The 115,343-nt window shown below is 43.9% G+C and carries 94 protein-coding genes, 3 tRNA genes and 1 other RNA gene (1 of these 98 running past the window's edge); 46 read left to right on the plus strand and 52 right to left on the minus strand.

Annotated features, from left to right (window positions below):
- Window positions 1-64: 64 nt before the first annotated feature.
- The gene (locus tag QXR61_04765) at window positions 65-1,309 is read right to left on the minus strand and encodes a DegT/DnrJ/EryC1/StrS family aminotransferase (protein MEM3757256.1); all 1,245 of its coding nucleotides are present in this window, start codon (window positions 1,307-1,309) and stop codon (window positions 65-67) included.
- A 121-nt stretch (window positions 1,310-1,430) separates the two neighbouring features.
- Between QXR61_04765 and QXR61_04770 the strand changes: the two genes are divergently transcribed.
- The 5 genes from QXR61_04770 to QXR61_04790 all read left to right on the plus strand — a co-directional run bounded on the left by QXR61_04770 (window position 1,431) and on the right by QXR61_04790 (window position 6,750).
- Window positions 1,431-2,090 carry a cyclase family protein gene (locus QXR61_04770; protein ID MEM3757257.1) on the plus strand — a complete coding sequence of 220 codons (660 nt, stop codon included), beginning with the start codon at window positions 1,431-1,433 and terminating at the stop codon, window positions 2,088-2,090.
- Window positions 2,091-2,130: 40 nt separating this feature from the next.
- Window positions 2,131-3,144, plus strand: coding sequence for a carbohydrate kinase family protein (locus QXR61_04775; GenBank protein ID MEM3757258.1), 1,014 nt, complete (start codon window positions 2,131-2,133; stop codon window positions 3,142-3,144).
- 14 nt (window positions 3,145-3,158) lie between these two features.
- A complete protein-coding gene (locus QXR61_04780) occupies window positions 3,159-4,244 on the plus strand; it encodes a class I SAM-dependent methyltransferase family protein (protein MEM3757259.1) in 1,086 nt (361 codons plus the stop codon).
- A 47-nt stretch (window positions 4,245-4,291) separates the two neighbouring features.
- Window positions 4,292-5,497 carry a radical SAM protein gene (locus QXR61_04785; protein ID MEM3757260.1) on the plus strand — a complete coding sequence of 402 codons (1,206 nt, stop codon included), beginning with the start codon at window positions 4,292-4,294 and terminating at the stop codon, window positions 5,495-5,497.
- Window positions 5,498-5,565: 68 nt separating this feature from the next.
- On the plus strand, window positions 5,566-6,750 hold the full coding sequence (locus QXR61_04790) for a hypothetical protein (GenBank protein MEM3757261.1): 1,185 nt from the start codon (window positions 5,566-5,568) through the stop codon (window positions 6,748-6,750).
- A gap of 110 nt (window positions 6,751-6,860) precedes the next feature.
- On the opposite strand, the gene QXR61_04795 is transcribed toward QXR61_04790, so the two are convergent.
- Both QXR61_04795 and QXR61_04800 read right to left on the minus strand, forming a co-directional pair.
- Complete coding sequence (locus QXR61_04795) at window positions 6,861-7,073, minus strand: hypothetical protein (GenBank protein ID MEM3757262.1); 213 nt, start codon at window positions 7,071-7,073, stop codon at window positions 6,861-6,863.
- Window positions 7,074-7,107: 34 nt separating this feature from the next.
- A complete protein-coding gene (locus tag QXR61_04800; protein ID MEM3757263.1) occupies window positions 7,108-8,085 on the minus strand; it encodes a sugar phosphate isomerase/epimerase in 978 nt (325 codons plus the stop codon).
- A gap of 79 nt (window positions 8,086-8,164) precedes the next feature.
- Between QXR61_04800 and QXR61_04805 the strand changes: the two genes are divergently transcribed.
- The 4 genes from QXR61_04805 to QXR61_04820 all read left to right on the plus strand — a co-directional run bounded on the left by QXR61_04805 (window position 8,165) and on the right by QXR61_04820 (window position 11,155).
- On the plus strand, window positions 8,165-9,166 hold the full coding sequence (locus QXR61_04805; protein ID MEM3757264.1) for a carbon-nitrogen hydrolase family protein: 1,002 nt from the start codon (window positions 8,165-8,167) through the stop codon (window positions 9,164-9,166).
- 112 nt (window positions 9,167-9,278) lie between these two features.
- Window positions 9,279-10,352 carry a uroporphyrinogen decarboxylase family protein gene (locus QXR61_04810; GenBank protein ID MEM3757265.1) on the plus strand — a complete coding sequence of 358 codons (1,074 nt, stop codon included), beginning with the start codon at window positions 9,279-9,281 and terminating at the stop codon, window positions 10,350-10,352.
- A 154-nt stretch (window positions 10,353-10,506) separates the two neighbouring features.
- On the plus strand, window positions 10,507-10,761 hold the full coding sequence (locus tag QXR61_04815; protein MEM3757266.1) for an AbrB/MazE/SpoVT family DNA-binding domain-containing protein: 255 nt from the start codon (window positions 10,507-10,509) through the stop codon (window positions 10,759-10,761).
- Window positions 10,736-11,155: a type II toxin-antitoxin system VapC family toxin gene (locus tag QXR61_04820; protein ID MEM3757267.1), complete on the plus strand. Its 420-nt coding sequence runs from the start codon at window positions 10,736-10,738 to the stop codon at window positions 11,153-11,155. Before QXR61_04815 ends, QXR61_04820 begins: the two co-directional genes overlap by 26 nt.
- Window positions 11,156-11,322: 167 nt before the next feature.
- Here QXR61_04820 and QXR61_04825 read toward each other — a convergent pair whose 3' ends face one another.
- Both QXR61_04825 and QXR61_04830 read right to left on the minus strand, forming a co-directional pair.
- Window positions 11,323-11,592, minus strand: coding sequence for a hypothetical protein (locus QXR61_04825; protein MEM3757268.1), 270 nt, complete (start codon window positions 11,590-11,592; stop codon window positions 11,323-11,325).
- A 57-nt stretch (window positions 11,593-11,649) separates the two neighbouring features.
- A tRNA-Asp gene (locus QXR61_04830) sits at window positions 11,650-11,727 on the minus strand.
- Between the two features lie 109 nt (window positions 11,728-11,836).
- Here QXR61_04830 and QXR61_04835 point away from each other — a divergent pair.
- From QXR61_04835 to QXR61_04875, 9 genes are all read left to right on the plus strand, one after another.
- Window positions 11,837-12,487 (plus strand): MBL fold metallo-hydrolase, encoded by a 651-nt coding sequence (locus QXR61_04835; GenBank protein ID MEM3757269.1) that lies wholly within the window; start codon window positions 11,837-11,839, stop codon window positions 12,485-12,487.
- A 95-nt stretch (window positions 12,488-12,582) separates the two neighbouring features.
- Window positions 12,583-13,200, plus strand: a complete 618-nt coding sequence (locus tag QXR61_04840; GenBank protein MEM3757270.1) for a methyltransferase — start codon at window positions 12,583-12,585, stop codon at window positions 13,198-13,200.
- Window positions 13,201-13,265: 65 nt separating this feature from the next.
- On the plus strand, window positions 13,266-13,985 hold the full coding sequence (locus tag QXR61_04845; GenBank protein MEM3757271.1) for an ATP/GTP-binding protein: 720 nt from the start codon (window positions 13,266-13,268) through the stop codon (window positions 13,983-13,985).
- Between the two features lie 46 nt (window positions 13,986-14,031).
- A complete protein-coding gene (locus QXR61_04850; protein ID MEM3757272.1) occupies window positions 14,032-15,282 on the plus strand; it encodes a Gfo/Idh/MocA family oxidoreductase in 1,251 nt (416 codons plus the stop codon).
- A 123-nt stretch (window positions 15,283-15,405) separates the two neighbouring features.
- Entirely contained in the window at window positions 15,406-16,047 is a 642-nt protein-coding gene (locus QXR61_04855; protein MEM3757273.1) for a dolichol kinase, read from the plus strand.
- A 135-nt stretch (window positions 16,048-16,182) separates the two neighbouring features.
- Window positions 16,183-16,740: a 2-oxoacid:acceptor oxidoreductase family protein gene (locus QXR61_04860; GenBank protein ID MEM3757274.1), complete on the plus strand. Its 558-nt coding sequence runs from the start codon at window positions 16,183-16,185 to the stop codon at window positions 16,738-16,740.
- Window positions 16,733-17,017, plus strand: a complete 285-nt coding sequence (porD, locus tag QXR61_04865; protein ID MEM3757275.1) for a pyruvate synthase subunit PorD — start codon at window positions 16,733-16,735, stop codon at window positions 17,015-17,017. The genes QXR61_04860 and porD overlap by 8 nt, the downstream gene beginning before the upstream one ends.
- A 7-nt stretch (window positions 17,018-17,024) precedes the next feature.
- Complete coding sequence (porA, locus tag QXR61_04870) at window positions 17,025-18,203, plus strand: pyruvate ferredoxin oxidoreductase (GenBank protein MEM3757276.1); 1,179 nt, start codon at window positions 17,025-17,027, stop codon at window positions 18,201-18,203.
- Window position 18,204: 1 nt separating this feature from the next.
- Window positions 18,205-19,128 (plus strand): thiamine pyrophosphate-dependent enzyme, encoded by a 924-nt coding sequence (locus QXR61_04875; GenBank protein ID MEM3757277.1) that lies wholly within the window; start codon window positions 18,205-18,207, stop codon window positions 19,126-19,128.
- A 21-nt stretch (window positions 19,129-19,149) separates the two neighbouring features.
- Here QXR61_04875 and QXR61_04880 read toward each other — a convergent pair whose 3' ends face one another.
- On the minus strand, window positions 19,150-20,520 hold the full coding sequence (locus QXR61_04880) for an amidohydrolase (GenBank protein ID MEM3757278.1): 1,371 nt from the start codon (window positions 20,518-20,520) through the stop codon (window positions 19,150-19,152).
- Window positions 20,521-20,689: 169 nt separating this feature from the next.
- Here QXR61_04880 and QXR61_04885 point away from each other — a divergent pair, with 169 nt between their 5' ends.
- Together QXR61_04885 and QXR61_04890 are read left to right on the plus strand one after the other, a co-directional pair.
- Window positions 20,690-20,998 (plus strand): translation initiation factor, encoded by a 309-nt coding sequence (locus tag QXR61_04885; GenBank protein MEM3757279.1) that lies wholly within the window; start codon window positions 20,690-20,692, stop codon window positions 20,996-20,998.
- A 3-nt stretch (window positions 20,999-21,001) separates the two neighbouring features.
- Window positions 21,002-21,220, plus strand: coding sequence for a hypothetical protein (locus QXR61_04890; GenBank protein ID MEM3757280.1), 219 nt, complete (start codon window positions 21,002-21,004; stop codon window positions 21,218-21,220).
- Between the two features lie 16 nt (window positions 21,221-21,236).
- On the opposite strand, the gene QXR61_04895 is transcribed toward QXR61_04890, so the two are convergent.
- Window positions 21,237-22,184, minus strand: coding sequence for a transcription initiation factor IIB (locus QXR61_04895; protein ID MEM3757281.1), 948 nt, complete (start codon window positions 22,182-22,184; stop codon window positions 21,237-21,239).
- 409 nt (window positions 22,185-22,593) lie between these two features.
- On the opposite strand from QXR61_04895, the gene QXR61_04900 reads away from it, so the two are divergent.
- The 3 genes from QXR61_04900 to QXR61_04910 all read left to right on the plus strand — a co-directional run bounded on the left by QXR61_04900 (window position 22,594) and on the right by QXR61_04910 (window position 28,188).
- The gene (locus QXR61_04900) at window positions 22,594-23,121 is read left to right on the plus strand and encodes a 4Fe-4S dicluster domain-containing protein (protein ID MEM3757282.1); all 528 of its coding nucleotides are present in this window, start codon (window positions 22,594-22,596) and stop codon (window positions 23,119-23,121) included.
- A gap of 1 nt (window position 23,122) precedes the next feature.
- The gene (locus tag QXR61_04905) at window positions 23,123-25,000 is read left to right on the plus strand and encodes an aldehyde ferredoxin oxidoreductase C-terminal domain-containing protein (GenBank protein ID MEM3757283.1); all 1,878 of its coding nucleotides are present in this window, start codon (window positions 23,123-23,125) and stop codon (window positions 24,998-25,000) included.
- Window positions 25,001-25,302: 302 nt separating this feature from the next.
- Window positions 25,303-28,188: an ABC transporter permease gene (locus tag QXR61_04910; protein MEM3757284.1), complete on the plus strand. Its 2,886-nt coding sequence runs from the start codon at window positions 25,303-25,305 to the stop codon at window positions 28,186-28,188.
- A gap of 165 nt (window positions 28,189-28,353) precedes the next feature.
- Here QXR61_04910 and QXR61_04915 read toward each other — a convergent pair whose 3' ends face one another.
- Together QXR61_04915 and QXR61_04920 are read right to left on the minus strand one after the other, a co-directional pair.
- Window positions 28,354-28,998 (minus strand): hypothetical protein, encoded by a 645-nt coding sequence (locus QXR61_04915; GenBank protein MEM3757285.1) that lies wholly within the window; start codon window positions 28,996-28,998, stop codon window positions 28,354-28,356.
- Window positions 28,999-29,195: 197 nt separating this feature from the next.
- A tRNA-Pro gene (locus QXR61_04920) sits at window positions 29,196-29,273 on the minus strand.
- A gap of 161 nt (window positions 29,274-29,434) precedes the next feature.
- Between QXR61_04920 and QXR61_04925 the strand changes: the two genes are divergently transcribed.
- Window positions 29,435-30,046, plus strand: coding sequence for a class I SAM-dependent methyltransferase (locus tag QXR61_04925; GenBank protein ID MEM3757286.1), 612 nt, complete (start codon window positions 29,435-29,437; stop codon window positions 30,044-30,046).
- 15 nt (window positions 30,047-30,061) lie between these two features.
- Here the strand turns inward: QXR61_04925 and QXR61_04930 are convergent, their stop codons facing one another.
- A complete protein-coding gene (locus tag QXR61_04930) occupies window positions 30,062-30,643 on the minus strand; it encodes a pyruvate kinase alpha/beta domain-containing protein (GenBank protein ID MEM3757287.1) in 582 nt (193 codons plus the stop codon).
- A 143-nt stretch (window positions 30,644-30,786) separates the two neighbouring features.
- Between QXR61_04930 and QXR61_04935 the strand changes: the two genes are divergently transcribed.
- Window positions 30,787-31,644, plus strand: a complete 858-nt coding sequence (locus tag QXR61_04935; protein MEM3757288.1) for a CPBP family intramembrane glutamic endopeptidase — start codon at window positions 30,787-30,789, stop codon at window positions 31,642-31,644.
- A 20-nt stretch (window positions 31,645-31,664) separates the two neighbouring features.
- Here QXR61_04935 and QXR61_04940 read toward each other — a convergent pair whose 3' ends face one another.
- The 4 genes from QXR61_04940 to QXR61_04955 all read right to left on the minus strand — a co-directional run bounded on the left by QXR61_04940 (window position 31,665) and on the right by QXR61_04955 (window position 35,370).
- Window positions 31,665-32,870 carry a 4Fe-4S binding protein gene (locus QXR61_04940; GenBank protein ID MEM3757289.1) on the minus strand — a complete coding sequence of 402 codons (1,206 nt, stop codon included), beginning with the start codon at window positions 32,868-32,870 and terminating at the stop codon, window positions 31,665-31,667.
- Between the two features lie 16 nt (window positions 32,871-32,886).
- The gene (locus QXR61_04945) at window positions 32,887-33,810 is read right to left on the minus strand and encodes a dihydrodipicolinate synthase family protein (GenBank protein MEM3757290.1); all 924 of its coding nucleotides are present in this window, start codon (window positions 33,808-33,810) and stop codon (window positions 32,887-32,889) included.
- Window positions 33,811-34,041: 231 nt separating this feature from the next.
- Window positions 34,042-35,130, minus strand: a complete 1,089-nt coding sequence (gene hypD, locus QXR61_04950) for a hydrogenase formation protein HypD (GenBank protein ID MEM3757291.1) — start codon at window positions 35,128-35,130, stop codon at window positions 34,042-34,044.
- Window positions 35,131-35,136: 6 nt separating this feature from the next.
- Entirely contained in the window at window positions 35,137-35,370 is a 234-nt protein-coding gene (locus QXR61_04955) for a HypC/HybG/HupF family hydrogenase formation chaperone (protein MEM3757292.1), read from the minus strand.
- A 159-nt stretch (window positions 35,371-35,529) separates the two neighbouring features.
- Here QXR61_04955 and QXR61_04960 point away from each other — a divergent pair, with 159 nt between their 5' ends.
- Window positions 35,530-36,213, plus strand: a complete 684-nt coding sequence (locus tag QXR61_04960; GenBank protein MEM3757293.1) for a DUF5131 family protein — start codon at window positions 35,530-35,532, stop codon at window positions 36,211-36,213.
- An 8-nt stretch (window positions 36,214-36,221) separates the two neighbouring features.
- Here the strand turns inward: QXR61_04960 and hypE are convergent, their stop codons facing one another.
- Window positions 36,222-37,295 carry a hydrogenase expression/formation protein HypE gene (gene hypE, locus QXR61_04965; GenBank protein ID MEM3757294.1) on the minus strand — a complete coding sequence of 358 codons (1,074 nt, stop codon included), beginning with the start codon at window positions 37,293-37,295 and terminating at the stop codon, window positions 36,222-36,224.
- 59 nt (window positions 37,296-37,354) lie between these two features.
- Here hypE and hypA point away from each other — a divergent pair, with 59 nt between their 5' ends.
- The gene (hypA, locus tag QXR61_04970; protein ID MEM3757295.1) at window positions 37,355-37,753 is read left to right on the plus strand and encodes a hydrogenase nickel incorporation protein HypA; all 399 of its coding nucleotides are present in this window, start codon (window positions 37,355-37,357) and stop codon (window positions 37,751-37,753) included.
- Between the two features lie 3 nt (window positions 37,754-37,756).
- Window positions 37,757-38,488: a P-loop NTPase gene (locus tag QXR61_04975; protein ID MEM3757296.1), complete on the plus strand. Its 732-nt coding sequence runs from the start codon at window positions 37,757-37,759 to the stop codon at window positions 38,486-38,488.
- 80 nt (window positions 38,489-38,568) lie between these two features.
- On the opposite strand, the gene QXR61_04980 is transcribed toward QXR61_04975, so the two are convergent.
- Window positions 38,569-40,065 (minus strand): L-fucose/L-arabinose isomerase family protein, encoded by a 1,497-nt coding sequence (locus tag QXR61_04980; GenBank protein ID MEM3757297.1) that lies wholly within the window; start codon window positions 40,063-40,065, stop codon window positions 38,569-38,571.
- Window positions 40,066-40,173: 108 nt separating this feature from the next.
- Between QXR61_04980 and QXR61_04985 the strand changes: the two genes are divergently transcribed.
- The 3 genes from QXR61_04985 (at window position 40,174) to QXR61_04995 (ending at window position 41,649) form a co-directional block, all read left to right on the plus strand.
- Complete coding sequence (locus tag QXR61_04985; GenBank protein ID MEM3757298.1) at window positions 40,174-40,818, plus strand: hypothetical protein; 645 nt, start codon at window positions 40,174-40,176, stop codon at window positions 40,816-40,818.
- A gap of 94 nt (window positions 40,819-40,912) precedes the next feature.
- Window positions 40,913-41,230, plus strand: coding sequence for a MoaD family protein (locus QXR61_04990; GenBank protein ID MEM3757299.1), 318 nt, complete (start codon window positions 40,913-40,915; stop codon window positions 41,228-41,230).
- On the plus strand, window positions 41,230-41,649 hold the full coding sequence (locus QXR61_04995) for a molybdenum cofactor biosynthesis protein MoaE (protein ID MEM3757300.1): 420 nt from the start codon (window positions 41,230-41,232) through the stop codon (window positions 41,647-41,649). Before QXR61_04990 ends, QXR61_04995 begins: the two co-directional genes overlap by 1 nt.
- Window positions 41,650-41,766: 117 nt before the next feature.
- Here the strand turns inward: QXR61_04995 and QXR61_05000 are convergent, their stop codons facing one another.
- Window positions 41,767-42,327, minus strand: a complete 561-nt coding sequence (locus QXR61_05000; GenBank protein MEM3757301.1) for a hypothetical protein — start codon at window positions 42,325-42,327, stop codon at window positions 41,767-41,769.
- Between the two features lie 81 nt (window positions 42,328-42,408).
- Between QXR61_05000 and QXR61_05005 the strand changes: the two genes are divergently transcribed.
- Entirely contained in the window at window positions 42,409-42,618 is a 210-nt protein-coding gene (locus tag QXR61_05005; protein ID MEM3757302.1) for a nucleotidyltransferase domain-containing protein, read from the plus strand.
- A gap of 239 nt (window positions 42,619-42,857) precedes the next feature.
- Here QXR61_05005 and QXR61_05010 read toward each other — a convergent pair whose 3' ends face one another.
- From QXR61_05010 to QXR61_05020, 3 genes are all read right to left on the minus strand, one after another.
- Window positions 42,858-43,121, minus strand: coding sequence for a type II toxin-antitoxin system RelE/ParE family toxin (locus tag QXR61_05010; protein ID MEM3757303.1), 264 nt, complete (start codon window positions 43,119-43,121; stop codon window positions 42,858-42,860).
- Complete coding sequence (locus QXR61_05015; protein MEM3757304.1) at window positions 43,108-43,281, minus strand: hypothetical protein; 174 nt, start codon at window positions 43,279-43,281, stop codon at window positions 43,108-43,110. The genes QXR61_05010 and QXR61_05015 overlap by 14 nt, the downstream gene beginning before the upstream one ends.
- Window positions 43,282-43,543: 262 nt before the next feature.
- Window positions 43,544-43,885, minus strand: coding sequence for a winged helix-turn-helix domain-containing protein (locus QXR61_05020; GenBank protein MEM3757305.1), 342 nt, complete (start codon window positions 43,883-43,885; stop codon window positions 43,544-43,546).
- A 73-nt stretch (window positions 43,886-43,958) separates the two neighbouring features.
- Between QXR61_05020 and QXR61_05025 the strand changes: the two genes are divergently transcribed.
- Window positions 43,959-44,234 (plus strand): hypothetical protein, encoded by a 276-nt coding sequence (locus tag QXR61_05025; GenBank protein MEM3757306.1) that lies wholly within the window; start codon window positions 43,959-43,961, stop codon window positions 44,232-44,234.
- Between the two features lie 626 nt (window positions 44,235-44,860).
- Here QXR61_05025 and QXR61_05030 read toward each other — a convergent pair.
- On the minus strand, window positions 44,861-45,868 hold the full coding sequence (locus tag QXR61_05030; protein MEM3757307.1) for a hypothetical protein: 1,008 nt from the start codon (window positions 45,866-45,868) through the stop codon (window positions 44,861-44,863).
- Window positions 45,865-46,056: a hypothetical protein gene (locus QXR61_05035; protein MEM3757308.1), complete on the minus strand. Its 192-nt coding sequence runs from the start codon at window positions 46,054-46,056 to the stop codon at window positions 45,865-45,867. Before QXR61_05035 ends, QXR61_05030 begins: the two co-directional genes overlap by 4 nt.
- Window positions 46,057-46,561: 505 nt before the next feature.
- On the opposite strand from QXR61_05035, the gene QXR61_05040 reads away from it, so the two are divergent.
- From QXR61_05040 to QXR61_05080, 9 genes are all read left to right on the plus strand, one after another.
- Window positions 46,562-46,969, plus strand: coding sequence for a hypothetical protein (locus QXR61_05040; GenBank protein MEM3757309.1), 408 nt, complete (start codon window positions 46,562-46,564; stop codon window positions 46,967-46,969).
- Window positions 46,945-50,382 (plus strand): hypothetical protein, encoded by a 3,438-nt coding sequence (locus QXR61_05045; protein ID MEM3757310.1) that lies wholly within the window; start codon window positions 46,945-46,947, stop codon window positions 50,380-50,382. Before QXR61_05040 ends, QXR61_05045 begins: the two co-directional genes overlap by 25 nt.
- A gap of 69 nt (window positions 50,383-50,451) precedes the next feature.
- Complete coding sequence (locus tag QXR61_05050; protein MEM3757311.1) at window positions 50,452-50,880, plus strand: hypothetical protein; 429 nt, start codon at window positions 50,452-50,454, stop codon at window positions 50,878-50,880.
- Window positions 50,881-51,038: 158 nt separating this feature from the next.
- A complete protein-coding gene (locus QXR61_05055) occupies window positions 51,039-51,935 on the plus strand; it encodes an AAA family ATPase (protein MEM3757312.1) in 897 nt (298 codons plus the stop codon).
- Window positions 51,928-52,155, plus strand: a complete 228-nt coding sequence (locus QXR61_05060; protein MEM3757313.1) for a hypothetical protein — start codon at window positions 51,928-51,930, stop codon at window positions 52,153-52,155. Before QXR61_05055 ends, QXR61_05060 begins: the two co-directional genes overlap by 8 nt.
- 259 nt (window positions 52,156-52,414) lie before the next feature.
- Window positions 52,415-53,545 carry a site-specific integrase gene (locus QXR61_05065; protein MEM3757314.1) on the plus strand — a complete coding sequence of 377 codons (1,131 nt, stop codon included), beginning with the start codon at window positions 52,415-52,417 and terminating at the stop codon, window positions 53,543-53,545.
- 183 nt (window positions 53,546-53,728) lie between these two features.
- Window positions 53,729-54,259: a hypothetical protein gene (locus QXR61_05070; protein ID MEM3757315.1), complete on the plus strand. Its 531-nt coding sequence runs from the start codon at window positions 53,729-53,731 to the stop codon at window positions 54,257-54,259.
- 44 nt (window positions 54,260-54,303) lie between these two features.
- On the plus strand, window positions 54,304-54,597 hold the full coding sequence (locus QXR61_05075) for a winged helix-turn-helix domain-containing protein (GenBank protein ID MEM3757316.1): 294 nt from the start codon (window positions 54,304-54,306) through the stop codon (window positions 54,595-54,597).
- A 90-nt stretch (window positions 54,598-54,687) separates the two neighbouring features.
- Complete coding sequence (locus QXR61_05080) at window positions 54,688-55,650, plus strand: AAA family ATPase (protein ID MEM3757317.1); 963 nt, start codon at window positions 54,688-54,690, stop codon at window positions 55,648-55,650.
- Between the two features lie 122 nt (window positions 55,651-55,772).
- On the opposite strand, the gene QXR61_05085 is transcribed toward QXR61_05080, so the two are convergent.
- The 5 genes from QXR61_05085 to nrdD all read right to left on the minus strand — a co-directional run bounded on the left by QXR61_05085 (window position 55,773) and on the right by nrdD (window position 63,458).
- The gene (locus QXR61_05085) at window positions 55,773-56,717 is read right to left on the minus strand and encodes a hypothetical protein (GenBank protein ID MEM3757318.1); all 945 of its coding nucleotides are present in this window, start codon (window positions 56,715-56,717) and stop codon (window positions 55,773-55,775) included.
- 2 nt (window positions 56,718-56,719) lie between these two features.
- Window positions 56,720-59,374 carry a hypothetical protein gene (locus QXR61_05090; GenBank protein ID MEM3757319.1) on the minus strand — a complete coding sequence of 885 codons (2,655 nt, stop codon included), beginning with the start codon at window positions 59,372-59,374 and terminating at the stop codon, window positions 56,720-56,722.
- Window positions 59,375-59,486: 112 nt separating this feature from the next.
- The gene (locus tag QXR61_05095) at window positions 59,487-60,827 is read right to left on the minus strand and encodes a site-specific integrase (protein MEM3757320.1); all 1,341 of its coding nucleotides are present in this window, start codon (window positions 60,825-60,827) and stop codon (window positions 59,487-59,489) included.
- A 60-nt stretch (window positions 60,828-60,887) separates the two neighbouring features.
- Window positions 60,888-61,186: RNase P RNA component (gene rnpB, locus QXR61_05100), an RNA gene on the minus strand.
- Between the two features lie 43 nt (window positions 61,187-61,229).
- Window positions 61,230-63,458: an anaerobic ribonucleoside-triphosphate reductase gene (nrdD, locus tag QXR61_05105; protein ID MEM3757321.1), complete on the minus strand. Its 2,229-nt coding sequence runs from the start codon at window positions 63,456-63,458 to the stop codon at window positions 61,230-61,232.
- A 216-nt stretch (window positions 63,459-63,674) separates the two neighbouring features.
- On the opposite strand from nrdD, the gene QXR61_05110 reads away from it, so the two are divergent.
- Window positions 63,675-64,643 carry a 3-hydroxyacyl-CoA dehydrogenase family protein gene (locus tag QXR61_05110; protein MEM3757322.1) on the plus strand — a complete coding sequence of 323 codons (969 nt, stop codon included), beginning with the start codon at window positions 63,675-63,677 and terminating at the stop codon, window positions 64,641-64,643.
- Here the strand turns inward: QXR61_05110 and QXR61_05115 are convergent.
- Complete coding sequence (locus QXR61_05115) at window positions 64,626-65,102, minus strand: DNA-binding protein (GenBank protein ID MEM3757323.1); 477 nt, start codon at window positions 65,100-65,102, stop codon at window positions 64,626-64,628. The two genes, QXR61_05110 and QXR61_05115, sit on opposite strands and share 18 nt — an antisense overlap.
- Window positions 65,103-65,211: 109 nt before the next feature.
- On the opposite strand from QXR61_05115, the gene QXR61_05120 reads away from it, so the two are divergent.
- Window positions 65,212-66,030: a PIG-L deacetylase family protein gene (locus QXR61_05120; GenBank protein ID MEM3757324.1), complete on the plus strand. Its 819-nt coding sequence runs from the start codon at window positions 65,212-65,214 to the stop codon at window positions 66,028-66,030.
- A gap of 40 nt (window positions 66,031-66,070) precedes the next feature.
- Here the strand turns inward: QXR61_05120 and QXR61_05125 are convergent, their stop codons facing one another.
- From QXR61_05125 to QXR61_05185, 13 genes are all read right to left on the minus strand, one after another.
- Window positions 66,071-69,226 (minus strand): glycoside hydrolase family 38 C-terminal domain-containing protein, encoded by a 3,156-nt coding sequence (locus QXR61_05125; protein MEM3757325.1) that lies wholly within the window; start codon window positions 69,224-69,226, stop codon window positions 66,071-66,073.
- A 192-nt stretch (window positions 69,227-69,418) separates the two neighbouring features.
- Window positions 69,419-69,543: transfer RNA gene (locus tag QXR61_05130), tRNA-Met, on the minus strand.
- A gap of 170 nt (window positions 69,544-69,713) precedes the next feature.
- Entirely contained in the window at window positions 69,714-71,141 is a 1,428-nt protein-coding gene (locus QXR61_05135) for a hypothetical protein (protein MEM3757326.1), read from the minus strand.
- A 10-nt stretch (window positions 71,142-71,151) separates the two neighbouring features.
- Entirely contained in the window at window positions 71,152-72,615 is a 1,464-nt protein-coding gene (locus QXR61_05140) for a hypothetical protein (GenBank protein MEM3757327.1), read from the minus strand.
- Window positions 72,616-72,730: 115 nt separating this feature from the next.
- A complete protein-coding gene (locus QXR61_05145) occupies window positions 72,731-74,176 on the minus strand; it encodes a hypothetical protein (GenBank protein MEM3757328.1) in 1,446 nt (481 codons plus the stop codon).
- 96 nt (window positions 74,177-74,272) lie between these two features.
- Window positions 74,273-76,150 (minus strand): hypothetical protein, encoded by a 1,878-nt coding sequence (locus tag QXR61_05150; GenBank protein ID MEM3757329.1) that lies wholly within the window; start codon window positions 76,148-76,150, stop codon window positions 74,273-74,275.
- Entirely contained in the window at window positions 76,128-80,831 is a 4,704-nt protein-coding gene (locus QXR61_05155; protein ID MEM3757330.1) for an FtsX-like permease family protein, read from the minus strand. The genes QXR61_05150 and QXR61_05155 overlap by 23 nt, the downstream gene beginning before the upstream one ends.
- Entirely contained in the window at window positions 80,815-82,275 is a 1,461-nt protein-coding gene (locus QXR61_05160; protein MEM3757331.1) for a hypothetical protein, read from the minus strand. Before QXR61_05160 ends, QXR61_05155 begins: the two co-directional genes overlap by 17 nt.
- A 208-nt stretch (window positions 82,276-82,483) precedes the next feature.
- The gene (locus QXR61_05165; GenBank protein ID MEM3757332.1) at window positions 82,484-84,454 is read right to left on the minus strand and encodes a DUF6785 family protein; all 1,971 of its coding nucleotides are present in this window, start codon (window positions 84,452-84,454) and stop codon (window positions 82,484-82,486) included.
- A gap of 105 nt (window positions 84,455-84,559) precedes the next feature.
- Window positions 84,560-85,951 carry a hypothetical protein gene (locus tag QXR61_05170; protein ID MEM3757333.1) on the minus strand — a complete coding sequence of 464 codons (1,392 nt, stop codon included), beginning with the start codon at window positions 85,949-85,951 and terminating at the stop codon, window positions 84,560-84,562.
- 124 nt (window positions 85,952-86,075) lie between these two features.
- Window positions 86,076-87,959, minus strand: coding sequence for a hypothetical protein (locus tag QXR61_05175; GenBank protein ID MEM3757334.1), 1,884 nt, complete (start codon window positions 87,957-87,959; stop codon window positions 86,076-86,078).
- Between the two features lie 36 nt (window positions 87,960-87,995).
- A complete protein-coding gene (locus QXR61_05180; GenBank protein MEM3757335.1) occupies window positions 87,996-92,597 on the minus strand; it encodes a M28 family peptidase in 4,602 nt (1,533 codons plus the stop codon).
- A 65-nt stretch (window positions 92,598-92,662) separates the two neighbouring features.
- Window positions 92,663-94,732: a DUF6785 family protein gene (locus QXR61_05185; protein ID MEM3757336.1), complete on the minus strand. Its 2,070-nt coding sequence runs from the start codon at window positions 94,730-94,732 to the stop codon at window positions 92,663-92,665.
- Window positions 94,733-94,904: 172 nt separating this feature from the next.
- On the opposite strand from QXR61_05185, the gene QXR61_05190 reads away from it, so the two are divergent.
- The gene (locus QXR61_05190) at window positions 94,905-95,687 is read left to right on the plus strand and encodes a glutamine amidotransferase (GenBank protein MEM3757337.1); all 783 of its coding nucleotides are present in this window, start codon (window positions 94,905-94,907) and stop codon (window positions 95,685-95,687) included.
- 49 nt (window positions 95,688-95,736) lie between these two features.
- Window positions 95,737-98,277, plus strand: coding sequence for a hypothetical protein (locus QXR61_05195; GenBank protein MEM3757338.1), 2,541 nt, complete (start codon window positions 95,737-95,739; stop codon window positions 98,275-98,277).
- An 88-nt stretch (window positions 98,278-98,365) separates the two neighbouring features.
- Here the strand turns inward: QXR61_05195 and QXR61_05200 are convergent, their stop codons facing one another.
- The 11 genes from QXR61_05200 to pstA form a co-directional block, all read right to left on the minus strand.
- Window positions 98,366-100,309 carry a hypothetical protein gene (locus QXR61_05200; protein MEM3757339.1) on the minus strand — a complete coding sequence of 648 codons (1,944 nt, stop codon included), beginning with the start codon at window positions 100,307-100,309 and terminating at the stop codon, window positions 98,366-98,368.
- Window positions 100,299-104,846, minus strand: a complete 4,548-nt coding sequence (locus QXR61_05205) for a M28 family peptidase (GenBank protein ID MEM3757340.1) — start codon at window positions 104,844-104,846, stop codon at window positions 100,299-100,301. The genes QXR61_05200 and QXR61_05205 overlap by 11 nt, the downstream gene beginning before the upstream one ends.
- An 82-nt stretch (window positions 104,847-104,928) precedes the next feature.
- The gene (locus QXR61_05210) at window positions 104,929-105,642 is read right to left on the minus strand and encodes a hypothetical protein (protein MEM3757341.1); all 714 of its coding nucleotides are present in this window, start codon (window positions 105,640-105,642) and stop codon (window positions 104,929-104,931) included.
- Between the two features lie 71 nt (window positions 105,643-105,713).
- Complete coding sequence (locus QXR61_05215; protein ID MEM3757342.1) at window positions 105,714-109,043, minus strand: DUF5107 domain-containing protein; 3,330 nt, start codon at window positions 109,041-109,043, stop codon at window positions 105,714-105,716.
- A 111-nt stretch (window positions 109,044-109,154) separates the two neighbouring features.
- Window positions 109,155-111,146: a DUF6784 domain-containing protein gene (locus QXR61_05220; GenBank protein MEM3757343.1), complete on the minus strand. Its 1,992-nt coding sequence runs from the start codon at window positions 111,144-111,146 to the stop codon at window positions 109,155-109,157.
- A 160-nt stretch (window positions 111,147-111,306) separates the two neighbouring features.
- Window positions 111,307-112,332 carry a hypothetical protein gene (locus QXR61_05225; protein MEM3757344.1) on the minus strand — a complete coding sequence of 342 codons (1,026 nt, stop codon included), beginning with the start codon at window positions 112,330-112,332 and terminating at the stop codon, window positions 111,307-111,309.
- A 30-nt stretch (window positions 112,333-112,362) separates the two neighbouring features.
- A complete protein-coding gene (locus QXR61_05230; GenBank protein MEM3757345.1) occupies window positions 112,363-113,397 on the minus strand; it encodes an exosortase/archaeosortase family protein in 1,035 nt (344 codons plus the stop codon).
- A 168-nt stretch (window positions 113,398-113,565) separates the two neighbouring features.
- Window positions 113,566-113,850: a PhoU domain-containing protein gene (locus tag QXR61_05235; GenBank protein ID MEM3757346.1), complete on the minus strand. Its 285-nt coding sequence runs from the start codon at window positions 113,848-113,850 to the stop codon at window positions 113,566-113,568.
- A gap of 68 nt (window positions 113,851-113,918) precedes the next feature.
- The gene (locus QXR61_05240; GenBank protein MEM3757347.1) at window positions 113,919-114,122 is read right to left on the minus strand and encodes a hypothetical protein; all 204 of its coding nucleotides are present in this window, start codon (window positions 114,120-114,122) and stop codon (window positions 113,919-113,921) included.
- A 10-nt stretch (window positions 114,123-114,132) separates the two neighbouring features.
- The gene (pstB, locus tag QXR61_05245) at window positions 114,133-114,894 is read right to left on the minus strand and encodes a phosphate ABC transporter ATP-binding protein PstB (protein ID MEM3757348.1); all 762 of its coding nucleotides are present in this window, start codon (window positions 114,892-114,894) and stop codon (window positions 114,133-114,135) included.
- A 55-nt stretch (window positions 114,895-114,949) separates the two neighbouring features.
- On the minus strand, window positions 114,950-115,343 hold the 3' portion of the coding sequence (gene pstA / locus QXR61_05250; protein ID MEM3757349.1) for a phosphate ABC transporter permease PstA. It continues 389 nt past the right edge of the window; 394 of the gene's 783 nt are visible here — the last part of the coding sequence; its start codon lies off the right edge, out of view; it ends in the stop codon at window positions 114,950-114,952.

Here is a 115,343-nt window from a genome sequence, read left to right on the forward strand (position 1 = left end):
CAGGACAGCAAGCCATCTTTCTCTAGGCGTCATATAGTCCTCCATGATACCCACATGCACCTAGTTATTTACTACCAGACATATTTACAAGCTCTTCCAAATTATCTTTAAGTTTCTCGAAGGCTGTCACTATGTCATCCATGTCTTCTCTCGATCCTAAAAGGACGTATTGTGGAAACCACAGCCCCTCATAATAGCAGGCTTTTTCAGCTGCGGGTGCTTTAACGCTGGAATAATCTATTTGTTTGCCGTAGTGTGGGCAGGAGAACGGGCATCTCCTAAAGTACTCTATGTAAGGCTCTTTATATAGCGGCTTTGAGTAGCCGACGCTTGCAGGTATGCCTTCAGCCTGTAGAGCTCTAGCAATCGCAGCCTTGGATAATCCACCAAACGCCTCTGGATCAACCCTGAATATGTAGAGGTGGTAGGCGTGCCTAGTTACGCGTTCATCATTTTTAAGCGGTTTTACGCCGTCTATCTTAGAGAGCTTGCTATCCAGATATTGGGCGTTCTCCATTCTCCTCTCAGTTTGCTCATCAAGCCTCTCCATCTGAACTAAAAGTACAGCTGCCTGGAACTCGGTCATCCGGTAGTTTGCCCCCGGAAGATAATGCTCATACCACGCTTTTTCCGGCATTCTACCGCAGTTATGCAGAGACCAAGCTTTAACATACAGTTCTTCATTGTTGGTGACTATTATGCCGCCTTCACCGCTAGTGATGTTCTTACTGGACTGGAAGCTGAAGGCTCCAATATCGCCTATCGCTCCAACCCTTCTACCCTTCCATTCAGCGCCCCAAGCTTGGCACGCGTCCTCAATTATATGCAGCCCGTTCTTTTCAGCTATGGAGAGAAGCGCGTCCATGTCTGCTGGTCTACCGCCAATATGTACTGGCAGTATGGCTTTAGTTTTATCAGATATCAGCGATTCAATGCTTTTCGGATCAATAGTGTATGTTTCAGGATCTATGTCTGCGAAGATTGGGATGGCGTTCACGTAGAAAACCGCTATGGCCGTAGCCATAAACGTGTATGAGGGAACTATAACCTCGTCGCCGCAACCTATCCCAAGAGATCTGAGCGAGATTTCTAAGGCTGTTGTACCGCTGGTTACGGCAACGCCGTATTTAGCGTGCTGATATCTCGCAAATTTCTCTTCAAACTCCTTCTTTTTTGAGCCGCCTATTCCCCATAAACCGCTGTTTAAGACGTCTAGTAGGGCTTTAGCCTCCCTATCATCGAAAACGGGCCATTTTGGGAAAGGCTTGTCTCTAATCGGTTTTCCACCGGCTATAGCGAGCTTAGCCAACTCCTTTCCCTCCACTCAATACTTATCTACTGTCCAAGGGCGAATAAAACGGTTACCATCATGTTTTTGGAGGCGAAAAGCAAAATAATTGATGCCGCTTCTATGTTACATGTGATCTAAAATGGTTAAAGATATTGTTGAAGCCCTTAAAAAATATAGGATTATTGACTTGTCTATTGAGATCCAGCCAAATGTCTTGAAGGTTAACGGTGAATATATTCGCGGTAATCAGATCAGAAGATTTAACCTACAACAGTTCATAAACGCTGAGGATGGAACCTACATGAATTTCATCGAGGCTGAATCTCACTTAGGTACCCACGTTGAAGGCCCGCTGCACTTAAAGGATGGGCTTAAGTCGCTTACGGATCTGCCGTTGGATAAGTTTATGGGTGAAGCGCTTGTCCTCAAGTTTGAGGCCAATAAGCCGATAAAACCAGAGCATCTCGACAGGGTTAGGGATGAGGATATAGTGCTCATGTGGAGCCCTGGAGGAGCCTATATAACGCCTGAAGCCGCCGAATACCTTGTTAAAAAGCGTATAAAAATGCTTGGTGTTCAGGGTGTTCATCCAGATGATCCGAGGGCCTATCAACCCGGCTCAGGAGTTAAACCAGCGACGCATATGCTTCTGTTAGAAAATGATATACCGATAATTGAGGGGTTAATAAACCTAGATAAAATTGAATGTGAGCGGATCTTCTTCATAGGGCTACCATTAAAGATCGCCCACCTAGATTCGTCTTGGATAAGGGCTGTAGCGTTTGAGCCAAAGAGTTAAATCAAGGATATTATGTTAGCGGCATGAGAGGGATATACATTTGATAGTAACCTGCGCAGGAATATTGGTTGCCGATATAATAGCTGCGGATTTGCCCAAAATCTCAGCTCCCGGCGAGTTAACTTTTACGCCTAAAGGTATTGAGGTTCATTTAGGCGGCCACTGCGGAAACGTTTCTATAGATTTGAGAAAGCTTGGTTTGAAGGCTGGCGACGTAAGTTCGATAGGCGCCGTTGGCCACGACATTTTTGGCGATTTCATTGAGGGTGAGCTTAAAAGGCATGGTGTGATAACCCATCTTCAAAGGGTTCCAAACGTCGGTACGTCAAAGGATTTAATCCTTGTAGTTAAAGGCGAGGACAGGAGATATCACGCTGATAGTGGAGCCAACTTATTCTTAGACCCTGAATTCGTCCTCTCAATATTGAGTGAGGAGCGGCCGCTAATATTTTATGCTGGTGGAGTCGGCCTCACGGGTAGCTTTGATGATCAGCTACCGGAGGTACTGAGGAAAGCTAAAGATTTGGGCGCCTTAACTTTCGTTGATCCAGTTACACCATACATGCGTGAGTGGAGCTTTCTGATCCCGGCGATTAAGTGGACCGATATATTTCACTGCAATGCCCACGAGGCTGAGCAGATAACTGGAAGAAAGAACCTCTATGAGGCTTGCGAATCCCTAATCAATATGGGAACCAACATGGCTATTATAAGCATGGGAGATAGAGGGCTTATCGCGAGAACTAGAGAGAATATCTTCGAGCTACCAGCCTTTAAGGTTCCAGCAGTTGATCCTACAGGGGCGGGCGACGCCCTCTGCGCCGGCGTGATAAGCGGGCTTGTGGAAAAGTGCGGCCACGGGAGATGCGATGTGGCGAACTTATCGGTTAACGATATTATAGATATTCTTATGGTTGGTGAAGCCGCTGGAGCCGCATGCGTAACGATGGTTGGGACAACGACCGCTGTAACAAAAGAGAATGTTAAAAGAATTCTTGATGAGCAGGGCGCATATTTGAGGCGTAACGTTAAAGTTTCTTCGGCCAAAAAGTAAATGTCGATATCAGCATGGGTGAAGAGAAGCCCCTAGTAGAATCCTATTGCATTAGAGTCCCTAAAAGTTTGGGGGAGAAAGCTATAAGCGCAGTGGCTAGGCTCGGCCTCCTAAATAAGGATTTGAAGGTGCTTAAGGTTGAAGCGTATTTGCTTGTGCCGCTTAGAGAGAAGCCTTCAGAGGGGCAGGCCGCTAATATACGCGGGGAAATCGGGGAATTCGAGGTTTTAATCTCAAGCTTTCCGAAACGCGAGAAGCAGATTAAAAGTTTAATTGATTTCTTAGAGAATAGGCTGCCGCCGCATCTTTTAGCGAGCCTTCCAAGATCAATAGATTTCGTAGGCGACGTGGCTATCTTAGAGATTCCTGATGAGCTTGAAGGCTATAAGAATCTGGTTGGGGAAGCTGTTTTAAAGATGTTTAAGCGCGTGAGATCCGTTCTCGCCAAGTCCAGCGCGGTTAAGGGGGATTACCGTGTCAGGGAATATGAGCTTATGGCTGGTTCAGCGAACACCGAGACAGTGCATAAGGAGCATGGATGCAGATATTTTCTCGATCCAAGAAAAGTTTACTTTTCGCCTAGACTATCCTACGAGCATTATAGGGTTGCATCCCAAGTTGCTGAGGGCGAAACCGTCGTGGATATGTTTGCTGGAGTCGGCCCATTCTCTATACTGATAGCGAAAATTCGAGAAAATGTGACGGTTTATTCAATCGACATAAACCCGGACGCTGTGGAATACTTGAAAAGAAACATTTACGCGAACAATGTTCATGGAAAAGTTATTCCGTTTCTCGGCGATGCGAGAGAGATCATTAAGAGCAGGCTGCGCGGGGTAGCGGACCGAGTTATAATGAACCTTCCAGAGAAAGCGATAGAGTATGTTGACGCAGCGTGCACGGCGCTTAAATCTTCGGGCGGCTTCATCCATTATTATGAGATTGCCGGCGGATCAGACGCCATGGAGCGCGTGAAGAGAAGGCTTATTGAGGCGATAGAAAGATCCGGAAGAAGCGTGGAGGCGCTGCTCTCGGAGAGAATCGTGAAAGAAGTTGCGCCATACAGGTGGCACATAGCTGTAGATGTAAAAGTAAAATAGAAAAACGCACAATTTTATAATAGCGCGGTATTGGTTGACGCAAATAAATGCGAATTAAAGTTTTCACCGACGAGTCCTTATGTAGAAAATGCGGCTTTTGTAGAACGGTCAATAGATGCGTTAACCCTCGCTGTGTGGGTTGCCTGTCATGTTATTTTGCATGTCCCTACGAGGCAAAGAAGATTATTAAGGATGAGAACGGAGACAGGCGGATCATTAGGATAATGGTTGACGGCGTCCAATATGATGTTTCAGAGGACATAACTGTTAAAGAGGCTTTGAGACTAATTGGATACGAGGTCGGAGTCTACCCCGATGAGGGGCGCATTCAAGCGCCATGTGGATTGGGCGGCTGCTGGGCATGCATGGTTATGGCTGATGGAAAACCAGTTAGATCATGTATAACAGGCGTAAAAGACGGCATGACCATTGAAACAAACGCTGGTTCGATGCCCCCGTTAAGGATAATTCATGGTCCTAAGCCGCATTCTGTTGGCGGTAAGGCGACCCCGTGGACTGAGGGGAAGGGGACAAGATACATTGAGGTTGCTATATGGGCGGCTGGCTGCAATCTTAGGTGTCGGAGCTGCCAGAATTACAGCGTAACATACGATAATTCTTCGGAGCCTTTGACGCCTAGAGAAGCCGCTATAAGATTAACCTACTATAGGAGGCTTTATGGCGTTAATGGTTTAGCGATTAGCGGTGGAGAACCCACATTAAATAAACGTTGGCTCATAGAATATTTCGCGGAGCTTAGAAGACTTAACCCGGACAAGAAGGCTAGGTTGCACCTTGACAGCAATGGCACTCTGCTAACGCCTCCATACATCGACGATCTTGTCGAGGCTGGAGCAAACAATATTGGTGTTGAGCCGAAGGGCATTCGCTTAGAGACCTTTATGAACATAAGTGGCATAGAAGACAGAGCGCTTGCCGAGCGATATTTAAAGACCAGCTGGGAGGCCCTAAAATACCTTATAGACAATTATAAGGATAGAGTTTACATCGGGGTCGGCATACCCTATAACCCGGCTTTCATGGGGTTTGATGAGCTTTTTGAAATTGGCGAGAAGATATTTTCTATGGATTCATCTGTCCAAGTATGCGTATTAGATTATTTTCCGACATTTAGGAGGAGGGATATGAGAAGGCCTAGTTATAGGGAGATGTTAAAGGTTAAGGATATACTGAATGGCGTGGGATTGAAATGCGTGATCGTTCAAACAGCGACAGGTCATGTGGGGCCATGATTACTTTAAAACCGCTATCATCTACCCAGCCATAGGATCTTTAATATTAGGATTCGTAGTGAGTGGACATGGATAACCTGGTGAACATTGCTGAAAAACTCATGTGGGAATTCGCCTATCAGACGGGGCTTATATCAGATCTGAAACCTAGGCGCTATCTATGGACCGATTCGTTCGCCGTATGTAATCTCATTGAGCTTCACTATCGGAAAAAGGATGAGAAGTTTATGCGGATGGCGCTTAAACTTGTTGATCAAGTACACTTTGTGCTTGGAAGACACCGTGAAGGTGACTCTAAATCCGGCTGGATAAGCGGCTTAAGCGATGATGAGGGATGGAGGCATCCAACTGTAGGCGGCTTAAGGATAGGTAAACCTCTGCCGGAGCGAAAGCCGGATGAGCCGTTCGACGAAGTCTTGGAGTGGGAGCGTGACGGGCAATACTACCATTACCTAACAAAGTGGATGCATACGCTTAATGTCGTCGGCAAAGCCACGGGATGTTCCAACTATTATGTGTGGGCTGTTGAGCTCGCTAAAAGGGCGCATAGAGCGTTCGTCTATGAGGCGGCTGATGGGCGAAAACGCATCTACTGGAAGATGAGCGTAGATCTGTCATGGCCACTGGTTTCCTCTATGGGTCAGCTTGACCCGCTCGACGGGCTTATCACCTACATGGAGCTGCAAGCATCGGCAGGCAACTCGGTGGCGCCGAACCTCATCGAGGAGATTAGAGATATGGAGAACATATGCAGCGAGATGGTTTGGGTAACTGATGACCCGCTTGGCATTGGCGAGCTACTTATATGCTCCTATAGACTTGCTGACTTGATTGCCAACGGGCATTCTAACCATCTAGATCTTTTAATAAACATTTTAAACGATTCCTTATTAAGCCTGGAACTATATCTAGCCGGCAGATCAATGAAGCTGCCAGCTAACATGCGGCTAGCTTTCCGAGAGCTCGGCTTATCTATTGGTCTTAAAGCCGCCGTTAAACTCAGGGAACTGGTGGGAAGCAGCCAAAGGCTCTCCGAAAACATCGGTCTCGCCTCGGCCACAAGAGATTTATCAAGCTATGTCTGGCTAGCTGACAGGATAGATGATTTCTGGCTTAATCCAAAAAACAGGGAAAACCAAACATGGTTAGAACACAAAGATATTAACGTGGTTATGTTGGCAACGAGCCTAATCCCAGACGCTTTTCTAGGATTGGTTGGAGATAAGCGAAAGCAGTCTTCTTTAACTGAATAGGCTAGGCGAGGCGCTAAAACACCATTAGCAGCCTGAAAAATAATTTTGAAAAAATAGTGGGGCCAGCATGGTCAGGTGGTAGTTTCGCTATATGAAGTCTCTAGTCTGAGTTAAACCTCGCTCTTTAATCCGCTTATCATCTCTAAGTATTGCTTAAGTTTGCCGAATATTTCATTTGCCTTTATCTCTTCGGCGCTCTCCGGTAGCATAACCTGATATTTTCCCTGCCCAATGTCTCTGAGAATGAAGTATTTTTTGCCAAATTCAAAATAGATGAAGTCTCTGCCGATCTCGATATCCCATTTCTTTGTTTCTTCCGACATACGGGTTCACAAAACTACTAAATATTAGCCATTATTAAAGATTATTTTTCTTAAGACATGTTTTACAGTTTTCCAGAACTATTTTAAGCGCTCTAATATAGTTGTGTTCTCTCAGCTCTTCCAGTACCCTATCCACACCAGCTTTTTGAAGCCCCTCAACAATTCCTCTTACATTTCTAATGCTCCGGCTTATAGCCTTAGCGGGGTCAACTCTAGAAGGATAAACGTCCATGAAAATCCATTCGCTGTATCCCACTTTAATCATCCAAGCCAATGATTCAATAAAATGCCAAAAGTTAATGGACGCCGGGATTAAATCCCAGTCCCAGTCTCTAAAATTATCGTTTAAATGCACGCTGAATAGTCGTTCTTCTTGAGCCGCTAAACATATTGCTTCAGCCGGATTTTCTCCGGCTAAAAGCGAGTGCCCAATATCTACAGTAACGCCTAGGTTTTCAGCCCCCACTTTCTCGCAAACCCAGAGGGCTCTGCCGATATCAGATATATAGATGTTCGCCCTAGGCTCCCTCCTCTTATACTCTAGAGATATCCTTACGTCGGATCGATATGAGCAAACCTCTTTCAGGCAGTTTATCAGCCAGCGCCAAGCTTTAGAGTAATCCTCCTGAAAAAGATAGTCATATCCGTCTCCCATTGGACACAAATTTACGAGTGAAACCCCCATTTTCTTAGAAGCATCCATGCAATCCTTAATGTGCTCTACGGCGAGCTCCCTTACTTTATGATTAGGAGAAGCTATCGAGCCAGTTAACCATTGCCGGTCTCTACTTAAATCAACCGTGAAATGCGAGAAGCCAACCCCATATTTTTCCAGCAGATTTTTCAGCGGGGCTACATCCATTGAGAGGTAGTAAGTTACGCTAACCCCATCCAAACCCTCTATTTCTGACGCTACTTTAACCATTTCCTCTAGGCTAAGCCTTTCCCCATACTCGCAGAAGCGGTCTCTATGTAAGCCAAAGGCCCCTAAGGGAACAGAATACTTATACATCAAGCCGACCACCAAAAGTTCTATTAAAGGTTACCGACAATTAATCTTTAATGAAGATGAAGTTTTAATGGTGCCACGTATGGGTAAAAGAGCGCGTATAGCCACAATCTGCCAAGCAAATAATTTCTACAGCACCATTAAAGGGAATCTTAAGCATGTTATGAATCTGCTGGAGATAGCGCTTAAAAATCAAGCGGATTTAGTATGTTTACCGGAGGCTTTCGCATCAGCATCCGTTAACAAACCCATTAAGGAGATCGCTGAGCATCCGCCTGGACTGATCACTGAAAGTGTCAGTAAAAAAGCGAGGGAATACGGCTCCTATGTGATCTGCCCCCTATACACGAAGAGGGATGGAAAAATATGGAACTCTGCGGTTATCATAGATAGGTCGGGAGAAATCTGCGGGATCTACGATAAGGCGCATCCAGTCACATCGTCAAGCGATTACACAGTGTTTGAGGATGGCGTGATGCCCGGCAGAGAGGTTCCAGTATTTGACTTAGATTTTGGGCGGATTGGCATACAGATATGTTTTGACATAGGTTTCCCTGAAATCTGGGAGGAATTGGCGAGAAAGAACGCTAAAATGGTTGTTTGGTGCTCCGCTTATAACGGAGGTTTTGCTCTGCAGGTTTACGCTTACCTCCACCATTATTATGTTATATCTTCCGTTAGAACCGATAAATCCAAGATAATAGATCCTTTGGGAAACATCCTCGATGAAACAGACGCATTGAAAAACATTGTAATGCGTGACATAAACCTAGACTACGTGGTTTCACATTATGACTTCAATTACAGCATACCGGACAAACTGATGACACTGTATCCAAACCGCGTGGAGGTACGCTCAAAAAGAGACGACGCATTATTCCTCGTAGAGCCGATAGATCCAAACATATCGACCGAGCAGCTTAAGAAAGAGTTTGGCTTCGAATCAGCTTGGGAGTACTATCAGAGGCACAGAGCGGCTTACGCATATATTCATCAGGGTAAAAGCCCTCCACCACAGAGCGCAGCTCATGGAGATCGCCCCCAATACTCAAAGGTGGCAAATGATTTTTCTCCCGCACCATAGCAAAGCGATTAAACCTAGGTTTTCACCTTCTTTTCTGTTTTTCTTCATACTAAAAAGGTATTTTAGGTATACGGCACTATATTCTTATTCAAATCGGCGGGTGAATCTTTAGATGAATTCAAGAGAGCGCGTGCTGGCCGCTATAAACCATGAGATTCCCGATAGAATCCCAACGGATATATGGGCCACCCCTGAAGTTTGGAGTAATCTCAAAGCGTATTTTGGTGAAAACGTCGATATTATGGAAGCCTTACATATAGATGGCATAATGTGGATGTCGCCTAAATATATAGGTCCAAAATTATCTGTGGATGAAGGGTGGAAGATTGATTATTGGGGTATACGATATAAATTGGTTAACTATGGGCTGGGAGCATACGAGGAGCCTGTTGGCCCACCCCTAGCATACGCAAAGACTATAAGGGATTTAGAAGCATATCGGTGGCCTAAGGTTGACTGGTTCGACTTCTCAGAGATGCGGGAAGAAGCTAAAAGGGTTCGCCGGGAAAGAGTTGTTGGGGCAGGCTACGTGGCAGTATTCTTTCAGCATTGCCTTCTGAGGGGTTTCAAAAACGCTCTACTTGACCCAATTTTGAGACCTGAATTCACTAGGCGTCTATTAGATCTAATATCTGATTTCCTTTATGAACTGCATCTCCGCATGTTTGAAGCATGTGATGGACTTATAGATGTAACCCAGGTAACAGATGACTTCGGCACCCAGAATGGCCCCATGATAAGCCTGAAGGTTTTCCGCGACTTCTATCGGCCACACATGAAAAAATTTATAGATTTAGCCCACAGCTTCGGGATAAAAGTTTTTCATCATGATGATGGAGCAATACGAATATTTGTACCGGACTTGGTGGAGATGGGCATAGACATATTAAACCCGGTGCAATGGACATGTCCAGGAATGAATCTTGAAGAATTGAAGACGGAGTTCGGCAAACACCTATGTTTCCACGGCGGAATGGATAATCAACGCATACTATCCTTCGCAACGCCAGAGCAGGTTAGAGCCGAGGTTAGAAGGTGCATAGATACATTGGCGTCGGATGGAACAGGATATATTTTGGCACCATGCCACAATATACAGCCAGTATCGCCGATAGAAAATATAATAGCAATGTACGATGAAGCATACAGATACGGTTCGAAATATTCTGAGAAAAGATTGATTTGAACCCGCATATGAAATGAAAATTGGAAAAATTGGCGCCCGGCCGAACCCCAAAACCCTAGTTCTGGTACCCTTCATCTTATGGGTATTTTCCTCATAGATTGGGGGTGGAAAGTTTAAATTATAGGTAAGACTTTTTCATACTTGGTGGTTAAACTTGGAAATTAGGAGGAGAATGGGTCGGAAGGGGCAGCTTGTCATCCCAAAGATTATTAGGGAGTTTCTGGGGGTGGGTCCTGGAGACGAAGTAATTATGGAGGTTAGGGGCAAGGAGGTTCTGATTAAGCCGAAGATAGATCCCGTAAAATTTGTTGAGGATTTCTGCTCGAGTGAAGGAAAGAAGTTGACTGAGAAAATAGATTTGGAAAGGATTCTTGAGGGGGAGGTTGAAGAGAGACTTGTATTACGTTGATTCAAACGTCTTCATATATTCAGTAATCTATGATGAAGTGTTTGTGCCGGAAGCGAGGAAATGTAGAGAATTCCTCCTGAAAATTGCTCTCGGCGAGATTGAAGCACACACATCGCTTATCACGTGGGACGAAGTCACATGGATAGTTAAGAAGATTATGGGAGAAGAGTTATCAGTGGAGTATGGCAGGAAATTTCTTAGGTTTCCAAACCTAAGGTTTCTCGGAGTTAAAAGGACGACAATTTTAAAGGCTCAGGATTTCATGGAGAAGTATAGGCTTAAACCCAGAGACGCAATACACGCGGCCACTGCACTTGAAAACAAGATAAACATAATAGTAAGCTACGATAGGGACTTTGACAGCCTTATCGAAGTAAAAAGAACCGAGCCATAAATGCTACCTTGCTAGACGAGACTCCTAGAAAGATTCGGACCAGTAAAAATGGCCTTGCTGTCATCGTAACGCTTACAAATACCGTCCCACTTTAAGAGGCAGGGCTACGAGACATTATTTCCCAAGGGCGGGATTCGTGTCAGGAATGACATGGTTGATAGTGAGGTTTATGAGCGCGGGATCAGAGTTGCTGTCGAGTTGAAGAGCGACAACAACGACATGCTACACGGACTAGTTGCACCCTCTAGGTCGAAGTCTATGGCGCGCAGCAGAGCTGGAAGACGGCTCGCAACCTTACTCAGCCTAGCAGTCAAGAGCCCAAGGCTAGCCAAGTGATCCAAGAAGTGGAGGGCAACCTCGCCGTTATGCCCGAAGCCAGCGATTACCCGCCTGTACCGCTCAAGTCTCTCCTCATAATCATAGATTTCATTCTTCACACTAAACTCATTATTCCCAAATTTAAAAGAAGTGTAAGGGATTTGAACCCGGAGAACTGGCGCCCTGGCCGGGATTTGAACCCGGGTCGGGCGGGCGACAGCCGCCTATACTAGACCGGACTATACTACCAGGGCTTTAACCAATATTTTCTGGTTTAAGTGTATTAATAAACGTTACGCTCGCAATCTCGGTGATGAGATTTATATATTGAGAAAGCGTTTTTCATTTTGGAGGTATGCTGGAATGGTTAATGTCAGCGTTAAATGGCTTGGGCACGCCAGCTTTCAAATAACTGCTGATGGAAAGAACATTTATATCGACCCCTACGAGGGGAACTACGTTGATAAAGCGGATATTGTTCTCGTGACCCACTCTCACTATGATCATTGCGATACATCTAAGATTGAAAAAATACGGAAAAATGGAACCGTAATCGTTTCGCCACCAGACTGCGCAACAAAGATAAGAGGAAATGTTAGGGTTCTTAAGCCCGGGGAGAGCACGACGGTCGGCGATATAGTGATCGAAGCCGTCCACGCATATAACGTGAGGCGCTTTAGATCGCCTGGGGTACCGTTCCATCCGAAAGGTTTTGGTCTCGGCTACCTAATAAAAATAGGTGATAAAATCATCTATCATGCGGGAGACACTGATTTTATTCCAGAGATGAGGGAGCTCAAAAATAGGGGTATAACTCTTGCTCTGCTTCCAAGCGGCGGCACATACACCATGGATAATCCTGAGGCAGCTGAGGCAGCCATAGCCATAAGCCCCGAAATAGTTATCCCGATGCATAGATGGGATACAAGCCCGGAGGAATTCAAGAGGAGGGTTGAATCCACCTCAAATATTAAGGTTGTCTTACTTAAACCCGGGGAAAAATACAATCTCTAGACCCGCTAAAATAGATGGCGCATTTTTAAATGGGTTGATTAATCGGCTTAAAGTTAAAAAGTTAGAGGTAAATATCGTTTAGCTTGATGGATATCGTGAGATTTTATAGCGAGAAAACTGGGAAATTTTATAGGCTTGTTGAAACGGATACTTGGCCTTATCTTGAGATATCTGGGATACGGATGCATAGAGCTGATGAGGTTGATCCTAAAACTGATGCTATATTAAAGATTAAGGCTCTAGGTAAGATTTACGGCTCCATTCTAGACTGCTGCACCGGCCTAGGTTACACGGCCATCTTAGCGGCTCAAAAGAGAAGCGTTAGGGAAGTTATAACCATCGAGAAAGATGAAAATGTTATATTTATCGCTAAGCAGAACCCATTCTCGAAGGCTCTTTTCGAGAACGGTAAGATTAAACTTATAGTCGGCGATGTTTTTGAGGAGATAAAGAATTTTAATAATGAGTATTTTAACTTTATAATTCATGACCCGCCTAGGATAAATGTTGCTCCAGAACTCTATTCACTGGAGTTTTATAAGCAGCTTTTCAGGGTTCTAAAGGGGAATGGAAGGATGCTGCATTATGTTGGAAGACCGGGCATAAGGCAGGGTAAAAGATACTTGAAGGGTATAATGGAGCGTTTAAGACTAGCGGGTTTCACGAGAATAAGGATGGTTGATTATGCTTTGAGCTTGGTAATTGAGAAATAGAAAATGTTTTCTCTCAGTAGCATTTTTATCCCACCATTGCTTAACCTATAAGAAGGTTTCCTCAAATGAACGTTCTTGTTTTAGGGCCAGCTGGATCTGGTAAAAGCCTATTTGTCAAAAACTTTTCAGCGTATTTGGCTAGCGAGGGCTATAGAGTCAGAACAATAAATCTAGATCCGGGGGTTTTAAATCCCGGATATAGCCCGGATTTTGATGTGAGATCAGTGTTCACTGTCGAGAGCATAATGCGCGAGATGAATTTAGGGCCTAATGGAGCCATACTTGAAAGCATGGAAAGGTTAACGAGAATTAAGCTGCCGAAATTTAAGGATACGGATTACGTGTTGATTGACACACCTGGACAACTGGAGCCGTTCCTATTCAGGGAGACTGGAAGGATTATAGCTAGCGGTTTTGAAGATAGATGTTGTCTTTTTCTCGGTGATCTTTCAGCGCTGAAAAGAAACCTTGTAAGCTTTTACCTCTATGCTCTAACGGTTTATTATACTCTTGAGACCGAGACCATAGCTATCTTGAATAAGGTGGATCTTCTCAACGAGAAGGAAATAGAAGAGATCAAAGATATCCTCAGAAACCCAAACAGCCTCCTCACTAAAAAGCCAACAAACCTTAGAGAGGAAATGGATATGGAGCTGCTGAAATCTCTAAGAGCCTTCTTTCCACCCAAAAGAGTCCCACTAGTATCCGCTAGGACGGGAACAGGTTTCGAAGAAATCCTAACTATTCTACATGAGGTTAAATGCGCGTGTGGGGACTTAACATAATCTTTATTTTATTTATGCTGGAAAATGATATTTTGGGTGAATAATATTGAAGAAGCTGGGCGTGGGTTTTATAGGCTCAGGTTTTGTAGCCAGGTTTCACGCGTTGTCTTGGACTGGTATAAGGGATGCGGAGATAACAGCCATTTACAATATAAGGGAGGAAAGCGCCCGTAAACTATCGAACCTTGTTGAAACGCTGGGTGTCGGTAAACCAAAAGTTTACACAGATTTAAGGAGCATGCTTTCAGACCCTTCGGTTAACGCTGTTTGGATACTTAACCCGAATTTCATGAGACTCGAAGTTGTAAAGGCTATTGTGGAAGAGGTAACGCAGGGGAAAGCGAATATTGCCGGCGTGTGTTGTGAGAAGCCGCTTGCGAGAAACGTTGATGAAGCCGAAGAAATGGTTAAACTCGTTGAGAAAGCAGGCCTTCTTCATGGTTACTTGGAGGATCAGGTTTTTGCTCCCTCTGTCATCCGCGCAAAAGAAACTATATGGAAATATGGCGCCAAATATTCTGGCAGACCGTATCTGGCTAGGGCGGCTGAAGAGCATGGTGGGCCGCATTCAGCTTGGTTCTGGAACCCTCAGCTGTCTGGTGGCGGGGTACTATTAGACATGACTTGCCACAGCTTAGAGGCCAGTCGATATCTGCTTATGAATCCAGACAAACCTAAAGAGGCGCTTAAACCCATAACCGTTCAATCGGTTATAGCATCCCTTAAATGGACTAAGGAACCCTATGTTTCTACGCTCAAAAGGAACTTTAATGTTAACTACGAGAAGACCCCTGCCGAGGACTATGCCCTAACGCTTATAGTTTATGAGGATGAGGACGGCGGCTTAGTTCTCTCAGAGGCCAGAACCTCATGGAGCTTTGTTGGCCCCGGCTTAAGGTTAACGTTTGAGGTTCTTGGGCCAGAATACTCTGTAACTATAAACAGTTTGCAGCAGGAGCTTAACGTGTTTTTAAGCAGAAATGTTAAGATACCGCCAACTGAGGAGTTCGTTGAGAAGCAGGCGGCGGAGCAGGGTTTAATGCCAATAATACCGAACGAGGCGATAACCTATGGCTATCAAGATGAAAATCGGCATATGGTTGAATGCTTCTTGAAGGGCAAGCTGCCTGAGGAGAATTGGAGAGATGGGCTTTTAGTAACGCAGCTTATGATGGCAGCCTACATGTCGGCTGAAAAAGGCAGAAAAATAAAGTTTAACCCTGAAGTCTTAAAAGGGTATAGGCCAAAAGTATGTTTGGGCGAGTGGAATCCTAAATCCATCGCTGAAACCGAGTAAGAAACAATGGCGGCAACATGGCGAAACAGACACAAATTTTTCAATTTTTTGAAAATCGTTAAATAGATCTTAGCTAAAAATAGCTAATCTATGATATCTATTGAAGAGATAGCTGCAGCATCCATGTTGCTCATATGGGTAATCTTTGTGGTTATGGTTTTAACCAAAAAACTTTATAATTTTATGATTGGGAGGGGTTTTGAAACAAACGTGGCCGTTTACTATAATAGGAAAGTGATACATATATTAACTGGAGGATTATGCGCCTCACTCATACCGCTAATATTTAGGTCCTTTATCCTCCCGTTAATTATGAGCCTTCTCCTCGCAGCCTTCCTATTTTCCTATCATAGGAAGAGGCAATTAATGTATTGGTTTCAAACAAGCGACAATTCATATGAAGTTTCCTTCTGTATTATGTGGGGATTAATTATATCTTTAGGCTGGATATTGACCGGCGGCGACTTCCGCATCGGTGTACTGCCAGTTATCTTCATGTCGGTCGGAGACGCAATAACGGGCATTGTGAGAAACGCGATTTACAGGAGAAGAACCAAATCTTGGTGGGGTAACCTTGCAATGGCATCATTCTCGATAAGCGTGGGCGCAATAGTTGGGCTCGCAGGAATAATTGCCGGAGCCGCGGCCTCGCTAGTTGAACACTTTGAATTTAAGCCAATAGACGACAATGTGCTTGTGCCAGCGACATCCTTCTTAATCCTTCTGTTGGCTAGGATACTTGCACCCTGGTCCCTTGCGTTGTAAACGTGAAAAATTGCTAAAATGTTAGATTTTATCAGCTGGTTTTAAACTGAGGATAGAATAAAGATAAAGTTATATTTATCAATTGTAATTTAGACATAATTCCTGCAGATGAGTGAACTTTGGAGGTAGTCATACTTGCTTATTGAGGTGCGCTGGCATGGTAGGGGTGGACAGGGAGTAGTTACCGTGAGCCGACTCCTAGCTCAAGCAGCCCTATTAGATGGAAAATACGTTCAAGCTTTCCCAGAGTTTGGGCCGGAAAGAAGGGGTGCTCCTGTAACCGGGTATACAAGGATATCTGATGAACCTATATCTCTGCATAGCCAAATATATAATCCGAACATCGTTGTCGTCGTCGACCCTACGCTTATCGGCAGGGTTAATGTTACTGCTGGACTCGCCCCGAAAGGGTTTGTTGTAGCTAACTCTGAGAGAAAACCGGGGGAGCTTAAGGAGATCTTAGGTATTAAGGATGCTGGAGTTTACGCTGTTAATGCGACAAGAATAGCTCTGGAGATTCTCGGAAGACCAATATATAACACAGCCATGCTTGGAGCGCTTCTGAAGGCGGCTCCCTTAACCACAATGAATTCGCTATTAAAAGTCATATCTGAGAGGTTTCCCGGAGCCGTTGGCGAAAAAAACATAGCGGTTATAAAGAGGGCTTATGAGGAGGCGGTAGGAGTTGAGTGAAAAGAAGCTTGGATGGAAGTCTCTCTCGATCGGCGGATATCTGCTTGAACCCGGTTCCGCCATGAAATATAAAACTGGCGACTGGAGAGCCTTTAAGCCAGTTATAGACCAGAAAAAATGCATAAACTGCCTTCTATGCTGGATTTACTGTCCAGACTCTGCGATAATTAGGCTTGAAAAATATGTTGAAGTAAACTACGATTACTGTAAAGGCTGCGGCATCTGCGCAAATGAGTGCCCAGTAAAATGTATAACCATGGTTGAGGAGGAGAGGTGATAATTAGATGGGTAAGGTGACGGGGTTAACTGGCAACGAGGCAATAGCTTACGCCGTTAAACAGTGCAACGTTGATGTTGTGGCAGCCTACCCAATTACGCCACAGACCATAATGGTTGAAGTGATAAGCGAATACGTTTACAACGGCGAAATCGACGCGGAATACGTGTGCGTTGAATCAGAGCACTCCGCCCTATCCGCGTGCATCGGTGCAAGCCTAACTGGCGCAAGAGTTTTCACGGCAACAGCGAGCCAAGGCTTAGCCCTAATGCACGAGATTCTTTATGTTGCTTCTGGCTTAAGGTGCCCTATAGTTATGGGCGTCGCAAACAGGGCGCTTTCAGCGCCGCTTAATATTCATGGCGACCACTCTGATATGATGGGGTCTAGAGACTGCGGTTGGATACAGATATATGCTGAGAGCCCTCAGGAGGCGTATGACTGGATTATTCAGGCGTTTAAGATAGCAGAGGATCACAGGGTGCTGCTTCCAGTAAGTGTAAATATTGACGGGTTCATACTTTCCCATTCGATGGAGAGGGTTGAGATTCTAGAGGATGGAGATGTCTCCAAATTTCTTCCACCTAGGAAACCATTTATAACTATTGATCCAACTAAGCCAATAACTGTTGGGGCGCTATGCCTTCCAGACTACTATTTCGAAGTAAAGTTCCAGCAAATACAAGCCTTAAAAGAATCTTTTAATGTTATACGTGAAGTTAACGCGGAGTATGAGACTTTAGCTGAAAGAAAGTATGGTTTCCTAGAAACTTATGCTATGGACGATGCTGAAGCCGCGATAATATGTCTTGGAAGCACGGCTGGAACAGCTAAAGCCGTTGCAATGGATCTTAGAAGCAAAGGGAAAAAGGTTGGCGTAATAAAGCCGTGGGTTTACAGGCCGTTTCCGGAAGAAGAGTTAATTAAGGCTGTTGGAGACGTTAAGGCCATAGCTGTCCTCGATAGAGCGTGCAGTTTCGGCGCGCCTTTCAACGCACTGTGCAGCGATATTATAGCGACGCTTTATCGCCATGGGAAAGATTTAAGGGTCTTCAACTGCCTATATGGTTTGGGTGGAAGGGACATTACGCCAAACGATTTAAAAATCATTTTTGAAGAGGCGCTCGAGGTTGCCAAGACTGGGAAAGTAAAAGAATATGTAAAGTATGTGGGGGTGAGGGAGTAGAATGGTTAGGCTTCAGGATTTGCCCGTTGAGGAATTGTTCACGTCCGGCCACAGGCTGTGTGCCGGATGCGGTGCCGGAACAGTGATGAGGATGACTATGAAGGCTCTTCGCGGACCAACGGTTGTGGTGAACGCTACTGGCTGCGTTGAGGTTGCATCAACAATATATCCGTACACCTCTTGGAAGGTTTCATGGGTTCATATCGCTTTCGAGAACGCTGCCGCAGTTGCCTCGGGGATTGAGGCGGCTTACAAGGTTTTAAGGCGGAAAGGTTTATGGGATAAGTATGTCGATGTCATCGCTATAGCCGGCGACGGCGGAACATTTGATATCGGTATTCAAGCGCTTTCAGGCGCACTTGAGAGGGGACATGACTTCCTATACATATGCTATGATAATGAGGCTTACATGAACACGGGGATACAGCGCTCCGGCGCAACCCCTCATGGCGCAGCTACAACTACAAGCCCAGCTGGCAGAAAGATTCCGGGTAAGCCGGAATTCAAGAAGGATTTGATTGGAATATGTGTGGCCCATGGAATTGAGTACGCGGCAACGGCTTCTCCAGCCTACTGGAACGATTACATAACGAAGGTTCGGAAAGCCTTGGAGGTTGATGGCCCGGCGGTCATACATGTCTTCGCTCCGTGTCCAACAGGTATGAGGTTTGACCCATCTAAAAGCATTGAGGTCGCTAGGTTAGCTGTCCAAACCCGGTATTGGCCAGTATATGAGGTTGAGAGAGGCAAGTATAAACTTAACATTAAGGTTCCGCAGCCGAAGCCGCTGTTAGAGTTCCTGAAAATGCAGGGGAGATTCACGCATTTATTCCAGCCGGAAGCCCAGCGTGAGCTTGAGGCGCTGCAAATGTGGGTTGAAGAGAACTGGAAGAGAATAGCGACGCTTTGCGGTGAAAAAACTTAAACATCTATTAGTGTCCTTTAACTATCCCCTTTTATGAAAACCACTTTTCTTTATGCATTTCCAAGCCAAGTCTTTTATGGGGTCTTTTCGGCTTAGCAAATCGTAAGCGGTTTTCTCAGCCTTATCCATGACCTCATTTTCATCCACGCTTATCACGCGCCTTTCATCCATAACTACTTTTCCGTCAATGATGACGGTACTGACGTCGCTTCCACGCGCCGAATAGACAAGCGCCGCATAAACGTCGTGTAGCGGAGCTAAATGAGGCTTACTGAAGTCTATCAATATTATGTCGGCTCTCCTGCCGACCTCAATTGAACCGATCAAGTCGCCTAGACATAGGGCCTTAGCACCATCCCTTGTAGCCATCTCAACAACCTTTCTAGCCGGCAGAACACGCGGGTCTCCGTACCTAGATTTCTGAAGTAACGCAGCGATCTTCATGGTGTCAAACATATCTAGAATGTTGTTGCTGGCAGGCCCATCAGTTCCAAGCCCAACAGTTACCCCGGCATCCAAAAGGTCTTTAATTCTAGGCGCCCCTGAAGACAGCTTCATGTTGGATACTGGATTGTAAACGGCTTTAACATCATGTTTAGCCATAAGCATAATGTCTGCATCTGAGAGATGGATGCAGTGAGCCGCCAACAAGTTGGGTCTGAGGAGACCTAGCTCACTTAACAGTTCAACCTCGCTTTTGCCGAAAGTCTCCCTTATCTTGGCGGACTCGCTCTCCGATTCCGCTAGATGTATATGTATGCCAATATTAAGGGCGCTCGCTTTCTCGCCAACCTGCCTAAGTAATTTTGGGCTGCAGGAATATAATGCATGAGGCCCAAGCATAACAAATATCCTACTATTTGCGCTTCGATCATATTTTCTAGCGATCCTCACGGCTTCTTTGAGAAGGATTTCACCGAGCAGTCCACCCCCAGCATCGATTATTCCAGGCGATAGGACGCATCTCATTCCAGTCTCCTCAACGGCTTTTGCAACCATATCCTCATGGAAGTACATGTCTGAAAAACAAGTTGTTCCACTCTTAATCATTTCAACACAGCTGAGGAGCGAACCATAGTAGATGTCTTCAGGCTTAAGCCTTGATTCAAGCGGCCATATGGTTTCCCTCAACCAAGAATTTAGATCCTTGTCTTCCGCAACCCCCCTGAAAAGCGACATCGCTGCATGGGTGTGGCAGTTAATTAGGCCGGGCATAGCGATCTTTTTGCTTCCATCGAGGAAAACATCGGCCTCGAATGTCGGGGCCTCAGATGTCTTTCCAACATAGGTTATCAAGCCATCTTTTATGGCGATTAGCCCCTGCTTTATTAAATCCGCTGTTCTATTCATCGTCACTATCATGCAATTACGTATAACTATATCAGCCCTCATATGGAAATGCACCTTACAAACAAATTTTATGTATCTTTGAGGCATAATATCTGGCTTTAGGTTTAGGTAAGGCATCCCCCACTCAGCCGAAAAGCGAGGTTTCCTAAATTCTTAAATACTCCAAAAATACGTAAAATATATAGGGCTGTGAGGGGTCAAGATATACATAATGGTGGATATTTGCTCGATATGCGGGCTTCCAAAAGATATATGTGTTTGTGGAGAGATCCATAAAGAGCAGCAGAAGATTAAGATCCGGCTGGAAACAAGGAAATTTCGGAAAGCAATGACGTTGATTGAGGGCTTAGACAGCAAAGACATAGATCTTAGCCGTTTAGCGCAAAAAATGAAAACTCACTGCGCATGTGGCGGCACAGCTAAGAATGGGCAAATAATGCTGCAGGGAGATCAGAGGGAGAAGGTTTATCAGCTGCTAATTCAGATGGGTTATCCGAAAGAGAATATTGAAGTGCAGTAAATTATGGAGAAAATTAGAGCCCTCAACAGAATACTTTATAGCATTGGGCTACACCCTCCGCGCGCCGGAAATAGGATTCTAGTCTGCCCTAGATGCGGGAGCAAAAACATAAAGCTATCCAGTAGGTTTGATGCTTGGCTGATGCCTAAAAGATATGTTTGCGAAGACTGCGGCTACATTGGGCCGATAGTTTTGGAAATCGATGTAGAAGAGCAGCAATGAAGAAGGATCTCTAGAACTAGTCAGGTATCTCTAAATGTAGCTGCTTCTTTAAAGTCTTATAGCGATTTCTAACCGTGACTTCGGTTACGCCAGCGGCGTCAGCTATCTCCTTCTGAGTCTTTTTCTCCCCAGATAAGTAGGCTGCGATATAGATCGCTGCCGCAGCCAAACCTATAGGGTCTTTACCGGCTGAAATATGCTTTCTTTTCGCTTCGTTCAGTATTTTCAGTGCTGTTGTTTGCACATGGCCTGAAACGCTGGCTTTTTCAGCTATCTTCGGTATGTATATGGTTGGGTCAGCTATCGGCATTGCTAAGTTAAGCTCACGTAGAAGTAGCCTATAGCATCTGGCAACATCTTTTCTTCCAACTAGGCTAGCCTCAGATATCTCCCTAAGGTTTCTTGGTGTGCCAGTTAATCTGCATGCAGCATAGAGGGAGGCTGCCGCTATAGCCGCTATTGATCTGCCTCTGACCAGCCCTTGATCTAGAGCTTTGCGATATATTACAGCGGCTTTCTCTTTGACTGAAGATGGGATAGCGAGTTTATCTGATAGCCTATCGATTTCAGTCATAGCTTGAGCTAGATTCCTATCAATTGATGAGTGAACCCTTGACCTTATCTGCCACTTCCTTAACCGCCACATCTGCAGCCTAACGTTCAAAGGAAGTTTCCGACCTAATGCGTCGCGATTAATCTTATCGATCGCGGTGGATAATCCCTTATCATGAACCGAGAAGGACGTTGGTATGCCAACTCGGCTACGGCTCTCCTTCTCCTCTTGCGTGAAAGCCCTCCATTCAGGGCCTTTATCCATAATGGACTCCTGGATAACTAAACCGCAATTACTACAAATAATCTCGCCAGTGTCAGGGTCACTAATAAGATTAGTGCTACCGCATTCAGGACACTTATCTACCACAACCATCTGCACGGGTCTTACCTCAACATTTTCTTCCTCCATACCTCACCCTCCTATCCACCATATGAGGAAACCTAGCTTACACGGGAAACCTCACAAAAACGATTCCTCATAATGATCTCGGAATCGATTAGATCATCAGCCCGTAAAAACTTTTAAAGAGCAGTTTAACTATATAAGCCTTTTGTCCTTCAAAACATTTATTTAAGCCCGGATTCTATAATATTACTTTAACACTTCATGTAGAAAACATAGAAAATATTAAAAATCATCCATTTACATTCTTATAAATTTATCAATTTTCTCCCTGCCTCTTATTTCCGCTAATTTTAAGCCTAAAATCAGGCTGAAAGCGCTCCGCAGATTAACGTCGCTGAAACTGAATCCAATAAAAGATAAATAGTCGCTATAGAAATTTATTAGTTACAGAACTATTTTATGGGGTGGTTCAATGAGCGAAACTAACCTAATTTGGATTTACAGGGATTATCAACGCTGTAGCGGCTGCAGAAGATGCGAAGTAGTCTGCTCAATTAAGCATGAAGGGAAAATATGGCCTGAAGCGTCAAGAGTCAGGGTTTTCATGCTTATTCCGGGAATAGAGGTGCCTCATCTATGCTCCCAATGCCACGATTATCCGTGCGTTGAAGCTTGCCCAGTCGGAGCCTTATCGGCGAGCAAAGAGACCGGTGCTGTTCTAGTTGACAGGGAGAAATGTATTGCTTGTGGCCGATGCATCGACGCTTGCCCCGGCAAGATTCCATATATTCATCCAACTGATAATTACGCCGTTATATGCGACCTATGCGGTGGAGATCCGGAGTGCGTTAAAGCCTGCAGCGAGGGCGGCTGGAACGCGTTACAGCTCGTTAGGGGGTCTGCTGGCTATAACGCTAAACTATATGCGAGAACCCCGGAAGAGATAACTAGGGATTTAGCTAGAGTCATATATGGTGAGGAGATAGCGGAGGAGATTTGAGATGAAGGGGTACGCTGGCAAGTTTCTCGAAGTCGACCTCTCTTCAGGAAACATAAGGGAGACTAGGATCAGCGAAGATGTTCTCAGACAATATATAGGCGGAAGGGGGTTAGCGTCCAAAATCCTTTGGGATCGCCTCGGAAACAGATGGAGCGAGGTAGATCCATTAGGTCCAGAGAATATTCTTCTGGTGCTCACTGGTCCGCTCACCGGCTTCGCTCCAGGAGGCAGGATCTGCGTTTCAGGCAAATCGCCGCAGAGTAACGGTATAGTCGGCTCAACAGTTGGAGGCGAGTTTCCAATAGACCTTAGGTGCGCTGGCTACGATGGGATAATATTCACCGGTAAATCTGAGAAGCCAGTTTATCTACTGATTAAGGATTCAGATATCGAGTTGAAGGATGCAAGCCACGTTTGGGGCAAGGGCGCAAAGGAAACAGTGTTAACTTTAGTTAAGGAGGCCAGAAAAGAATTTGAGAGTAGATATCGTGGCCGCGGCCTCTTAAAGGAGTCGTCGATGCTGTATATCGGTCCCGCTGGTGAAAGGCTATGTAGAGCCGCGGCGGTTCTAGCTAAGTGGTCGCATGCAGCCGGATATGGCGGTTATGGAGCGGTTATGGGATCAAAGGGGCTTAAGGCGATTTTAGCTAAGGGGACAGGGCCTCTTCCAGAAGTGCATGACGCGGAGAAAACCATGGAGTGTATCAATAGGATCATTAAGGCTTCTCTCAGCGCGGAGTTCTTTAGGCGATGGGGCACTGGCTCCGGCGGCTACGCTGTCGGCGCAGAGACGAGCTCAGAGCCAATTATGAATTGGCAGGAAGAGTGGCATGACGAGAAGAGCTTCGGCGTCGACAAATTTGAGCCTTTCTGGGTTAAGAAGTTCTGGGGCGACTACGGTTGCGCCACAACATGCCTAAAGCTTGCTGTCATTAATTTTGGGCCGTTTAAAGGCTCTATAACCGATAACCCCGACTATGAGAATCAGGCTTATCTTGGCCCGAACCTTGGCATATTTAAGCCTGAGGGAAACATTTATTTGACGGCGCTTATAGATGAGCTGGGCTTCTGCGGGATCCAAGCTGGCAACCTGCTGGCCTTCGCCGCCGAGCTTTATCAGAGGGGCATATTAACTAGGGAAGATTTAGGGGGCATAGAGCTTAATTGGGGTGACGCTAAGGCGTTCTCAGACCTGCTGAAAATGATTATTGAGCGAAGAGGCATAGGAGATGTTCTCGCCGAGGGAACATATAGGGCTGCGTTGAAGATCAGTAAGATGAAGGGCGTGGACGTTACGAAATATGCTGTAACATCTAAGGGCATAGCCATAGGCGCACACGGCATAAGGAGCGAAAAAGATTATCCACACTACGTGTCTTATCCATGCTCAGTTCAGGGAGGAGACCACACTTCTGTCGCCTACATACCGCTGGACCATGGAAACAGCGAGCTTAATTCGATCCTATATGATTCGGGTGTCGTATGCTGGTTCAACTTCTTCAGCAAAGAGGCGCAAGAAGCATTATGGGGATTAATGGAGGCCGTCACAGGCTGGAAGATCACCCCGGATGAATGGTTTAACGTGATGTCCCGTAGGATACTGAATATCCAGAGGGCTGTGCTCCTTCTCGGAGGGCCGGATTTAAGGTGGGATCCGAGAATCCATGATGATGTCCCGCAGAGGTGGTATGAGCCGCTGAGTAGGGGTCCTTACAGCGGGAAAGCTGTGGATAAGACGAGAATAGAGGAGAGCGTGAAGGAGTACTATAGGGCTGCTGGATGGGATGAGAGAGGCATACCGACAACCGAGGAGCTTAAACGTTTAGGATTAGACGACGTGGATAAAAAGCTGGAGGAAATTAGGCGGGCGCTCAGCTAAATAACTATTTAAAACTCCTTTCTTTATCTTTTGTTTCATTTTTCACCAAAGAAAACCCCTCAACATTGTTTTTCTCGCGGAAACTTATGGATTCTACAAAACATTTATGTGAGGTTCTATCCATTATTAAGTCAATTAGTTACCCCTGGTGCAACATGATGAATATTTTGATTAAGACACGCTCCCGGAGAAAAACTCTTTCGCTTATCTCTCTCATGTTTTATATTACATTGATTTTGGCCTGCCAAGCGAGATTGATTTATGCTAAAGAATCCTATAAAACAAGGGTGCATGGTTTTGTCATGGAGTTCGGCAGCAATCGAAAGTTATGCGGGGCTAAAATCGGCATGATTGCTAGATCTGAAGTCGGTGGACGAATATCTGAGCAACAAATAATTGTAGCTGAAACGGATCCCTACGGATTTTTCGAGATTTATCTAGATGGCCCCCAAGACTACACGCTCTTCGCGTATTACAATGATGATTCAACACCGGGAATAGATTATCTTCCAGCATACAGGATTGTGTCTTTGAGGGAAGAGCCACAGTACGTAAACTTTTCGCTTCTACCGGGAGCCTCGGTTAATCTAGTTGGGGATCCGTTCTTTTCACCGGATGAGAACGCATTTCTAATTGAAGTGAAGGATGAGGGTGATCTTTTAGAGACCGTTAGCTCAAACATTGAGGGTAGGCTTCTAGAATCTCTTGGTTCAAGCATACGGGTATTTGAGACAAGGTTCACGTTAAGGGACAGCAGGGTTGTTTTCGCCCCCTCGGGTGTAAAAGTGAAGATAGAGGTTAACGTATTTAGGAGGATTGGTATGGGAATTATTAGAACAGCGAATTTCACGGTTCCATTCGACGGATACTTGAATCTTAGCAGAGGGAGCCAAACCACAATAGACCTAAAATCTCAGAGATTAAACATCGAAGCCTACATCAGCATACCGGCTCTAATTGATGAAGTTAGGTTGCTGACTGAGAAAATAGGTGTTCTCTCCACATATGAGAGATCTAAGCTCTCTGATGCGGAAAAGCTTCTAGCTGAAGCGAGGGCGTTCATTGAGCAAAAGAATTATGTTGATGCGCAAGCGAATCTCTACGAATCGTATTTACTGCTTACGGATGCGAGAGCCGCGCTCATAGACATATTTCAGAACTCAGCGTCTTCAACAATATTTGTCACCTTGCTTATCGGAATCTCTTCTTCGGCTATAGGAGCAATCATGTTTAAAGATAGATTTAGGAGGGTTTTAGCGAGCTCAGCGGCGTATATTCTTCTCGTCTCGGTGCTATACTACATGTATCCAGGCTACGTTTTTATTCAGGACCCAGCTTACAGTTTTCTAGCTAAATCGATTGGCAGCCCTATAACAGTCCTCGTAATACTATTTTCCTCTTTTGCCGTAGGCTTCATTCTAGTTAACGCGCCTTACAATTACGGGGAGAGAAGCGATAGGAGAACATTATCTATTAGAAGCGCAATCATCGCTGTTTTCTCAATAGCCGCCGAGAACTTGAAGAGAAGAAGGTTCAGAACCCTTCTAGTAATGACTATAGTTCTGGTTTCCGTTACTGCATTCATATCACTAACATCAATATCCTATGAGGGCGGCTTCATAACTGATAGAATTCGGAAAAAAGCCCCTTCACAAGGCATTCTACTATTCCAGCGTTCAAATAACAGCGAGACTCACCCCTTCGGTCCCATTGAGCCATACATCTTAGAGTGGCTTGGTAAGAGTGATAAAGTGCGTTTAATGTCAGTTCTACTGAAAAATTTCCCGCAGGTAAGCCCCCGCGCTTATGTTTCGCCTCCGCCCCTCGGTGAAATCATAAACCCGAAGCTTAAACTTAACTATAGTGCAACGGGCGTTATAGGCTTAAAACCTAGCTTGGAATCCGAGTTAATAGGGATAAACCGTATTGTCGGCGAAGGTGACGGAAGATTCCTAGAGGATGATGATTTAGACGGCGTGTTAATCAGCAGGGAGGCGAGCGAGCATCTGAATGTTAAAGCAGGCGATAGGGTAGTTTTTTGCGGAATCAACTTTACCGTTATAGGTATATTTGATAGCGCAAAACTAAGGGATATTATTGACCTGGACGGCGACCCTGTTCTTCCAAAGGAGGTTTTTGCAATATCCCTCGACGGCGGCTTAGCCCATATTCCCAGATATGTGGCTCCAGAGAGCACTGTGATAATGGTTAGCGAGGCGGCTTCTAAGCTCCCGTTGAAAATCGTCGCGGCAAGAGCTATTGTCCGAACCCAGAGGATTGAGGATATGGTTCCTTTAGCCCGCGCCCTAGCGCTCACTTTTCAGAGGGTTGAAACGTTTGTCTCGTTTGGCGACGAAATAATACATTTCTACATAGGCAACAGGCTGGTTAGCTACGGGTTCACCGAGAGCCTTATGCTTTTGATTCTAGCTTCACTAAACATTGGGGTCACATTACTCAACTCTGTTTACGAGCGTAGGCGTGAAATAATGACCCTATCGACAATAGGCTTAAATCCCACGCAGATATCCGCCGTGTTTATGGCGGAAGCGCTTATAATAGCTTTCATAGCTGGAAGCCTAGGCTACCTGCTCGGCCTAGTGGGCTACTATATTTTCTTCAGCCTCTCCCTATCAAGCCTCGTGGTCAAATATAAGGTTGAGGCTATTTGGGGAGCCTTCGCGCTACTCTTCTCAGCCTCCTCCTCGATGATTGGGGCATTACTGCCTTCATTAAAAGCATCAATTATGGCAACCCCCTCGCTGCTCAGAAAATTCGTTGTGCCCGGCGAAAGCGAGAAGAAAGATAAATGGTGCCTTGAAATCCCCATAAAGATCGTTAACGACGAGGAGCTGCTAAAATTCACGGATTTCATGGAGACTAGGCTCAGAGAGTACGGTGAACCCGTCTATCTTGAGGAGAGAGTGGACGGCGTTGTTCTTGAAGGAGAAAGAAGCGTCCCGGAGAGCCTAAGCATAAAATTCCACTATAAGTATGGATCCGACGACGTGAACACGAGAAATAAGCTTTTTGCCGTAAAAAATGAGGACGGCACCTACACGATAAATCTATCTGTAGAAAGCCTGCTACCCCATAAAAGGAGAAATGTCTGGCAGACGGCAGCGTTCATTAGGCGCTTAGCACTAGAGTACACGGAGACGGGGAAAGGGGGAAAGGAGCAGCAATAGAAAGATAAAAGGGAATGCGGAGTGACCGAATACAAAAACCTTAAATCACCCTTAAGGGTCTATGAAATCTTAAGTTCTAAGGTTACTTAACCTTCCCAAATCTTAGATGTCTAGCTTTGACTCCTTTTTCACTTCATAAAAAATAATAAAAAAGTAAGTGGATTTTTAATGATTTTTAAGGATCGCTCTCTTTTTAGCGAATATCGTTGCCGCTGTAATGATCGCAGTGGTTACTGCTAAAAGTTGCCATTGAGAGGTGAGAGCACTGGGATATGCTTCTGCGGTAGCCAGCTCTACTATTATTCCGCCTACTGGGGGAGGAATGGAGCATATTGTAATTGAGCCGCTTCCCTCATAATCATAGTAGTTTGGCGGATTTTTGAACGTTCCTTGGAATGTTCCTACGATGAATTTGCCAGCAAATGCTCCTGTTCCAGAGACGCCGACAATATATCCGTTGTGAACACCATAATTTGAGTTGTCAAGAACTAGGAAACCATCCAACGTATCTGAGCCGGTGAACGTGAACCTCGCTATACTATACCCTCTCCCCGCATTTATTCCAGATGTTATTATGAAGGCGTTTGAGTCAAGGGTGAATGAGTCAGATATATAACCAGATGAGGCTCCAGTAAGCTTCTGCCTTGTAGTGAATTCTGCTGTAGCGCTCGCTGGAAGCGTTATATCAGACGTTACAAATTGAACCACTGTGTCAGAAGATTGTAAACTCAAGGATCTTACCACTCCTGGCGCATTCTGTCTCGAGCCGATAACGTTAAAGGTTTTTCTAGGCATTCTGCCCGTAAACATATGTAGTCTTCCCCTTTAAAGCTCCACCTATTTGCGCCTGTTAGAGAACCCTCCAGCTCTACAAATAATATTTTACCCGCGCAAACTGGGCCTGAATATCTCAAGAGTCTGCGAAAACGCTTTGATCCAAGAAATAAACCGTTTTTCACAGGCAAAAGCAGGAAATGGGAGAAACCTTTGGGGCGAAGCCCCCGGTTTGGTGGGGCTGCCAGGATTTGAACCTGGGTCACGGGCGCCCGAGGCCCGTAGCCTAGACCAAGCTAGCCCACAGCCCCTTTATCCTTGTCTATTTTATTGTTTGCGGACAATAAAAATTTAACCCCTTAGAGCGAATAGCGTTTGCTTAAACTGTTTATTCTCCTTGTTTGGGCTTGGTGAATTAAAAGTTTAATTTTAGAATGCCTTTTTATCTTAAATTGGTGGTTCTGATTTGACTATGCGTTTTAAAGAGATCTTTTATGGAGGGTTGAGTTTCCTCGTGTTTGATGGGGTTTATGAGCCTGCTGAGGATACTTTTCTCCTTGCTAGGAACCTCGTTGTCCATGATGGTGAAAGAGTTTTGGATGTGGGGACTGGGTGCGGCATGCTGGCCATTCTAGCAGCCTTTAAGGCCTCGCGTGTTTTAGCCATCGACATAAATCCTTACGCCGTTAGATGCGCGAGGGAGAATGCTAGGAGAAACGGCGTTCTTGGAAAAATTGATTTTATATGTGGGAGCCTATTTGAGCCTCTCAGAGCAAACTTATTGTTCGACCTCATATTGTTTAACGCGCCCTACCTGCCCGTGGAAGAAGAGCCTGTGAGCTGGCTTGAGTACGCTTGGGCTGGTGGAAGAGATGGGCGGAAAATTATAGACGCTTTCCTCGAGCGCTTCTCTGAACACTTGAAGCCGGGCGGAAGGCTTCTCTTAGTTCAATCCTCATTATCAGGAGTAGAGAAGACCATATCAACGCTAGCGGATAAAGGTTATAGGGTTGAGGTTACTGACACTGTTAAATCGTTTTTTGAGACCATAGTGCTAATAAAAGCTGTAAAGCCTCAGCGTTAAAAGCTCCAGCTCGCTTCATCTTGGTTTACATATTATCTCCTTAATTTTTCTTCTCTCCTCCTTCTTACCGAAGATTGTTTCTAGGTTAAGGAAGTCTTTGCTCTTAATCGCCTCAATAATTATCGCTGTGTCTAGTCCACCGCCCCTCTCGTATCCAAGCCTACCGGTTCCGCCTAAAGCTATAACCTCTTCCCTCGGCTGAAGGAAGCCCGCATCTGTCGCTATAAGCGTCACTTCAACGCAGACCTTCAGCCCCTCAGAGAACCTGCAGAGAGCCTTCTGAACATCCTCTGGAAAATGATACTTAATGTCTGACGCATAACAGAAGTTGTGCCCCTCCCCCAAAAGCCTTAACCTCAAACTTTCAGGGAAACCTGGGAAAGGTGAACCTGGCGGACCCCTTAAACTCACAACAGTTAGCTTGACGCCCGTGTCCTTGAAGGCTTCTAGGGCTTTTTCGGCTGAAAAACCTGTGATTGAGGCTAACACAACGTTTTTTATGCCTTTCTCGGCGGCTTTTTCCCTAGCCAGCTTAAGCGTATCATCGGTATTATGCTTCCCGCCACTCTCAAAATAAACGATCTTCTCAACGATCATTGCTAACCCTCCCACATAGCTAAAATTTATCTTTTCTTTAAGTATCTTTTAGGTTTTCTCAGCGATAACGGTTCACCGCAACTATTTATTCCCCTACAAACCCATATTTATTCTGATCGTGGAGCCCTCGGAGAACTATTTGAATGGATAGGTTAATGTTTAGAATCGTTGTCTTCTACGCAGCGTCTTCCTTGGCTGCGCTACTATTAGACATTCTGACTCTTTATGGATTGTTGCCGTCGATTCTATGGGGCTTCATCAGGATGTGGAGCGTAGCCCTATCGGCCACATTATGTCTAGCCATGTTTAAGGATGGCGTCCACGCTAAGATGAGAAAGTTTCTGTCTTTCCCAGCCTCTCTCTTCAAACTATACTTGGTGGCGCCGCTCACAGTTTACGCGGCTCTAGGAATTTATATCGCCTTAGCTAACTTTTTCGGGCTATTCGACTTCTCCGCCTACATCGACTTAATTGCTGAAGCAGCCGGATCCAGCGTAACAGGAGGGCAGGCGGAGGCTCTGGCATACGTCCAGATAGCTGTAGCATATTTGGCCGCGGTAACATTGAACATGGTCTTCGCGCTGGGAGAAGAGATTGGTTGGAGAGGCTACCTCTATGACCTGCTTGGCTCTAAGCCCACCGCTACTACGGCCTTAATTATAGGTGTCTTATGGGGGCTATGGCACTCCCCGGCAACAATCCTCTTAGGCTACAATTATCAGGTTAACAGGCTTATTGGCATGTTTCTCTTCACAATACTGGCAATATTATTCACCTATCCTCAAATATTGATAACCAGTAGGGCTGAGGGAAGCGTTCTTCCAGCCTCCTCGCTCCACGGGGCCATAAATTCAATATGGGGTTTAACCCTAGTCGCGTCAAGGGCGCTGAGTGAGACTAGAGAAATATTGCTGGGTTTAGGTTTTATGGGCATAGCGGCATGGACTATATTGGACGCTGCGCTTTACATGCTTAAACTCAGATCCTTTAGGCGTAAATGACGAAAACTCATAGTTAAAGGTTAAGCGCGTGGTCTCTTTCGCGGAGCATAAACTATGGCTTCGGCTGGGCACAGCGAGAAGCAGAGCCCGCAGTTATCGCATCTCTTTACATCTATTTCGGCTATTCCAAAGGGGTTTAATCGTATCGCGTCGTAGGGGCAGGTTTTCACGCATATCCCGCACCCAGCACATTTCTCGGTTACCGAAAGCCTATAAATCCTCTTCCTATTCAGGTCTTCAAGCCTAACAACCCTGTTGAGGACGAGTCCTTTAAAGTCGCTTATCTTCGTGAAACCATGCCTATCCATCCAGCCCTTTAGCTCCGAGATCATTTTTGGGATGATCTCCCGACCTCTAAGCATGATCGCCGTGCAGCACTGCGCTGCCTCAGCACCCACAAGTATAAACCTCACCATATCTTCGCCCGAGGATACTCCGCCTGAACCTATCACTGGAACACCGAGTCTTTCGCCAACTATTTTAGCTGTCCATGAGAGGCTTATCGGCAACTGCCATGGCCCCCCGTAACCACCGTAGCCTCCCCATGAGACAACGCTTAAGGCCTCAACATCTATAACTAGCCCTTGGAACCTTGCAGTAGAAACCAAAGAGTCCACTCCGGCGGAGACCATGAGCCTCGCTAATTCGAGCGGGTTTGCGCCGTGAGGCGTTAATTTTCCGATGACTGGGAGGCTTGAGTTCTCCTTCACAACCCTTATTATGTTCCTTATTGCCTCCGGGCTTCTCGCCACAGCCCTCCCCATGAGCTCATCGCCCTCTATATGTGGGCAGGAAAGGTTTAGTTCTATGGCGTCTGCGCCAGCATCCCCCATCATGGCTGCGAGCTTACCCCACTCATCGTAGCTTCTGCCGGCGACGCTTGCGATTAGGCCTCCGCTGACCCCCCGCCTCCTCATCTCCCGTTTTACCTCTCTTATGAACTTAACCCATTTTTCAGGCTTATGCTCCGACATTAGATCTATGGAGTAGAACGAGTAGAATTTACCCGCGAAGACATCCCTCTTCCCCATAACGTACATGCGGGGCTTAGGCTGAGACTGCTGCATAGGGTCATAGGTTATCGTCTTCGTTACTACGCCTCCGGCAGAGCTCTCAAAACACTTCATTATGGCATTAGAGTTTAATGTTGATGGGCCGGACGCAACTATAAGCGGGTTCGGGTAGAAAACGCCGTTTATGGTGACCGATAAATCTATATCCGCCATCCTACATCAGCCGCAGCTAAATCATTTTTAAAGATTTTAATATGCTACGAATCCTTTCGCGTTCATCTGCCGATACGGGCATTAAAGGCGGCCTGACATACGATGTTTTCAGGACGCCCATCATGACCAGAGCCTCCTTTAAGCGCGCCCTATAGTTTCTAACCGGCGGAGCGAAGATCGCCTCCTCTAAAGGCAGAACCCTATCCCAGATCTCATAAGCTTCCTCATACCTGCCTTCGCCCGCAAGATCAAACATCTCTACCTGCTCCCCGACGGCGATCGTGCCGAAGCCGAGCAATCCTCCCTCGGCTCCCAGAACCAGCGACTCATATATGAAGTTGTCGTTGCCTGTTAGAAGCGTTATTTTCCTAGGGAGCTGCCTCAGCATTCTAGCGATCTCCACAAACTTTCTCGCGTCGAAGGAGGCTTCTTTCAACGCGACGACATTCTTTATCTCAGAGAGCTTCTGGAGCGCTGAGCGCGTATACTCTACGCCGCCGAGCGCCGGCTGCAAATTAAACAGTATTAGGGGGATATCTGCGCTCCTCGATATAGCGTTATGATACTCGTAGACAACATCCTCAGAGGGCTGTCCTATAAAGGCTGGATGCGGGAAGACAAGCAGCCCGTCGGCTCCAGCCTCCTTATATTTCTTCGCTGAAGCCGCAGCCTCCATAGTGTTTCTGGCATGTAACCCAGCAACTATTGGAACCTTTCCCTTAACAACGTTGGAAACCGTTCTTATTATCTCGATTTTCTCCTCCTCGAAGAGCTGCGGCCCTTCGCCTGTGTCGACGTTAACCGCTAGGCCCCCTATGCCGAATGATAGCAGCCACTTAATGTAGTCTTCTAGCTGCTCGTAATCCACGTTAAAGTCTCTATCCATAGGCGTGAGGGTTGCTGGAATTAACCCGAATGGCCGGCAAGGTATCATAACCATACGGTTCACCACCTTCCCAAAAGGCTTAACGCATCTCAAATCAACCTTAATTTCAAGTTAATGTTAAAGTTAAAGATAAAAAGTTCTTCCACAATAAAATGTTTTTGGCGATGAAGTATAGTGCTGCTCCCGGCGCTGATCTTAAGGGATGAGGAGCCCGCGAACCTTTGAGCCTAACCCCATCAACATTTCATGCTCTAGAAGCCGCTTAACCCTAGCCTATAAAGCGTTTTAAACACTGTGCTGGCTTGTCACGGCCCATATTTTGCAGGTTCCCTCTACGCCAACCATGCATGGCCCCACGGGTCTTTGAGGCGTGCAAGCCTTCATGAAAAGTGGGCACTCGGTAGGCTTAATCTTCCCAACTATGACGAGGTGGCATTGGCATCCGGGCCTAATGTCTCTTCCGCCGCTAATTTTAACGCTGTGTCTTTCATGCGCATCGTATTTTAAGTATTCTTCTTTAAGCGCCAGCGTCGAGTCGGGTATTCTTCCAATTCCACGCCAGTTTCCACCCACAACCTTGAAAACTCTCCCCATAAGCTCCTTGGCTTTAATGTTTCCCTCCCATCTAACAGCCCTCTTATACTCGTTCTCTAGGGCTGCCGTGCGATTTTTAATCTGCTTTAAAGCCATATATATTGCGAGTAGAACATCCACGGGTTCGAAGCCGGCGACTATTGTCGGCATACGGTAAGCCTTGGGAAAAATCTCGTATGGCTCCAAACCTATAATTGTGCTGACGTGCCCCGGAGCTATGAAGGCATCTATCTGAAGGTCACCTATGCCGAGCATGAGCTCCATAGCCGGGGGAATAAGCCTATGGGAAACTAGAAAGCTGAGGTTTCTCGGAGACCCCTTAACTATTTCGGCCGCGGTTGAGGGCGCTGTCGTTTCAAAGCCTATCGCGAAGAAGACAAACTCCCTGTTAGGCTCCCTCTCAGCCATCCTCACAGCGTCGATAACGCTGTAGACTACGCGGACATCAGCACCCTTAACCTTAGCCTCAAGAGGAGACATGCTGGATCCCGGAACACGGACAACGTCGCCGAAGCATGTCAGCACAGCGCCTTTAAGCGCAACTTGAATCGCTTCGTCTACTTCAGCCGCTGGCACAATGCAGACCGGGCATCCCGGACCAGCTATAACGTCAACTGTTTCAGGCAGCATGCTCCTTATGCCGTAATGCGATATAACCCATTCGTGGGTTCCGCAGACGTGACATATCTTAACGACATCTTTTTTCGGCGCAACCTCATGGATCTTCTCAACGATTCTTTTCGCGAGTTTAGGGTCTCTAAAGCCCTTCTCCCAACGCATGAGCCATCATCTTTCGCTTTGTTCTTCCTCTAACGCTAGAATCTCCCTCCACAGTTCTAGGGTTTCATTGGCTTCCTTCTCGTCTAGAACCTGTATGGCGTAGCCGGCGTGCACGAGGATGTAGTCGCCAACCTTAGCGTCTACGAGAGATATATTAACTTCTCTAACTACTCCGCCAAAATCGGCTTTGGCCAAGTCTCCGTTAACCTCAATAACCCTAGCTGGGATCGCTAAGCACATGCTCTCAGTCTCTCAAAAATGGAAGAAGACAAATAAATACTTTCCCCAGCCTCTTCGCATGAAGCCCGAGAATGCTGGAAAAACAGGCGTCAAGTATAGGGATGGATCGATAAGTTAAAGAGGGGCTATATTCAATTTGTTCTCTGGAGAACGCGAGACTTGACTGCCGGTAAGAGATTCGGCGAAATAAACTCCTCATGGAACCCTATAACCGGCTGCCTACACATGTGCTCCTACTGTTGGGCTAGAATGTTCGCTAAGAGGCTTGCCTCCATGGGCGTTGAACCCTATAGGACGCACGGCTTTAATCCAACCTTAGCCGAGTGGAGGCTTAGAGATAGGATTCCAAGTGGAAAATTTATTTTTGTTTCAGATATGAGCGATATGTGGGGTGACTGGGTTCCGGAGGAATGGATTGAGAAGGTTCTGAGGGTTGTTAGATCGAGGCCTAAGTCAAAATTCTTCTTTCTAACAAAGAACCCTAAGAGATACTTGGAGTTTGAGGACAGGTTCAGCGAGAACGTTGTTTTGGGCGTAACGCTGGAGACCAATAGGGATTATGGGTTAAGCAGGGCGCCGAAGCCTAAGGAAAGGTATGAGGCTATGGTTAAGCTCAACTGGAGGTGGAAGGCTGTCGTCGTTGAGCCGATCCTAGACTTCGACGAGGAGTTCATAGACTGGATATACGATATTTCGCCGGAGATAGTTTACGTCGGCTACGATAATTATGGAAACAGGCTCCCGGAGCCGAAGCTGGAGAAGACGATGATACTTCTAGAAGCCTTAAGGGGCATCACGGATCTGAGGCCGAAAACTATAAGGAAAGCTTGGAGCGAAGCATGATATCCTAGCTAGCATATTCTTGGGACGGGGTCTCCAAGAGGCCTCGGAATAATCCTTTTACCGCCTATAACCGTCTCCATCGCCACCCCTATGAAGCTGTCTGTGACTTCACCTATTATGGCGGCGTCCCTGCCCTCCTCAGTCCCCTTAAGAAGCTCAAGAGCTTCCTCAGCCTTCTCCCTAACTACGCCAATAACCACTTTACCTTCATTACCTATCTCAAGGGGGTCTAGTCCAAGCATCTCACACGCAGCCTTAACCGGCTCCCTTATAGGAATCCTATCCTCATATATGAGCACGCCAAGCCTAGATTTCTCGCTAAACTCGTTCAACGCGTCGGCTAGCCCACCGCGGGTCGGATCTTTCATGGCGACAACCCCGCCGACCTCGCTGAGCAGGCGTCTAATCATCTTGTTCAGCGGCTTAACATCTGACTTTACTTCGCCGCTGAAGTTTAGGCCCTCCTGAGCCGAGAGGACTGCTACTCCATGGTCGCCGATCGTCCCTGAAACTATTATTTTATCTCCAGCCTTCAGGTTTGAGTCCAGCAGCCACCGGCCCCTAAAGTCCGCTCGATACCTTTTAACCACGCTGATGTTCTTTCTTAAGACCTCTGTTTCAAACCCTATGCCAGAAGTGTTTATTACGCATCCGCCCAGAGAACCCTTCTCAACAACCTTAGTATCCCCCGTAACGATTGCGACGCCAGCTTCAATGCAGGTTTCACGAATACTATTCAATATGCGCTCCAAGTCTCTGAGCGCCAAACCTTCTTCGAGAATCAGGCCGCAGGCTAAGGCTACCGGCTCAGCCCCCATAACAGCGATATCATTAACGGTCCCTGAAACCGCTAAACGGCCTATGTCTCCTCCCGGAAAGAAGATTGGTTTAACGACATGAGAGTCGCTCTTCAAAACTACGCCGTTAACTACGGCGGCGTCATCTAGATCCCTGAGCGAAACCTCTAGGCCGCTTCTCTCTAAATCGCCGAAAAACCTAATTATATATTTTCTGATGAAGTCATGCATGACTGAGCCGCCGGCACCATAAAGCATGGTTACATACTCACTTCCAACGCTCATCTTCCACACCAAGCCGCACTTAGATATTCTTAAATCTATGCTTCATCTAAACTTTTCCTATGCATGAATGGGCTCTGGCAGAAGCCATAATCTCAACAGTCACTCAATTTGCTGAGAAAGAAGGCTTAAAAGAGGTTAGCGAAGTCCATTTAAAAGTCGGAGAACTCCAGCAGGTTGACAGAGAAATCCTGGAGTTCGCTCTAAAGGAGATAAAGTCCGGAAAACTCGCCAACACGAAGTTCATTATACGGGTTTCTAGGGCAACATTTAAGTGCAGGGTATGCGGCCACAAATGGTTTTTCAGGGATATTAAAGCCTCCGACGAGATCATGGAGTCGATACATTTTATTCCTGAGGTAGCCTACGCTTATGTGAGGTGCCCTAAATGCGGCAGCCCGGACTTCAGCTTATCAGGCGGGAGAGGGGTTTGGGTTGCAGGCATACGGGGTGTAAAATAGCTTATGCTTGACCCTAGGAAAAATATTATAGATGAGCGGATGAGCGGCATAAAAAAGATAATTGTTGTTTCAAGCGGTAAAGGTGGTGTTGGGAAAAGCGTAATAGCTTCGACCATGGCACTGCTGCTCGCTGGCAGAGGCTTTAAAACCGGTCTATTAGACTTAGATTTCACGAGTCCGACAACCCATGTTATTTTAAATGCTAAGAACTTTAAGCCCATCGAGGATAGGGGCATTGTTCCGCCCGAAGTTTATGGCGTAAAATACATGTCGCTAATATTTTATCTTGGGGATCAGGCTTCGCCTCTAAGGGGAAATGAGCTCTCTAACGCCCTGCTGGAGCTGCTTGCTATCACACGTTGGGGCAGCCTTGACATTTTATTGATCGATATGCCTCCGGGGATAAGCGACTTGATGCTAGATGTGCTAAAGTATGTTAGGGGGGCAGGCTTCATTGTGGTTACAACGCCTTCAAGAATGGCTTTTGAGACCGTTAGGAAGCTTCTGATTTTATTGAAGAGCCTTAAAGCCCCGATAATTGGCGTAATAGAGAACATGAAGATGAATGAATCAGCGTACATTAAACGTGAGGTTGAGACTTTAGGCGAAAGATTTCTCGGAGAGATACGCTTCGACGAAAACCTTGAGGAAGCCCTTGGAAGCATAGAGAAACTCCTTAAAACCAGTTTCGCCAAAGAGGTGGAAAACATTCTTCTGAGAATCAAGAACCCTTAAAAACACTAAAAAGAAAGAGAGGGAAAGAAAGGGAAGCGCGTTTTAAGGGGGTTGAGGCCGCGCGTTTTATCGCTGCAGCGCTATGATACCTGTTTCCAAATAGGCTTAGCGTACTTCTGCCCTTCTGGGCCTAGGATAATCGGCTCTATGCCAGCTATTTCGCAGAGATATTTAAGCGCTCTAACATGGTTTCCGGCGACGCCGAGAATATGGTTGCATGGAAAAACCTCAATAAACTCATCGAAGCTACAGTGCAGTTTAGCGTGAACATGAGGCCACGTTGGGTTTGTCTGCTCATTTATCCTCCTCCGCTCTTCCGGAGGCAACTCAACGGCCTCGCCTTGCACAATAACCATATAGAGCCTATCCTCCCACAACCCAAGCCTAGCGAACGTTATCGGCCCAGGCGCGGCGTCGAACTCAACGGATGCGCCGCCAGCCTTAAAGTAGAATTCTAGGGCTGGGTGGAGGGTTACTTTCTTGAGGTTTTCTTTTGGATCCATGCTTCTCGAAGCATACCAGCTTGCGTGGTTGCCTGAGTTGCAGAAGTCCCATAGGTCTTTGTCCGGATGGTATAGGCGGACGTCCATGAATAGGACTGGAAGCCCGCCGCTAACGTATTTGAGCAGTTGCATTGTTACTGCTGCCAGGGAGTCGGCTTCTGTTGCGCAGACGGTTGGCTCTTTAGGTCCATTCCAGTCGTATGGGTCGTTCATAAGCATTTCGGCGACATCTGTTATACAAACATGCTCCGACAGCTCCCTCTGCCCCTTTATGCCGCAGAAGTCAAAGCCCATCTCCTCATTAATCGCTCTCATGGCTAAATATAGGCGTATCTGCTTCTTCAGGGTCTCAGGTATGAGCATCTTTCCATCATACTTTATTCTCTCACCGAGCATCTCAGTAAACCATTTCATAGCCTTCTCGACTTCCTTCTCGTCAACCTCCTTCATCCTCTCAACCAGAAGAAGCTGATCTATCTGGTAGGCGGTTACGCCGAAAGTCTTTATTATTGGGATTAGGTGGAAGTATCCTGTCTCCATACCCATCGAGTGCCCGCCATACATACCGTAAACCTCGTTCTGGATCGCCGTATATGCTTGAGCAGCCCTAACCCAATCTATAACCTTAGCCTGAACCTCCGGATCATTCATATCGCCGACTATTCTATGGGTTCTTAACCCAGCCTGCCGCAGCGCCCCGTCTGTAGCGAGTAAGCCAACGTTCCCGGGATATTTCCCGCTGTTGTTTGATAGGCAGAGGATCGGTTTACCTCTGCCAACGCTGTTAATGAATGGCCACACGAGATATGGGAAGTTCCAGACGTAGAAGCATAATATTATCTGCTTGCAGTTCGCTCGGGCAAGCTCCTCTCCAACCTTCTGAGCAACCCTAATGGATGTTATAGTGTCTGAGCCGACGACGACTTCCGGCGACGACCCATCAATGTTTTTAGCGCCCCTCCTAATGATTTCAGCCCATTTATGGACAACCTCCATGCATTCATCCCTGTTTGCCCTCCAGACATGCTCCCTCTCATCGTTGATTAGGGCTATACCTATAGGGGTACTCTTCACAAGTATTCCTCCATCAACAAAAATATTGTCTGAGCAAGATTAAAAAATTAATTAAACCCTCACTATATCTGAATAGTTAAGCACGAAGAATGCTGGGAAAGGAGGATCTTGAAGGCTAAGAGGATCTTTCAGGTCAATAACGTTTGCGCCCTCTGTGAGGAAACCTATCCAAGAAGCCTGCTTTACGTTTGCCATCGCTGTGGAATGACCTACTGCGGGAACTGTGTTCTCTTTGAGGGCGGCAAGACAATATGTTTAAGGTGCGCGGTTAAAGACGTGTCGCCTAAAGTCTCCAGAAACAAATACATGGAGCTCAGCGTGTTCCTCGCTAAAAAAGCCAAGTTTCTAAGTGAGTTAACGCTATCCTTCTCAGAGATAGAGGAGATTATAGGCGACAGGCTTCCGGATTCAGCCTACGAGCAGAAGGGTTGGTGGAACAATATTAGGGGACGCCTACCCTCAGAAGCTTGGCTGACAGTCGGCTGGATGGTTAAAGAAGTAAATTTGGAGGAAAGAATAGTTGTGTTTATTAGGGAAAAGCCGCCAACGCCAGCTAAAGACTATAATAGGGCGAATAGGCGCACAATGGAGAGAAACAAGCCATTTAAAACCCTAGCTCTGAAGGCTAGGGCGCGTCTCAGAAAACCGGGCAAAATATCTAAAACCAAGATAGCTATGCTGCAGGCGCGCCTAAAAAACATTGAGCGCGCCAAACAAGCCAAGAACAGAAAAAGGAAAATACATGGTGTTTAATTCTTCAACCCCACAGAGCGTGGGGAAAGATTAATTTTCGACATTCAATTATTGGTAGTTAAATTGATCGTCAAAAATGTTGAGGGCGGTTTTCATGGTTAAGGTCAAGGTTAAGTATTTTGGTAGGCTACGTGAGCTGCTGGGCGTCAAAGAGGAAGAATATGAGGTTGAGGGCGCCACCCTTGCAGACCTCCTCCTGAAACATATACCTAGCAGACACAGCGACGCCGCCGATGAGTGGAGGCAATCGATCTTCGTAACCATTAGGGGCGAGGTGGCTGTGAACAGGGAGGGGATCCCCGCGCTTAAAAACTACTTTATATTGGTCGGCGGCAGGAGCCCTGAAATAACCTACAGGCTTAAAGATGGCGACGAGGTGGCTATTCTCCCACCCGTTGGAGGCGGAAGATAATGAAAGTCAAGATATCGGAGAAACTCGATGAACTAAACAGTCTTTTAAGCGAGGTTAAGGGGGCATCTAATGAGATAGGTGCTGTTACAGTCTTTATTGGGGTCGTTAGAGGCGTGGGCAAGGATGAAGGAAAGGTCTTAAGGCTCGAATATGAAGCCTACGAGGAAGCCGCTAAAAAGGCTCTGGAGAATATAATTGAGGACTTGAAGAGGAAGTATGGGATAATCGACGCCATAGTTGAGCATAAGGTTGGGTCAGTTGGTGTCGGCGAGGACACCGTGTACGCTTTAGTAGCCTCAAAACATAGGGAGGAAGCCTTCAAATCCATAGTTGAATTAATTGAGAGATTAAAGCATGAAGTCCCAATATGGAAGAAGGAAGTGACCGAGAAAGGCTCACAATGGATAGAAAACCCATAAAACCATTAAGTGACAAATAGGTTGGAAAGACAAGCCTAAAAAAAGGCTCATATACTCAATAAATAAAATAAAAGAGAGGAGATTTCGGCTTAACCTCATGCCTTCTAGTCTTATATCTTATTTAACGGTTATCGTGAATTCGCCGATAGTGACGCCGCCTGCGGTTAGGGTGAATTTGTATTCGCCAGCCATGTCAACTAGGCACACAACGTTACCGGTCCATCCGGCTATGTCGCCGAGCTTGCTGACAGCCTCATCATACTCCATCGAATAAATATAAACCGTATATTCATCTCCGCTATCCGGCGTTCCATCCGGATCCATTGAGACTTCATTTGGGGCTACGATAAGATCATCCCCTGGATCAATCGTTTCTCCTAGAAATTCAAACCAGTCATTCCACATGATGCAGGTCCCTGGCCCGGAAACTGAAATGTATAGTTCGGCTAGATCGTAGTCTCCTCCAGAGCCATCTTCCGAATTTGTTTCAACCAAGCTGTCAGCCACGTATATGCCTATGTTAAAGTTTTTGCCCACAAAGGCCTTCTGCGGAAGCCTAACAACCAACCCACCATCCATAGCTATGAATTTTCCGAGCGGGGCTGCGAGCGTAGGCGTTACTGTTAGAGCTGCCAGTATGACCGCCATTATTATGGGTGCAATAAACTTTGTTTTCATCCAATAATTCTATCCAAGTAGGAGGAAGTATAGCCCCCGGTTAAACTGTCCAAAAGGCAGAAAAGGGAGCTCATATCTTTCATGAAGAGGCTGAGGGAGGAGCTTGGGGCCAGCGAGGTTTATCTTTTCGGCTCAAGGGTCTACGGCGTCCCATTAAAGGATAGCGACCTCGACATGATAGTTATCTCAGAGAAATTTAGGGAGCGGGGCTTCATTGAAAACATGGAGTTGCTTAGCAGGCTCTGGAATGGCTCCTTCACTATAGAGATGTTCCCATACACACCGGAGTAAATAAGGAGATATAATGGCAGAAAGATTATCGTGACAGAAGCGCTCGAGAAGGGTATAAAAATAGACCTAGACAAAATTGCTTAGGGAATTTCTTTTAAGAAAGCCCAAAAACATGCTTTCATATTATTTTTGTTAGAGAAGAGAAACAGCGTTAGGGGCTGGTGTGCTGGCCGTTCCCAACCTCTAGAGGCGGGTTACTTTAACCAGTAGTTTTTAATTGAGTCTTTCTCTAATGGCGGTTACTGGTAAATTCTTTTTCTGGTGTCTATTTTGGCGATAACTATGATTTTCTCTTGCTCATAAACTTTGAATAGCGCTCTATATTTTCCAACTCGTAGTCTGAATGTGTTTGCTTCGCCAGCGATCTTAACAATATCGAGTTGAATGTCTGGGAAGTCTTCCAATTGCTTAAGTTTATCGATTATGCGCCTCCTGTCTTCGGGGTTAAGTTCGCTCAAATATTCATGTGCTCTTCTGTGGAGAAGGATCCTAAATTTCGTCAAGGGGCTTCAGCTCACTGAAGCGCTTATCCTTAACTATTTTGTCAATCTCTTTTAGTAGCAGGTATTCTTCGGTTGTTAGGAATATGTCTTCGAGAAAGCCCTTAAGCTCATCAATCTTCTTACCGATCTCCTCAATCTTCTCAAGAACAGCCTCGCCCAAAAAGTTTCACCTAAAACAATGAAAATAAACATTACCCTAATAACATTTACCTCTCATTACCACTTTCAACTTTCTTACAGGGATAACGCCACTTTTCCGAGTTGAGAGAACTGTTTTCCCATGGTTTATGTGGGGATTAAGCACAAGAGGATCTCTCCCATATCAATAATGCTTGAATCCCCTTTGCTCAACCATGATTTCCTCTAAGCACTAGGAGTGATTTTCTAAATAATTTTCGCTTGAATTTAAAGTCTATGCTAATCTATTTTATTGTTTCTACTATAGCTGGCTTTTGCATCTTAGCTTTTTCTTTTTCCGCTATTTGTAGGGAGAGTTGCCTCTCATACTCAATGAGCATTTTTATGATTGGGTTCTCAAGGTTGACCTTATATAAGGTGGCGCGTCCAATTTTTCTTGATGCTACGACTAGGCCGAGCTCCTCTAAATCTTTAAAGTACTTATAAAATGTAAGCTTGCTCATTCCTAGGGCTTCCACTATTTCCTTCTTGGTGAAGTCGTTTAGCTTAAAGTCTAATAGGTAGTCTAGGATCCTAAGCTTTGGTGAGTTGCCTAAGGCTTTGATTAAGAGCGATTCACACTCCATTTTTTATCAAGTTATATCCTGTGAGTAAAGGCATATATAGTTAACTGTCAAAAGGTATCATTAGTGTACCTATATGAGAAGAGATTACTCTGACCACGAAGTTAAAGCTTTGATTTTAGATTGGCTGGTAAGGCATGGGAGGTGGGGTTCCCACTACTTCCCCATTGATACGCTTGTCAATAAACTTTCCCATGCTGTCAAAAACAACGGAAAGAGGATAAGAAAGTTTGTAAGAGAGCTCGTCAAAGAGAACTACCTACTACTTCATAAGGGAGGAGAAACCGTATCCTTAAACCCGCATAAAAACATAGATATTCTAGAATACATTAAAAAAGTTTTAAAAGTTTAATTGAATAGGATAAGGATAAACCTGGTTGTGATATTTTTCAGAGTCACTTTGGTTATATTGCTGACGGGGCATGTTAGGCATAGATTGCTACATTAAAAGGAGAGGTGGAGGCTATTAGTACCTTTGTTTTTGGAAGCCAAGAATAGGGGAATGTGCATGTAAAGCATTTGTTTGCAATTCTGGAAATTGCGGAAAAGTTTTTCAAGTGGAGAGCTTTGGAAAGCATTCAGATGTGTTTATGACAACTCGTGGAAATGGGTTGAAAGTTCTCCCAATAATCAAGTACCAACAAACTTTTGTTGCTCTGATGCTGATTGCACCGCATATAAATGCGACACTACTAACTACAGGTGTAAACAATCATGTATTAGTGATGCTGATTGTCAACCTGGTTATTACTGTTATTGCTATGTTTGCAGTTCTACTTTTACTTCAGCGGGCTGTGCAGCTGGTAAATGTTGTAATAGAGGTTATGGTGGAACTGGTATAGGAAGTTGCGTGGATGCTGGAAGTATCACTTCAGATAAAAAATATCTTTGCGATCCCCCAGAATGGGGAAGCAACGAGCTCAATCAAAAAAACCTAAGCAACAATACTATTTTTGATTTAATTTTCAATTTCTTCTTTCATTTCTTCCAGAGATAAATCTTCTTGGCTTGAGTTTCAGGAATCATAATATTTGGCCTTATAACTTGGTAAATTTCCGCATGCGCCAAGTAAGGCTCTACATTGGGATGTTGAGCCCCTTCTTCCAAATCTTTTTCCAAGCCATCAACACAACTGAATAAACAGAAAATGTTGCCATAACCAATTACAACATTCCCATATTCACCACTTTTTAAAGCATTCACTATATTGTCAGGAAGCGATGTTGCACCTTCCCAACCCCATGCTGTTTTTCCTTTATCTCCTATGTAATGAGCAGACTCAAAAGCAGGATGAGTGTAAGGCACTCCAAAAGCTTTAAACAAGAGCGGGAAAGCATACCTTTCACCTTCAAGTTCAGGCTCAGGAAATTCTCCAATCGCATGCAAATACCTTCCATAAGCATATATAACTCTAATCAAATCCCATTTGTCCCAAGTCCTGTTTAAAAACTCATCAATTGTTCCTGGCTGGCAAAAAGGCCATTTTCCGCTGAATTGCTTAACAGCATTTCTTAAGCCGTGTATTGCCCTGTCTTGAAGAAACATTTGAAAGCGTCCTCTCACTTCATCATATCCAAAGTAAGGATTTATTATTGGATTTTTGTGAACTTCTAATACTTCTTTATACCTTCTGTCCAAATCTTGAACGAAAAGCTTAGTCCCGTTTATTCCATAAACATATTTGTTGGTTTCTTTGTCGTAAGCTATGGCTGGCAAAGTTGCCAAATAAATCAAAGCAACGCTTCTGTTTGTTTTGTCTGAGATGTAATCTTTAAGCAAGTTAGAATCATGATAAGGAAATATTACACCAATCCCATCTCTTTCTAGCTTTGCTGGCAAATGTTTTTCTTCTCTAGTACCAGGTTTAATCCATTCAGCGTTTGGGCCGCATGGACTGTCAAAAATATCATAAGCTACTTCTTGAACCATCCTGTTTATCCATTCATACTTTTGAGGTTGAGGCAAAATTTCTGGCCTTTCTTTCAAAAGAATCTTTGGGAAAGATTCTTTTTGAATAAACCTCTAGATAAACCCTTCAAAATTTTAATGAATTGCTTCAGGGCTCTGCTCTCATCATTTATAACATAAACTTTCTTGAAGACTTTGGTGAACCTTCTAAGCTTAATTTCGCCCTTAGAATCAACCAGATTATTGCTAACAACTCCTTTAATCAAATCGCTCTTAAGAAAACCTTTCTCCTCAAGAGTACTCAGCCTTTTCCTTACAGCACTGTAGCATAACTCTTGATTGAAAACTCTTTTAAGATCCCTGTGATAGTCTGATATACTTGGCTCTAACCCCCCTAAACTTTGCTCTCAAAGCTAAAAGAATAAAGGGCTTATCCCTCCAATTCAAAGCATTCTCTATCTTCATGAAATCACTTAGAAAAAGAAGTTGAGACGTTAAGATTTTGTTTATCGATTAATAAAATTTCCGTAATCCGTAATTGGAGAGAAGGCTCATTAGCAGACATATTCCGGGTTTCACCCTGCTCCTTACCTCAACCCATTAACATTTTTAAAAGATTCTCTTAAACATGAATTTAAGATCCTTATAAAGTTCTTCGTCATCAAAACTCTTCCATGTGTTTAAAAAGAAGAGGTAAACGAATGGGTTTACTGGTGCGCAGAAATTCCGTCAGTGCCAAAGAGCCTTTTATAGCTAGAGTGGAATGCGGAGTTGAATCGAGTAGCCCTCGCTTTGGGTTTAATCATTCTGGTATTCTTTCAGGTTTTAACCTCTATGCTAGTTCAAGCGCTGGATTACGCTTGGAAAGATAATTTCAGTTACCAAAATCTGAATGAATCGCAGTCGGCAGAAGGTAGTGCAAACCGAAACGTACCGATTGCTATCATCTATGAAAACCCAAAATCGATGCATGCTAACTTGAAGATTCTCGGTATTAAATATGATGCATATGATAGAAGCAATTTAACTAACTTAAATATAGAAAACTACTCCATTATTCTCATCGATTATAATGTGGGAATTAGAGGCCAAGGTATTCAACCGTCCTTCGATATTACTGACTGGATACAAATCAATAAAGATGAGCTTATTAAATGGATTCACGAGGGGGGTCACTAATAGACTTCTCATCTGGAGAAGGCTTTGTCTTATTCGACTTAGTTGTGCAAGATGCACACAAAGAGGAAAACCTTAAGTGGATTAAAGAGGAAGACGCATTATTCCGGTCGCCAAACATATTCAAAAATGATAATTTCACGTTCATAATGTTTGCTGATGCCTATGTAATCGGTGGAGTAGACCTGAGTTCTTTTAATGTCATGGCAAATGGAACAGAGGGAGCTGTTATTCTCACTAGAAACATTGGCGATGGTAAAGTTTTACTTTGCACAATTGCACAGCATAGATCTATTTTTAGGCGAGGGTTCCTTGAAAACATCCTTTATTGGGCGGCCAAAGGCTCGGTTAGGAATGTGCCCTTCACAACACAAGAGCTTACTACAAAATATTTCAGGCTTATATACCCATCTTTCGCCCAATCCATCCCGGCGTTAAAGGAGACGTTAGATGTTATCTATGAGAGGCTTATATGGGTTGCAGGTCGCAAACCTTTTGATGGTGAAAGAATCACTCTAGACTTTACTAAAGATTTAGATTGGGATATGAAGATCTGGGCGGCTGGCATAGCTGGGAATCCAATTTATATTGATGTGTGGCAACTTCCTGAAGTGTTAGGAAACGACAGAGTTCTGAGTAGCATTATATACCATGAATTAGGGCACGTCATATTCGGTTGGGCAGACTTCCTTAAAGGTCCCTTCGGCGAAGCGTTCGCAGACATCGGCAAGTACTATGCTTTTGATATTCTTGGACTAAGGGAATGGTATAGCTTTGATGAGCAAATAGTCAAAAACGAATTGAAAAAATATGTTGAACAAGGCACAAAATTTACTGAGTTGACGAGTAGTGTAGTATCAGGTATTTTCTTAACACTTAAGGATCGGTATGGATGGAATATATTTAAATACTATTTTAAAATCGTAAATTCTTCCTCAATTAACTACGAGAAATTTCCTTACAATGAAAGGCTCAGCATATTCATATATTATCTAAGCGTATCTGCAGGACACGATTTAGTACCGACATTTAAAAATTGGGGCTTTCCCATAAGTTACTATTTCTCATTACCCACAATTAATGTGACTTCTATCTTTGCAATTGGAATACCAGGACCTTTATTAGCTTTAAATGTAGAGTCAGTCCCCATGGTTGCAGGAGACGATGACACGACACCAATCCCCTCGGTTGTCGCCATAGCATCTACTAAGGGTCAAGGGCGCATTATAGCCTTAGGACATGAAGGCTTCTTAACCAATGAAGCATTAGACCTCTTTGATAATAGAGAGTTTGGCAACAATTTAATAGACTGGTTAGACAAGCTGAATAAAAAGAAGGTTTTAGTCACGATGGGACATCGCGAAGTGTATGGTGGTGATAACTTCGATAACTTCAAAAGGGAACTAGAGAAACGTGGGTATATTGTCACAAGATTCTACGGAGAACTTACTACATCTGTCCTTACTGATGTAAGCATTGTTTTAATTGGTAATGCTTGGGGCGGTTTCTCTAAATTGGAAATCGATGCCTTAGAAAATTTTGTCGTTAATGGTGGTGGACTCCTTCTTATGGGATTAGGCTGGTCATGGAAGTCTCACAATCAAGGAAAAACTCTTGATGAATATCCAATGAATAGAATTGGAGAGATCTTTGGCATTCGGTGGATAGATGGCTATGTTTACGATCCTACAAATAGTTATAATGGATACCCTGTATTCCATACTTTTTATCCTAATATTGAGCTGCAAACATTCTCTTCAGTATTTTCATTTATTGAAAACGTTACAGGGGCTCATCCGAATGATCTTCCTTCCCTTCTACAAGATGATGTTATTATTCGTAATAAGTACATTAAAGCGCATCTGTTTCTCGCCACAGCTACAATAGAATTAAGTAATTCAAGTATACTGCGAAATGAAATATATAGCTTTTACAAGAATCTAATTAACTCTAACCCTCAATATTTCAAGAAATCTGTAGTCTATAATAAAGATGCTCAAAGCGTGATAGCTTGGGTTCGTGAACGAATATATCGGAGTTTTGTTGATGCATTACCACTAACTTCTGATAGGAAAGAGGAGATAGCTTCCACTATTGGGCTTACAGGGCGGTACTTAGACATTTGGAACGAATTCTCCGTGTTGCTTTTAGATAACTCTTATCTAAGTCAAAGACAGTTGGACTTTATATATAATTACCTTAGTTCAATTTCGAGAAAACTTCATAATCTTCGATCGATCTCCGTGGTGGATAACCTCGGCAAGCCTCCACCCTTTACCTTTGGAATCGACTATGTTTCATTATCTGGTAAGGATGGTAGCATTAACATCTTTGGACTTGATATAGGCATAATGCAGGAAAATGCATTCCCAAATGATGTTCCGCCAAAATATACAGATGTATTTTGTCTCGTAGTGGTTCATGAAATAAACCATGTTGTAGATAGCTATTACATCTCTCACGATGAATTTCTCAGAAACAGAAAGTATGAGCTCATAAAGCGAGCTGGAGACAACTCTATGAACTACCTAAGAAGCATGTTTCCTGGCGGCTTCTTCGTAACATATCCCCAAGAGTTCTTTGCTTCAATAGCGAACCAGTGGTTCTCTGATACTGTCTTAACACTAAAGTTGGCATTAGCTCGATTCGATAAAGGTTACAGGGAACCATTAAACCAATTCCTATTTTTTGCAGAAGTGTATTCCATGGGTGGCAGTATGGCTCCCTTCTATACTATTGATACGAAGGGGAACATCGTGAAAAGGGAGGTACCAATTGTTAGAGATGAAAATGGACGTATCATAGCAATAGTAGATAATGGAACTATGTACAGCTTTACCCTCGATGAACAGGGAAACGTAATTTCCTACTATATTGGCAAACCTATATTCACAGTCACCTTTGATCTTGAGCCCAGGATATATGGACTTACTATTGATGGCATACAGTATGAGGCCGAGAACCTACCTTTACATTTTAACTGGTTATATGGGTCTAAGCATTTAATCGAGATCCCTACCATAATTCAGACCCAGCCCAAAATCCGTTACGTCTTTAAAGGATGGAATGATGGAGAAACCTCTGAGAAAAAAATAGTAATTGTATCATCTTCAACCTCTTTTATTGCAAAATATGAAGTAGAATATTTGGTCTCGATATCATCGCCTTATGGCACTTCTTCAGGAGGTGGTTGGTATAAAGCAGGAACAAATGCAACACTCTCGATTAGCCCGACTATAATAGATTTTGGGAATAAGACAAGGCTTATCTTTGAACGTTGGACGGGAGATTTAACATCCGAAAATACATCTCTTACAGTTGAAATCAAATCTCCTATCGCTCTAAACGCTAACTGGAAAACTCAGTATTATCTCAATATCGTATCTCCATATGAGAAGACCATCAGTTCAGGATGATATGATAAGGGCTTAACAATTGTAGTAACTGTAAGTTACTTGGTTGAAGTGGCGCAGCAATTAAGATATATGGTTGACTCCTACATACTCGATGGGAAAGCTGTAAAAATACCACGAGCTGAATCTGGAACTTACTCTTTAACCGTAACTATGAATGCTCCTCACACAATAACTTTTAACTATACTATTCAATACTACTTAACTGTTAAATCTGAATATGGTAACCCTCAAGGTGAAGGATGGTATGATGCTAACTCAAAAGCAACCTTCTCGGTCTCACCAACGGCCATAGGTTTTCTTATCCAACAAGTATTTACTGGATGGAGCGGGGATTCAACAGCAACTTCTCCCTCTGCCACCATTGTAATGAATGGTCCAAAGATTGTTATAGCAAACTGGAAGACAGACTATACTCAACTTTACGTGACCATAATTGGAATTGTAGTTATGGGAACCATTTCCTTCATCGCGTTAAAACGAAGAAAGAGGGTTAAATAGGCAAAAGGCTTAATCATTTTTAAGACTTTCTTATCGGAATTATCGGCAATCTACACACTCGCAACCCATTTAGCTTCTTCAAGAAAAATTTAAACCATGAACTCTCAAATTCTCATCAACTCAGAAGTGCTTAGTCGATCCTACTTACCAGAAAAATCTTGCATAGAGAAAAGGAAAAGGTAGAATTAACAAATAATCTTAAAAATTTCATAAATACTTTTATTTGTGGACCCTGCGGTTCTGGAAAAACAACTTTAGTTAAGCACGTAATACATAATCTTAACAAGAAAGTAAGTGTTGCATATGTGGATTGCTCTATATTCCAAACTACTTACAGTATACTAAAGGAGATTCTTCCAAGAAGTGAGTTCGTTCTTTATAGAAGCAACTATGAGCTAATCAAAGAACTCTTGAAATACGCTAAGGAAAGAAAGTTTGCTGTTTGCTTCGATAACTTTGAAAAATTGAAGGAAAAAGATCTAATCGCAAGGCTAATGAGCCTAAACCTTTGTGTTATTTTGATTTCAGATAATGAAGAGAACATTTCTCTCTTAAGTGAAAGCGTTAGGTCAAACATCCCAAGCATCATAAGACTTCAAGCTTATACAACTGAGCAAAGCTTCGATATTCTTAAAGATAGAGCAGAGAAAGCGTTAGCCAAGGGGAGCTATACAGATGCAGTAATTAAGAAAATTGCTGAGAAAATTAAGGGTAATCTCGCTTTAGGAATCAACACGTTAAAAGTTTCCGCTCTAAAAGCTGAAAGCGAAAACAAGAATGCGATAGAAGAATCTGATGTTCAAATCAATAATGATTGCCCAATAAAGTTAAATCAGGATGAGAAAGTCCTTTTGAAAATCTTAGAAGAGCGGAAGAGCTTACCAGCGAGTAGATTATACGACTTCTACATTCAGAGTACAAGACATCCGAAAAGTGAGAGGTCTTTCAGAAATTACATGGAGAGCTTATGTTCAAAAAATTTAGTCAGAGCGATTGGGGAGAAGAAGGGAAGGATCTACGAAATCGTTGGTGTTAATGTTAAGAGTAATGCTTGAATGTAAGAATGTGAGAAGTGAAAAAGTTGCGAAGTATCTAGCTAAGCTTACTGATGGCTTTAGCCTTTGGATGCATGATAATTCTGTTTACGCTTTGTTCGATGTTAATTCATTGATTGAGTTAAAGGAGATAGGTAAAAGGTTGAAGCGTATTAGAGGCGTTGAGTTTAGGTTCATTAAGATAAGGAGTTTACAAAATTCTGAGGCTTTAGGTGTTTGAATTGGATGTAAACTTAGCGCAGAGAATATCCAGAATTTGTGAGTTGCTTAAGCAAGGTTACAAAGAATTGGAAGAAGCGAAAAGGGACGGGAAAGAAGCTATTCCCTAAATTCTTAACTATCGATTATTAACCCAGACGGGGCATTTAACTGATAGTTATATAAATGGGGATTAGCTAATTTTAATAGTGGTTGACACAATTCATAATTTCTCAAAGCAGCTGGAAAGATTAGAATTAAGGTTAAGCAAGCAAGAAAGCTTGAGCAAGAGAAATAGGAAGATGCTTCAAGATTTCGCTAGCTTTTTGATAGCTTCTGGCATATCAAAAGGGAGGGTTGCAAAATATCTCAGCCATCTTCTTAGCATATCAAAGCTTCTCAATAAAGACTTGGATAAGATTGAAAAAGAAGAGTTGATAAAGGTTGTTGGTGAAATAGAAGGAAGTGAAAAATATACGGCTTGGACTAAGCATGATTACAAAGTAACTTTAAAGAAGTTTTATAAGTGGCTGTTGGGAGAGCAGGAAGGAAGAAATTTTACAGATTGGTTTAAAGTAACAGTTAAAAATAATAACAAAACGCTGCCTGAGGAACTTTTAACACCAAGCGATATTGAGAAGCTAGCTTCAGCTTCCACCAATTTGAGGGATAAAGCCTTTGTTTTAGCTTTATATGAGTCTGGAGCTAGAATCGGCGAATTCCTGCCGATAAAAATCAAGCAGATAGAGTTTGATAAGCATGGTGCTCTACTAACTCTTCATGGGAAAACTGGCTCTAGGAAGATTAGGCTGATAACTTCTGTCCCAGCTTTAATTCAATGGCTTGACTCACATCCATATAAAAGCGATAAAGAAGCGTTTGTTTGGATTAAGATGAAGTTTAATGATGGAAATGAAATGATAACTTATGCTGAAGCATGCAAGATTTTAAGGGAACTTGCTAAAAAAGCAAATTTGAATAAGCCTGTTAATCCGCATCATTTTCGCCACTCAAGAGCTACTGAGCTGGCTAAGCATTTGACTGAAGCTCAACTTTGCGAATACATGGGGTGGGTTCAAGGAAGTGATGAAGCCTCAACTTACGTTCATTTAAGCCAAAGAGATATAGAGTCAGCGATACTGAAAATGCATGGGATTAAGGTTGAAGAAGAGAGGGAAGTAGAGTTTAAACCCATAGTCTGCCCAAGATGTAGGAGAGAAAACTCTCCAGGCAGCAAGTTTTGCTCTTTATGTGGATTAGCCTTAGACTTAAAGACTGCAATTGAGCTTGACTCTAAGATGGAGGTTATAACAGATTTGTTCGTGGAAATGCTTGAAGACCCTAAAAGCAGGAGGGTGATAATTAAGGAAGCGTTGAGAAAAGGGTTAAAGGATAAGCTAAAGGGACTATAAAGGCTATTGTCCTGTCGGAATTCTATTGTAAAATTAATTATTTGAATTTATGCCGAATAATAGTTAATAGCGACTCAATTTTATGATGAAGGTATGAAAGTTTTCTGAAACTTCAGTTGTTATTGATGGAATAATCGCTTAAACTTAAATAGTTATCACCTTTTAAGCTTCTGTTGTGGATTAATGGGCATCACTAAGAACATTAAGAAGTGGATTCATGAAGAAAGGAAGAGAATTGAAGGCCTGCTAAAAGAAACGCTGATAATTGTGGTTCTTCTTGGAGCTGGTGGAAAAGGAGTTGAGAAAAGAAGGGAAATAGCCAAAAAGTTAGAGGAAAACGGAGTAATTGCACTTATACCTGAAGATGATTTCGCTCCAGATATTGCTCCAAGCCTAATAGAAGAAGCAGTTTTTAAAGAGGCTGACGTAGATTTAATTTTCATTAACGTTGAATCATGGGGTTCAGCCACAGAGTTTGCTCAGTTTTATGATAAAGCGATTATCGCACCCAAACTCAGAATATTAACTCATTATAAGTATCATCCAATCTATGGGAGTTCTCATAGCTACTTGACAGACCTCTACCTATCATTCATGGCAAAACATGGGCACGTTTACGCTTATGGTGAAGAAGATAATTTTCCAGACCCGGAGAAAATAATCTTGGTTTTATCACTTCGTTACAAGTTCCTTAAAGCTTTGGGAAGGGTTTAGGTAAAGATTTATTTACCTGTTAAAACTATTTTTACTTGATTAAGATGGAAGAATTAAGAAGAATGCTCAAAATATATAGCGTATTAGACAACGATTACAGACTTAACATTCTGTTTACCATAGCTGATGAGCCAGATATATCTTTCAACGATATTGCGAGAAAAACTGGGATTGAAAAAGGACTTTTGGCTTATCACCTTGGAGTATTAAAACATGTGGGCTTAGTTGAGATAGAATATTCAAAGAGGAGCAAGAAAATAACGAAGTATAAGCTTACAGATGAGGGAAAGAGAGTTCTGGAAAAGCTGAAGTTAGCAGAAAAACCTGCTAATTTATAGCGGAATTTCTATCGGAACGAAAATCACTTGAATTTATTCCATTAAAAATTAATCATGAATTGTAGTGGCGATTCAATTATCTACAATGAAATGCCTTTAACAGAAGCTTTCATTCCAAGCAGGCTTTTGCATAGAGAAGGACAGCTGAGAGAGTTGGAGAGATGTCTTAAGCCTATTTTGAGAGGAAGTTTAATAGAAAATGTTTTTCTCGTTGGCCCTCCGGGTACTGGTAAAACAACTTTGGTGAAATGGGTTCTTGAAAGCTATTTCAAAGAGATTTCATGCTACATTAACTGCTGGAAGTATAGGAGCACGCATGAAGTCTTAAAGGAAGTTTTGCTTAGCTTTCAGATTCCAGTGCATGGGAGAGAGCCGACAGGCGAACTCATAGATAAAATTGAGAATCTAGCTAAGAAAAAGAGGCTTATAATATGCTTAGATGAGGTTGATCAACTAGAAGACTTTGATGTTCTCTACATTCTTTCAAGGAACAGGTTTGGATTAATTCTTGCTTCAACAAGATACCATGCTCTAATAAATTTACCGTCGAGGATTAAGAGCAGCTTGGCGCTGACTGAAATAGAGTTTCCAGCATACAAGCCAGATGAGCTTTACGATATTTTAAAAGATAGGGTTCAGTTCTCCTTCAAGCCCAATTCAATAAGCAATGAATTAATTAGAATAATTTCTGTCATGGCTGAGGGAGACGCAAGAGTTGGGCTTGAAATCTTGAGAAGGGCGGGAAAGAAGGCTGAGGATAAAGGCTTAAGTAAAGTTACGATCGAAGAGGTTAAGCAGGCTGCAAAGGAAGCAAGAAGGCTGAAGGCTTCTTTCTTCCTCTCAAAGCTGAATGAGCATCAGAAGATAATTTACGAAATACTTGGAAAAAAGAAGAGAATGCCATCAGGCCTACTTTACAGAGAATATTGCAAGATGGTTAAAAACCCTGTTGTTGACAGAGCCTACAGAAATTACATGAAGAAGATGGTTGATATGGGATTGGTAAAAGTTGAGGGATTTGGAAGATGGAAAGTTTATGAAATAATTAGCTAGTCTTATCTTCGTATTACCTTGAATGTTCTTCAACTCATCTATAGCGGTCTTCATGGCTTAAATGAATGTGTAATTCATAACAAAGTATAATACTAAAAAGTCAAGATTTCCTAACGGTTAGTTTAACGAAGCATTTGGCTAACTTGCTTTACCAAGTGGGTTGTCGAAGGGATATCTTTCAACGATATAACACGTAAAGTGTTAGTGGGTTTTAACTTTGTACCATCATAAGAAAGAATTATTTTGTACATTTTCACAGAAGGATATTTTTCTTTTATCTTGAGAAGGAGATTCTCAGAGATGTTAAGAAAATCCTTAACATCATTATAAGTGGTTTCATTAAATTTACATTCAATAGCTATTAAGGAGTTATTTATTAAACCAAGAACATCTATTTCTCCATTTTCTCTATCTCCCACACCTATACCGGCATACTCTATGCTTGTATACACACATTTTTCTTCTCTTTCCCCGATACCCATCCCGATGAGTTTTACACCATTCACCATCCTCATGATATGTGATGCATATATCTCTAACAAATGACCATTAATTATTCCTTCCATGAGTTTTCCAGTAATCGATGCTAAGAAGAATTTAAAATCAAACTGCGACCCGCAACTACATTCATCATTTTCATCAAATCTATTTGTCAAAATTGTCCTTCCACATTCAGAACAAAATAACATGCATTCATTCTTTGGTTCTAAAAAGTTCTGGCTTAAAGCTGCTTTTAAAAATTCATTAATTCTCCTTATTTTATGATCGTCTGTTTCAAGCGCTTCATACTGTTCAAAAAAGGAGTATGCAAATTCTCTTAAGTAATGTGATCCTGAAACTGTTGCTAAAATTTTTGATTTCAGTTTCGTGAAATCAAAATGAGGGGGGTCAACTATGACTAAAGGCTTTGGTCTTCCCTTCCAATAAAAGAGGATGTCCCATGCCTCTATATACTCAGATAAAAGTTTTATAAAAAGTTGAACTCTCTGGTCTAGTTCTAAAGTCGCCTTTCTTCTATCTATTTTTAGCTGAAGAGATTTGATTGTTTCTTCTATGTCTTCCTTCATCTTTATACCACCAAATAGGTAAAGTCTTGCGTAATTTCCACTTCTCTTGTGATCTCAGCTATGTTCTGAGAAATATTCAGTTCTGGAGGATACTTGCTTAAAGTTACTGGTGCTATCCAATTTAAGAAAGTCCTATCATAGTATTCCCTTACTATCTCTTTAATCTCTGCTTTTGATTCTAACAACTCAACCCTTATATGCATTAGTTTAGCAGTTCCTTGTTTGATACCAATTTCTGGGTGACCTGAAACACAAATTAACGCTTCTTGGTCATTCTTAATGATAACTAAACCAGAATCAACATTCAAGATAGTATTATTTTTGATTTTAAATAGTCTGTATATGTCTTCTTCGACCGTGATGAAATCTATCTGTTTATTTTTCCAATACTCGGTTTCCTTAATTTTATTTATGAACCCCTTAAGAACTATTATTTCATTTTGTTTAAGATGCCCCTTCTTATAAATAACCATTCTTTGAAATGGAATTTCAGAAGTCTTATCGCGAACAAAATTGAATAACTTTTGTAACATCTCTTCCGAAAGATAATCTGTAGCTTTGCTGAGTGGTAGATGCTTTTGGTGAACAAATTTTCCTTGAGCATCGCATATAGCGAGAACGCCTACCGCTTTTCTAATTTCTGAATCTTTTACTTGCATTGAAAAGCCGATTCCACAGTAGACTGTTTTAGCTGCCTTATATGATGGGTATCTTAAGATCCATGGGGGTTCATGTGGTTTAAGAGATTTTACATACAAATGCAGTGCAAATCCTCGTAGCAACGGTAAATCTCTCTTCATTATTCTTTCGAATTTCCCAATTTTGATGTGTTGATCTGGGATTCTCCATGAATTGTTTATGATGCTTTTTATGATATAATATATGAGATGTTGATAGTTTGGTTCCACGAATATAACAATTGATGTTGATGAATCTTGTTTAGGGATCGAAATGGGTTCAAGTTTACTTTTCATTTTTTCCTCAATTTTTGGATATCTCTCATTCAAAATTGTTGAGCTATAAGGTATTCGAACCCCCTCGGAAGCATACTCTAAAGTTCCAAAAATGCTGTCATAAGTTCTTTTCAATGCTATTAAAAATTCTTCACATTCTCTTTCAGAGATAAATGATGGACATATAATTTTAGGTATAAAAATTGCTTTATTTCCAGCGTAGCCCCCGTACTTGAAAATAGCTCGTGTATCAGTGCTTTGTTGTCTTATATCCTTCTGCGAAAAGACCAAACGTGGAGGAAGTAACCTACAAGATGATTTGAAAATTTCTTTAATTTCATCTAGACTTGCCATATCTTCTTTAAATTCTATTTTACAAAATGGTGTTTCCACATATGGCATGCAATATGCTATAAACCATTCTCTTATTTTCTCATATCTTTCTTGCGGAGAAAGCGTAGGAGCCTCTTTCATCATAAATCCTATATTATGTTCAATCCACTTTTTCTCAAAACATAATGTCTCAAGTGGATAGGAAAAAGGCTTTCCTTGTTTGAACGATATTTCAGCCATACCTGTTTTTGTTGTTAAATCAAGATTATATTTGTTCTTCCAGTAATTTCTTATCTCGTCTGGTATTCGCTCTTTCAAATCGATTTTACTGATTTTTCCTTTTCGTTTTGTAGGCAATACGCAGATATCTCCAATAAGATGAAGTATTTCTTCGGGTGTTTCCACACCTAGAGATTCGATCCATTTATCCATGGTGAGGAATTGTACGTAAGTCGGATCTATCCAGAGTATGAATTTCGAATTATTGATCTTGTTAACTTTAATATTGAATCCATAGAAAATTGTAAGAGGAAAATTCAGTTGACCAATAGTCACTTTTTTAACTTGCCGTCTTGAAAAATCAATAAATTTAGGTTGATCTCTTATTTTGATCAACTTTTTAGAAATAAAATAATCAGATAATATTTTAGTTAACAAATACTCGAATTCACTTACTTCTAAATCAGAGATATTTATCCTCTTTGCTTCATCTACGAGATTAAAGTTGTTCTCTTTAATGAAACTTATTATGTCGTTCTCTGGCTTTCTATCAAGGAAGAATGTGACTCTATCATAGTGAAGGTTATAAATGCAATTATATCCACTATTAACAAGCTTCTCAACAAATTTTTTAATGAGCACATATTTTGCACTAAAATCTTGTTTAGTTACGTATTCGCTACTTGAAATAGAAAATATCCAGACACTTCCTTCTAGTGCCCCAATATAACCGTTAACTAGTATGCGCTCTGAGATTGCAATTTCTCTTCTTTTCTGGGAATATTCTAACGTATCTGCTAATTCATTCTCTAAAGATTTGATATATTCTTTTCGTTTATCATCTTCAATTAAATCACGTATTCGCATGGCTTGATATTTTATTTCATCAGCAAATTTTAAGGTAGGTAAAATATAATTAAGATGAACTCTCCCACTAGGTGTTAATTTAATCTCACCATTTTCAGCCATTAAAAAACCTTCTTCAATACCCTTCTTTACGAGAACTTCAAAACCAAGCTCATTTATAAGCTCTTTACGAATAATGCTGCTCAAGAGAATTCTAGCAGCATATTTCCAAATTCCCCTAAGCTTACCATCAATAAGGCTAGTTATGTAAAGTAGATAATTCAAGTCTTCATTTTCATCTGACATATCAAACTATTATTTAAAGTAAGCATTAATATAAAAGTGTTCATAAGTAATCCTCGGGCTTATACTTAGTCTAGTATGCCAGTATAGATCTCATAGCATCTTTGACATCAACTCAATGATTCTGTTTTCTGATCAGAAACTTTCCATTTCTTAATTCTCTTACTATTTCCCAGCCTTCCTCTACATGCTGAACAAGTTCTTTCTCTTCGATTATTTTACTTCTATATGGCTTTTCATCGCAATCTGTATCTTCGTTCCTACGCTTGACAATCCTTGATTCTAAAGGTTTTATTCCCAACTCTTCCCTAATGATTCTTCCTAAGGCCTCCATTTCATCCAGCTCAGGCTGCTTTTCACGAACCTTCTGAATTTTCACCTCAATATTCTCTATTCCAAGAGTTTTCGCGAAAGCCTTTATCATCTCAATCCTCGCTTCCTTCGTCATTTGGCCGGCTGGCGCCCAATTGAGCCTCATATATCTTTGAGCTAGCAATTCTACGTTAGCGTTATGGTATGGTGCCTTTGCTCCTGGAAGCCTATGTCCCATCAGGTATTCCTTGTCGTCTTCAGCCATCTGCCCCCCATCAACATATCCCATGTCAAGAACAGCTCTGAAGGTTTTCCTTAAAGAGTGGGCTCTCACATTCCTCCACCCCTTTATTCCAGCTTTTTTCGCAGCCTTCTTCACGATTCTAGTTAAATGCCATTGGCTTATAGGCTCCCTAAGCCTCTCATGTAAGCTTAAGCTTCTAGATTCAGATGGGAAGAGGAGCTCATCATCTTGGATTCCACCATACTTCTCCTTTCTCCAATTAATGTATTGTCTAAGGGCCTCTGAAGCCTCAGCACCAAAGAAAGTCCAGTAGTCAACATCCTCTTTACAAGCGTCTGGAAGAACATTCCTCAACTCACTTGTAACATGAACCCTTATGGGGATAACACCGCTTTCTATCTGATCCTTCAGCATGCCATAAGTCAAAGCCCTCAAAGCACTATTCCTAAGCCCAGACTGAAAGAGGCAGAGGATTATCGCCCTCCACTTCAAGTCGCAAACAGAAGCCATCTTATACACTTCCTCTTTAGTCGGCACATACTCAGGCCTCTTCATGGCTTTGTAGGAAGCGTCGAGATCAAGCTCCTCAACCTTAAACTTGTTAGCCTTTAAAAAGCTCCGCAGGGCCTTCATAGCATTCAAAGCTGTACTCTTCTTACCCTCATCACTCCACTTGTCACAGAAAGCCTGAACCATCTCAACAATCTCATCCTTAGGCAACTTAATGAAATCATCCGGAGAAAGATTCACAAACTGAACAAACCAGGCTAAAAGCTTAAAGTAAGCCTTCATCGTTGAGAGAGAGCCCTTACGCTGCAAGCTCCTTAACCAACGTTGAACGCTAACATACTCAGAATTCTTCCATTCTTCATCTAGCTTAAGTATCTCCTCGAAGAACATTTACCATCAGGATAACTAAAAATGATCTTGTATTTAAATGTTACCCACCTTAGGGGGCTGGTGTGCTGGCCGTAACCCGCCTTCTGTTCTAGACGGCATTCAACTGAACGGGCTACCCGCGCCTCACGCAGCCTTCATAGGCGCCTACTTGCCCTTTCACCCCGCGGGACGGCCGTTTCACCGCTCCCACTAAGCCTACTCGGCGACTTAGCACGCCTCAGCGTCACTGGCTTAGTGGGCGTTCCGTTTCTGTTCCGGAGCCGGGGCTCTCGCCCCACGCCTTGCGGCGTTGCGGGCTGCGTGGTGGGCGGAGTTTCCTCAGGCGCATAGATGCGCCCGAAAGCCGTCCGCCAGCTCACCAGCCCAAAAATATATTGGCTTAACTTTCGGATAAGGGTTTTGCTAGTAAAAAACTACTTTATATCTTGTGGATTCGCGGATGAACTTTGTTATTGCGCCTGTTGACCCGCATATGGGGCATTTTGACCGGTCTCCGCGTAAGGTTTTATGGCAGTTACTGCAGTATACGACTGCTGTGTCGAAAGCGTACAGCGGTATTTTGAAGCTTCCTACAATTTTCTTTGACAGTGATAATAGTTCTTCTGGGGTATGCTCCTCCACCGGTATTTTAATGAGGTGGCTTCCAGAGAAGAATGGATGTAGCCGCTCCTCTATGCTTAGGTATTTTTCTAGCGGGATGTCGGCGGCATACAGTAGACTGCTTAAGTCGCTGTAATACGGCTTGTCTTTAGTGCCGCTAACATTCACTTCAGCTAAACCATAATGCTCTACATCTAAAGCCGCCATCCTCCTTGAAGCCTCGCTATCCAATATTAGGGATAAAGCGCAGCGCATCTCTCTTCTCTTCGAGAAATCGCTGGTAGTCTTCATGAGGTACGAGGACAATTCCTCGGCGAATTTTAGCGGTCCATCCCCCTCATAAATCGCGTTTCCAGTTGCCAGCTTAACGGTCTCATTCAACCCAGCTACGCTTATCAGAAAAAGCGAATTATTTAGCCTGCAATACGGGTCTCTTCTCCCGCCATAGTGTAGGAATGGCAGTAAACCCTCATATGCGCGTTGCCTTATCGTTAAATACTTTATCTCCAGCGCTCTAATAGCTTTTTCCAGAAAATCGTATATGTTGCCGAAGAAAACTTCCCTATTGCCCCTAGACTCGTAGAAGGCTCTTGGAAGATTAACTGTGACGCTGCCCACGCATCCAACCCGAATGGTGTCGAGCTCCCAATCCCTTCTCCAATCGTCTGAAAACCTTTCCCCAGTAGCTAGGTAAGACGCCCTCTCCTCAACCTCAGAAAACATGTTTGCGAAGTATGGGAGACCGTAGGTCGCAAGCGAATGAGCATTATAGAGAATGCTTTCCCCCTCACTGGAGCTCAAGCTTTCAGGACGGATCTTAACTATTAGGCTGGGATTAAACATGACTTTAGACTTACATATTTCGCTTAAGGCCTCAATGATCAGCGACGCTAAAGTTAAGCTCTCCTCAGCGAAATCGCGATAGGCTTCAAGGACGTCTCCCCCCGGACCTATAGCCTTATATTCGGATAAGAATTCAGGCATACTCGTCTCGATGCCTATTGACACCCCTATCGGAACAGTTAAATTAACTGAGGAGATAAAGAGCGCAATTTCATCTTTAATCTCATCCCTCGATAAGCCTCTAATGAACGGCGCCAAGAAAACGTTGAAGTGCTCTAAGCCCTGCTCATACGATACTTCCGCGGATGCAAGCCTCAGAATGTTCGTCACAAGATTTAGCGCTGCCCTTAAGCTTTTAGGCGGCTGAATAGGCGTGTAATCAGAGTACTGCTCCTTAAACACTAGGCCATACTTTAGAAAGAACCTTAAGTCATGCACGAAGCTATCCATCTTTAGAACCCAGCACGCGAGATTGTTTAAGTTTAATGCGCCTGAGAGATGCGCATCCGCAATATCCCTTGGAAGCGTGTTTAAAAGCGTGTATTCTTCAATAACGCGGTTACCGGCTGCTAAACGTATAGCTTCAACATTCGCAGACAGCGAACTCATAAACTTTATCAGTTGCGTCACATCGTAAACCGGAAGCCCCAGACGCGTCAGCTTATGCCTATATTCCTCTAGGCCGCGTTCTATGAGAAGCGCATTCACAAACTCCCTAATTAATGGGGCCGTCAAGTACTTTGTGTCGAGCTTAAGTAAACGCTCTTCAGCCTCCCTAGATATTTTTTGGGCTAAATCCGATGGGACCCCTGCCTCCCTAACCAATGACTCAGCGATTTTATTCCTGTCGAAAGGTTCAATTGCCAAACGTGATGTTCTTACAAGCATCCTTCTCCTAGAGGCTCTCTCCTCAAGCCGGCTTGCGAAATCAACTAGAGACTTACCTATATCGGTTAACACGTATTTTTTCGATTCCACATCAGGCTCTATGAGATCCATACTTAAAAGAACCTTAAGATGATAGGCAAACCTACCAGCATCCTTGGTTGGGCTCAGCTTTAAAAGCTTCATGATCTCCGTGTAGGATAGGGGGCCCCTATCAAACAGCAATTTAAGTATGTTTAATCTTAGACTTGACGATACAGCCTTTAGGACTCTAGTGCCGGTTCTTTTACTTGATGGAGGCAAAATGCACGACCCAAACAGTATTATCTTAAATCTCAGATTTAAAACTTAATCTCTAAGCGAAATAATTCTCGATTCTTTTTGCTCCCGATCGCTTCTATGGCTTCTCAACACGCTTCTCAATATGCCTAGGAGTTTAGGTGTAAGGACTGGTTAAAAGCCTTTATTTTAGAAAAACCTCTATCAGAGCTGATTAAAACTTAGGTAGAGTGACGTGTAGTGGGCGAGAGAAAGGTTGCATGTGTTGGGGTTGGGCTTATAGGTCATAGCTGGGCAACTCTTTTCGCTTGGAAGAGATGCAGCGTAACCTTATATGACGTAAATAGAGCGCAGTTGGAGAACGCTCTAGAGAGGATAAAGAACAACTTGCTTTTACTTGCAAAGCACGATATCCTTAAGGATGATGTTAATGAGGTGCTTAAGAGAATCGAGGTGAAGAGCGATTTATCCGCCGCCGTGGCAGAAGCCGACTATATTCAAGAATCAGTTGTTGAAAGCTACGAAGTTAAAAAACATGTGTTTAGAGAAATAAGCGAGTTCTGTAAGCCAGAGGCGATAATTGCAAGCAGCACCTCCTCGTTAAGAATGACTGAGATTCAGAAAGCAGCCATAAATCCCGAGAGATGCGTAGTTGCCCATCCGTGGAACCCCCCGCACTTAATGCCACTAGTAGAGATAATTCCGGGGGAAGCAACCTGTAGAGAAGTGGTGGAGTGGACGCGAAAATTTATGGTTTCTTTGGGAAAGGTTACCGTTGTACAGAAGAAAGAAACTATTGGAAGCATAGGAAACCGCTTAGCTGCGGCTCTTTGGAGAGAGGCGATAAATCTTGTTAACGAGGGTGTGGCGGATCCTGAAGAAATAGATAAGGCTGTGTCAGCTGGCCCTGGGCTTAGATGGAGCATAGTTGGCCCTTTCCTCAGCTATTATCTAGGTGGCGGTAAGGGCGGTATAGAGTATTTTTTGTCTCATCTTGGAGGGGCTATGGAATCTAGGTGGAAGACTCTGGCTAAATGGACTGAACTCTCGGAGGAAATGAGGGAGAAAATTATCGGGGGAATGAAGAGCTACAGTATACTCAACGAAAAGACTTATGAAGACATGGTTAGGTGGAGGGATGAAAAAACAATTCAGGTCTTAAAGACCCTTTATGGAGACGTTAACTGTCAACTATTCTTCCACGAATAGCTGAAGCGTCTTAGTCTCGCTGTCGAATCTTTTCTCCATATCTATCTTTGCGAGCTCCATAATTACTATTTCGGCGAAACCGAAGACAATGCATCCGTCCAGAAGGTGGCCGCCTACAACTTTCACTTCTCCATCCTCAACATACGATAGCGTAGCGTGTGCATGAACCTCCTGTGCGCCTTTAACCGTGTAAATTATGCCGGAAAGCCCCAGTATTTCAAGCGGCTTCTCTAATACGATGAAAGCTCTGTTAGCGTCCGTTATCGGATACTCCTTGGGAAAAGACTTGCAGTTGCGAAGATGCGCCTTTCTCAGAAGACCGGCGGCAGACAATATTACCCCGGCTTTAAGATCTTCTTTCTGGGCGATATCTCTTAACGCGGGTAATAAATCCGCGTCGGGTCTAAGCCTTACAACAAATATTCTTCCACCCTGCGCCATTCTTGCTAAGTATTTCAATTTTCACACCTCAAGCCTCAAATATATTGTCCTTAAGAACAATATTTGTCTTAAACAGCTGGTAAGTTACTTATAGCTGTATGGCCAAAATATTTTTTGGTGGTTGTTTATGACGGCTGCGCCTTTTGAGTTGCTGGAGCGATTATCGTGGGATGAAGCCTATGACGCTATTGTTAAGACTAGGCGTAAGATGGTTGAGAATGCCTTAGAGAACGCTAGGAAGATTTTATGCATACAGTCTCATCCTGATGACATGGATATAGCTGCTGGCGGAACTGTAGCATGGTTGAAGGAGAAGGGGGCTGAAGTAACCTACGTGATTATGACAGATGGATGTATGGGTACAATGGATCCTACGCTTTATCCCGAAAAGCTGGCTGAGGTTAGAAGGGGGGAGCAGGAAGAAGCCGCTAGGATCCTTGGCGTAGATCATCTCATTTGGATGGATTACAGGGATAGTGAACTCAGAGCCGATTTGGAGACTAGGAGTAGACTCATAACGATAGTGAGAAGGTTTAGGCCGGACATCATATTCACTGTTGACCCATGGCTCACATACGAAATTCACCCGGATCATAGGGCTACAGGCATGCTTGCAGCGGAAGCATCAATGTTCTCGGGACTAGCATATATTAACCCGCAGGATTTAAGGGAGGGATTAACACCCCACAATGTAAATTTCGTAGCGTTCTACTGGAGTAGGAAGCCTAACACGTACGTGAATGTAACAAAGTATATCGATGCTAAGCTTAAAGCGATCTCAGCCCACAGAAGCCAGTTTCCGGGAGATAATTTAGACAAGTTTCTAGAGATAATTAAAATGTACATGAGGTTTATGGGTAAAAAGATAGGCGTAGATTACGCCGAACCCTTCAAGATTCTACCGGTTGGAAGCCTGCACTGCGACATATTCGCCGAAGATATTTAAGCGGAATCAAAGCGAAAGTCGAGGAGATTAGACGCTATTTTTACTCCAAACATATCTTTATGGTTTTTATCTCAAGGGGCTTCATCTCTATTCTTAGGGTGTTGCCGCTTTCAACTCTTAGTTCACCGTAGGTTTCAGTCTCTATAATATTTGTTTCAATAGCTTTAGACAAAGGTACCGTAAACCTCATTGTCACCCACTTAGTCTCTCTATGTGGATTGAAGAGCCGTATCACGTATCCCTGCCCATCCTCAGACTTTTTAAATGCGCCGAACACTATGGCTTCAGGCTCAATACTGAGTAAGCTGACCTCCTGCTCAGCCGACTCAACATCTTCGACCACTTTTAACCCGAATAGTTTCTCCTGAACCACTTTAAACACGTTGGCTTCACCATAGTCCCCTACATGGGGATAAACGTAGTAGGTGGTCTCAAATTCGCCTAGATCGCTCCAAGGATTTGGATGAACGGGGGATCTGATTAGGCTTAGCGCTATCCTGTTCTCCACAGCAGAGTAGCCGTGTCTCGAAGGAGATATTATCGCCAGCCCAGCCCTATCATCATATAGCTCAGCCCATCTAACAGCAGGAACCTCAAACCTCGCCCTATCCCATGACGTCTCTCTAAGCGAAGATCTCTCAATAACCCCATACGGGATATCATATATAGCCCTCCTAGACTTTAAGGATGTTTCAAACCACACCTTTACCAGCAGGCTCTTCTCTCTCCACATAATCCTATTCTTAACCTCCACAACCGGCGAATCTTTGTAAAGATAGATGCTCTGCCTAATAGCTGACGAGCCAACGCCTCTAGTTACGTCAACACGTGCAACTAAGGGACCGCTCGCAACAACTATTGGTTTTTCAATAATCTTCAGATCCTCTCCACGTATAAGGAACTCATCTGTCACGTCCCATGCATCCCATCTACCCGGCCTATCAGGGTGAGCCACAAGCCTATTTGAAGGCGCCGACAGAATCTCTAGACCTTCTCTCTTCAGCCTCAAGGACGATATGTTGCCGTTCCAGTCTATCTTCAGAGACAGATGCTCATTTTCCATCACAATGCCATCCTGCTGCTCATAGACCCTCACGCCCTCTGAAGCCCCGCATGCCTTCTGCCGCGCATACTTATAGAACCTGTATCCTGTTGACGGTGCCTCCACGTAAAGATAGTAGCCATCCGCATCCTCCTGACACTCAGATCCCTCAAGTGCTCCTAAACCCCTATCTATTTTAACAATACCCCTTCTCCTCCATGGAAGCACATTGAATATGGCGGCACCTCTACTTGTAGACCGTGATCTAGACACGATGCTCTTCGCGATCCCTGCGAAGGCTTTACTTGAACTCTCCACGACTTTTAAGAGGTCGTTTAAAGCATCATCATATACCTCTTTAATGGAGGAGCCCGGTATCACATCATGGAATTGATTGAATAATATGAGCTTCCACAGCTCATAGATCTCCTCCCTATTATAGCGTGAAAGCTTTAGAATCTCAGCTATAGAGGCTATGGACTCGTACTCTCTTATAGCCGTTTCCGCCCTTGCCATATACTCCTTAACGGGCAGGTTTGTTGTATAGGTGCCCCTATGCACCTCAACATAGAGCTCACCGCTCCATGTAGGTAGCTTCTCCAGATGCTTCCTCAAAGTCTCCACATATTCATTTTCATTAAAGTGTGCAACTCTCGGGATTCTCGGCATACCGTTTATCAAATCCACGTACTCCAGCATTTCTCTGGTTGGCCCGCCGCCACCATCTCCGTAACCATAGCTATAGATGAGGAACGGCGCCACATCCTTATTTTTATATATGCTCCAGTACCTATTGATTGAGGCCGGCGTCAGGGACTCATTATATGATGTCACCAGTATCTGTACAGGTATCTCGGTGCCATCCACACCTCTCCATATAAACGAGTGAAGCGGAAACTCATTCGTATCATTCCACACAACTTTATGCGTCACAAATACCTCTATACCGCTCTTTCTCATAATCTGTGGCAGTGAACCCGCGAAACCAAAGCTATCCGGTATCCAGCCAATTCTAGGCATCCTTCCAAACCTCGACAGGAAGTATCTCTGCCCATAGAGAAACTGCCTAGCCAGAGACTCTCCATCCACCAATTGAACGTCGCTCTCAACCCACATGCCGCCAACAATAACCCATCTGCCCTCCATTATAAGCCTTCTAATCTCCTCAAACAGCTCCGGATCCAGCTTCTCAACCCATTCATAGTACTGGGCGGAACTCTGCACAAAAGTAAAGCTGGGATATTCCTTAGCCAGTCTAACGATTGTTGAAAATGTTCTCAGGGTCTTTTCAATGGTTTCACTTCTAGGCCAGAGCCAAGCAGCATCTATATGGCTGTGCCCAGCTATAAATATGAGACCGTTCTTACCATGCTTCTCACTAATTTTCTCGAGCCCATCAAGCAGTCTACCTTCAATCCTTCTGGAGATGGATACAGCGTCGCCTATAGATGTATAGTTTGCGTCAGGCTCCCTTAAATATCCCTTTAGAATCCCTAAACCATAGACCCCTGAGAGATATAAATAGTCTCCATAAGGATTCCTCAGATCCACCCTATTAAAGTATTGGGCGAGGGGCCTCTCATACAGCATGGATATTAATAGGGTGATTTGCCAAACAGCTGGCACAACCCTTACATCAGACATAATATCGTAGAGTAAAGCCTCCATATCCCTCCTCACAGGATCATCTTTTGACAGATGCTCCATATAGCTTAACAATGCTAGGAGCCAAAGCCCCAGTCTAATAATGTTCCACTCAACCTCAACAAGATAGGCGTTTTCAAAGCCCATATACCATCTATGGAAGCCGAACATTGTCCTAGGCGATATTCTGAGCTCAATCTCATGTTCGCCGGGCTCTATAGGCACATACGTATGCGCCTCATCTATGCCCCCATATGATTTCCCATCAACCTTTAGTAGCGCATTACCTTGGAGAACTATCTTTAGAAACCATGTTGATGATCGTTGAGTCTTACCCGGTACCATGATTCTTGTTCTAAACGTGAATAATCTATTAGGGGCTGTCTCAACAACCACGGGCAGCATGATGTCTCCGCCATCGCCGGAAGACCATTTCAGAACAGGAACGATTCTTACTATAGATGACGCCATTATGTCGAAGACTCTTCTCTCAAAATCCCACAGATGCATATTAGCACCACCCTATAGAATAAGGATTTCAAGTCTTCAAATATAAAAAATTTGGTAGGCGCCAGAGATCCAAACTTTTATGCGAAAGAGGCTTAACCCAATCTGGTTTAAACACAACAGCCTAAAATCTCTAGAAAACATAGTGAAGGCGAGATTGGAGAAGCTGGGGTTCATTCCAAAGCATGTAAATAGTGCCGGGGGCGGGATTCGAACCCGCGACCTCCAGATCTCCTATCGATTCTGGTTGTTCTGACCCTTAATCTTGATTCTATTCGGATTATGAGTCTGGCGCCCAAACCAGGCTAGGCTACCCCGGCAGCCCTCTATTTTTCCGATCTTTATAATTTTTAAATCTCCTATATTTCATTTACGTTTTCTAATTCAAGCCAAACTTATATCTGCAGGAAAAACTTAAACCCTCTTTGCGCGGCCGCATACAGTTCTTTGTCTCGCTGGCTGGCGAGTTTCTAAGATCACACTATAAACACTATAATCTTAATCTTCTCCTTTTACGGAGAGCGAGCCATAGAAAGGCAGCTAAGATGCTTGTGCCTAGAGCCCCTACTATAATCAACATCCATGGGATTTCGGGCGATGAGGTTAATCTAAGCTTAACGCTGTACTCTAGGTTTGCGGATTGAATTGGAGGAATGCAGATCCCGAAGGAATATAGGCCTTGGTTTGGTGGAAGCAATGGTCTATGAGCCATCATTAAAAGAGAATTTTTGTTTGAGGATAGCAGGTGGAATCCCGGCTGCAATTGTATTAATTCGTCTTCCTCAAGCCTTAGCCTTGCTCCATCCAAATCGACGATGGTCTCTTCTGCAACGAATAGGTAGGCTTCGCTCTCTTCGGGAATATAGAGGGGAGCTGTTTGACCAGCTTTGATTACTAGGCATACTAGTCCACCCCCTATATAGTTGGATTTGAATGGATGCCCGTAGCTTAAATGCATCACCGTGATTGGGTTATCGCTTTCAATGAATATTAAAGATGGTTTAATCTTTAGGGAATAGTTGTTTCCCGACGGAACCTCAAATTCATCATACGGTCTTTTATACTCTAGATCCATTATCTTAACTTTAGTGTCCTTTAAGGGGTTCACCACTAGAAACTGCCATTCCTGCCAAACCTCTCCGGGCTTGGCTTCGGCGCGCCCCACAAAGGTTTTTCCGACAAAACCTCCCTCAAGCGAGGGGAAGAAGACCGATCTAGACCCTGAGAAAGATTGGAGCATAACCATGCCGGTCGAGGCGATTCTATAAGTCTTAAACTGCGTAACCTCAAGAAGATTTTTAACGTCGCCAGCCTTCAGGCTGTATTTCGCTGCTTCCACGCCGTTTTCGCTGAGCAGTTTTACCTCGCAGTCCTCTAAGGCATATAAGTAGTAGCTTGATCCTACTTTCCCCTGAATGGCTTGAAAGATGAATTCTTTACCGATAAAGCCTCCATCCGTAGATGCCCAGAACGTGCTTACCGCATCGTTTCCCACCTCAACACCTTCTCCGCCAGCCAACACCACTGTTACCGGTTTTGAGGAGACTATCTTAAAGAAGGAGCCATTCTGGATCTTAAAGACCCGCTTCTCCAACCTATTCACCCAAAAATCTTCCTTTAAAAATGGGCCGGGGAAAAGAAAAATCTTCACGTTTGTCTCATTATGGTTTCCCAGTATCGTTAGCTCCGCCTCCGTCCTTACAGATCTTTCGTCAAGATAAAATTCTCTGCCTAGAATCTCTCCACCAACTATTTTCTCAGGCCGATAAATATAGATTTTTGATGGAACAAAGCCAAAATAAATGTACTCGTTGTTCATCTCGCCCTTAGCATATGAGCCTAACAGGCTCGGTAATATTGACGATAGCAGTAGAAAGCATAGAAGCGTATATAAAGCACTGTTTTTTCTTGAAAGCATAATGCTCACCCTATAACCTTATTCTCCTCCTAATAAATAAAAGCGTTAAGACGCCGAGGACGCCGAGAACCGCTGCAACAGCTATGATCATGTAGTTCAAGTTAAGTCCTGAAATCCCTTCTTCAGGCAGTTTCACCCTAAAATCGCTTGGCGTAAGCCCGATAACTTCAGCTGCTGGCAGCGCCTCAGCAAAACCTAGTAAACCTCGATGCTCAGTTAAGTCAACCACTTGAATTATTATTTTTCCAGTAGATTCAACCTCATGTATTCCAGGCTCCAATCTTAAAAAATCATCGGTGGACAAACTGAAGCTTAAACCGTCAATTATTAAAACGCAGTCCTCGGCGGCGAATATGAATGATTCGCCCTCCGGAACATATATGACGGCTTTTTCACCCGCTTTCAGTCCCGCTATGGATAAGCCGCCTTCAACCGTGCTATTACTTAAGTAGAGGATCGTTACAGGGTTCTCTGCAACGAGCACGTAGCATGCTGTCTCGAAGGTTATCTCGGCTAGGTCGTTGGTCTGCATCGTGATCGCGGACTTAGATGGGGCTATAAATTCTTTAACCCATCTTCTCGCGCTGAGATCAAAAACCCTAATCTTGCATTCCTCAAGACTTGAAAGGAAAGTGTAGCTGCGAAAAGCCCATTCACCTCTGCCGCCAAGTCTCTTTTCACCACTCCCATAAAAGATTCTACCTACGAAGCCTCCCTCAACCGAGGGAATAAAGCATGATTCGGCAAAGGAGAATGCTGACACCATAATGTAGCCGGTGGAGCTAACATGGTATACTGTTCCATTTGCTGGAGAAAACTTAACAACGGTATTTGCGGGAGCATTAAACTCCTTAAATAGCGACCCATCAGACCTGTAGATTTTAATCTCGGAGTCTTCTAGACTGAAAATTCTATATGGTGTAAAGGTGAATTCGCCTAATGTTGCTGGAAATATGAATTCTTTACCCACATAGCTGCCTTTGACGCTGGGGTAATATGTGCTAACGTCGGCATTGTAGGTGTCCGCAATAACTCTGTTGAGGAAGGCTCCACCCTTAAGAACAACCGTAACAAATTTATCTGAAACTAGTTTAAAGAATGTTCCGTTCGGTATAGGGATCGCCTTAAGCTCAAACCTGTTTACCGAGAATTCTTCCATGAGCTGTTTCTCAGGAAGCCTGTATAGCCAGCATCTGGTTCCATCATAGTTTCCAGTAACAAGTAAATCACCATGCTTTCGCACGTAGAGGATCTCTGACTCGTTAATTGGTGGTCTCCTTGTGAGAACCCCTAATTCATCTTCCGGCCGATTCGGGTTGAAACAATATATTCTAGAGGGGACAAAACCATAGTAGGTATAGTGAGCCTGCTCATTATAGCTGCTTCCTCTAATAGAATTACTGACGCTTAAGGTGGATGAGAAAACAGCGATTAGTAAAGATAAGATAATCACGATTATTTTATGTAAATTCATTTACCACAGCATCCCCGTGGAAAATCTAGAGATCCTGGAATAAAAATATTGTGTTACTAGGACGGTTTCCATAGCCTCCATGAGAGGGCAAATAAGAGTGTGGGAGAGGCTACTTTCACTTTGAATATAGGCGACGTTTAGCCAAAATGTAACCGATGGAGGCAACGATTATTGCTGCTGCAACGCCAATATATATGTAGATTGCGCTCACCGGGGAGCCTTCCTGCTCAATTGGAGATATGCTAATGTTTGTGCTTAATCCAACCGTTTGAATACAGGGTACTACAGCTCCGAAACTTGAGATTCCTTGAAATTGTGGGAAAAGTGGCCAGTGTACGATCTGGATAATTAAGGTTTTGTCTGACGAGATTTTGTTGACGCCGGGGTTTGTTAAGCAGAAGAAGCTGTCGGCTCTAATATTTATAGTGGCATCGTTTATATTGACGAGGGAATCTTCATACGCGAAGATATAGGCTTCAACCGTGGAGTTTTGAGGTAAATATATTAAGGCTTCTTCATTAGCTCTAACTGCCATGAACGTAACGCCTGCACCATAAGCCCAGCTATAGGATCTAGCCAGACTCCCGTTATGCGCAAAAATAACGGTTATCGGCTCGCTACTCTCTATCATTATTTCATTCGCGTTAGGTTTCACTGTGGCACCTTCACCTCCCTTAACCTCAATCTCGCTCAGTTTCCGCCTATACTCAACATCCCATATCGACACCTTAGCGTTTTTTTGAGACAATATTTTGAAGCCATATTCCTCAACGGTATCCCACGTGGTTATGGAGGATGAGAAGAAATATCTTCCTACAAAGCCTCCTTCAGCCGAGGGCACCTGAAAGCTAAAGCTGCCGGGTCCTCCACATTGCATAATTACATGGCCTGTTGACTTAACCCTGTAGGCTTTGAACGGTTTTAAGGATAAGCCCTTATATGTATAAGCCTTAAGCCTAAAGGATTCTTCAGCGCCATCTTCGCATGTAACCGTGATCTCAGAATCCTCTAGAGCCAGTATTCTGTATGGTGTTCCAGTCAATCCCTGAGAAGCAATAAATATGAATTCTTTACCCACATAACGGCCATCTATCGAGGTTAGAAAGGTGTTGGGGGTAGGCCCCATACTCATTTCTGGACTTAACTCTTTTCCGCCGACATTGCCGCCTAAAATCATGGTTGTGACTGGATTATTCGACACTACTTTAAACCTGGTTCCATTAGCAACTTTAACAAAAAATTTTTCCATGAAATTCAGTCTAGCCTCAGCGATAAGATCGCCATCATCTAACGTGTAAACTTTCACATTGGTATCGTCTTGGAGAGCTATTATCGCTATGAGGGCGGATCTCGCTACCGATAGAGGATCTATTTCAAAGCCTGCTGTGGGATCGATTGCCCCGTGGAGTGGTCGACTCGGCTCCGCGAAATATATTCTGCTGGGTATAACACCGTAATAGACATATTCTTCATGCTGCTTTTCATTAACCTGCACAATTTGCGGAGAGAAAAAAGCAGTTAACAGTAGGAGACAAAAAATCGCGATTGCTCGATAAGGCATTTAATCCACCCTAACTTAGTCTAAAACTTAACCTGCTTAAATACTTTGTTTTTTGACAACCATTTCTTATGTGCTTATGTATGCGTTTCAGCAAGTTTAATATGGTTTCAGCCAGATAGATCTACCTAAGAGAGCCATTATTGAAAGTATCGTTGAGACTATTCCATCTCCAATAGTTATACCCACATACACGAAGCCTCTGTTTGAATCCCAAAAGCGTTGACCCGCAAACCTCCTTATTGCTAGGGAGGTTAAGGAGCCCGCAAACTGCGCTAGCGTTAAATAGGGCGCCTGCAGCATTCCCATCATCATTACAACCGGGGCTGAGGGGAAGCGGAAAACTATGTCGGAAATAACGCATAGCGCTGCTGAAAGCCCAAAGCCCGTCAGTATCCAGTCCCTCCTAAAGAGGTAGCCGGTCCACAGCCATGATTGCCAGCGCCAGAAGTTCATTGCCTCAACGGGCCAGCCGGATATTGTGTAGGGGTAGGCCCAGCCGGGTATAGGGTTCAAATGCCAGAAGACTGAGGCCCATAATGCTCCACCACTAACCCCTAAACCTATAACAATAAGATAGATCCTTAAGTATTCTTTTTCATCCATACCAATAACCTGAGCCATTTTAAGCTGTTGAGCTACGCCTGAGCCCCCAGCAAATAGAACCATTTCCGGCGGAATAAACCATGCGTCGAGACCTTTATAACCGCTAAAGTATATGAGCGTCTCCCGCAGGTAGGGTACGCTGAAACCTATTGTGACACCCGCGGAATGTGTTTGCAGTAGGGTTATCAGGAGGGAGAGCCCTATCGTGAAGAGGAGGAGGATCCATACTGGAAAACCGGGCACAAGAATCTTTATGATGATGACGGATAGCCCCGACATCAATAAGTATAGTGCCAACAGGCGTTTGCTGCCCAATAATCTTTCGGAGGATTTGCTAACAGTCCTCCCGATCCCGGTGAAAACTCTTAACACCGTTTTATATCTTAAGATTAAGGGTATGGTTGCGGCAGCTACGCCCCATCCTATGGTGAAGCTGTTCCAGAAGTAAACCGTTGATCTCTGATACAGCCAGAGGATCCCTTGGCCCGGAACCCATCTGCTCTCATCTGGCCATAAATTATTTATCGTGATTAAATGAGTGCCGATAAAATAGAGTCCAAGGGAGGCGATGAACTGTAATAATGTAACCTTTACTGGGAGAATGAAGCCGACGAGATATGGGATGAGATCCGTTGTAAATGAGAATGAGCTGCCGGGGAAAGCTGTCTCTATGATGCTCGTGAAGTCGAGGAGTATTCTTGGAAATAAAGTTACGCCCAGTATTGACGTGAGGCCATAAGTTATAAAACCATAGGTTATCCCAGCTATTATCGATAAAACAATAATTCTTAATCCGCTCTCTTCTCGCCTGCCCAGCACGCTCATCGTCATAGCATCCCATGACGCTAAAGGAAACTCGAGCTTTTCCTCCTCAACATACAGCCTGAACGCTAGAAGCCCAAGTAGAAAGTTTGTTACGCCAACTAATATGACGGGAACACATACGTTGACGAATATGGGTAACGCCCATGCCGGGTCAAGAAAAGTTCTATTCAGCATCGATCTAACAGCGTCAGATCCCAGAGGCGAGAAGAAAGGCGGTATTTCACTTTGCCGACCAAACAGCTCTGCGATTTCAGAATTCGCGAAATATTGATTACGCAAGAGATATGCGAAGAAGTATCCCATGGTCATTAACCCAACGTATTCGAAGATTCTTATGGTGAATATTTCTTTGGGGTTGAGCGGTGAACCCAGCAGCCTTGTTAATCCAACCCACACTAGGATGACAGCCCAGCTCGTTAGAGGTAAACCCCACAGCCCATTAACAAGCCAATTATACACTATCGCTGGCTGCACGACGAAAACTATGAAGAGAAGGGCCATTAAAGAACGCCAAGTTAAACCCTTAATCTCTTCTTTCTCCCTCAAAACCTATTTCACCCCACCTCTTTAATCCTCTCTTAATATACTCGCTCTTTTTCTCGGGTGAAAGCGCCCTCCAGAGAAGGAACTGCTTACGCAGCTCATTGAATAGCGCTCTGTTTGAGGCGATCCATAAGCCTTCGACGCCTGAAACCCTCTCTATGTGGACCTCAAAACTATATCTGTCGGGAGCAACTTTCCTAGAAACAATACCTATGTCTTGAATTATGCCCGCGTCAAATGGAGATAGCTGAAGCCTTGTAACCAAAATTTTCCTCTCATCTTTGTCAACTAACTCTATGGGTTTTAGAAGCATGAATAAGCCTGTTCTCTCAGATGATGATGTTTCAAGGAACTCGCTGAGAAAAGCTAAGACTCCAATGTTTTCTTCTAGAGTTGCGTTGAACGGGAAGCTTACGCTCCACTGGTTTCCGACAGGTCTACTTTCAATCCTCCACTTTCTTAGCAGGGATGGGGTTGCCAGTCTTGACGCTTTCATAACCGGGTAGATCGAAGATAAAACTGTTGCTAAGATAATTATGCCTATGACTATTATCAGAACTCCGGATGATACGTTGGGCAGCAACCCTTCAGGATATAGGCCCAGATTCCATATTATGTACGTGGTTCCAGCGCCTATGATGTAGCCGAGGAAACTTCCCATGAAAGCTAGGACGACGCTCTCCATGATAAATATCGCTCCAATATGCCGCGGGGAAAGCCCAATTGTGCTTAAAGTTGCTATCTCCCTCACCCTTTCATAAACTGAGCTAAGCATTACTGATAGCAGCGTAAAAGACGACAACAATAGCGGGACAATCATGTTTTCAACCCCGCCAAGCGAATAGATATCTCTTCCCCCAACCTTTCTCGAGGAATCGTTATTCTCAAAGCCGTAGAAGACATCGAAGTGTAGGATAAGCGACATTTCAAGGGATGTTTTCCAAAGATCGTCCTCCTTTAAAGACGACGAAGAGATAACTAGAGATATCACGTTTGGTTGAGCATTAAAGTATTCTTTCGCCAACTCGAATGGAATTATTATTAGGTTAGATAAACTAAGGAAAGTAGGTGTTCTTGCCAGAGCTGCGACCGTAGGGTCAGGGGGAGTTACGGCGCTCTGATCTAAGTCTTTAGATAAGATAGCGTAACCCATTTCATCGTCAAGTATACCGGTGACGGTCAACGGTATGCCATAGAGCCTTATTTGCGTGCCCGGCTTAATCTCCACGTTAAGATCTTTGCTTAACGCGTTTGCAACTTCCCTGCCAACTAGCATGGTGGTTGTAGCGTTTGGTATAGAGGGTATTCCTCCGGGCAAAAGCGCTGCCGACAGCCTTTCCATTTCCTCGCCGCTTATGGCGAGTATCCCCCTTATCGTGGAGTACTTAGGGTTCCACGCTATAAGCATTTTTTGTCCTGGCGGGTAAATCCATGCTCTCGGGTTAACTTGAACGTTATAAACCCCTTTTGAAACTATGTTGCGAATGCCTAGTAAGTAGATCTCTGATATTGGTCTCTCCATAACGTCTGGAAATGATCTTTTAATCAGTATGCCAGTGTATGGAGGTGACCCTAACGACGCGCTATACATGTAGACCATGACGCCCATCGTGGTGAAGAGAGTCATTGCACAGACAGTTATGATTACTGTTGCCAGAGCCAAAGAAGATCTAAGGGGTCTCTTTTTCAAGTTCTCTAGCCCCATGGATAGAGAAGCGAAGATTAGACTTCCTCTCTCAATATCCGTTCTATGAAGACCCAGTATGGATTCACTTATAGACTTGATTGTTGAGTTAAACTCGTTCACAACAACGTATAGTAGAAGGAAGGAGAAGAGAATAATGGAAAGCCCTATTATAACCATCCACACATTTGTTGATATAACGTAACCCGGATGAACCGCAGCAAGCGCCAAATTAACAACCAAAAATAGGGCGAATACTATTAATGTTCCTTTTATGCCAACCCACCTTCTCGTGATCAACCTGCTTAAAAGGATCACAAACATTACGGATAGAAAGAAGAAGAAGGAGGCTGTGTTCACGGTATCATATATTAGTACGAAGGATGAGCCATAGGCCTCTAACGCATATTGCCAGCAAGCAATCGAGTAAGAATAGAATTCACCTCTATTTCCACTCCTCAACGCTTCTTCAGCCAGCTTCTTAAACTCATACATTTTATCTAGATACAGGAATAAGCGGGGGTTAGCTGACATCTTACTCATTAAGAGGCCGGCTCTACCGTGAGCTAAGTAAAACATGTCTCTGGAGGCATCGAAAAGCGTAAGGATTACGGTCTCTCCATGCCTAGCCCTGTAGCCTCTGCCTTCAGGGTAATTTTCTGAAGCATTGTTTAATACTGCTAGGATCCCGCTTTGGCTTCTCACTATGATCTCGGATAATGTATCGGGTTTAACGAAAACCATAGCTTCAGGCCACGGAGCTAAGGTGTCTCTCCACACATGCCAGCTGTGGGAAATGAAGTTGTATACTTCGACGCTGAGCGCTGAGGGATCTTGAATATTTGAAACATCCAGCAGCCCTAAAATCGCTATGGAAGCGCATTCAAAAACTGGCACATATCTAAACCCATGCGTAATATATACGCTGAAGGCTCTGGCTATTTCACCGCTCTGAGCCAAGTAGCCGAGCCCTGCCGCTGTAGGTGTTATTGCTGGGGCAGCTAGAGCCGACGCCTGTCCGAAGAGACCACCGTATTTAACTTTCCCCGTGCCAAATGGCCCTGTATCCGTCGCATACAATATTTTGCCCGTCTCAGGATTAATAATGTAGGCTTGAACATCTATGCCGGTATAGGGCTTAATTCCCTTTAAGACGACTTTTCCCTCTGAGTCAGGTTTAACAATAAAGGTGAAGCCTAAAGGAGTCCCCAATAGACCTGCTTGCGCAACTTGACCCGGGCTAGCTATTGGGGGCGCAGCGAATAGTCCAGCCATAACTCCTTGAACAACAGTGCTTCTTAATGTTCCTACACCCGCCACCGGCCTAAAGCCAGCTGCAACTATAGTGCCAGCTGGGCTCGTGGTTCCGCTGACCGATATGAAGAAGACAGCGTCTTTATGGGAGAATGGATCGAACCAGTCGGTTGTCTTATTGTATTGCGCTAGCTGAAGGGTCACCGTGACCAGACCCCAGTCGCTGGCTAATCTTGAGGGGGCGAGAAAGTAATCTATAGCCATGTTAATGGAGTAATAGAGTATCGGCCATAGGAAAGTGACCTGATTACGAAGATTCTCGTAGCTTATTTTGTCGAAGGTGTCTAGTGGTGTCAGCTGACGGATCCTGAAGGCGTTTGTTGTAACAAAGCCTAGTCCTCCGCCATAACATGCTTCAACGAAGACTTCAGCCTCAAAACATCTTAGAAAAGGCTCAAATGGGGGAGAACCCCTTATCCAAGACGGGTAAGACCATAAGACGCCGTCTATTAAATGAATCTCCCTATTCAATTCGTTTTCTAGGGCGGGCAACCATTCGTTGAAGATTCTTTTTATCCATTTATCGTATCTAGACAAAAACGTTGAGGGGTAATTGTAGCCGTAGGTGCTGCCTGAAGCGTAAACTGCTACAAAGTCGCTGTCGCTGGCTAAATCGAGGCTGATCATCATTTTTATTCTGCTTCCAAGATCATTAAAATGACCCTCTACAAATTCTCTGGCCCCCGCTAAAGACTGGTAGTGCCCCGCGAACGCAACGAGCCAAACGGTTCTTTTAGGCGGGTTCTCCTTAAGGAGCCTTGAAACCTCTAGTAGGAAAGCGATCCCAAGAGAGTCTGTTGCGCCGGGTGAAACCTGCGGGACAATAGACCATGAATCGTAGTATGCGCTTATTATCGCAACTTCGTTTTTAAGGGCTGGGTCGGTTCCCTCAACTATAGCTATAATATTTTCTACGTTCCTCTGTTCCCAAACCATCTTTGAGTTAACCCATATTCTGAGTTCGCCGTGCTTTGAGATCAAATCTCTAAGTAGCGAGGAGTCTCTCCCCCTAATATACAGTCTTGGGAAATTCACAGGCACGCTGAAAGACTTTTGTAATGCTTCAACACAGGAAGTGTCTTCCGGCTCTAAGAAAATTACACCTTTTGCTCCGAATAGCGCTGCGTTCTTCCAATACCATCTATTATTAAAATCCATTAGAACGAATTTTCCCGCGGGATTAACACCGTTAAAGGCTTCTGGAACCCCCATACTAACGTAGATTAATTTATCGCCTTCCTCAGGGCTTTTGTAAGGCGACGGGTTAACATGGTTCGGCCATAAAGGATAAGCTTCCATCTCAATCAGCGAGCCCTCAGGCGTCTGAACAATTATCGATGAGCCCTCAGACACAGGAACCGTTACGCTAAAGGGTTCTGTAAAAGTTTCATAGCCCAGTGAAGACCAATAATTCCTTATATACTCGGCGGCCTTGTAGAAGCCTTCATACCCGGACACTCTAGATCCTAATCTGGAGAGAACCCCTACGTGAGTTAAAATGTTTTCAAGATTTATTTGGCCTAGAAGCTCTAGGCTCACCGGGTTAGACCTAGAGCTATCGAGAAATCTTACGCATGTAGCATAAGTAGGTAAAAGAGAAAGCGCTAACGTTAAGAAAACGGCGATTATTGTAGGAAAAAAACATTTTTTAAAGTGCATGCTGCAAGCACTATTTGCTTTTTTCACGTGGAGATCCTCCGGGTCTTCCTCTAATCTTAAGGTAATATGTGGCTGTAAACGCTATTACGACCAGAACGACTGCCACAACAATATAATATAGCGATGGAACGCCGGCTTCACTAACCTCATAGGGCGGCTTAAACTGCACAGTCTCCTTAAAGTTTACTGTTTCAACCGCCGGAATTATTACGCCAAAACCTGAGATAGCCTGAAACTCAGGGTAGCTAGGCCAATGCGTTATCTGTATTAAAATGTTTTTCGTTGTTTTAATTTCATGTAGTCCGTTTGTTAGAGCGATAAAGTCGTCTTCGTTAAGCTCTATTGGAGCCCCGTTAACGGTAACTATTGTGCCGTCTTCGCTAGCAAATATGAAAGATGTTTGAGAAGTGGAGACTGGAACATAAACATACACTGTTTCGCCGGGCCCTACGCCCACGTAGGTGAAGCCTGCTCCGTAAGCCCATCCGCCCCCACCAGCTCCGCCTCCCCTCAGCCCATGATGAACATATATAACTGAGATCGGCTCATCGCTTTCAATAAAGATTTCCTCCGCAGGCGGCTTCACAGTCACATTTTTGCCAGCCGGAACCGTAAATTCATCTATTTTTCTCGCAGCCATAACATCGTAGATCTTTACACGAGCATCTTTTTCATGGGCTATTATCTGGAAGCCGTACGCGACAGTCGGATCCCATGAGGTGGTACTACTCGTGTAGAATGCTTTTCCAGTGAAAGTGCCTTCCACTGAGGGAATATATCCCCACCCGGATTGCACCATAATGTTTCCTGTTGAAACAACCCTATACGCCTTGAAAGATTTGAGGGTTAAACTTTTGTATTGATTTGCTTTCAAGGTAAGTTTAGAGGTTTCCCGCCCCTCCTCGTATATCGTGACTTCCGAGTCTTCTAGGGCCAGTATTCTGTATGGTATATCCATTAGCCCCTGAGAAGCAACAAATATAAACTCTTTACCTACATAGCCTCCATCAGTGGCCGGGTAAAAGGAGGCTGGTATGGGGCCCCTATCCATGTCTGGACTAACGTCTCTACCTCCAATACTCCCGCCCAGAAGCTCAACGGTCACCATCTTATTTGTTTGAACTTTAAAGAACGTGCCATTTGGAAGCGTAACAAATATTTTCTCCATCTTATTAATGGTTTTATGCTCAACCAGCCGCATCTCGGGGAGAAGAAATACTTTTACCTCAGTGTTATCCTGATGGGCTACTATGCTTAGAAGAGCTGACCTCGCCACTGTATATGGGTCTATGACGAATTCTTCGCCTACGGGTGTGCCATGACCGAGCTGTTTTGGTTCCGCATACCAGATTCTAGATGGAACATAGCCATAATAAGTGTATTTTTCCTGCTGGCATAAAACAATCCAAGCATTTAAGGCGAACAGCAGAGAAATTGACAATAAGATGAGAAAAACATTTCTTCTCATCATTAAATTTTTTCACCTTAACTTACTTCTTCTAGTACCTAAGATATGGCTCATTCTTATAAGCCTTTCGGGAAAAGAAAAAGCAGATTTCATAGAGCTTCTTCTAAAAGGAAAACCCTTTTTTACAAGGCTTTTTTCTTTTAAGGCTTCATTTAAGAAAAAATTGCATATCAAGTGGGGTTAAATTTAAAAAATAGAGGGTGGGATAGGTTTAGGCGGGTACAAAGAACTTTATTAGTCCGGCTACGGCTCCTAGGAACATTAGCACCCAGTATCCGACGAGCACGCCTACCGCTATTGGTGTAACTACCTCGTCGTTGAGCTTTGTGCCCCCGATCCTCATAACTATGGATTTAACTATCCATGCGAAAAGCGATGGAAACAGCCAAGCTGAGCCCCCTCCATTTATGGATAGAGCGACGCCGGCTGGATCTAAGGGCCACCAAACGTATCGGAAGTTTAGGAAGCTAAGCACCATTGTGAGAATTATGCCCACGATTATGTAAGGCCATACAGGCTCTGCTGCGGGCATCCCGCTTCCCAGCTGATTCACATCTGCGTGAACCCAGATCCACCATGCGTCATACATCTGCATTGGGGTATTTGCTGTGCCAAATGTGTAGTCAAACCATATGGCTGTCGGGAAACCTATAACCGCTGAGATTATACCTGCAACTAAAATGACCTTTGTTATATCCCTCGGATGGGTTCCAGTATCATATCCGACTTTATAGGCCATTGGAATCGCGAAGGCCATGCCGAACTGAGTGTTGTTTTCGCCCATCAGCTCCCCAGTGAACCTATTGGCGAGCATCATGGTTGTAGTATACTCGGTTGTAACCCCTTCAATCGTCATTCCAGGGTAGAAAACGTATTTTACGAAGGATGGGTAGTGTGTCCAGTCGAAAGGCGCCATCCACGCTGTTCCCGCAGTACCGCAGAAGCCGTACACCCTTATTGAGGATAGGAAGAGCAGCCACATCGTGAAAACAATTAGTACCGCGCCTATAGGATTCGCTCCGGCCACTGAAAGCATGCCGATGAGGGCTATCGTGGAAACCAGAATCATTATCCATCCTATACTGTATGGGATGGCTTTTCTTTCCTCATCAGGAGGCTTCTTGAAGAGACTCTTCATATATGATGTGTTCAAGGCAAACCACATTAACAGTAGACCTATGAATGAGCCGAGCCATATCCCGTTCCATTTGAATGGTGGCTCATTTACTAGGAATCCTGGTCTCCAACCGGTCTCCTGAATCCCTGCATAGTAGCCCATATACCAAGCTATTTGGCTCGGAATGAGGACGCCAACCAAATTAAAGAACCAAACTGAGAAGAGGATTTTCAGCGGAAATAGGTAGAATAGAGCATATATCATTGGGTTTACCGCTAGGAAGGACCATACTGGAATAATTCTTGTTGCGGGTACGCCTGCAAGGTTCATGACGCCAAACCACCAGGTAAGATATGGTGGAGAAGCCCATCCCCACAGGTCTGGAATCCATGGGAACAATGCGTGCAAGATCACAGGTATTATCACTACGGCACCTATAATGAAACCTATTAGGAAGAATTTTAGCCTTCTATCAGCCGTGGTTGACGCGAACGTTATCTGCATTGTTCCAGTTATAGCGAATGGAAACGGTAGTTTTTCCACCTCAATCCATCTTTCCTGTAGCAAAGCCATCCAACCAGTCCAGAAAATCAGCCAGAAGATCGCGTATAAGGTCCACCAGGCTACGAAGGGTGACCAAGCGTCCCATGGAACCGCTGCGCCGCCGGTTTGAAGCGGGACGACTAGGGCGGGATCCGTTGGACCGAAAACCCAAGACTTAGCAATCGAACTTGTGTATGGCTCATTAGTAACTAGCCGCGTGGTGGCTGCATTATGCAGTATTCCGTAGGGAACCATGCTCCAGCAGAAGGCTAGAGATAACGATGAGGTTGCATAAAGTAGAGCTAGTATCTGCGGGCTAAAAACCCTTCCAGATATTTTGGATATTAGCAGCGTGATGAAGAGGACAACAATCGGTCCAGTCGCTGTCCCGAAGAGTATAGACCAGCACCAGGTTGGCGCGAATGGGGCGGACAAGACACCAATGAAGCTCATGAAGACTGCGAAGATAATTATCATCGCCCAGGTTTTTCCTTTTAAAACGCTTTTCACTTCAACGCTCATTATATTTTAGCCCCCAATAAATTCATTTCAGGAAACCATATTTAAAGCTTACTTGCTAAAAGCTTAATTTTTATCGCCGCTTTAAGATGACTGGTTGGAAGGAGATTAATTAGCTGCCTTGCTTACGCGTCTTCTCAATAGAACTACTAGAACTGAGGCCACTAAGACGGCGGCTACTCCAATCATAATATAGTTTAACCATGGAGTTTCCTTCTCTATTGGCGGAATTTCTAAATCGGGATAATCTATCTCTAGGGTCTTAGAGGATGGCAGGCAGGCTCCATAGGAGGATAATGGGGGACCGGAGCCGTAGTCAGTCATTATAATTATGACCGGTTTATTGGAGCCGATTTTATGAAGCCCGACGGGCAACATGAGGTATTCGTCTGATTTCAGCAGATACTGGGCTTCGTCAACTTCCACAACGGTGCCATCGCTTTGCGAGAAAACGAAACTTTCCCCTGAAGGAACGTAAATATACGCGCTTTCCCCTCCTCTTAAGCCGCTGGCGATTAAGCCGCCGCCATTTGAGAAGACATTTAAGATAACTGGCTTATCGCTTTGAAAGAGTAGGTTCTGCTCAAAAAAGTACAGCGTCTTGTTTTCGCCAGATTTAATTCCCTCCTCCTTGATTCTAGCCTTCCCCTTCAGATTGAAAACCCTTAATCTTGCATCTTCAGCCGAAGTTAACGTGAATTTAATGTCAGGTAAAACGCCGCCTGCTTGCCACCCTGGATGTATTCCTCTAGCGAAGAAATGCTTGCCTAAATATCCGCCTTCTAGGGCGGGTACACCGTAAGATTTCCAGATGGTCATCCAGCCTACCGGGGCTATCTCAGAGAATGATTGAAGCATTATGCGTCCTGTGGAGACTATTCTGCAGATTTGGAAACGCGGCAACCATACATTTCTGAACTCATACACGTTTAACTCTATTCGCTCCATCTCTCCCGTCGAGTTGAATATTGATATCTCGGCTTTCTCTAGAGCGTATATTGTGTATACTCGGCTTCCTCCCTCGTCATGGAACGTTGGGAGAATAAATTCACGCCCAATAAAACCGCCTTCTACGCTGGTGTAGAAAGTAGTTATTGAGGAGTTGCCGCCAATAATATTCTTTCCGCCAGCTATTATAACCGTTATAGGCTGGTTGGAAGTTATTTTAAACATTGAGCCTTCATTAACCCTTATGGATTTATACTCCATTTTATTGATGGCGAATTCATCTATTGGCTCAAGCTCCGGTATAGCGTAAACCCTAACTACAGTATCCTCATGGTTACCAACAATATGGAGGAAAGATGTAGCCTTATCTGTTTCTCGTGGAACATACCCGTAGTATATGAAGGCTTCGCTTTCACTCATCGAAGTATGGGAAGATATATTAGATTTAAGGGCGGCAACTATATAACATTCGCTTAGTGGTGAGAACGCTATTATCCCAAGACCGATAATTACAATAACCTGAATGAATAACCTTGTCCTCCAGAAACTCATTTCAATCTCACTCCCCAATCTTCTTCGCTCAGAAACTATATAATTGTCCGAAACCAATATTAACGTTGCTCCTTCCCTCCTTTTCTATATTTCTTCCTTAAAAATACTGGTGTTGGTAGGGATTCTAGTAGGGCATTATCCACATGGATCGGCCTATTAGGCTTATTATTGCTCCCAGCGCAACCGCTACTGCTTCACCGCATAGGATCCCGCCGACAACAAGCATCCTGTTTTGCTGCCACCATTCGGCTCCTAGAAATCTTGGAAGCAAATATTTTCCCACTATTGCTCCAATGAACATGAGGATGGTGTAAGGGACAGCTGTGGCAGCGCCTAAATAGACCCCTAGGGGTGAGATGGGCAGATGAGCTATTTCAGCAGCCGCATAAATGGCCGCCCCAATCAGGAAGAAGATGGCTATGAATTCTGGGTTAAGAATCGTTATGCGTTTTGTTACCCAGAGACTTGTATACATTGCGCTAATAGGCCAGAAAACGGCCGTGTAAGGATAGTAAGTGGAAGGTATCTCCGTCATAACCCATAGCGATGAAGCGTATATGAAGCTTAACAGCAAAGCCAGCGGTATAGCGAACAGATAGGCTTTTATGAAGCTAGAGGGCCTCGTGCCAGTCAACTTCATTGTTTTCATCACACCAGCCCAGGAAGCCGGCTGTAAGGTGAAGGTGTACCCGGCTACGTAAAATGGCGCGAACCAAATGTCGTATCCGGAGTAAGGCATGGCTATGAACACGCCCTCTCTAACATATGGAATGGTGATAAGAACACCGGTTTCACCTAGAGCTCTAGCGGTGACCAGCATCACTATAAATGACCAAGCGGGACCTAGAAGGATTAAAATCCAGATGAAGGGCATTAAATGTGGAAGCAGCGTAAGGGTCAGCGCTATTGTCCCAAACGATCCCACAAAGTATAGGGCCAATAGGATCCATAAGGGTATGTAGCCAGCGCGCTTAGCGGCATCTGAAAGCCTGCTGAGACTTCTTAGGGCTGAGATGAATAGTTTGGGTTTTAGAATTATTGGCATGATGGCGATGGCTACGGATAAACCTATTAATGGGCTTACAAGGAAGTCAAATGTGTAGAATTGAAGCGCCATGCCTAAGCTCATACCGGGCATGTAGTTCCTGAAGATTCCATGCTGATAGAGGATTCTTCCACCTATAGTGTAAAATATTATGCCGCTAACAAACGCTGAAACCAAAACCTTGAAGGGCACGATGAAACCTATCGTAATGTACATGAGGTCTGTTGCTATGCCGAGAAGCCCGCCAGCCGAGCCAGTGGACTCCATTATATAATTGAGGTCGACCCAAGGCGCCGGTATGGGCGCGAACCCCGTGATTAAAGGAATAGTATACAGGATTATAGAGTATACTAAGCCTATCATTATCGAGTAGATGAAGGTTTTCATCCTATCCGGGCGTCGTTCCGCTAAGGCTATGATCGATTGCGCCTCAACATTAGATATGGGAAATGGCAGCTCCTCTACCTCAACAAAAAGCTGCGTAGCTATTAATCCAAGAGCCATATCCGCAATCAACCCCAGAGCAAAGCCTATGCCCAAGGTCCCCATTATCGGGAACCAGTCCGAATGGAACATTAATCTTTGAAAAATTGCTGGCGAATTTTCCGGAGGGGCCACAAACCAAGGTAGTTTATCCGCTATACCGAAAGCTTTCGTTACTGGGCTGGTTCTAAGATAAGCGTATTGTATGGGCCAGAGGAAATAAACAAGACCCGACGCTATCCCGCTAGCTGAAAATATTATTGCTATTTCCTGTCTGCTGAGGCGCCAGCCTAGCAGCACCCCTATCTGCGTGAAGAGAAGTATTATTAGGTACTGTGTTGCGCTCGCTATGTTAACTCCAGAGTACAATTGGAGATATAATACTGCTGGCTGCATTATGATGGCGCCATAAAGGATGGCTAGCATTGAGCGGGATGTGAAACCCTCTTTAAGCTCCGCTAACGTATTTCGGGCATCCATCACGATATCACCTGATTTTAGTTAGCGCCAAACAATTTAATCAAAAATTTTTTTCGATATATAACGTTTCTTCTCTTCCGGCTTTAGCCCTCTCCAAACTAAGAACTGCTTCCTTATGCTATCTATGAATGGTCTGTTTGACTGCATCCAGAGCGTATACATTCCTGTAAGCCTTCTGATCTCTAGAACAAACGTGTATTTAGCGCTTGACGCATCATATACCGCTCTCAATGTAACTGTCTGCGATATTCCATGCTCATAGGGGCTTAAGTTAACGGTTGAGATTAAAGATAGGCTTCTAACCCCCCTAACAACTTCCTCCTTTAGCGATATATCGCTGACCATGAAAAGCCCTATCCTCTCGCCTTTATATGCGCTCAGAAACTCGTATAGGTAGGATAAGAAGCCATTTAGTTCTTCGTCTCCAGCTATAATAAATGGTAAGGGTATTATCCATTCATCCCCTTTCGGCTTTGTTAACTTGTATTTTCGTTCAAGCGATGGCGTCACCATTCTCGAGGATTTTAGCGCAGGATATAGTGAGGAAGATAACGCTATTATTGTCGTCACTGAAACGGAAAGTATAACGAAGAACGAGGCATAATTAAGGACTCCGAAGGGTATTTGGCCCGTCTTCTGAAGTAGAAGTATCATTATGAGGCCTGATATATAGCCTATTACTGCGGCAAGCAACGCGAAGACCAGTGATTCAGACAGAAAGATTAAGGCTACATGGGTGGGAGAAAGCCCTACAGATGAATAAATTTTGATCTCTTTAGTTCTCTCATAAACGGAACCCAACATGGTGTTGAGAACTATGAATCCTCCTATAAATAGCGGAATTATGACTGTTGCTAGTCCAGCCCAAACAAACGCGACGGCTTTCCTATAGATTAATATGCCGCTAGGCGTCCCAGCATATATATCTGTACCAGTCATTTCAAGCAGGGTTTCCGCTAAATAGGATACTAGAGATGCATTACTGATTTTCGCGGAGACACTAATTATCGGCCCACCTATAGATAGGAAGGTCTTAAATGGGATAATCACGTACTGGCCTGCAAGCCTCTCCGGAACCTCACTGATCGCGGTGCCACCTTTAGCCTTCTGGGCCTCCTTAACGTAATCTATTGGAGTAATGCCCTGGCTGTTTAGGTCTTGGAATGAGAAGACAGCTTCACGGCTTATTACACCTATAACCGTAAACTCGTTTCCGAAGACTATTATTCTATCGCCAATCTCAACTCCAGCGCCATGTATGTCATCGCTTATAATGGCCGCCCATATATCTTCAGGCAGAAACCATCTGCTACCGGGCAATAGGGCATCTTCAAAATCGAATATTTCTTTTGCTTCGGGCATTAGTCCCCATATTGCCCTATAAACAGCGTCTTTATACGTCTTTCCGACCCCTCGAATCGCTTCGGTCTGGGTTGGCCCAGCCCATCCCGGGGACATGAAGCCGCTTGCAACGACAACACCACCTTCTCTAACAGTCGCTTTAAGTAGTCTTAAGCTTTCTAGCGGCATCCCCGTCCAGCCACGTTTATAGAGGAGTAAACCATCATAGGGTGCCGCACCGCTCGGCGCAATCCGCATCCCGCTGTAAAAGTAGGCGGATGTGAACGCTACAAGCGAGGAAACTATGACAATCAATGTTATCAGCGTGAGGATGCTTCTCATAGGCCTCTTCTTCAGGTTTGAGGACGCCATAGAGAAAGCTAGAAAAGCAGCTGAGGTCTTACTCATTCTTGAGAAGTGTTCGCCTAAAATCTCACGTTTCATCGCATCCAAATGATATTTTGTCTCGGAAAGCACCACAAACAATATGGGGACTATCATTATTAGGGCAACGCTTCCAAATATGACCATAACGGCGTTTGAGGCGAGCCGCATGCCTGGATGGGAAAAGGCCATAAATGCTAGGAAAGCAGCTGCAACAACTACGATCGTTATGATTCTTCTTGTTCCCTTCCTATGCTCAAAGAGCCTTTCGATGAACAGGGCGAACGGCACCAAGAGGAACAGGAAGAAGGTGAAGGAGATTATGGCCTCATTATAGAGCTTTCTGGTCTCCACGTAGGCGATGTACTCGTTCGACCATGCAAACATCAGGTCGCTATAGGCTTTTTCATAATTTAATACTTCTGGAGAAAGCATTAGTTCAGCTTCCATAAGGTTCTCTCGCGCTTTAGCATGGAATGTTTCAGCCCTCAAATTCCCACTAAAAAGATAATATGAGTTAGCGATGCCTAGCCGTTCCTCATTTAGTTTATGTAGGTCTCTAACTACCTCCATAGGAGCTGGGATTATTAAGAGCTCTCCCAACTTAAGATTGAAGCCCTCCCCCCTGTTGTTTAGAACCCCCACTAAATCCTGACCCGAGTAAACTAGAATCTCGACATCATGGTTAGGAGGCACATACACTACGTGAACCGGGCTCGCGATTTCCGAGGTTGTGCCGCCGGCGCCCATGGCCCATGGATTATATGGTGCTGCGCCAGCATATCTGCCGGTGCTTCCGAAATTCAGCGTTTCGGCGTGAGAGCCTATCTCATTGATTATGAAACCTATCCTTGAGGAGCTTTGATCGCGAATATCTATGATCCCTAGAATAGCTATCTGCCCGCATTCGAAGACGGCTGTTGTATACTCCTTTTCCGGCATGTCCGGGAATACTCGTGGATCGTAAACTCTGGCTCCATATCTACCGCCGTCCGGAGCGCAAACAAGATTGCCAGTCTCCGGATCAACCACATAGGCTTCGAGCCAATACCTTAATTCTGTGCCACCATGCGCGCCTCTAAAACCATAAATCGTCAGAGAACCATTTTTGTCGGTCATCCCAGAAATAACATGACCTGCCCCTGAGAAAGATGTGTGTCCAAATCCTCTGCTAATTTGAGCGAGAACAACAGCGTTTTCAACAGGCGCATATCTGCCTGTGAGAAAATCGTATTTTACAACGTTAATACGGGCTACGGAGAAACCTCTCGCTTGAACCGGATCCCAATATAGTTTGGGAGCGGGTATAACGTTTTCTAGCCCCTCTAAATTGGCGTAAAGGAAGACCGATGCGAATGCAACTTCGGCTTGAGGTCTCAGCCTTGTAAAGTCAACTCGATCTATTGTGTCTAAAGGTGTTCCCCATAAACTCCTAAAAGATAAGCTGGTTCTGAGGCTGAAGGCTACGGAGCCAGCCATTGCAGCTGGCTCCGTGTCGAGATATAGGATTGAGATAGGAACCGCGAAGAGGTTTGTTGGGGAGCCTTGCTGACCATAACCCATACCGGACATGCCGTCGGAGACAAGGTAGCTTCTACCAGTATTCTTAACCATGTAGTAGATGAGACTTTCATCACGGATATCTTCCGCAATAAGTCCTTTTTCTTTCCACTCTTTAAGCCTATATTCTTCGAGCGGTTTACCCCAGTAGAAGATTGGGTTTAGTGCTTCTCTTATATCGTACCAATCATGTCTGTCGACACCATAAAGGGATGGATACCCAGCGGGAAGGGCGCCAAAATAGAAAGCGAAGTATTCGCTATCCGTGGATAAATCGAGACCCATGGTTAATATGGTTTGCTCAGCCCCGACTTTCTTTGCATCCCCTCCCCAGAAATATTTCCAAACGTGATATCTTGCCCCGGCAACACACTGCCAATGCCCGGAGAGAGCAACAAACATTATTGTTCTTCCAGGCCGATGTTTACTGAAGAAACGAGCCATTTCAAGCATGACCGCTATGCCAGTGGCTTCGTCGGCTCCCGGAGCTACTGATGGAACCACTGAGGTTGAATCATAGTGGGCCCACACTTGAATTATTTGCTCTGGGTTAACTGTTCCATTTATAATCCCTATAACATTATATGCAAGGCGATTCTCCCAAACCATTTTTGAAGTCAGTTTAACGATTACCTCTTGTTCATTAGGATTAAGGCTTAGAAGAGTCAAAGCATCATTCTTTTTAATATAAAATCTCGGTATGTTGGCTGGAACTGCCAGCGTTTTCAGCGAGGCTTGGTAACTGTTCGTGAAGCCTGGTTCTATGAAGATCACCGCTTTAGCGCCAAACATGAATGGTATAATCCAGTCTTGAAGGGAGTTAAAGTCAGCTAAAATTATGCTTCCATTAAGCGGCTTTCCATTAAGCTCATTTAGACTACATGAACCAGCATATATGAGCCTTCCAACCAAGCCCTCACCTGGAATTGAGGGAGCTGCAACAACATTTGGGAGCAAAGGATATATTTTAAGCGACTTTGAAACCGGGCTTAATATTTCGATTTTCGCCCCATAATCTATTGGAGCTGGCTGATAATAACTATCCTTATAGACTTTCCCAATTTTATCTATCCCGAACTCTAAAAATTTATTGTATATATAGTTTGCAGCTGCCTCACATCCAGGGTAGCCCGTCATCCTTGTTTCAAGGCTAGAAAGATATTCGACATGTGACTTAATAGCATCTATATCAATATTATCCAATATTACCGAGAGGTAATTTTGAATGTCTCCAGTAGTTTTCAAAATGAAGCCTTGGGAAACCTTAGGTGCTTGAACATTAACTATGGAAGCTAAAAATGTTAAAAATACTAAAAAAATTATTAAAGGGAATTTAATCAGCAGCCTGTTCATTTAGAGCACCGGCGGCATTATTTATTTCAAATAGATTTTGAGAGTTTTTAGAGATATAAGCGTTTCTAGATTGGCAGCGGCATCCAGAATACCATCCCGGTCACTACAACTAATAGTAAGCTTAGGAATGAGCCGACAACGATGCCAACTATCACTGGAACAAGCTTCTCAAATAATGGTGTACCGCCGACCTTCAGGATTATCCATTTAACCCACCAAGTCACCCAGAAGGTTGTTGCCACCTTAATGTTGTTGCCGCTAAACATTATCAAACCTATTGGGTTTATTGGGAACCATGGAAGCCTCATTCTCAGGAAGAAGATTATGGCGTATATGAAGATTCCTATAATTGTGTAGTGGAGGCCTGTTAAGCCTTCTGGGAATGGTGTATCCCAGTAGCCGATAGTTGTAACGCCGTCTCTAACGTAGTTGGCGGGCCACACACCGTGACCGATAGCCCAAGGTGGCCTAACTTGAAGTCTCGCTAGGCCGAGGGCGAATGCTGACCAAACAGTGAATATTCCAGCGAACAATATTGTTATAATCGTCACTAGGACGAAGGTTGCAGCCGCATGCTTTGGTCTTAATCCAGAGGCATCAGCAATCTTAAATCCTTCGAGATAAACCCCCGAAAGCGTAGCGCTGGAAATATATCCGAACGTCCAGCTGTTGAATCCTGCCGCCATGTATGCTCCCAACTGATTCTCAGGGGTTATTGGAGGCCATAACCCTAGAAGCCGTCCATATCCCAGCGCATATTCGTTGGCCGGCCATCCATGCCAGTAATGTATGAAGCCGCTTTCAGCCTTCAGCCTAATCATCGTCATGAAGAAGAAGAACATGTAGACTAATATTAGGAATGCTACCCCGGCGGGTATGCCGATATATGTGAGCCAACCTATGTAGACTATGAAGGTAACTATGAAGCCTATCCATGACAACCTATAGGAAAGCGGCTCCCTTTCAGCTTCATCCGGCATAGGTTTACCTATAGCCTTCAATGTGCCGATCAAATACTTGCCCGCAAATATTAGAGTGAACAGGCCTATGGCGATCAAGCCTCCGGATTCAAATAGCCAATATAGCCTGTAATTTTCAACAATATACCATCCGGCTGAATACTGGTCTTCATATCCGCCAACCGGTGGCGCAGGGGTTAATCCTAGTCTCCAAGTTATTTCTGAACATATCCATGAGAGGAAGAACCAGCCCCATCCAGCAGTGAATAATATGTCGGTCGGTATGAAGAGTGCAACCGCTATAACCAATGGATCTATCCAGAAGCAGCTGTGAGCCGTAGGAAGAACCGTCTTTATCGGGGTGTTGCCGTAAAGATTTAGCATCCACATCGTATACCATCCGTACTCCTTTGTTTGCGGGGCTGGGAACCAAGGCCACCAGTATCTCGGCAGGAAGAAGATGTATGCCAGAAAACCTAATACGACGCCCAGCCAGAAGCGTCTATATCCTATGAATGCTGATGTCGCAATCTTTGATGAAGTGAAGCCCGGCTCAGGCTTAGAATACTCTATTAGCTGGATTACTGGCTGTGCATATGGGAAAGGCATCTTCTCAATGTCGGCGATCCTTCTTCTCATTAAGCATGCCATGAAGAAGGCTAGGAAAGCCCAGAGAAGCCATGTTACAGTCCACGTCATTAGCGGCGTCATCATTAAATCCCACGGTGCAGTGGATGGGCCCGCTCTTAAGATGTCAGCAGCTTCTTTTGGAACATGCCAAGGAGATTTGCGTACATATTCGTAGGCCCATTCGTTGCCCGGCGCCGACATGCCTGCTTGAGTTAAAAGTATATAGCTGAAGTTAACTGTCGTTATGGGGGCGGATAATATGAGGCCAGCGAGGGCGACTGCTGCGAGCTCCGCGGTTGTGAATCTGGCTTTAACTTTAAGAACATCCATTATGACTATGAGAAGGAAGACTAGCCCCATCGATATTATTGGCACGCCGTTTTGCCACTCGTATGGCCAACGATTATAGAATAGGGCTGTTCCCGTTACTTGATAGCCATGCGCATTAATGAAGGTGAAGATTATAGTTAAGATAATCACTGCTAGAAGCGCTCTAGGAGTGAGACCAGCGAGAACCTTCTCTTTAGAGCCTTTTTCTTCCCCCATTTTTTCACCGAAAATATATATTTTCGGTGAAAATATAAAATTTTTCTTTAGATCTTTCCTCATTTTAACGTTTTTCTGTGTGAATACCATGCAAAGCGTTCTAGTGATAAACCATAAACAATAAATATTGTTCATAGAATTAAAGTGGGATTGACTAGGAGGGAAGAAGACTTTGATAAAGGTTTTATATGTTGGAGACGCTGGAGCCTTAGCCGGCCCATACTTTTTTGCCTCGCCGTTCATAGTGGATTTAAAGGGGTTTAGCGTACATGTGTGGGCTCAACCTTTGATTGACGCTCTTAAAAAGAGTCCAGAGATCGACGTGAAGCATATGGCCCCTTGGGATGCTTTTCGGAATTTTCCGAGAACAGTTGAAGAAATGTTCAGCTACGATGTCATAGTGATTAGCGATGTTGAAGCCGAAACTATTCTATTTTACCCCGAGTTTTATACTCCATCAGAGTACGAGAAATTTATTGTTAGGCCTAATAGGGTAAAGGTTATAAAGGAATATGTTGAGTCCGGCGGAGCGTTGATAATGGCTGGAAGCTGGTTCACGTTTTCGGGCAGACATGGATTCGGCGGCTGGGGGAAGACGGCGATCGCCGACGTTCTACCAGTAGAAATCCTTTCAGGCGACGATAGAGTTGAGGCGCCTGAAGGCGTAAGAGTTAAAGCTGTTAACCCTCAACACCCGGTTATGGCTGGCATACCTTGGGACGAGTGCCCGCCGTTTCTAGGATACAATAAGACTAAGATTAAGAGGGATGCAACACTTTTAGCGACAATAGGTGATGGAGAAGACCCCTTTATAGCGGTCTGGGACTATAAGAAGGGGAGAGTTATGGCTTTCACGTCAGATCCATGTCCACATTGGGGCATAAACTTTGTGAGATGGGAATATTATCCAAAGTTCTGGTTGCAGGCAATAATGTGGCTATCTAAAAAGGTTTAACATGACTCCGCTTTTCATTAAAAGAGATGTTAAGAAAGGGGATTTATGGATGAATGAAAATCTTCACTTGAGCAAAGAGAGATTCGACGGCTACTATCGTGGAGATTGGATCAGGTTAAATTGGATTTGGGCTAGAGCTCTCGGGATAATTGGCGAGTCGCTGCCGGACTTAGATGAAGAGCTAAAGAATATACGCCTACAATTAGAGGAAGATCTAGGCGTCGATGGTCTTTGGATTGAGAAGGGGTTCGTAAGAAAGCTTTTAGAAACTGGTCACTCTGGAGAATTAAAGTTTCCAAGCATAGATGACTTAAAAATCTATAGGCAGCGAGGCGAACCTTTCATCATACTCTTAGATGAAAGCCCGGAAACCCTGAAACTCTATGAAGAAGCCATACCAAGAGATGCTTTGCCAAGCGAGATAAAAGCCTTTCACGATCAGAAACTATTTATAATACTGTCTCGAAGGAGAGAAAAAGCGTTAGAATTTTTAGATCTTTTAAAGAAAGTTCTGGAGATTCTTGCCGAACATTATTTGTGTAAGGGTTGGCCAGGCTATCCATCATCATATTATGCTATTTCAACCAGGGTTGAACATCCGTTAGACGTGGCGTCGAAAGCTTTGAGAGAGAGATGTAGATGGGTTATTTTCTGCGGTTATCATGATGCCCTAGCATTAAATGTTATAAAAGGGTTCATGGAAGATCTGAAGCTTCCAATTCTGTTGGTGGCGGGTCAGCTGTCAAGCGATGGAAAAGCGATCATGTATAAAATGCCGACGTATCCTAACCCTCAGGACTCGCCTCTAGAATGCTGCATTAGATATGTGAAGGAGAAAAAGGGCTTAATCTTTGTTAGGCATCACGCTGTAGATTACACGATTAAAGAGGATGATTTTGACGGCTATTTAATCACGAGATATGAGGATGATTTAGTGAATAAAACAGATAAGCCTTTTATAATTACGTATGGGGGAGACATGAGGGACTATCCGCCGAGCATGGTACTTTTCATGCGGAAAGATGAGGAAATAAGCGAGGAGACTCTTTTTAGGGCAATATTGGATAGAAGGGCGGTAGCAATCTTTCCAGGAGGGAAGATAATTGGCCCCTCAATTCTCTCGAAGGCGCTGAAGGTTCTGATAGTTGAAAAAGAATATTTAGAGACAGTTTTCTGCGAGGATGTTGACCTTGAGGCATCTTTTGAGGGGGATTATCTTAAGATACGTTTATTTAACCTTTCTAATAAAACGCTTACTGGGAGAATCAGCGTCAGCGCCTCACACACTATTAAGCCTAGCGCCCAAGAGATTGAAGTCTCACTTAAACCTAAGGAAAAAATTGAAAGGGATATCCCGGTAGAATTCGCTGAAGAGTCGGTTTCTAGGGAGAACGTTGCTTTAGTTTCGTTTGCTTGGCTTAATGGGCAGGTGTATGCTCTTGCGCATAAGTATGTGCCAGCGGTAATTTCAACATACCCGATTCTATATGAGCGTGCTGGAGACATTAATGTGCCATTCTCAGTTTACAATTATACTTCAAATCAATCATTCAACGTCAGGATAGAGGTCTTAAGCAAAGATAATCTGCTGGAGAAAAAAGATTTTGAGGTTAGCGTATCAAAATGGACTCAAAAACAGTTTGAGACTAGACTTTCACTTAATGAGCCGGGTGAATACACTGTTAAGTTCTCGGCTTTAGGTTTCGAAAAGACGATGAAGATAGTAGTCTTTAATCATAAGGAGGGGCAGGTTAAAGTTAGAAAAGTGGATTATGATAAAGATGGATTGAATGAAATAGTTATGGAGAACGATTACGTTAAAGTGACGATTCTTCCAATAGGTGGCAGAGTAATAGAATACATTATAAAAAATAGGAATGAAAACATATTCTTTGTGATATGGCCTAAGAAGCCGGATGATTGGAGAAGACCTAACAGGAAAGCGGACTTCTGGCCTTATGGAGGACTTGAAGAATTCTTGAGTTATCCAACCTTTGATGGGCATGTTGCTTTTGAATGCCACGTTGAGGAAGAGGGGCCGGTGAGGGCGAGGGTTAAGGCTAAAGCCAATGTTAGAGGAAACATGGTTGAAAAGGTTTTTACACTCCACGCGGATAGCCCAATCCTAGAGGTCAGATACAGACTCAATGTTAAACCTGAAATTAATGTTCTCGGAGTTAACCCGCTGTTCGAACTCGGTAGGCGATCCGATACGCAGGATATTTACTACTTCCCGACGGAGAAAGGCATCGAGGAGAGGAGAGTGTTATGCACGCGTCTATATGGCGAGTGCTTTTATCAGAGTGAGGGGTGGAACGCCGGATACGACACTGTTGAGGATATATCTGTCATAATGGGTTTCGACGCTGATCAACCTTTCCTCATACATCTGTGGCAAAATACGCCTGAAAACATGGCTTCACATCACTATTACGTTGAAGTACAACCATGGGTTAAAATAGATCCTAGCGTAGACAATTATTTCACCTACCATATTCTGGGATATGATGGCCACTGGAAAAAGGCATTGGAATACTTTATGAAAGCTGGGCTTCTAACTAAACGTACAAAACCCCACTTACCACACTAATATTTTTAGAGTTTAAGTTTAAATTAAATCCGTTTCGAAGGTTCTTTTAACCCCCGGAAAAAGACCTATACATGGAAAGCTGATCGCATCAATATAGTGTCTGAGTATACCAGAGGGCCCTTGATATAAGGGTTATGCAGCCCATTATTACGGCAACTATGCCGTAGCCTGCTGAGAGACCTGCGAGAAAAGTAAGTCTATAGTTCTTCCACCATTCGTCCCCAACGTATCTTCGGATAACATAGTTGCCTATAATATATCCTATAAGGATGGCGTTGCTGTAATATGGTGGTATTGAAAGCCCCGCTAGCAGGCCCATAACATCTAAATAGGGAATTGGCACAAAAGATCTTACAGCATATAATGCTGAGAAAATTGCAAACCCTGCTCCTATTAAGGGCAGTTTATATATCTTCTCGTAGTTCAGCATTACGAATGCTTGCTCTATCACTTGTTGGGGCCAACGTTTAACTGATAGCCCGAAGATCTCTGAGGGTATAGGCGCCATCCTCCAGAATAGCGATGTTACCACGAAGCTTACAATCCACGTGATTGGCAGCATTATTATTAAACCCTTAAAGTAATCTAGGGGTCTGGTTTGCGTAATCTTAGCTATCTTGCTTATATAGACGTATGAGGCGGCGTTGTTGCCCATTCCCCAACCCCAATAATATATGTGGGAGAGCCAGGCATCGAACCCTTTATAGCCGGAAGCCAATATCATGGATTCTTTCATGTAGGGCAGTGAGATGCCGATTCCAACTTCACCTCTACCTCTGGCGTTAACGCTGGCGTTAATGAAGGGAAGAAGTAGTGTAAACACTATGGATGCCCATATTGGGAAGTTTGGAAGAATCGTTTGGATCAGTATTACTGCACCTATTCCTCCACCTATCCAAGCCGATAAGATGATCCATAGTGGCGGATAACCTACCGCGCTTCTGCCCTTAATTTTCGCTAAGGCTCTGAAAGATGAAACCAAATATCTTCTAGACCTAATTATTGCCACTAAGGCTACACCTAAACCAGCTCCCAGTAGAAAGCTAGCCCATATCCAGAGCCAACTCCTCCACATGAGTAGGTCGATCGTCATTCCCGGCCTATACTCTTGCTGAAAATCTTTAAAGACATCAAGAGGGATTCTAAGGGCAAATATGTTTCCGAAAAACCAAACCGCGTAGGAGGCTATAAACATTGATATTACTGGTGATGGATCAAGCCATATCCAGCCAAACGTATATGGAAAAATCTCGAAGGTTACGCCGAAAACAGGTCCCTGAATATACCTGTTAATCCATGGGGTTAAATCTACAAATGTAAGTGGCCCTGTCCTTATTCCTAGGCTTCCGCCGACCACTGAGGGGGTACCAAACGTTATAATAGACCAAATTATGCCAATTATCGCTGATAGCGAGAAGACTCTTGTTCTAACGAGTTCTCTTTCAGACAGCACTAATATTGTATTGGCGTCTACGTTGGCTGTTGGGAAAGGCAGCTCTTCTACCTCAACGTATACGTAGGACAGCAGTAGGCCTAGACCTATCTCAAACAACATGTAGCACACGAAGAAACCTAATCCAACAGCTATGACGGAGAACCATCCAGGGTTTAGAAAGGTTCTAGCCATAAATGATGATTCAGGCGGAGAATACCAAGAGGGTAATAGGTCGTAAAGCGACTTTCCAGAGAATGGGTCATAAATCTCCTTTGCTATTGGGCATATTCTAAAGTAGCCTTGATATATGAAGCCCACAAAATATATGGCGCTTACAGACGCGCCTAAAAGATTGTATATTAGGAAAATCTCTTGTTTTGTGAGCGGTTTTCCGTGGTATCGCGCTATTTCTGTAAACGTTATTAATGTGATGAATAGGGCTGGGGCAGCAATCATGCCGAAGAGCGGAACAGTTAGATAGGATGCGCCGACATATAGATATAGAAACATATCTATGGGCGCGATTAAAAGCGCTCCATAAAGCAGAACTAATATAACCCTTTTAGTTAATCCGCTTTTAGGTACTTCAAGACTCATTTTCCTCACCTTCAAAGCTCTTTTTAATGGATTCACCAATCTTCATATACTTGGCTTTCTCCTCACCTGAAAGAGTCCTCCAGAGGAGGAGCTGGTTACGCAGCTCTCCAACAAAAGTTCCAACTGATTTCCTCCACATATCCGATGAGCCTGAAAGAAGCTTAATCAGGAGGGATGTAGTATAGCGGTTTATCCCTAGCTCAGAGGAAGCTATGATTCTAGTGATCTGTGTTATGTTAGCGTCGTAAGGTGGCAGCCTAACGGTGCTCTCAAGTATTAATCTCTTAGTGAAACCTGAAATTTCAGATGTAAATCTTGATGGAGCCATCGTTATAAATGGACCTACGCCTTCGACCCGACAGGCGTCCAGATACTCAGCCATGTATCCTAGTAGCGCGTATACGTCTTCTTCGGTTGCGAAGAACGGTAGCGAAACCTCCAGAGTATCTCCGAGCGCCCTACCAGCCGAAAACTTAAATCTCCTTATGATGCTCGGGGTAACCATCTTGGAGGCTTGGGAAGCCGGATATATTGTGGCTGCCAGCAGCATTGCGACGATTAAGCCGGAAACGATCAATATGTATGCTGATGCGAATCCCGGTACAAACCCTTCAGGCACCATGCCTAGGGATAGGAGCATGCGGCATCCTATTATGCCAGGTATATAGCCTAAAACTGTCCCTATTACTCCATATAGTAGCCCTTCAACGATTAAGAGACCAGCTATATGTATTGGGCTTAAACCTATTGTGCCTAATGTAGTTAATTCTTTTATGCGCTCGTAAGTTGCTCCGAGCATAAGGTTTAGTATCATTAGGAAAGCGATGAAAACGGGGAAAGCTACGTTTTCCCAGCCTCTGGAAGCTATGAGAATGGAAGCGGAGTATAAGCTCGTTGTCTCCTCACTTGTGTCTCCTAAGAAACTTGTTAATGCATACTGTATTAGGGGCAGTTCTTCAACTACAGCCATCAACTTTTCTTTGGGAGCTCTAATGGCAATAGAGTAAACAGGCGCACCAAATATTTCTCTAGCGAGTTTATATGGAACTATCAGCATAAACTCTGAGGCTGTGCGATAGCTCAGAGACATCAGTTTCATCATTTCGGGCGTTAATGGGGAACCCGCCAGCTCTATTCTAATACGGGTGAAATCTATAGGCGACAAAACAGTGCCATCAAGATCCTTAACGAGACTAAAGAGTTCATCGTCGAATACTCCTACTACAGTAAGCGGTATGCCGGATATGTAGACCTTAGAGCCGATCTCTAACCCAAGTTTATTTTTGACGCTCTTGCTCACTATACAGGAGTATAAGTCTCCCTCAACAAAGAATCTACTGTTCTCTGTAAGTATTTTGTCAATATTTGTGATATATGCCTCGCTAGGCTCTAAACCAAGTAGCGCGTATATTTGTGTGGTTTTCTCACCACTCCGCAGAACCCAGAACTGCCTTACATTTGTGCCCCAATTTGAGAAGGGTGGTGGATAGACCCATGCCCTTCTTATTATCGTGAAGTCACTGCCTTTAATAAGGGCTTTTGCGATATCGACAACTTTACCGCCAACATACTCTATCCCTAAGTTTGAGTTTATTAAAGCCCCATCGTAGCTCGCGCCTTCTAGCGTGGCAGCTCTTTTTATAGACATGCCACCGGTAACCGAGGTTAACAGAACTAAGGTGAAAGCCACTATACTTACCGTTATGAGTGTTAGAGCGGTTCTAAGCTTTCTTCTTCTCATCTGCTGTATGCCTAGGGAAGCCGCTAAAAGTATTGCACCGGTTCTGCTTATCTCAGCGAAATGTAAGCCTCTGACTTTCGTTCTAATCTCCTTAAGATAGCCGCCAGTAATACCTGTCAGTAGGGATAAAGTTATGATAGACAGCGCAATTTGCACGAAAGCCATAACTGCGAGGGGGGTGCTTAGAGCTATCTCAAATCCTGGATGGAAGAGGCTTAGGATTATGAAGGATATGGCGTAAAACATGATGAGCCACATAAGTCTTTTTAGACCCTCGGATTGGACTAGTAATCTTTCAACTAGGAAAGCAAAAGGTATTAGTAGAGAAGAGAAGAAAATGAATGTGTAGGTCAACCCATTTATCAAGTTAACTAGTTCTTGATAGGCTTTAATGCTCCAGCTCCACGCCAGTATAGATAGCCCTAAAACCGATGAGTAATCTTTCTCATCATAGGCTTTACTCATGAGATCATAGTATTTCTGGCTTCTCTGATATGCCGTTAAGGCCCATAAACTGTAAGATTTGTAGTTAGCAACTATACTGAACCTCTTTTCATTAAGCCAGAATAAATCGTTAGCTACTTGGAAAGGCAAAGATATGTATAATTTTTCGTCATGCTCTATCTTGAAGCCCACACCTTCAGGGTAATCTTTGCTTGCGTTTATTAAAGCGCCTACTATACCGCCCCCAGACCTCAGGATAACCTCAAACTTGGAACCAGCTGGCAAGAAAATTAATGCGAAGGGTTCTCCAGTCTCTTGAGGAGTTAATGTGCCCCATTGAAGGAAGGATCCGTGGGTATTGAAGTCTGTAACTTCAAGGTTAATGGTCGGCATATATCTGGTAGCCATGTCGCTGGTTCTAGAGAACCTGTCAAATGTTGAAAGGCGCCAATTAACGTTAACCCACGGTTCTTCGAATTTCAGCGGATCAATTATATCCGTTATAACAGCTGTCTCGCACTTGAATAGAGAAACCCTTACATCTTTCCATCCATCCTCTCTATCAGTAGTAAATCCTAGATTCTGCGGCCAAGCCCATATACCCATGTCTGGGGCCCATTCTATCTCGCCAGTTGTCCTATTTATAGCATAGGCGTATACTCTTACCGCTGGAACACCGGGTTCACCAGCACCCACGTAATGTGCACCATAACCTGTTTCTGGAAAAATATAATCTGTCCCTATACCCTCCACTTTGAAGCTAAGGCTAGAGTCACCGTCGAGTTTAATGATCGTGTGGGTGAATGGATTATAGCGGCTCGGGGAGATAACTATGTCCAGAATTATGTCATAGTTCTCAAGGTCTTCAGAAGTATACCATCGGGTCTCTGGGTCAAATCTCACCACATCGCCGTATATTCCAGCGTAGCCCTTTCTACCCGGATAACCTCCTCCGGATCTCATATACCTTCTAACGGGCTTAACATTATCGATTCCCCACTTTAAACCGAGACTTTCCACGTTAGATGTCATGTATATGCAGGATGATGCGAACGCTGCTTGTGGTACAATATTCTTGAAATTAACTTTATCTATTGTGTCAAAGGGGGTTCCCCATTGCAAGCGCATGCTTCTTGAGGTTCTAAAGCTAAAGCCAGCTATTCCTGCGACCACGGATGGTTCGGCGTCATGGATAAAATATGTTTGCATGTTAGGCATCTCGTGGCTATCAACATGCCTACTAACATTAAACCCTGCTCTTGTAAGAGAGTTATATACGTCGCCCATTATGAATGTGAACATATAATCGAATAATCCAGCTAGCTTGTCATGAATCCACATGGAGCCGTAGGGAACCCAAGCAACAGTATCGCTATCTGTAGAGAAATCTAAGTTAAAGTGCACCCATGTTTTAACTGTGTCATTCTGAACTTCAGGAGCAAAATAGTGTTTCTCCGCAAAGCACCTTGATCCTCTTAAGGCCTGCCAATGGCCGGAGAATGCTACAAACCATATTGTTCTTAGGGGTTTGTTGACGCTGAAGAAGCGTGCCAGCTCTAGAAGAACCGCTATTCCAGTAGCCTCGTCAGCTCCGGGAGAAAGTCTAGGAACAGCTGACCACGAATCGAAGTACGATGACACTATCAGCACATCGTTCTTATATTTTGTTCCCTCGACTATTCCGATCACGTTTACGGATTTAACGTTAGTATACTTCATGTCAGAGTATATTTTAACTCTTTTCTGAACATTATCGAAGAGTATGTAAGAAGAGTTTTTAGGAACATAAATTCGCGGAATTAATAGCGGAGTTATAGTGAATTTGGTCTCGGCTTCAATCCGGTTCGTGTATTCAGGCTCCAAAAATATTATGGCTTTAACCTTGAATTTAGCAAGATTAAGCCAATCTTCACGAGTATTAAACTCCATTAAGGCTACAATATCGCTTAAATCTTCGATTTTAAGTTCACGGAGCGTATCTGAAATTTCCTCTAAAGAACCATCTTTAAAATATATTAGTGTGCCCTCGATGCCTTCAGGAGGGGTATAGCATGATTGTATACCGTTGGGCCATAGCGCATACGCCCTAATTGTAATGCCAGTTTGAGGAATAACGATCTTAACGTCCTGATCTATGGGAACTGTAACATTAAAGAATTCAAAATAACCTTCATCTCCTCCAGGCTTAAGCCCATATTCCTCGAACTTGCTGGCTATATATTTAGCTGCCTTAAAGCAGCCCTCCTGACCTGTGACACGAGAACCCATCCCGGAAAAAATTTTAACATGTTCCATGACATTAGCTGTGAAATCCGGGGAGCTTACAAAATTGAGAATACCATTTATATCCATACCATAAAAGCTCGGGCCTATTGAACTTATGGGAAGTGAACTTAATAGAATAGTAAAGATTACACCCATCAACAAATATCTTTTAACCGATCCGATCATTTTCGCTAGCCTCTTTTTTCTTAAGATCGCGTCGAGGGGAGCCGGTATAGTTCAGATAAAGATTAGTTATCCCAATGATAACTTCCGAAACCATGTTTATTAATCTTATGGTCTCCTCAAAGGTTTTCTTATAATTTGGTGTTCTTGAAATCATCTTATCCATATCGATAATCCATGTAACGTTATCTACGTTTAAGCATCTTTCCATGATGGTCTCTACTGTATCGTAAGAAAACTCAAAACCCTGAAATGAAGACAATGATGCTAAAGTAATGTACAAATTGTCTGGATGGACCTTCCGTAGCATTTCAACTATAGAATTAGAACCATTCAGGGCATCAATCAATCTTCTATCGATCTTTAAAGTCGGGATGAACGTTTGGAGCGTATTTAAAATTTTGAGGCTTTCAAAACGCGGTTTTTTAAATAATACTCCGTCCCAATGCAGCTCACAGCTTAAACCCATAAGCGAACAGAGAAAGTTCTTGAAGCGTTTATTTACCTTTTTATTACGTGCAACTTCAATTAACGCTGAAAACTCGAAGGCTCTATCCATGAAGATGCGCCTACTACGTATGAAAAGCTTGTTAAAAAACATGCCTTTTTTTGGGATTACCAGAAAACCGTTGCTGAATTCTTTCCAATCCTCAATATATTTTTCGAGGATCTTAATTTCTAGCGGTTTCTCGGTAAACATTTCCCCTCACTAATTGAAATGGTGGGCGACTATATTAAATTTAGCAATTGATGTGATAAGAGACTGCTGCATTATTGCGGATTTTTCATTTCTTTGCTCAGCTCAGATAAGTAGACTTTAGCCCATACGTGGTATGGATTTAGTTTGAGAGCTGCCCTGAAGTTATCTTTGGCTTCTTGCAGCTCGCCTTTCCCCATATACCCTAGACCCAGCAGGTAGTGGTAATATGCCATCTGAGCTTGCATGAACTCTTTTTCACCGAACTTCTCAAAGAAATCCATTCCTACGCCTTTCTCAATCCTTTCCCTCGCAAAGCTAATGAGATCGTCAAAAATTTTATCAGCTTCCTCTCTTCGCCCCAATTTCATGAGCGATAATCCCTGATAATATGACAGCTCTGAAAGCTCAACTTTTGCGGAGATAGCTCTCTCATAGCATATTTTAGCGTCGTTTTCCTTGCCTAAGGCTTCATAAGCTGTTCCCATATAATAGTAGACCTGCGGGTCTCGCAAACGTACACCTCTATATGGTCTTCCAACCTCCAAGTTTTCCGGATACTCTAGAGCCGCTTCAAAATCTTTAAGAGCCTCCTCGTATCTGTCAGACTCAAGTTTCTTAAGCCCTCTTAAGAGATGGGCGTCCACGTAAACATCGTGTATTTCGCCTCCACCCTCCCAGACATGGAAGTGATGAGTGCGTAAGAGATCGATCGCTTTATCATATTGACCCGTCTGCACATAGAGAATTATTTCTCGACTGAGAGCATCGTCACGTTTAACAACTGCTTCATGGTTCTTCTCTAGGAGAGACAGTCTTTTTTCCACGGGAACCCCGCCTATCTCGTATAATCTATCTAACTCGTAGTATAGTCTCGGATCCTTGGAATTGCATTCTATCGCCTTCTCTAAACTGGCAATTGCCCTATGAATATCATTTCTCACCCGAGCGTAAGCTAGACCCAGATTCCTATGCGTGATCGAAAATGTATCGTCTAGATCCCTTGACTTCTCCCACTCTTTTATTGCCTCCTCATACCGATTAAAGTAGTAAAGCAGGTTTCCAAGATAGAAATGGGCTTTCGCATCGTGATCATTTACCTCAAGGACGCGTTTAAGCACTTTGAGAGATTCTACCCTGAAGGGAAAACAATAATCAGCAGGCATTTTTCCTCCAAGCCTATAGTATTCCATGGCTTTATCTCTTTCCCCTTTCATATCCCAAAAGTAACCGAGGTAATAGTAGACCATTGGGAAGTCTGATAAGCCTCTCTTGTTTAGCTCGATAGCTCGGGAAAGCACATCAATAGCTTCTTCCAGAAAACCGCAATTACCGTAATCTACCGCCAGCTCCAGATAAGATTGAACGTTGTCCCTCATCTTCATCCTTAAATTTTCTAATTCTTTATCAGCCTCCTCTTTTAACCCCATTTTCGACTTAACTAGGTATAGTTCATTTTCAGCCCAGAAGTCTAATGGATCTATAGCGAGCGCTTTTAAAGCTATCTCCTCAGCTTCTTTAAGTCTCCTCATTTTTCTGAGAACTGTAGCCTTTAAATTCAATGCCCTTGTATTTAGGGTGTTAGTGGAGAGGGATAAGTCAAGGTGTTCTAACGCTTTTAGAAAATCGCCTCTCTGGCAATCTATCTCCGCCAGTGAATAATATGCGGCGGCATGCCATGCATGATACCATGTTGCCTTATAGAAGGCGTCGTATGCCTCTTCATATTTCTCTTGAGCTCTTAATGCTACCCCCAGATAGTAGTAGGCTTCCCCATCCTTAGGCGTAACGTAATTTTTGGTTGCGCGTTCAAGGGCACGCCTAAGGTGCTCCTCAGCTTCTTTAAACATTCCACGTTTACAGTAGAGAATAGCTAAAGCAATGTTAGTTCGATAATCATAGGGATCTCTTCTTAAAGCCTCCTCATAGTAGGGGTAGGGCTCGATTGCAGGATTATAAAACTGTTCCAAACGCAAACCGGTGAGATAAAGCTCCTCAATAGTCTCTATTTCTTTCGGTGGTTTAGGCGGTTCAACGGGTTTAGGCATAGGAGCATTCTCTTTCCTCACAGGCTTATAGGATATTATTTCCTCTCCTTGCGAAGAAAGCAAGATTAGCTCTAAGTCTTCCTCTTTTGCCCCTAGCGGCAATTGAACCCTTTCAACGAATGGTTTTGTTGGACTAATATCCGCCTCTCTCTCGAAAACAACTTTTCCAGAAGCCTTTAAAATAACCCTTGAACTTTTACGTTCTGAGGTTGTGTAAACTCCGATACTAACGGTGTTCTCTGAATCTATCTCCAAGTTGATTGCAGCCTCTCTGTTAGCGTTTTTTACGCCACCTATCTCCCGAATTGGATACCAGTATATCTTGCAGGTTTTAACTTCATATGGCTGTATCCACGTGTAATCAGGCTGATTGTCCGAGTAGGCTCCGATCATGAGCTCAATATATGGTCCATCAGCATCGGTGAGTATTTTTTCCCACATTCGTCCTTCAGAGCCGTTACCCCACAGAAAGAATTTTTTGCCTGGAACAATATGGTGATTGGCGACCGCAACTGTTCCCGCCCGCTTTCCATGATCATATCCTGCTAGAAAATCATCTTTATAATTCCAAGCGAAGAAGGATGTCGGCGCCAGGTGATTCTTCCACCAGCTGACGTCTACTCCACTAGTGTAATCTACTCCGGCGAAAACTTCATATGAGATGGGCCAGTGTGAGAACTGGTTTTTGCCATGAAAAGTCGCATACTCGGTTCTTGGCGGAAATATTATTTGGTAATTTTCATTCGCGTGAACAGCTGGATTTGCCCAGATAAGGAAGGAGTGGGCGAGAGGAGTGCGATTAAAAAGCTTAATGGTTACTTCAATATAAGATTTACCCGGATACAGCGTTATGCCAACTATCCACTTCATTCTATGCCGGAGCTCTATTTCACCAACCCAGATAGTTTTGCTTCCATCAGGATTCTCCCTTAACGTGTAGTCAACCGGCATAAAAGTTGTGGCTCGATGGTGATGAGGGATGTTCCATTCGACCCCGCCTGAAATCCATGCGCCAAGCATTCCAATCAAAGCTGGTTTAATAACATGCTGATGATAGAAGAAATCATAGTTATTGGTTTTATCTGTGGCAAAAAATATTCGGCCGCCTATCTCAGGGAGCACACAGACCTTAATATACTCGTTTTCTAAAAAAGCCGCCTTGTACACCTTCTCTATTCTATTATCTGTTAGTTTGTCTAGCATAGGATAGGGATAAACATGCCCCTGCGCCCCTTGGTAGGCTCTGCCAGTATAAAATATTGGGTTTGGGTCAGGATCGCTGATCTGGTAAGTAGGTATCACCAGCGGTTCTTCCCAAATTTTTACATCCCTAGTAAAGGACCCGTATCCCTCCATGGAAAACTCCTCACGAAAACTCAATGATGGGAAAAATGAATATAAGATTTATGGGTTAGCTTTGATGGAAAATAACATAAATAAAAATAAATATGGAACAATTTAGTTTATTTAGAACGTTTTAGCGGCTAATGCCCACATCGCTACTAAGTCTAGCGTTATCATGCCTAAGATGAAGCCTGCCACTATTCTAACCCATACGTTTTCGTAGAACTTGGCTCCGCCTATCTTAAGAACAGCCACCTTTATTATTAATGCTGGAACCGATCTGAATAGACCGTAGCATATGGGCCATATCATCAGCGCCGCCGGATGTAGGAAGAACCATGGGAACCTTGATCTCAGCACAAACAATATTATTGGGAATATTATTCCAATAACTGTCCACGTAACTTTATATGAAGACCAGTAGGTGAACGGCGCGAAAACTCCGGACTCCGCGTTCGCTGCCATCGCTTGAACAGGGTTAATGTCTCCACCACCGCCAGCGGCTCCGGAAAGGACTACGCCAGCTCCATACTTGTAGAGCATTGATGTGACTATTGGCACTCCTATAACAGCTATCGCGGACAGCAGTATGAAAAGCGACTTAAACATCGTTTTCGGACTAACGCCGCCAGTCTCGCACATCTTATAGGCGAAGAGCGTAGGCATAGCGCCCGACCAGTTTGCGTTAGATAGCGGTAGGGCTTGTGGCATAGCTCTTGCAGTTAAGGCAGCTAGGCTTGTTGATGGATTAGTGTAAGCCCCTATAGCTTCTCCAAAAGCGAACACATAATTATGGCCAGTCCACCAGGTGAATGGGGCTGCCAGCCACTCTATATTGTGGCTCTGAACCCACATCTGCCCTATCATTGTCACGCTGTATAACACTGCTGTAAATATTAGAACGCCGATATTCGCCCCTGAAGCAACCCATATAACCATCCAGATTATCCACAGTAGAATAAAGGTTATCCAGAGAGCTCTGTCAGAAATATCTCCTGGAATTGACGAGGAGACGCCTTTTATTGCCCTTGAGAAGCTGTCTTTTAAGTATTTCCAGCCCGATATGATCATCCATAGGCCTATGCCTATCCACACCCCAGTATGCTCCATATGCAGCCACGCCATGCCTGGAGCAACGTCGCCCCAATAGTAGCTCCAAGCGCTTACTCCGGGCGCCATTGCGCCCGTGAAGTGCGCTGCCAGCGGATATATCCAGTAGAATATTATGTCAAATATCGCTATGGAGGCCAAGACGTCTAGTGGCATTATAGTGTACCACACTGTTGTATGCGGGTCTATAAACCACCAGCCTTCAACATGATATGGGCTGAAAATCGGCGCAAGCTGTGCATCTAAAGGTACTCTTCCAAAAACGTGTTCCCTTGGAATTAGTGGGTAGAACATGTTAATTGTCATTGGGCCAGCCCATATCGCTCCAAATATCCAGCCAAGCCAGATCCACTTATCCTTAATTATGGCTCTGCTCCCATTCACCTTTCGATCATATAAATCTACAGTTACTATAGCTGGTACAACGCTTGGAAATGGTAGTCTGTCGATGTAAATGAATTTTCTCTGAAATATTGATGCCAGACATATTATTATTCCACCAGTCACAATCATGTAGATCATTTCCAATAGCAAGTAAGGTGCAAGCTCCAACCATGGTGGAGATGAGCCGCCAATCCATGCCCCCTTAACAACATCTATGTTCTTGCAAACCCAGAAGTCGGGTATCAGCTTAAGCGCCTCGCTGTAAGCTGGTACGTTAGGAACGATTAAGGATATGCATGAAATCCCCATGAGATACCCGTGACTGACCAAGACGCCTGCAAATGCGCCTAAACCAGTGAACAAAGCCATTTCCGCCCTATTGAACGCTTTATTGCCCATAAATGACATTAGAACAGCAATTATCCAAACAATACTTAAAGGCAAGAAACCCCACTCGGTTCCAGTTCCACCCCAAGCGCCTTCCTCCTGTCCATGAGCCCAAAAGGTCATGACGGTTTTCGGTATCATGATCGCCGTCAAAGCTATGATAAGAACCATGACAACTGCATAGCGTCCAGGAGAAATTACTGCAACCTCTCCCCTAGAACTTTCCTTACCCATTCTTCCACCAATACCCTTTTTTGGCGAAAAATATATTTATTTCTTGCGGTCGCCATCGCTAGAATGCTATAAATCGTATATAGCTCAACTTTACAACGCTTGACGTGGAATCGCGCAGAAGATCCCTTTCAGCTGTAAATGCCATTTATCTTGCTCTCATTTAAAGGAAACTTTGAGCCTTTTTTCTAGCAGCTAAGGTAACTGATATTGCTAAAATCAGCAGGATTAATTGGGTTGGAGCTGTGAACTCCGGAATAATTAGGCCGCTAAAGGTTATCGAGAGCCTATTGACAGGTGTGGGGTCATTCGCGAAGCTGAATTGTGCGATTAGTTGCGCGGGCGGTTGTGTCGGGATATTAGTAAGCCAGCCCTTGAGCTGCATCGGCGGGCTTATGAGACCTGGCTCCGAGGACAGAAAAGAAACAGTCTCGTTAGATACAACTACAAACTGAACAGTTGATACAAACCAGCCTTCATATGACGCGTAGCTTGATGGCGTAAGCGATTCTACGTTAAGTAGATCTAGAATATCTATTTTATGTGGACCTGTTCCAACTGGCGTACTAGTGGAATAGCCCACTGCCATATGGTAAACCCAGTTGAAGCCCCCGCTCTCCTTAGCAGCGCTAACCTCAACAAAAGCCTTCTCCTCGCTACTCATAGGTAGAAACGTTAATGTAAAGCCTTTCAGGTCGGGGGCTAGGCATCTCTCCATAAGCCAACTTATGTACTCGGTTAGATCACTCTTTCCAGGCCCGATATACTCCACGTAAACATAGCTATTTTCGACTTTAGTGGTGTTCCATGTGAAGCCCGCGTTGAAGGCATTTTCTATGGAGCCTTTAACAGCGTCCGCAAGAGACCTCGCTGTAGCTGCATCGGTATTATTGAAGGCGATAATTAAGCCTGAGCCGTCCCTAGAAAAAGCAATTGTAATTAAAGTGGTGTCTGTTAATTCGCCCCTATTAAGGTTTACCTCCGATGGAAAGTGTACAAGAGAAGCGTCTACCGAGTATACTACGCTGAAAATCATAAGTTCGGCTGTTGTGCAGTTAACTGTGACTGAAATGCTTTCCGCGAAGGACGGTTCCTCCTCGGTTGCATCGACTATTGGTACGCAGATTCCAGAAGCGAGAAGAAAAGCGGATAGAAGCATGAGTAGTGGCATTAAAACCTTATACTTCAAGTTTCATCACATAAGGGATTATGCTAGCCTTTATTTATAAAACTTTTCATCACGATCATCTTTAGACTTTATTTTCTCCAAAAGAAATTGCGTAATAACCGCTATTAATTGGTAGGAGACAATCCATGTGACTGAATATAGCGGCCCGTAGTAGTCATGGAAGCGTCTAACTTCTGGAGAATTGACGCCGTATTCGACGGCTATAATGAAGATCCTTGCTATTCTAAGAGCGTTAACAATATATGTGATTATTGCTCCAATCAAAAAATACAGTATTTTCTGTTTTCGCGAAAATAAGCTGTCCTTCAAAAAAAGAGCGGTTAGCACAGAATATATTATGAGGCTCTCTACGCCGGAGCACGGCCAAGCTATTCCGAATGATGCTTCATCCCCGTCACTCCAAACCTTCATGACTATTGTTCCGTAAGATTGCCCCCTCACTTCGGCCTTATAGCCCATTAAAGACAGTATTTCGGAAGCAAGCATAGTGGTGGCTGGAGCAAGAATCTGGAATGGCGTAAACTCCCCATAGGGGTAAAAGTTATCCACGAGGAAAATTAAACCGATTGCGCTTAGCAGAGATATTGGAAGCATAAAATGCCTTAAGCCCTCTACTCCATAAGTCAGTGCCGCTGTTAGCGAGAATAAAGCCGCCAGAACAATATATTCTATTGCGAGGGGCATATTCTCCGCCCAGAAACTCATTCCATAGTATTTAGGAAATGAATCTATAATAACCCTGTCTATTTCAAAAAGATCAACGGTTAAAACGTATATGATTGGTAGAAAAGCAGCTATGGCGGATGCTAAGAAACGCTTAGATTTTAACGCGTTAACCTTCGCCTTAATCTTTCCCCAATTCAATGCAACCTCAAGGGAAACTAGCCAGAGAAAGAAAATATAGTATGCTCTACCCTTCCAAGTAACATTATAGGATTCAGGGTAGAGTAAATACAACGTCATAATGGATATCGTGGATGATAGGATAAACGGGGCCTTCGCTAAGTTTTGTACCCGTAGAATTGTTTGAAGCCAACTCTTTAACTTGCAGAGTAATCTTTTCAACTCTGACCGCCGCATCATACAAACTGTATTCTCTCAGTCCTTTATATTTACACTAATCACTTTAGGTTTCGAAGAGCATAACAGCCTTAAATTCTTCGGAATCGGAAAAGGTGTTACGAAAATGTTGCAGGTCGGCTTAAAGTTAAAAACATTTAAAGAGCCATCTGCTTATCTGAGGAACTCTTTTCTTCCAGTCAATGCGTAGATCAATGATTCGCAGATATATGCCGCGTGATCCGCTATCCTCTCGAAATACCGTACTATAAGCGCGCTCAAAACAATAATTCTACTTTCAATGTTTTTCTCCCCAATTATTTTATCAAGGAAATTAAAGTAGAGTTCGTCAACCTCCTTCTCCATCTCAGATATGCTTCTAGCAGTTTCTATATTCTTGCCCTTTAAGGCTTCTATGCTGGTCTTCATCATAACTAGGACTTTCTCTCCCATCTCCATAGTATATGCGCGTATCCACTCTATGCTCTCTTTTAGTCCACCAAAGCGCTTATTGAGGTAGGATATATCTAGCGCATATCTTCCAAGGTTTTATCCTCAACCTGCTCAGCCAATATAACCAGCATATCAGATATTCCTTGTATCTTATGATATAGGTCTCCGCCGCGGAAGCTCTCCTCAATAGCCATGGAGACGACTTGATAGGCTAGGTCACCCATCCTGTAGACCAGCGCTTTAAGCTCCTCCAGCTCTAAATCTATTATTCTACTCATAAAACCCACCTTAACCAAATTTTCCCGTTATATATCTCTCGGTCAACTCGCTTCTCGGATTTTCGAAGATATCTTTGGTAGGCCCGTACTCCACGAGCTCACCCATATATAGGAAGGCTACGTAGTCAGAGATTCTGGCAGCTTGCTGCATATTGTGGGTTACGATGATTATCGTGTAATCCTCCGCCAGCTTCCTGATTAAAGCCTCTATCCTCGCAGCTGATATCGGATCTAGAGCCGATGTCGGCTCATCCATTAATAACACCTCCGGCTCAACGGCTAACGCCCTCGCTATGCAGAGCCTCTGCTGCTGTCCGCCGGAGAGGCTTGCCCCAGACTTGTTTAAATCGTCTTTCACCTCGTCCCATAGCCCCGCGAGCATCAAGCTCCGCTTAACGATCTGGTCGAGGGTCTTTCGATCCCTCACACCATTAAGTCTTGGCCCTAAAGCGACGTTATCGTAGATTGATAGCATTGGGAATGGGTTTGGCTTCTGGAAGACCATGCCGATCTTCCTCCTTATCTGAACCCGGTCAACCCCATTATCATAAATATTTACTCCATTGAAAAGGACTCTTCCCGAGATGCGGGCGCCTGGAACCAGTTCATGCATTCTATTTATGCAGCGTATAAGCGTCGTCTTACCGCAGCCAGAAGGCCCCATCATCGCTGTTACAGCCCTATCCTTAATTCGCATACTAATATCCTTTAAAACCTGCTTAGAGCCAAACCAAGCGTTTAAATTCTCAATCTCAATCTTATACGCGGACATAACTAATACTTCTCCTTTGTCAAAATTCTAACAATAACATTTATCCCGAGGACTATTATAATAAGCACAAGGGCCGATCCCCCGCTAAGATCACCCAATTCTCAAATGGCGAGTTAGCGAACAGGAATATGTTTAACGCAAGGTTGGCTGCTGGCCTATTTAACCCGGCAAACCACCATCTCCAGTAACCCATCGTGACCAAGACTGGCGCGGATTCTCCGGCAATTCTGGCTACAGCAAGCAATACTCCGGTTGCTATAGTCTTCTTTGCCCCCCTCAGAACAATGTATAGTGTTGTTTTCCATCTTGGAATCCCCAGCGCCATCGCAGCCTCTCTAATTGTTGCTGGCACTAGTTTAAGAGCTTCTTCCGTAGTTCTAGTTACGATGGGGATCATTATTATGGCCAAGGCGAATGATGCCGCTATGACCGAGAAGCCTATGGTGAGA

The organism is Candidatus Bathyarchaeia archaeon, from assembly GCA_038882715.1.
GTDB lineage: Archaea > Thermoproteota > Bathyarchaeia > Bathyarchaeales > DTEX01 > DTEX01.

Excerpts from the sequence above, each read along its gene's own strand:
- QXR61_05060 (MEM3757313.1), top strand. The coding sequence starts at position 51,928 with ATGCTTGAATGTAAGAATGTGAGAAGTGAAAAAGTTGCGAAGTATCTA.
- QXR61_05180 (MEM3757335.1), bottom strand. The coding sequence starts at position 92,597 with ATGAACAGGCTGCTGATTAAATTCCCTTTAATAATTTTTTTAGTATTT.
- QXR61_05050 (MEM3757311.1), top strand. The coding sequence starts at position 50,452 with ATGGTTGACTCCTACATACTCGATGGGAAAGCTGTAAAAATACCACGA.
- QXR61_05220 (MEM3757343.1), bottom strand. The coding sequence starts at position 111,146 with ATGGGTAAGGAAAGTTCTAGGGGAGAGGTTGCAGTAATTTCTCCTGGA.
- QXR61_04995 (MEM3757300.1), top strand. The coding sequence starts at position 41,230 with ATGAAAGTCAAGATATCGGAGAAACTCGATGAACTAAACAGTCTTTTA.
- QXR61_04880 (MEM3757278.1), bottom strand. The coding sequence starts at position 20,520 with ATGAGGGCTGATATAGTTATACGTAATTGCATGATAGTGACGATGAAT.
- QXR61_04955 (MEM3757292.1), bottom strand. The coding sequence starts at position 35,370 with ATGTGCTTAGCGATCCCAGCTAGGGTTATTGAGGTTAACGGAGACTTG.
- QXR61_04845 (MEM3757271.1), top strand. The coding sequence starts at position 13,266 with ATGAACGTTCTTGTTTTAGGGCCAGCTGGATCTGGTAAAAGCCTATTT.
- QXR61_04905 (MEM3757283.1), top strand. The coding sequence starts at position 23,123 with ATGAAGGGGTACGCTGGCAAGTTTCTCGAAGTCGACCTCTCTTCAGGA.
- QXR61_04790 (MEM3757261.1), top strand. The coding sequence starts at position 5,566 with ATGGATAACCTGGTGAACATTGCTGAAAAACTCATGTGGGAATTCGCC.
- QXR61_05175 (MEM3757334.1), bottom strand. The coding sequence starts at position 87,959 with ATGGATGCCCGAAATACGTTAGCGGAGCTTAAAGAGGGTTTCACATCC.
- QXR61_05215 (MEM3757342.1), bottom strand. The coding sequence starts at position 109,043 with ATGGAGGGATACGGGTCCTTTACTAGGGATGTAAAAATTTGGGAAGAA.
- QXR61_05145 (MEM3757328.1), bottom strand. The coding sequence starts at position 74,176 with ATGCCTTATCGAGCAATCGCGATTTTTTGTCTCCTACTGTTAACTGCT.
- QXR61_05070 (MEM3757315.1), top strand. The coding sequence starts at position 53,729 with ATGGGCATCACTAAGAACATTAAGAAGTGGATTCATGAAGAAAGGAAG.
- QXR61_04900 (MEM3757282.1), top strand. The coding sequence starts at position 22,594 with ATGAGCGAAACTAACCTAATTTGGATTTACAGGGATTATCAACGCTGT.
- QXR61_04910 (MEM3757284.1), top strand. The coding sequence starts at position 25,303 with ATGGAGTTCGGCAGCAATCGAAAGTTATGCGGGGCTAAAATCGGCATG.
- QXR61_05000 (MEM3757301.1), bottom strand. The coding sequence starts at position 42,327 with ATGAAAACAAAGTTTATTGCACCCATAATAATGGCGGTCATACTGGCA.
- QXR61_05085 (MEM3757318.1), bottom strand. The coding sequence starts at position 56,717 with ATGAAGGAAGACATAGAAGAAACAATCAAATCTCTTCAGCTAAAAATA.
- hypA (MEM3757295.1), top strand. The coding sequence starts at position 37,355 with ATGCATGAATGGGCTCTGGCAGAAGCCATAATCTCAACAGTCACTCAA.
- porA (MEM3757276.1), top strand. The coding sequence starts at position 17,025 with ATGGGTAAGGTGACGGGGTTAACTGGCAACGAGGCAATAGCTTACGCC.
- QXR61_05090 (MEM3757319.1), bottom strand. The coding sequence starts at position 59,374 with ATGTCAGATGAAAATGAAGACTTGAATTATCTACTTTACATAACTAGC.
- QXR61_05045 (MEM3757310.1), top strand. The coding sequence starts at position 46,945 with ATGGATTCACGAGGGGGGTCACTAATAGACTTCTCATCTGGAGAAGGC.
- QXR61_05205 (MEM3757340.1), bottom strand. The coding sequence starts at position 104,846 with ATGGATATAAATGGTATTCTCAATTTTGTAAGCTCCCCGGATTTCACA.
- QXR61_04835 (MEM3757269.1), top strand. The coding sequence starts at position 11,837 with ATGGTTAATGTCAGCGTTAAATGGCTTGGGCACGCCAGCTTTCAAATA.
- QXR61_04770 (MEM3757257.1), top strand. The coding sequence starts at position 1,431 with ATGGTTAAAGATATTGTTGAAGCCCTTAAAAAATATAGGATTATTGAC.
- QXR61_05160 (MEM3757331.1), bottom strand. The coding sequence starts at position 82,275 with ATGATGAGAAGAAATGTTTTTCTCATCTTATTGTCAATTTCTCTGCTG.
- hypD (MEM3757291.1), bottom strand. The coding sequence starts at position 35,130 with ATGCGTTGGGAGAAGGGCTTTAGAGACCCTAAACTCGCGAAAAGAATC.
- QXR61_05005 (MEM3757302.1), top strand. The coding sequence starts at position 42,409 with ATGAAGAGGCTGAGGGAGGAGCTTGGGGCCAGCGAGGTTTATCTTTTC.
- QXR61_05165 (MEM3757332.1), bottom strand. The coding sequence starts at position 84,454 with ATGAGCGTTGAAGTGAAAAGCGTTTTAAAAGGAAAAACCTGGGCGATG.
- QXR61_05185 (MEM3757336.1), bottom strand. The coding sequence starts at position 94,732 with ATGGGGGAAGAAAAAGGCTCTAAAGAGAAGGTTCTCGCTGGTCTCACT.
- QXR61_04930 (MEM3757287.1), bottom strand. The coding sequence starts at position 30,643 with ATGATCGTTGAGAAGATCGTTTATTTTGAGAGTGGCGGGAAGCATAAT.
- QXR61_04885 (MEM3757279.1), top strand. The coding sequence starts at position 20,690 with ATGGTGGATATTTGCTCGATATGCGGGCTTCCAAAAGATATATGTGTT.
- QXR61_04990 (MEM3757299.1), top strand. The coding sequence starts at position 40,913 with ATGGTTAAGGTCAAGGTTAAGTATTTTGGTAGGCTACGTGAGCTGCTG.
- QXR61_04940 (MEM3757289.1), bottom strand. The coding sequence starts at position 32,870 with ATGGCGGATATAGATTTATCGGTCACCATAAACGGCGTTTTCTACCCG.
- QXR61_05025 (MEM3757306.1), top strand. The coding sequence starts at position 43,959 with ATGAGAAGAGATTACTCTGACCACGAAGTTAAAGCTTTGATTTTAGAT.
- QXR61_04855 (MEM3757273.1), top strand. The coding sequence starts at position 15,406 with ATGTTGCTCATATGGGTAATCTTTGTGGTTATGGTTTTAACCAAAAAA.
- QXR61_05135 (MEM3757326.1), bottom strand. The coding sequence starts at position 71,141 with ATGCTTTCAAGAAAAAACAGTGCTTTATATACGCTTCTATGCTTTCTA.
- QXR61_05125 (MEM3757325.1), bottom strand. The coding sequence starts at position 69,226 with ATGCATCTGTGGGATTTTGAGAGAAGAGTCTTCGACATAATGGCGTCA.
- QXR61_04785 (MEM3757260.1), top strand. The coding sequence starts at position 4,292 with ATGCGAATTAAAGTTTTCACCGACGAGTCCTTATGTAGAAAATGCGGC.
- pstB (MEM3757348.1), bottom strand. The coding sequence starts at position 114,894 with ATGTCCGCGTATAAGATTGAGATTGAGAATTTAAACGCTTGGTTTGGC.
- QXR61_05240 (MEM3757347.1), bottom strand. The coding sequence starts at position 114,122 with ATGAGTAGAATAATAGATTTAGAGCTGGAGGAGCTTAAAGCGCTGGTC.
- QXR61_04875 (MEM3757277.1), top strand. The coding sequence starts at position 18,205 with ATGGTTAGGCTTCAGGATTTGCCCGTTGAGGAATTGTTCACGTCCGGC.
- QXR61_04895 (MEM3757281.1), bottom strand. The coding sequence starts at position 22,184 with ATGGAGGAAGAAAATGTTGAGGTAAGACCCGTGCAGATGGTTGTGGTA.
- QXR61_05170 (MEM3757333.1), bottom strand. The coding sequence starts at position 85,951 with ATGAGTTTCTGGAGGACAAGGTTATTCATTCAGGTTATTGTAATTATC.
- QXR61_05080 (MEM3757317.1), top strand. The coding sequence starts at position 54,688 with ATGCCTTTAACAGAAGCTTTCATTCCAAGCAGGCTTTTGCATAGAGAA.
- QXR61_04805 (MEM3757264.1), top strand. The coding sequence starts at position 8,165 with ATGGGTAAAAGAGCGCGTATAGCCACAATCTGCCAAGCAAATAATTTC.
- QXR61_05140 (MEM3757327.1), bottom strand. The coding sequence starts at position 72,615 with ATGAATTTACATAAAATAATCGTGATTATCTTATCTTTACTAATCGCT.
- QXR61_04935 (MEM3757288.1), top strand. The coding sequence starts at position 30,787 with ATGGATAGGTTAATGTTTAGAATCGTTGTCTTCTACGCAGCGTCTTCC.
- QXR61_04925 (MEM3757286.1), top strand. The coding sequence starts at position 29,435 with ATGCGTTTTAAAGAGATCTTTTATGGAGGGTTGAGTTTCCTCGTGTTT.
- hypE (MEM3757294.1), bottom strand. The coding sequence starts at position 37,295 with ATGAGCGTTGGAAGTGAGTATGTAACCATGCTTTATGGTGCCGGCGGC.
- QXR61_04975 (MEM3757296.1), top strand. The coding sequence starts at position 37,757 with ATGCTTGACCCTAGGAAAAATATTATAGATGAGCGGATGAGCGGCATA.
- QXR61_04945 (MEM3757290.1), bottom strand. The coding sequence starts at position 33,810 with ATGGTTATGATACCTTGCCGGCCATTCGGGTTAATTCCAGCAACCCTC.
- QXR61_05200 (MEM3757339.1), bottom strand. The coding sequence starts at position 100,309 with ATGAGTCTTGAAGTACCTAAAAGCGGATTAACTAAAAGGGTTATATTA.
- QXR61_05120 (MEM3757324.1), top strand. The coding sequence starts at position 65,212 with ATGACGGCTGCGCCTTTTGAGTTGCTGGAGCGATTATCGTGGGATGAA.
- QXR61_05195 (MEM3757338.1), top strand. The coding sequence starts at position 95,737 with ATGAATGAAAATCTTCACTTGAGCAAAGAGAGATTCGACGGCTACTAT.
- QXR61_04795 (MEM3757262.1), bottom strand. The coding sequence starts at position 7,073 with ATGTCGGAAGAAACAAAGAAATGGGATATCGAGATCGGCAGAGACTTC.
- QXR61_04780 (MEM3757259.1), top strand. The coding sequence starts at position 3,159 with ATGGGTGAAGAGAAGCCCCTAGTAGAATCCTATTGCATTAGAGTCCCT.
- QXR61_04915 (MEM3757285.1), bottom strand. The coding sequence starts at position 28,998 with ATGTTTACGGGCAGAATGCCTAGAAAAACCTTTAACGTTATCGGCTCG.
- QXR61_04800 (MEM3757263.1), bottom strand. The coding sequence starts at position 8,085 with ATGTATAAGTATTCTGTTCCCTTAGGGGCCTTTGGCTTACATAGAGAC.
- QXR61_04810 (MEM3757265.1), top strand. The coding sequence starts at position 9,279 with ATGAATTCAAGAGAGCGCGTGCTGGCCGCTATAAACCATGAGATTCCC.
- QXR61_04890 (MEM3757280.1), top strand. The coding sequence starts at position 21,002 with ATGGAGAAAATTAGAGCCCTCAACAGAATACTTTATAGCATTGGGCTA.
- QXR61_05235 (MEM3757346.1), bottom strand. The coding sequence starts at position 113,850 with ATGGAGATGGGAGAGAAAGTCCTAGTTATGATGAAGACCAGCATAGAA.
- QXR61_05020 (MEM3757305.1), bottom strand. The coding sequence starts at position 43,885 with ATGGAGTGTGAATCGCTCTTAATCAAAGCCTTAGGCAACTCACCAAAG.
- QXR61_05210 (MEM3757341.1), bottom strand. The coding sequence starts at position 105,642 with ATGTTTACCGAGAAACCGCTAGAAATTAAGATCCTCGAAAAATATATT.
- QXR61_05095 (MEM3757320.1), bottom strand. The coding sequence starts at position 60,827 with ATGTTCTTCGAGGAGATACTTAAGCTAGATGAAGAATGGAAGAATTCT.
- QXR61_05075 (MEM3757316.1), top strand. The coding sequence starts at position 54,304 with ATGGAAGAATTAAGAAGAATGCTCAAAATATATAGCGTATTAGACAAC.